Source organism: Nonomuraea diastatica (genome assembly GCF_004349015.1).
Classification (GTDB): Bacteria; Actinomycetota; Actinomycetes; order Streptosporangiales; family Streptosporangiaceae; genus Nonomuraea; species Nonomuraea diastatica.
On record NZ_SMKP01000020.1, the window covers coordinates 1 to 83,491 of the forward strand.

General features: G+C 71.4%; 76 protein-coding genes and 2 pseudogenes. 31 read left to right on the top strand and 47 right to left on the bottom strand.

What is annotated here, in order from left to right; all coding sequences use genetic code 11:
- From E1294_RS09570 to E1294_RS09615, 10 genes are all read right to left on the bottom strand, one after another.
- Window positions 1–1,198 (bottom strand): GGDEF domain-containing protein (locus E1294_RS09570; RefSeq protein WP_246082906.1); only part of this gene is annotated, 1,198 nt, incomplete at its 3' end.
- Between the two features lie 592 nt (window positions 1,199–1,790).
- Window positions 1,791–2,510, bottom strand: coding sequence for a single-stranded DNA-binding protein (locus tag E1294_RS09575; RefSeq protein WP_132506932.1), 720 nt, complete (start codon window positions 2,508–2,510; stop codon window positions 1,791–1,793).
- Between the two features lie 137 nt (window positions 2,511–2,647).
- Entirely contained in the window at window positions 2,648–4,270 is a 1,623-nt protein-coding gene (locus E1294_RS09580) for a GTP-binding protein (RefSeq protein ID WP_132506934.1), read from the bottom strand.
- Window positions 4,267–6,699, bottom strand: a complete 2,433-nt coding sequence (locus tag E1294_RS54400; RefSeq protein ID WP_246082907.1) for a GTPase — start codon at window positions 6,697–6,699, stop codon at window positions 4,267–4,269. The genes E1294_RS09580 and E1294_RS54400 overlap by 4 nt, the downstream gene beginning before the upstream one ends.
- Window positions 6,700–7,535: 836 nt before the next feature.
- Window positions 7,536–8,768 (bottom strand): uroporphyrinogen-III C-methyltransferase, encoded by a 1,233-nt coding sequence (gene cobA, locus E1294_RS09590; protein WP_132506936.1) that lies wholly within the window; start codon window positions 8,766–8,768, stop codon window positions 7,536–7,538.
- Window positions 8,769–8,849: 81 nt separating this feature from the next.
- Window positions 8,850–9,863, bottom strand: a complete 1,014-nt coding sequence (gene speB / locus E1294_RS09595) for an agmatinase (RefSeq protein WP_132506938.1) — start codon at window positions 9,861–9,863, stop codon at window positions 8,850–8,852.
- Between the two features lie 17 nt (window positions 9,864–9,880).
- The gene (gene cobT, locus E1294_RS09600) at window positions 9,881–10,966 is read right to left on the bottom strand and encodes a nicotinate-nucleotide--dimethylbenzimidazole phosphoribosyltransferase (protein ID WP_132506940.1); all 1,086 of its coding nucleotides are present in this window, start codon (window positions 10,964–10,966) and stop codon (window positions 9,881–9,883) included.
- A 173-nt stretch (window positions 10,967–11,139) separates the two neighbouring features.
- The gene (locus E1294_RS09605) at window positions 11,140–11,985 is read right to left on the bottom strand and encodes a sirohydrochlorin chelatase (RefSeq protein ID WP_132506942.1); all 846 of its coding nucleotides are present in this window, start codon (window positions 11,983–11,985) and stop codon (window positions 11,140–11,142) included.
- A gap of 70 nt (window positions 11,986–12,055) precedes the next feature.
- Window positions 12,056–13,231 (bottom strand): bifunctional cobalt-precorrin-7 (C(5))-methyltransferase/cobalt-precorrin-6B (C(15))-methyltransferase, encoded by a 1,176-nt coding sequence (locus tag E1294_RS09610; protein WP_132507064.1) that lies wholly within the window; start codon window positions 13,229–13,231, stop codon window positions 12,056–12,058.
- An 81-nt stretch (window positions 13,232–13,312) separates the two neighbouring features.
- On the bottom strand, window positions 13,313–14,392 hold the full coding sequence (locus tag E1294_RS09615; protein ID WP_165977195.1) for a GNAT family N-acetyltransferase: 1,080 nt from the start codon (window positions 14,390–14,392) through the stop codon (window positions 13,313–13,315).
- Window positions 14,393–14,469: 77 nt separating this feature from the next.
- Between E1294_RS09615 and E1294_RS09620 the strand changes: the two genes are divergently transcribed.
- Window positions 14,470–14,874 carry a DUF2795 domain-containing protein gene (locus E1294_RS09620; RefSeq protein WP_132506946.1) on the top strand — a complete coding sequence of 135 codons (405 nt, stop codon included), beginning with the start codon at window positions 14,470–14,472 and terminating at the stop codon, window positions 14,872–14,874.
- 1 nt (window position 14,875) lies between these two features.
- Window positions 14,876–15,895 carry a baeRF2 domain-containing protein gene (locus E1294_RS09625; RefSeq protein WP_132506948.1) on the top strand — a complete coding sequence of 340 codons (1,020 nt, stop codon included), beginning with the start codon at window positions 14,876–14,878 and terminating at the stop codon, window positions 15,893–15,895.
- Here E1294_RS09625 and E1294_RS09630 read toward each other — a convergent pair.
- Genes E1294_RS09630 through E1294_RS09640 form a run of 3 tightly spaced genes read right to left on the bottom strand, consistent with a single transcriptional unit; the run spans window position 15,885 to window position 18,557 of the window.
- Window positions 15,885–16,442, bottom strand: a complete 558-nt coding sequence (locus E1294_RS09630) for a LutC/YkgG family protein (protein ID WP_132506950.1) — start codon at window positions 16,440–16,442, stop codon at window positions 15,885–15,887. The genes E1294_RS09625 and E1294_RS09630 overlap by 11 nt on opposite strands.
- Window positions 16,429–17,829, bottom strand: coding sequence for a lactate utilization protein B (locus tag E1294_RS09635; protein WP_132506952.1), 1,401 nt, complete (start codon window positions 17,827–17,829; stop codon window positions 16,429–16,431). The genes E1294_RS09630 and E1294_RS09635 overlap by 14 nt, the downstream gene beginning before the upstream one ends.
- A complete protein-coding gene (locus E1294_RS09640; protein WP_132506954.1) occupies window positions 17,826–18,557 on the bottom strand; it encodes a (Fe-S)-binding protein in 732 nt (243 codons plus the stop codon). The genes E1294_RS09635 and E1294_RS09640 overlap by 4 nt, the downstream gene beginning before the upstream one ends.
- Before the next feature lie 110 nt (window positions 18,558–18,667).
- On the opposite strand from E1294_RS09640, the gene E1294_RS09645 reads away from it, so the two are divergent.
- Window positions 18,668–19,345 carry a FadR/GntR family transcriptional regulator gene (locus E1294_RS09645; RefSeq protein WP_246082908.1) on the top strand — a complete coding sequence of 226 codons (678 nt, stop codon included), beginning with the start codon at window positions 18,668–18,670 and terminating at the stop codon, window positions 19,343–19,345.
- Here the strand turns inward: E1294_RS09645 and E1294_RS09650 are convergent.
- Entirely contained in the window at window positions 19,339–20,766 is a 1,428-nt protein-coding gene (locus E1294_RS09650) for a sulfatase family protein (protein ID WP_132506958.1), read from the bottom strand. The two genes, E1294_RS09645 and E1294_RS09650, sit on opposite strands and share 7 nt — an antisense overlap.
- 80 nt (window positions 20,767–20,846) lie before the next feature.
- Between E1294_RS09650 and E1294_RS09655 the strand changes: the two genes are divergently transcribed.
- Window positions 20,847–21,848 carry an LLM class F420-dependent oxidoreductase gene (locus E1294_RS09655; RefSeq protein WP_132506960.1) on the top strand — a complete coding sequence of 334 codons (1,002 nt, stop codon included), beginning with the start codon at window positions 20,847–20,849 and terminating at the stop codon, window positions 21,846–21,848.
- 72 nt (window positions 21,849–21,920) lie between these two features.
- On the opposite strand, the gene E1294_RS09660 is transcribed toward E1294_RS09655, so the two are convergent.
- On the bottom strand, window positions 21,921–23,849 hold the full coding sequence (locus tag E1294_RS09660; RefSeq protein ID WP_132506962.1) for an FtsX-like permease family protein: 1,929 nt from the start codon (window positions 23,847–23,849) through the stop codon (window positions 21,921–21,923).
- Window positions 23,846–24,523 (bottom strand): ABC transporter ATP-binding protein, encoded by a 678-nt coding sequence (locus tag E1294_RS09665; RefSeq protein WP_132506964.1) that lies wholly within the window; start codon window positions 24,521–24,523, stop codon window positions 23,846–23,848. Before E1294_RS09665 ends, E1294_RS09660 begins: the two co-directional genes overlap by 4 nt.
- A gap of 90 nt (window positions 24,524–24,613) precedes the next feature.
- On the opposite strand from E1294_RS09665, the gene E1294_RS09670 reads away from it, so the two are divergent.
- Together E1294_RS09670 and E1294_RS09675 are read left to right on the top strand one after the other, a co-directional pair.
- Window positions 24,614–25,261 carry a response regulator gene (locus tag E1294_RS09670; RefSeq protein WP_132506966.1) on the top strand — a complete coding sequence of 216 codons (648 nt, stop codon included), beginning with the start codon at window positions 24,614–24,616 and terminating at the stop codon, window positions 25,259–25,261.
- 46 nt (window positions 25,262–25,307) lie between these two features.
- Window positions 25,308–26,030, top strand: a complete 723-nt coding sequence (locus E1294_RS09675) for a DUF4328 domain-containing protein (RefSeq protein ID WP_132506968.1) — start codon at window positions 25,308–25,310, stop codon at window positions 26,028–26,030.
- A 16-nt stretch (window positions 26,031–26,046) separates the two neighbouring features.
- Here the strand turns inward: E1294_RS09675 and E1294_RS09680 are convergent, their stop codons facing one another.
- Together E1294_RS09680 and E1294_RS09685 are read right to left on the bottom strand one after the other, a co-directional pair.
- A complete protein-coding gene (locus E1294_RS09680) occupies window positions 26,047–29,688 on the bottom strand; it encodes a DNA polymerase III subunit alpha (protein ID WP_181958478.1) in 3,642 nt (1,213 codons plus the stop codon).
- On the bottom strand, window positions 29,688–29,954 hold the full coding sequence (locus E1294_RS09685) for a DUF6504 family protein (protein WP_132506970.1): 267 nt from the start codon (window positions 29,952–29,954) through the stop codon (window positions 29,688–29,690). Before E1294_RS09685 ends, E1294_RS09680 begins: the two co-directional genes overlap by 1 nt.
- A gap of 206 nt (window positions 29,955–30,160) precedes the next feature.
- Here E1294_RS09685 and E1294_RS09690 point away from each other — a divergent pair, with 206 nt between their 5' ends.
- A complete protein-coding gene (locus tag E1294_RS09690; protein WP_132506972.1) occupies window positions 30,161–30,688 on the top strand; it encodes a hypothetical protein in 528 nt (175 codons plus the stop codon).
- Between the two features lie 11 nt (window positions 30,689–30,699).
- Window positions 30,700–32,331 (top strand): serine/threonine-protein kinase, encoded by a 1,632-nt coding sequence (locus E1294_RS09695; RefSeq protein WP_246082909.1) that lies wholly within the window; start codon window positions 30,700–30,702, stop codon window positions 32,329–32,331.
- Between the two features lie 4 nt (window positions 32,332–32,335).
- On the opposite strand, the gene E1294_RS09700 is transcribed toward E1294_RS09695, so the two are convergent.
- Entirely contained in the window at window positions 32,336–32,884 is a 549-nt protein-coding gene (locus E1294_RS09700) for a TetR/AcrR family transcriptional regulator (protein ID WP_132506974.1), read from the bottom strand.
- Window positions 32,885–33,042: 158 nt separating this feature from the next.
- Between E1294_RS09700 and E1294_RS09705 the strand changes: the two genes are divergently transcribed.
- Window positions 33,043–33,603 carry an ATP-binding cassette domain-containing protein gene (locus E1294_RS09705; protein ID WP_246082910.1) on the top strand — a complete coding sequence of 187 codons (561 nt, stop codon included), beginning with the start codon at window positions 33,043–33,045 and terminating at the stop codon, window positions 33,601–33,603.
- On the opposite strand, the pseudogene E1294_RS09710 reads toward E1294_RS09705, so the two are convergent.
- Together E1294_RS09710 and E1294_RS52570 are read right to left on the bottom strand one after the other, a co-directional pair.
- Window positions 33,586–33,822, bottom strand: a pseudogene (locus tag E1294_RS09710) (zinc ribbon domain-containing protein); the annotation flags it as partial. The gene E1294_RS09705 and the pseudogene E1294_RS09710 sit on opposite strands and share 18 nt — an antisense overlap.
- The gene (locus E1294_RS52570) at window positions 33,758–33,904 is read right to left on the bottom strand and encodes a hypothetical protein (RefSeq protein ID WP_165977194.1); all 147 of its coding nucleotides are present in this window, start codon (window positions 33,902–33,904) and stop codon (window positions 33,758–33,760) included. The pseudogene E1294_RS09710 and the gene E1294_RS52570, both read right to left, overlap by 65 nt.
- A gap of 122 nt (window positions 33,905–34,026) precedes the next feature.
- Between E1294_RS52570 and E1294_RS09715 the strand changes: the two genes are divergently transcribed.
- The 5 genes from E1294_RS09715 to E1294_RS09735 all read left to right on the top strand — a co-directional run bounded on the left by E1294_RS09715 (window position 34,027) and on the right by E1294_RS09735 (window position 38,008).
- Window positions 34,027–34,404, top strand: a complete 378-nt coding sequence (locus tag E1294_RS09715) for a Vgb family protein (protein WP_220447644.1) — start codon at window positions 34,027–34,029, stop codon at window positions 34,402–34,404.
- A 249-nt stretch (window positions 34,405–34,653) separates the two neighbouring features.
- Window positions 34,654–35,601 (top strand): quinone oxidoreductase family protein, encoded by a 948-nt coding sequence (locus E1294_RS09720; protein ID WP_132506976.1) that lies wholly within the window; start codon window positions 34,654–34,656, stop codon window positions 35,599–35,601.
- Between the two features lie 4 nt (window positions 35,602–35,605).
- Window positions 35,606–36,223 (top strand): LysE family translocator, encoded by a 618-nt coding sequence (locus E1294_RS09725; RefSeq protein WP_132506978.1) that lies wholly within the window; start codon window positions 35,606–35,608, stop codon window positions 36,221–36,223.
- Window positions 36,224–36,510: 287 nt separating this feature from the next.
- Window positions 36,511–36,939, top strand: coding sequence for a peptidase inhibitor family I36 protein (locus tag E1294_RS09730; protein WP_132506980.1), 429 nt, complete (start codon window positions 36,511–36,513; stop codon window positions 36,937–36,939).
- A gap of 184 nt (window positions 36,940–37,123) precedes the next feature.
- On the top strand, window positions 37,124–38,008 hold the full coding sequence (locus E1294_RS09735; RefSeq protein WP_132506982.1) for an SDR family NAD(P)-dependent oxidoreductase: 885 nt from the start codon (window positions 37,124–37,126) through the stop codon (window positions 38,006–38,008).
- Between the two features lie 67 nt (window positions 38,009–38,075).
- Here E1294_RS09735 and E1294_RS09740 read toward each other — a convergent pair whose 3' ends face one another.
- Window positions 38,076–39,557 (bottom strand): cobyric acid synthase, encoded by a 1,482-nt coding sequence (locus tag E1294_RS09740; RefSeq protein WP_132506984.1) that lies wholly within the window; start codon window positions 39,555–39,557, stop codon window positions 38,076–38,078.
- A gap of 136 nt (window positions 39,558–39,693) precedes the next feature.
- On the opposite strand from E1294_RS09740, the gene E1294_RS09745 reads away from it, so the two are divergent.
- Entirely contained in the window at window positions 39,694–41,016 is a 1,323-nt protein-coding gene (locus E1294_RS09745) for an MFS transporter (RefSeq protein ID WP_132506986.1), read from the top strand.
- A 9-nt stretch (window positions 41,017–41,025) separates the two neighbouring features.
- Window positions 41,026–41,829 carry an MBL fold metallo-hydrolase gene (locus E1294_RS09750; RefSeq protein ID WP_132506988.1) on the top strand — a complete coding sequence of 268 codons (804 nt, stop codon included), beginning with the start codon at window positions 41,026–41,028 and terminating at the stop codon, window positions 41,827–41,829.
- Window positions 41,830–41,834: 5 nt separating this feature from the next.
- On the opposite strand, the gene E1294_RS09755 is transcribed toward E1294_RS09750, so the two are convergent.
- From E1294_RS09755 to E1294_RS09770, 4 genes are all read right to left on the bottom strand, one after another.
- Window positions 41,835–42,119 (bottom strand): antitoxin, encoded by a 285-nt coding sequence (locus E1294_RS09755; protein ID WP_132506990.1) that lies wholly within the window; start codon window positions 42,117–42,119, stop codon window positions 41,835–41,837.
- Between the two features lie 89 nt (window positions 42,120–42,208).
- The gene (locus E1294_RS09760) at window positions 42,209–42,745 is read right to left on the bottom strand and encodes a YdeI/OmpD-associated family protein (protein ID WP_132506992.1); all 537 of its coding nucleotides are present in this window, start codon (window positions 42,743–42,745) and stop codon (window positions 42,209–42,211) included.
- A gap of 74 nt (window positions 42,746–42,819) precedes the next feature.
- Window positions 42,820–43,590, bottom strand: coding sequence for an aminoglycoside phosphotransferase family protein (locus E1294_RS09765; RefSeq protein ID WP_132506994.1), 771 nt, complete (start codon window positions 43,588–43,590; stop codon window positions 42,820–42,822).
- A gap of 112 nt (window positions 43,591–43,702) precedes the next feature.
- Window positions 43,703–44,203 (bottom strand): DUF5666 domain-containing protein, encoded by a 501-nt coding sequence (locus tag E1294_RS09770; RefSeq protein ID WP_132506996.1) that lies wholly within the window; start codon window positions 44,201–44,203, stop codon window positions 43,703–43,705.
- A 136-nt stretch (window positions 44,204–44,339) separates the two neighbouring features.
- Here E1294_RS09770 and E1294_RS09775 point away from each other — a divergent pair, with 136 nt between their 5' ends.
- The 5 genes from E1294_RS09775 to E1294_RS09795 are packed head-to-tail and all read left to right on the top strand — an operon-like array spanning window position 44,340 to window position 48,566.
- On the top strand, window positions 44,340–45,002 hold the full coding sequence (locus E1294_RS09775) for a response regulator transcription factor (RefSeq protein WP_132506998.1): 663 nt from the start codon (window positions 44,340–44,342) through the stop codon (window positions 45,000–45,002).
- Window positions 45,003–45,007: 5 nt separating this feature from the next.
- Window positions 45,008–46,234, top strand: coding sequence for a sensor histidine kinase (locus E1294_RS09780; RefSeq protein ID WP_165977197.1), 1,227 nt, complete (start codon window positions 45,008–45,010; stop codon window positions 46,232–46,234).
- The gene (locus tag E1294_RS09785; RefSeq protein WP_181958479.1) at window positions 46,231–47,154 is read left to right on the top strand and encodes a DNA-3-methyladenine glycosylase family protein; all 924 of its coding nucleotides are present in this window, start codon (window positions 46,231–46,233) and stop codon (window positions 47,152–47,154) included. The genes E1294_RS09780 and E1294_RS09785 overlap by 4 nt, the downstream gene beginning before the upstream one ends.
- The gene (locus E1294_RS09790) at window positions 47,151–47,546 is read left to right on the top strand and encodes a hypothetical protein (protein WP_132507002.1); all 396 of its coding nucleotides are present in this window, start codon (window positions 47,151–47,153) and stop codon (window positions 47,544–47,546) included. The genes E1294_RS09785 and E1294_RS09790 overlap by 4 nt, the downstream gene beginning before the upstream one ends.
- Window positions 47,547–47,582: 36 nt before the next feature.
- On the top strand, window positions 47,583–48,566 hold the full coding sequence (locus tag E1294_RS09795) for a phosphotransferase enzyme family protein (RefSeq protein WP_132507004.1): 984 nt from the start codon (window positions 47,583–47,585) through the stop codon (window positions 48,564–48,566).
- Window positions 48,567–48,817: 251 nt separating this feature from the next.
- Here E1294_RS09795 and E1294_RS09800 read toward each other — a convergent pair whose 3' ends face one another.
- On the bottom strand, window positions 48,818–49,012 hold the full coding sequence (locus tag E1294_RS09800) for a hypothetical protein (RefSeq protein ID WP_132507006.1): 195 nt from the start codon (window positions 49,010–49,012) through the stop codon (window positions 48,818–48,820).
- Between the two features lie 5 nt (window positions 49,013–49,017).
- A complete protein-coding gene (locus E1294_RS09805; RefSeq protein WP_246082911.1) occupies window positions 49,018–50,187 on the bottom strand; it encodes a formylglycine-generating enzyme family protein in 1,170 nt (389 codons plus the stop codon).
- A gap of 196 nt (window positions 50,188–50,383) precedes the next feature.
- Between E1294_RS09805 and E1294_RS09810 the strand changes: the two genes are divergently transcribed.
- The 8 genes and pseudogenes from E1294_RS09810 (at window position 50,384) to E1294_RS09850 (ending at window position 58,473) form a co-directional block, all read left to right on the top strand.
- Entirely contained in the window at window positions 50,384–51,619 is a 1,236-nt protein-coding gene (locus E1294_RS09810; protein WP_132507008.1) for a sulfatase family protein, read from the top strand.
- A 279-nt stretch (window positions 51,620–51,898) separates the two neighbouring features.
- The gene (locus E1294_RS09815) at window positions 51,899–52,663 is read left to right on the top strand and encodes an ABC transporter substrate-binding protein (protein WP_132507010.1); all 765 of its coding nucleotides are present in this window, start codon (window positions 51,899–51,901) and stop codon (window positions 52,661–52,663) included.
- A 685-nt stretch (window positions 52,664–53,348) separates the two neighbouring features.
- Window positions 53,349–53,765: a sulfatase-like hydrolase/transferase gene (locus E1294_RS09820; RefSeq protein WP_132507012.1), complete on the top strand. Its 417-nt coding sequence runs from the start codon at window positions 53,349–53,351 to the stop codon at window positions 53,763–53,765.
- A 39-nt stretch (window positions 53,766–53,804) separates the two neighbouring features.
- A pseudogene (locus tag E1294_RS55620) lies at window positions 53,805–54,119 on the top strand (sulfatase-like hydrolase/transferase); the annotation flags it as partial.
- A 292-nt stretch (window positions 54,120–54,411) separates the two neighbouring features.
- Window positions 54,412–55,293: a sulfatase-like hydrolase/transferase gene (locus tag E1294_RS09830; RefSeq protein ID WP_342775036.1), complete on the top strand. Its 882-nt coding sequence runs from the start codon at window positions 54,412–54,414 to the stop codon at window positions 55,291–55,293.
- Window positions 55,294–55,327: 34 nt separating this feature from the next.
- Window positions 55,328–57,187, top strand: a complete 1,860-nt coding sequence (locus E1294_RS54405) for an ABC transporter permease (RefSeq protein WP_220447645.1) — start codon at window positions 55,328–55,330, stop codon at window positions 57,185–57,187.
- A gap of 48 nt (window positions 57,188–57,235) precedes the next feature.
- Entirely contained in the window at window positions 57,236–58,126 is an 891-nt protein-coding gene (locus E1294_RS09845) for an aminoglycoside phosphotransferase family protein (protein WP_165977198.1), read from the top strand.
- Window positions 58,127–58,236: 110 nt separating this feature from the next.
- Entirely contained in the window at window positions 58,237–58,473 is a 237-nt protein-coding gene (locus tag E1294_RS09850) for a hypothetical protein (RefSeq protein WP_132507022.1), read from the top strand.
- Window positions 58,474–58,524: 51 nt separating this feature from the next.
- Here E1294_RS09850 and E1294_RS09855 read toward each other — a convergent pair whose 3' ends face one another.
- From E1294_RS09855 to E1294_RS09925, 15 genes are all read right to left on the bottom strand, one after another.
- On the bottom strand, window positions 58,525–59,559 hold the full coding sequence (locus tag E1294_RS09855) for an MFS transporter (RefSeq protein WP_281284400.1): 1,035 nt from the start codon (window positions 59,557–59,559) through the stop codon (window positions 58,525–58,527).
- 144 nt (window positions 59,560–59,703) lie between these two features.
- Window positions 59,704–60,429, bottom strand: coding sequence for a hypothetical protein (locus E1294_RS09860; RefSeq protein WP_132507026.1), 726 nt, complete (start codon window positions 60,427–60,429; stop codon window positions 59,704–59,706).
- The gene (locus E1294_RS09865) at window positions 60,419–61,990 is read right to left on the bottom strand and encodes a B12-binding domain-containing radical SAM protein (RefSeq protein ID WP_281284401.1); all 1,572 of its coding nucleotides are present in this window, start codon (window positions 61,988–61,990) and stop codon (window positions 60,419–60,421) included. The genes E1294_RS09860 and E1294_RS09865 overlap by 11 nt, the downstream gene beginning before the upstream one ends.
- Window positions 61,987–63,012 carry a radical SAM protein gene (locus tag E1294_RS09870; RefSeq protein ID WP_132507030.1) on the bottom strand — a complete coding sequence of 342 codons (1,026 nt, stop codon included), beginning with the start codon at window positions 63,010–63,012 and terminating at the stop codon, window positions 61,987–61,989. Before E1294_RS09870 ends, E1294_RS09865 begins: the two co-directional genes overlap by 4 nt.
- Window positions 63,013–63,029: 17 nt before the next feature.
- Entirely contained in the window at window positions 63,030–63,287 is a 258-nt protein-coding gene (locus E1294_RS09875) for a cupin domain-containing protein (protein WP_220447646.1), read from the bottom strand.
- A gap of 168 nt (window positions 63,288–63,455) precedes the next feature.
- Window positions 63,456–64,022: an AAA family ATPase gene (locus tag E1294_RS09880; protein WP_132507034.1), complete on the bottom strand. Its 567-nt coding sequence runs from the start codon at window positions 64,020–64,022 to the stop codon at window positions 63,456–63,458.
- Window positions 64,022–64,951: a hypothetical protein gene (locus tag E1294_RS09885; protein ID WP_132507036.1), complete on the bottom strand. Its 930-nt coding sequence runs from the start codon at window positions 64,949–64,951 to the stop codon at window positions 64,022–64,024. The genes E1294_RS09880 and E1294_RS09885 overlap by 1 nt, the downstream gene beginning before the upstream one ends.
- A 152-nt stretch (window positions 64,952–65,103) precedes the next feature.
- On the bottom strand, window positions 65,104–65,868 hold the full coding sequence (locus E1294_RS09890; RefSeq protein WP_132507038.1) for a class I SAM-dependent methyltransferase: 765 nt from the start codon (window positions 65,866–65,868) through the stop codon (window positions 65,104–65,106).
- Complete coding sequence (locus E1294_RS09895) at window positions 65,855–68,929, bottom strand: CHAT domain-containing protein (RefSeq protein WP_132507040.1); 3,075 nt, start codon at window positions 68,927–68,929, stop codon at window positions 65,855–65,857. Before E1294_RS09895 ends, E1294_RS09890 begins: the two co-directional genes overlap by 14 nt.
- Window positions 68,930–69,308: 379 nt before the next feature.
- Window positions 69,309–69,746 carry an anthrone oxygenase family protein gene (locus tag E1294_RS09900; RefSeq protein WP_132507042.1) on the bottom strand — a complete coding sequence of 146 codons (438 nt, stop codon included), beginning with the start codon at window positions 69,744–69,746 and terminating at the stop codon, window positions 69,309–69,311.
- A 269-nt stretch (window positions 69,747–70,015) separates the two neighbouring features.
- Window positions 70,016–70,864, bottom strand: coding sequence for a phosphotransferase (locus tag E1294_RS09905; RefSeq protein ID WP_132507044.1), 849 nt, complete (start codon window positions 70,862–70,864; stop codon window positions 70,016–70,018).
- A 486-nt stretch (window positions 70,865–71,350) separates the two neighbouring features.
- Window positions 71,351–72,610, bottom strand: coding sequence for an NAD(P)/FAD-dependent oxidoreductase (locus E1294_RS09910; RefSeq protein WP_132507046.1), 1,260 nt, complete (start codon window positions 72,608–72,610; stop codon window positions 71,351–71,353).
- A gap of 109 nt (window positions 72,611–72,719) precedes the next feature.
- Window positions 72,720–74,261, bottom strand: coding sequence for a PucR family transcriptional regulator (locus E1294_RS09915; protein ID WP_132507048.1), 1,542 nt, complete (start codon window positions 74,259–74,261; stop codon window positions 72,720–72,722).
- 21 nt (window positions 74,262–74,282) lie between these two features.
- The gene (locus E1294_RS09920; RefSeq protein ID WP_132507050.1) at window positions 74,283–75,089 is read right to left on the bottom strand and encodes a rod shape-determining protein; all 807 of its coding nucleotides are present in this window, start codon (window positions 75,087–75,089) and stop codon (window positions 74,283–74,285) included.
- Between the two features lie 144 nt (window positions 75,090–75,233).
- Window positions 75,234–75,575 (bottom strand): hypothetical protein, encoded by a 342-nt coding sequence (locus E1294_RS09925; RefSeq protein WP_132507052.1) that lies wholly within the window; start codon window positions 75,573–75,575, stop codon window positions 75,234–75,236.
- 35 nt (window positions 75,576–75,610) lie between these two features.
- On the opposite strand from E1294_RS09925, the gene E1294_RS09930 reads away from it, so the two are divergent.
- Entirely contained in the window at window positions 75,611–75,943 is a 333-nt protein-coding gene (locus tag E1294_RS09930; RefSeq protein ID WP_132507054.1) for a cupin domain-containing protein, read from the top strand.
- 332 nt (window positions 75,944–76,275) lie between these two features.
- The gene (locus tag E1294_RS09935) at window positions 76,276–81,093 is read left to right on the top strand and encodes a GH92 family glycosyl hydrolase (RefSeq protein ID WP_220447647.1); all 4,818 of its coding nucleotides are present in this window, start codon (window positions 76,276–76,278) and stop codon (window positions 81,091–81,093) included.
- A 224-nt stretch (window positions 81,094–81,317) separates the two neighbouring features.
- Here the strand turns inward: E1294_RS09935 and E1294_RS09940 are convergent, their stop codons facing one another.
- The 4 genes from E1294_RS09940 to E1294_RS09955 form a co-directional block, all read right to left on the bottom strand.
- The gene (locus E1294_RS09940) at window positions 81,318–81,674 is read right to left on the bottom strand and encodes a hypothetical protein (RefSeq protein WP_132507056.1); all 357 of its coding nucleotides are present in this window, start codon (window positions 81,672–81,674) and stop codon (window positions 81,318–81,320) included.
- Window positions 81,675–81,759: 85 nt separating this feature from the next.
- Complete coding sequence (locus E1294_RS09945) at window positions 81,760–82,041, bottom strand: hypothetical protein (protein WP_132507058.1); 282 nt, start codon at window positions 82,039–82,041, stop codon at window positions 81,760–81,762.
- A gap of 24 nt (window positions 82,042–82,065) precedes the next feature.
- Window positions 82,066–83,151 carry a Gfo/Idh/MocA family protein gene (locus E1294_RS09950; RefSeq protein WP_132507060.1) on the bottom strand — a complete coding sequence of 362 codons (1,086 nt, stop codon included), beginning with the start codon at window positions 83,149–83,151 and terminating at the stop codon, window positions 82,066–82,068.
- Window positions 83,148–83,491, bottom strand: a 344-nt coding sequence (locus tag E1294_RS09955) for a ThuA domain-containing protein (protein ID WP_342775037.1), incomplete at its 5' end; no start/stop codon positions are given. The genes E1294_RS09950 and E1294_RS09955, both read right to left, overlap by 4 nt.

The following is an 83,491-nucleotide window of genomic DNA, read 5'->3' on the forward strand; positions in this document are numbered from 1 at the left end:
GTCGTGGGGGTGGCTGGACGACGGGGACGCAGACGCGGTCACGGCCGAGCTCCTTGGCTCGGTAGAGGGCCAGGTCGGCGGCGGCCAGCAGCTCGATCAGGTCGTCGCCGTGCACGCTCATCAACGCGACGCCGACCGAGATGGTGACCCTGATCAGGGCGTCGTCGGCGGGGATGGCCATGCGGCCGATGCGGGTGCGCAGGCGCTCGGCGACCCGGCGCGCCTCGTGGATGTCGGCCCCGGGCAGGAGCACGACGAACTCCTCACCGCCGAACCTGCCCACCACGTCGTAGTCGCGCAGCTGGCTGCGGAGCGTGGCCGCCACCCCCACCAGCACCTGATCGCCCATCAGGTGGCCGTGGGCGTCGTTGACGCGTTTGAAATGGTCGATGTCGATGATCAGAAGCGCCAGGGTGTCGCCGGTGCGGCGCGCCCGGACGATCTCGGTGTCGGCCTCGCGCTGCCAGGCGGCCGCGTTGAGCAGACCGGTCTTGGCGTCGGTGCGGGCGGCTGCCTGGAGCTGGGCGTGCAGGAGGCTGCGCTGCAGCAGCACCACCGGCGGCAGCGCGAGGAGCAGCAGCACCAGGTTGACGCCGCAGCCGATCGACACCGTGACGCCCAGGCAGAGCTCGACGATGTCGAGCAGCAGGCTCTCCTTGTTCCACAACACCTCGCGCCAGGGTGTCTCGGGGTCGGCGGTGTGCGCGGCGATCGCGATCAGGGAGATGTTGAGCAGCGAGAAGAGCGCGGCCGCCGCCACCGCGTAGAAGATCGAGCCGCCGTCGCCCTGCGACAGCGCCCACGGATCGTCGACGACATGGTGGAACGCCAGGGAGGCCGCACACCCTGCCAGGCCGATGGCGGCCGAGCTGAAGACCCGCCGATAGAGCACCGTCGCCTTCACCCGCACCTGCAGCAGGATCTGCAGCACGATCGGCGAGAAGAGCGCGTAGACCGGCGGCAGGAGCAGCGCCACGGGCAGCCACCAGGCGGACAGCAGGTCTCGCGCGACCCCGGCGGGCATGCCGAGGCGTCTGGTCGCCTCGATGCACACCGCGCCGCACCCCATGAGGGCGCAGAACATCAGCAGATCCCGCCACCGCAACGTGGTGGACGCCCCGAGCACCACCATCGCGATGAGATCGAGACCGACGATCGCGCACAGATAGACCACGAGCGGGCGGCGTTGCCCAAGCAATGGCCATCGACCAGCGAGTGTTGACACACCGTCATGAGACTTGATCGAGGCGTGACCGGTCGCCGCCATCGCGTCTCCTCCCTAACTAACGATGTGTAACACAATAATTGCGGAGTGTGCGTTGCGCGATGGGAACCGATACGTTGATATGGACCACTCCCGCTCAATCCATGAGCGGGCGGTGTTGTGGAGCCGTGCTGGAAAGGAGCAGCCATGGTGCGGGGCGTGACCTGGACCTATCAGGTGCTCTAGCCACCTGATCAGAGCTACACTCCATCGGCCGCCCTCGGGGTGCCAGTTCGGGCCATGCCGGTGCCCCCTCCCCCTCCGCTCAAGCCACGCCTGCCTGCCTGCTCTCCCAGCGTGTGATCCATCCGCCCTTGTCGTCGCCGTGGTAGGCGGAAACCACCCGATCGGCCTGCCGGCGACACCCCACGCCCTCGCCCCTTCCTGGCCGGCCCATCAACGGTGCGCGGCCTTCGAAGGCACCATCCAAGCCAGCTCACCGGCAACCCCCTGAACCCTGGGCGCGGCGGTGCCGGGTGTGCTGGGCCGGGGGCATCGGGCAGTGCCGACGCCCCCGTGCGCGGGTCTACGCCGCCGCGCGTTCCTCCAGCTTCAGCTGCCGCTCCTCGTCGTCAGAGCTCCCGCCTCCGGTGGCAGACCGGTCGGCTTCGGCTCCCAGGATGCGAACGGTGCCGCCCTTCGGCCGGGCGAGAACTCCGGCGGTGTCGCCCTTCGACGGCGTGACGGCTTCGGCAGTGTCGTCTTTCGGCGGGGCGGAAGCCTCAGTGGTGCCGCCCTTCGACGGTGTGACGGCGCCGGTGGTGTCGGTTTCCGGGGTGGGCTCAGGGCGGGACAGGCGGAAGGGGCGTGAGCCCATGGCCCAGTCGCGGGTCTCCTCGTCCAGGCGCTCGCGCATCTCCTTGCTCATCGAGCCGAGCCCGCCGCCGCGCTCCGGCTTGGCGAAGACGCCGGTGCCCCAGCGCAAATCGTGCCCGACCGCGCTGGCCTCGATCTCGGGCACGAAGCGCCGGTCGCCCTCCGCGCCGAACTCGCGGATGCGCAGCTTGCCCGACACCACCACGGGCTGGCCGGCGCGGATGGAGGCCGCGACGTTGTCTCCCAGGGCACGCCAGCAGCGAACCGTGAAGCACACCTTCTCACCGTCTGTCCACTGGCCCGTCTTCCTGTCGAAGTAGCGGTGTGAGGTGAGCACCCGCAACGAAGTGACCTTGGTGCCTTCGTCGAAGCTGTATTGCCTCGGCTCTGCCGCGACGTTTCCGGTCAGCGTGACGTAGATGTCATTCATCCTTGTGCCTCCCCATGTGGCGGGCCGGGTGCCCGCGATCTGGGGCCCAGCGTGCCGCGGGGAGGCGTGGGGGCGGCGTACGGAACGCGGTTCTGTGGACAGAGGGAAGGGCGGCGGGAGGGCCTGTGGACGGAGGGTCAGGCCGACAGGTCCCGCAACGCGGTGAAGAAGGAGTGATGGCGGCCCAGCTCCCGCTCCACCGGCTCCACCACCATCGCCGCGGACACAGCGGCCACCCTGCGCCTCATCTCCCGCTCCAGCCGCTCACGCTCCCGGGACGCGCCCAGCTCGACGAAGTTGCGTGCGGCGATGCCCGACAGCGCCCCAAGCCCCAGCACCGAGGCCATCATCAGTCCCACCCAGGGGAGCGCCGCGCCTTCGCCGAGCAACTCCAGTTGCGGAGGCAGCTGTCCCGGCACGAGCAGCCCGGCCACCAGCCAGGCCACCCCGGCCACGAACGCCGCCACCAGGGTGTACTGCCACACCCTGAGCGCGCGCCACCAGCCGGGTATCCGGTCGAGCTGCGGCGCCACCTCCGTGAGGTCCTCGGTCAGCGCCTGCGGGAGCTGGCCGGAGCGCGACCTGGCGGCCTGGTGCACCGCGGAGCGCCACACCGGATGCATCCCGACGGAAAGCCCGTCGGCGAGCGCCTGCACGGCGTTGGCGACCTCGGCGGACTGGGCGCTCACGGAACCGGCCGTGATGCCGCGGATCTCCGCGCTCACGTCCTCGAGGCGCAGGGCCTTCAGCGGATCGGGGCGCAGCTTCGCGAACCACCGAGGGTACGGCCACCCGACCCACTGGCCGGACCGCTCCGCGTAGACGTTCTCCATGGCCTCGCCCACCGCGGGCACGCCCACGGCGTCGCAGAGCGCGTCGGTCAGCCCCATCCGCCGGGCCTCGTCGACCGACGACGGCGCGGAGAGCGCCTCACCGAGCGGCATGGCCTCGCCGAGGCGCTGCTCCAGGCGGTGCAGGTCGGCCTCGAGCTTCTGGATGGCGGCGCGCCGCCGGGAGACGGCGGTCGCTATGACGCTCTTGAGGCTTTCGACGCCCCGCCCGGTGACCGCCGAGGTGGGGACGACGCTGGGGTGGTCGACGCCTTCGCGGCGCAGCAGGTCGTTGAGGTCGATGACCAGCTCGGCCAGCTCTTCGGTGGTGAGCCGGTCGGCCTGGTTGAGCGCGAACACGGTGACCGCGTCGTGCCCCGCCAGATCCGTGACGTAGCGCCGGTGTGTGGAGGCGTCGGCGTATTTCTGCGGGTCGAGCACCCACACCACGAGGTCGGCCAGCCCGATGAGCCGGTCGGCCTCGGTGTCGGTGAGCGCCCTGATGGAGTCGTGATCGGGCAGGTCGAGCAGGATGAGCCCGTGCAGCTGGCTGTCGCCCTTGTCGAGGGCGCTGGCGCGGGAGAAGCGGTGCCGCCACTGGATCTGCAGCCAGTCGAGCAGCGGTCCGGCGCCCTCCAGCCCCCACACGCAGGCGTGGGTGCGGGCGGTGGTCGGCCGGCGTACGCCGGTGGGCGACAGCTCAAGCCCGGAGATCGCGTTGAACAACGACGACTTGCCGCTGCCGGTGCCTCCCGCGAGGGCGACGACCGTGTGGTCGGACGACAGCTTGAGCCGCTCCCCAGCCCGAAGGAGCAGCCCGCCCGCCTCGTCGAGCAGCTTCTTGTCCAGCCGCCCCGGGCCCAGCTCCACCACCTTGGTGAGCGCGGTCAACCGCGGAGCGAGCCCCGGCCTGGTGGTCGTGGTGGTCATCGAGCGACCTCGAGGTTGTACGTTGCCTGGTAGAGGCGGGTTGCGACGGACTCATCGGGAATGCCCGCGGAGTCGAGCGCTTTCACGTAACGCATGGCTTCCTCGTCGAACAGCATGCTGATCCGGGTGCGCAGGTCGCTGAGCGCCTTGGCGCCGATGCCACGCAGCGACTCGGCGCCGAGCAGGGCGTTGACCAGCCGATGTGGCACGCCCTCGCCGTTGCTCCCGCTGAACATCGCGACCATGAAGATCAGGGCGAGTGAGTCGGGGTCGAACGAGACCAGCTTCGACACCGACCGCTTGGCCACGCCCTCCGTGCGTACGAGCTCGCCCAGGTGATCCTGCCAGGAGGCGATGGCACGGCCCGTGTGGCGGATGAGGTTGTCAGACGGGCTGTCGAGGCTTTCCGAGATCTTGGCACCCAGCTCGGAACGGTGCCGCCACCGCGCCACCACCTCCTCGGAGGCGCGGTGGGCGGCGGCGACGATCACCGACTCGAGGCCTGTGCGGATCGCCGCCTTGAACGCCAGCACGCGCTCGGGCGCCTGCTTGGCCGCTTTCCCGCGCCTGCGCAGCTGCAGGGAGCGCATGAGGTCACCGGAACCGGCGAAGTCCTGCCATCGGGCCAGCACCTCGCCGTGCAGCAGCGAGCCGTTCTTGTACGCCTTGTCGATCTCCGCCAACGCTCCGCGGAAGGCCGCCTCCACGTCGCTGCGCAGCTCGGTCCTGAACGCGACCTGCCCCTCCAGGTGCTTGGCCAGCGCGGGTACGCGGGTGCGGAAGCTGTCCAGCACGCCGTTGAGCGTCTCGCGTACGGCCTGCGCCCGGCGCTCCTCGTCGACCGAGAGCTCGGCCAGCCAGAGCCGCAACTCGGTGACCTCGCTGTCGGGCAGCCTGCCGTCCGTCACCTTCGCCTCGTTGATGACGAACCTGTCGATGTCGCCCATGCCGTATTCGGTGAGCATGCGCACGAAGTGCTTGAGCACCACGTCGGCGGACCGGGGCTGCACGCGCGACAGCACGATGGCGAGCCGGGCGCCCCGCTCCTTGGCCAGGCGCAGCAGGTTCCAGGCCGGGGCGTCGGCGTAGCGAGCCGCCGTGGTCACGAAGATCCACAGGTCGGCGGCGTCGAGCATGCGGTGCGCGACGTCGTGGTGCTCCTCCACGACCGAGTCGATGTCGGGGGTGTCGAGCAGCGCGACGCCCTGAGGGAGCTTCCCGGTCGAGACGAGGACCAGGCTGCCCGGCCCGGCGTCGGGTGTGGGCGCGTCGAGACGCTGGAGGCCGCCGAGCAACTCGCCATCCGCGAACCACTCGCGGTCGTCGGGGTGGCAGGCCAGGACGGGGGTGCCGGTGGTCGGGCGGCGTACGCCGGTGCGCGAGACGGTCTTCTCGGCGAGCGTGTTGACCAGGGTGGACTTGCCGGCGCCGGTCGAGCCGGCGACCACGATGAGCGCGGGAGCGGCGCTGGTCTTGACCCTGGGCAGCACGTAGCCCTCGAGCTGGGCCAGCAGATCGGCCTGTGCCTGCCTGGCCTCCTCCACGCCGGGCAGGTCGAGCCCGAAGTGCAGGTCGGCGACGCTCTCGCGGAGGGTGTCGAGTGCGGTCGTGAGCGTCTCGGCCGCCTCCGCCGGCAACTCCTCACCGGCCGGCCGCCCGCCCGCTTCCTGGCCACCGGCCTGCTCGGCCACACCGACCGCCTCGCCGACGACGGCGTCGGACTCGCCACCGGCCGCCGCGTCGACGAGCTTTTCGGCATCACCGCCGACCGCGGCACCGCCGACGGTCTCGACACCACCGCCGGTCGCGGCACGGCCGACGGTCTCGGCATCACCGCGCGACCCCGCGTCACCGATCGCCGCCGCCTCAGCGGCCGGCTCCGGCTCGCCGGCCGCTCGGGGCTCGCCACCGGCTCCTGGTACGCCGGACTCCGCGGGCGCGTCGACCGCTCCTGGTCGGCCACTCGCCGCTGAGGCACCGGCCTTCGCGGGGGCGTCGGTCGTTGCCGAGCGCTTCCCCTTCCGGGGTGCGTCGCCGGTCTGAGGCTCCGGCTCGTCGGCCGGCGACTCACCGGAGTGTGGCTCATTCGACGGTCGCCCGCCGGTGGTCCGCTTGCCGGGCCGCCGTCCGCCTGGGGAACGCTTGCCGGGGGTCCGCTTGCCGGACGGCCGACCGGCAGTTGAACCCTCGCCGGACGGCGGCGCACCGGTGGCCGGCTCGCCAGCGGGCTCCTCCTCGGCAGGCTGCACCCCGACGGGCTCCTCGTGCACAGGCTCCTTGCCGGTTGACTCGTCGTCGGTGGACTTCCCGCCGACACGCTCCTCGTCGGCGGGCCTCCCACCGACGGACTCCTCGTCAGCGGGCCTCCCACCGGCAGACTCCTCGGCGGCGGGCCCCCCACCGACGGACTCCTCGTTGGCGCGTTGCACCCCGGCGGGCTCGTCGGCGGGCTGCGCGCCGGGAGAATCCCCATCGCGGGCTTGTGCTGCCGCTTCGTCTCGGGCTGCCGCTTCGGTGAGTGCCTCTCTGGTGGCGCCTGCCGCGGTGACCGCGCGCTCCGACGGGGCCGGGACGTCGCCGCCTGGCCCCTCCGCCTCCGTGTCACCGGCGGCAGCGCGTGCGGGAGGCGTACCCCGAGCTCCCGGCCTGCCCCGGACGGCAGGTCTGCGCGCGAAGAGGCTGGGGCGCGCGGGTGGCTCGTCGTGCGCCGCGGGCTCGGATCCGGCTCCAGGCGTGGAACCGGCCTCACGCCCGGAACGGCCAGAAGACCCGGAACCGGCGCCAGACCCGGGACGGGCGGCGGGTTTACGAGCGAACAAGCCACCGCCGGCAGGAGACCCCTCGTCCGCGGGCGGCTCTTCGCGTGCGGCAGGTCCACGGCCGGGAGGGCCGTCATGAGGCGCGGGGGTCTTGCGCGGGCCCGGGCCGCCGAGTGAGGCGGGCTTGACGAAGAGCGAGGGGCGTTCGGCGGCGCCGGAGTCGTCAGGGGCCGTAGGCGCGCGCAGGGCGGCCGGCTTCTCGAACAGGGACTGCCGCCCCGACGGCTCCTCGGCGGCCTCGAGCGCAATGGAAGGATTCTCGGCCGCCGCGGGCTTCTGCGAGGCCGACGGCTCACGTGCGCGCTTGTCCACCACCTCCGGCTCCTCTCGCGCCCTCTCCGGGGCGCTGTCGTCCCGGACCTCGTCGAGGTCATCGTCAGTCACCGGGCGGAAGCTCATCGTCTGCTCCCCGGGTGACTCCTGCCGCCCGTCATCCATGGCCGTGTTCACGGCAAGCGCTCCGCTCGAACCATCTCGACCTCCTGGCCGACCCTCACGACGTCACCGACGACGACGATCGCCGGCGGGCGGATCCCAGCCGCGGACACGCGGTCGGCCACGGTGGAAAGCGAAGCGGTGACCGCCCGCTGGGTCGGAAGGGTACCGTCCTGCACCACCATTACGGGAGTCTCCGGGGCACGTCCGTCTCGAACGAGTGCCTCGGCCACCTTCGCGAGCCGCTCGACGGCCATCAGCAGCACCAGAGTGCCCTGGGAACGGGCCATCGCGGGCCAGTCGACGGTGGACTTGGGGTCGTCGGGCGCCACGTGCACGGAGATCACGTGGAACTCCTGGCTGACACCTCGATGCGTGACCGGCACCCCGGCCGCGGCGGGAACCGCGACGGCGCTCGTGATGCCCGGCACCACCAGCACCGGGATGCCTGCGTGGGCGCAGGCGATCATCTCCTCGCCGCCGCGCCCGAACACGAACGGGTCGCCGCCCTTGAGCCGGACCACGAACTTGCCCTGCCTGGCGCGATCGACCAGCAGCTCGCTGATCGTCTCCTGGGACAACGCCCTGCCGTAGGGGACCTTGGCCGCGTCGATCAGCTCGACGTCGGGGGCGAGCTCGTCGAGCAGGGCGCGGGGCGCGAGCCGGTCGGCCACCACCACGTCGGCCTGCGCGAGCAGCTGGCGGCCGCGCACGGTGATCAGGCCGGGGTCGCCGGGCCCGCCGCCGACCAGGGCGACGCCGACGGGTTTGGTGCGGTTGCGCCGGGCGTCGACCGTGCCGTCGCGCAGCGCGCCGACGACGGCGTCTCTGATGCCGGCGGCCCTGCGCGGATCGCCGCCCGCCGTGACCGCCACGCTGATCTCGTCGACGCGGCCCGTCGCCGGGGTCCAGGCGGCGGAGGCGTCCTTGTCGTCGGCCCGCACACACCACACACGCTTGGCCTCGGCCTCGGCGGCGACCGCCGTGTTGACCGCTCTGTCGTCGGTGCAGGCCTGCACGAGCCAGGCGCCGTCGCAGTCGCCGACTTCGTAGGGCCGGGCGTGCCAGGTGACCCTGCCCGCGGCGATGAGGTCGTCAAGGGCCGGGGTCACGCCCGGCGACACGACCGTGACCTCCGCGCCGGCCTCGAGCAGCGCGGGGACCCGCCGCTGCGCGACGCGCCCGCCGCCCACCACGAGGACCCGGCGGCCGGAAAGCCGCAGGCCGAGGAGGTAGGGACCCATGGGGGGAATCTCCCGTTCGCGAAGGTTGTGTTAGGAGGTAAAACCTACCGGCTGTCACTGCGTCGAAGTGCTGCGCGCGGGCTAACGACCGTCAAGGAGCGGCTGACGGGGATCCCAGCGCGGCCCGCCCTGATCGTCCTTGCGGCGTCTGGCCATCGCTGACAAGGCCTCAAGGATAACCCGGTTGCCGAGGTAGGCGGTGATGTCCGCGTGATCGTACGGCGGCGCCACCTCCACCACCTCCATCCCCGCCACGGGCAGCTCGTAGCAGATCCTGCGGACCGCGTCGAGGAGCTGCCTGGCCGTCAGCCCGCCGGGCTCGGGCGTGCCGGTGCCGGGCGCGTGACCCGGGTCGCACACGTCGATGTCGACGGACAGGAAGACCTGGTCGCAGCCGTCGAGCGCGATCTGGAACGACTCCGTGAGGCATTCTTCGAGCCCTCGGGCGACGATCTCGGTCATCTCGTAGGAGCGCATGTTCTGGGCGGCCATCCAGCCCAGCGTCTCCGGCTCCGGCCAGTAGCCGCGCAGCCCGAGCTGCAGGAACCTGTCACCCCGGATGGCACCGGACTCGATGAGGCGCCGCATCGGCTGGCCGTGGCCGTACAGGTGGCCGAACGAGATGTTCCCCGTGTCGGCGTGCGCGTCGAAGTGGATCATCGACGTACGGCCGGGCGCGTACGCCCTGGCGGTGCCCCTGGCGTCGGGCAGCGCGACCGTGTGGTCACCGCCGAGCACCAGCGGGACGGCGCCCGAGGCGGCGACGCGGTGCACCGCCTCCTCGATCGCGGCCAGCGAACCCTCCACGTCGCCCGAGTAACACTCGACGTCGCCCGCGTCGAGGACCCGCAGGTCGCGCAGGGCGTCGACGCGCAGCGCCAGGCTGGGCCTGGAGCCGTCGTGCGGCAGGTAGCAGGCCTGGCGCAACGCCATCGGCCCGAACCTGGCGCCGGGGCGGTTGGAGGTGCCCCCGTCGAACGGAGCGCCGACGATCACCACGTCGGCGCCTTCGTAGCTCGCCGGATCGGCCACGTCGCAGCGGTCGACGCCGAGAAACGTGATGTCGGGGCCGTACATAGGGCCGTAGCGGGACAAGCTCTCACCTCCAGGTGTCACACGGGCTTCTCGGTCACCCCTGCCGCGTCGAACGTGGCCACGTCGTGCATCATCCGCACGGCCGCGCAGACCATCGGATGCGCGAGCAGCGCGCCGGTGCCCTCGCCGAGCCGCATTTCCAGGTCTATCAGGGGGCGCAGGCGGAGGTGGTCGAGCGTGGCGGCGTGGCCGGGCTCGGCGGAGCGGTGCCCGGCCACGCAGTGGTCGGTGGTGGCGGGGTCGAGCGCGGCCGCCGCGAGGGCGCCCGCGCCCGCGATCACGCCGTCGAGGATCACCGGCACGCGGGCCGCCGCGCCACACAGGATGAAGCCCGCGATGGCGGCGTGCTCGAACCCGCCGACGGCGGCCAGGGCACGCAGCGCCTCGCTGGGCGACGAACCGGCGGGCTGAGGCTCGTCGTGCGACAGGCCGTTGACGTGCAGCGCCTCGCGGACGACGGCAACCTTGCGCTTGTGGGTGTCGTCGTCGATCCCGGTGCCCCTGCCGGTCACCTCGGCAGGGTCCTTGCCGGTGAAGACGGAGACGAGGGCGGCCGAGGCCGTGGTGTTGGCGATGCCCATGTCGCCGGCGATCAGGCAGCGCGCGCCCTCCGCCACCAGCCCCCTGGCCACGACGATGCCGGCCTCCAGCGCCCTGACGGCCTGGTCGACGGTCATCGCGGGCCCTCGGGACAGGTCCGCGGTGCCATACGCGATCTTGCGCTTGACGAGGCCGGGCGCGTCGGGCAGGTCGGCCGCGACCCCGACGTCCACCACCGTCACCGGCACCCCGGCCTGGGCGGCGAAGGCGTTGGCGACCGCGCCTCCGGAAAGAAAGTTGGCGACCATCTGCACCGTGACCTCCTGCGGCCACGGGGAGACGCCGCGGGCGTGCACGCCGTGGTCGGCGGCGAATATGGCCAGCGCCGCGGGTGAGGGCATGGGCGGCGGGCAGGCGCCCGCCGCGCCGGCGAGCCGGATCGCGACGTCCTCCAGCGCGCCGAGCGAGCCGCGGGGCTTGGTGAGGCGGTCCTGGTGGGCGCGGGCCTCGGCGAGTGCCCGCTGGTCGGCGGGGCGGATCGCGGCGAGCGTCTCTGCGAGCACGGCAACCTCCGGTCAAAGGACGAGCTGGAGTGGACCTCCGGGAGCGGGACGAGCTGGTGTGACCTGAGGCCACGAGACGAACGTTTGCGACCTTAGGCCACCGGACGAGCCGGTGCGTCCGCGTCGCGAGACTGGCTGGTGTGAACCGAGGTCGAAGGGCCGTGAACCTACGGTCACGGGACGAGCTGGAGCGCTTCCTCGTATCGGTCGATCACGACGTCCGCCAGGGTCTCACAGTCGCCGATCACCTCGGCGCAGCGGATGTCGAGATCGGGGTGCCCCGCGCCGTACGCCAGCGCCTGCGCCCACACGCGCTCCAGCAGGCCGCCGGCGAACAGCAGGTAGGGCACCACGATCACCCGCTTGGCCCCCAGGCGGCGGCAGCGCTCGAGCCCGCCGGGCACCCCGGGTGGGGTGACGGACACGAACGCGGTCTCGACGGTCATGAAGTCGTAGGCGTGCGTCTCCCAGAACAGCCGCGAGACCCGGTGGATCTCGGCGTTGGCGGCCGCGTCGGTCGAGCCCTCGCCGACCAGGACGACAGCGGTGTCACCCGGCTCGACGTGCGCGTGGTAATCCTCGGCGGGCAGCGAGTCGACGGCCCGCAGCCGCGGCCTGGCGCCCGCCAGTTCGAGAGCGCGCGGCCTGGAGATCTCGGTGGCGGCGTCGTTGAGTCGCTCGGCCAGCAGCGCGAGCACGCGGGGGTCCGGGCCGAGCGGACGGCCGTAGTCGTACATCAGCGTGGGGTGGCGCTGCTGCTCACGGGCCATCGCGGCGGGGAAGTCGTCGCTCACCCTGCTGAGGCTCAGCGGCAGCGCCACGAGCCGATGGTGCCCTCTGGCGACCAGGGAGGCGACGGAGTCGCTCAGCCTGGGCGTGGCGCGCTCGAGATAGCCGCCCGAGACGTCGGCGCCCGTCTGGTCGAGTCGGCAGCGGAGCCGATGTACGAACCTGCCGAACTCCGCGGCGTAGGCGTCATCCTGTGAGCCCTGCCCGATCAGCAGGAGCGGCGGCTTCATTGTGAGGGATTCTCCGGTGCGCTAGACAAAGTCACGCGAGGATAACCGATGCACAGCGGTAGGGAACAGGTCACGTTGTGTGCGCGGGTGTCGCGTGCACGACGAAAACCGGCTCGGCGGCGGTCAGGTGGTGCGATCCGTCGGGATCGTGCGTCAGCGTCGAGGCCAGGATCTGGGTGCCCTCGCCACGGTAGCCCTGCTCGCGCAGGCGGTCGAGCACGGCGGGAACCTGCTCGAACTTCCTGACCACGCACACGAGCGAGCGGGGGCCCCTGGCGGCGCAGGCGACGATGACGTCGGGGCCGCCGCCGCCCACGTAGACGGCGTCGGGATCGGGCAGCGGCTCCAGCGCCGGCGGCGCCTGTCCCCTGGTCAGAGCCACTTTGACGCCGTGTTCGAGCACGTTGGCGCGCAGCCTGGCGCACGACGCCTCGTCGCGTTCGACGGCCACGACGGCCGCGCCCAGCCTGGCGCACTCGACGGCGATCTCGCCGGCTCCCGCGCCCACGTCCCAGACCAGGTCGCCGAGGCGGGGGCCGAGCTTGGCCAGGATGTACGCCCTGGCCTCCGCGGGCAGCGCGCCCTCGAACGGCAGCGCCCACTCGGCCGGCCCCGGCCGCGCCCCCGCGACCCAGCTCGGCTCCTTGGGCTGGTGGAGCGGGTCGATGACGAGGACCACGTCGGGATCCTTCCACGGCCGGGTCGTGGCCTCGCCCATGCGGCTGTGGGTGACGCGCTCGTCGGGCCCGCCGAGGTCCTCGCACACGAGGAGCGCGCGCGGCGTGGTGGGAGCCAGTTCCCTGGCGACCTCACCGGGACCGACGCCGGGGGTCACGAGCAGCGCCACCTTGGGGTGGGCGCGGCAGGCGTTGACGACGCGGCCGAGCTCGCCGGGGCCGGACGGGGCGACGACGAGCGCGTCCTCCCAGTTGAGCCCGGCGCAGGCGAAGGCGCGGGTGACCAGCGACATCGCCGGCAGCACGGCCGGCTTGGCGCCGTGGGCCCGCAGGGTGCGTACGACGCCGAAGAAGCCCGGATCCCCCTCCGCCAGCACGACCACGGGCCCTTCGCCGTGTTCGAGATGGTCGTCGAGGGTCTCCAGCAGCGAGCCGTCGGACACGGCCGGCGCGGAGAGCTTGAGCTGCCCCAGGATGGCGTCGGGACCTATGACGAGCCGGGCCTCGCGCAGTTTCTCCGCCGCTCCGGGGGAGAGCTCCGATCCGTCCCAGCCGACCACCGTGATCATCACGCCTCACCGTCCCTCAACTCAAGGGTGACGGCTCCCGGGTGGTTTCACAAAGGGTGCGAGGGAAAGTCCGGTGTGCCTTCAGGCCAGGTCGGACGGGATGAGGCTGTAGATCACCAGGTCGTCGCCGCCGAGCGAGGCGCGGGCGACGCCCTCGCGGACGAAGCCGGCCTTCTCCGCCACGCGCTGGGAGGCGGTGTTCGACACGGCCGAGCGCAGCTGGAGCCGGTTGAAGCCGTGCCGCTCGAACAGCCAGCGCGCGATCGCGAGCACGGCCTCGCCCGCGTACCCCATGCCCCGTGCCCAGGGAGCGGTCATGTAGCCGATCTCCGCGGTCCGGTGGGACCAGTCGACGTCTCTGAGGTCCACGGTCGCGGCGTAGCGGCCGGTCTCCTGCTCCTCCACGGTCCAGGCGATGCCCGCGCCCCTGATCCGGGTGCGCTCGCAGAAGTCGACGAACTCCCGCGCGTGCTCTTCGGTGTAGCCGCGCGGCACGCCCGTCCTGGCCTGGGTGACCGGGTCGGCGGCCGTGGCGGCCAGGTCGGGCACGTCGCCGGGGGCGGGCGGCCTGAGCAGCAGCCGCTCCGTGCGCAGTTCGGTCCTGGGCAGGGTGTCGGAGGGGGTGCGGCGGTCCTCGCGCAGCAGGCCGAACATGACGAGGTCGTGCGGCCCGTCGTCGTCCAGCACCGCGGCCCGCAGCACGCCTTCCCAGGTGAAGCCCGCTTTCTGGGCCACGCGGAGCGAGGCGATGTTGCCGATGTCGGCGGTCAGGTCGATCCTGCGCAGTCCGGTGGCCTCGAAGGTCCAGGCCGTCAGCGCGCGTACGGCCTCCGTGGCGAAGCCGCGGCCGCGGTAGAGCGGGTGGACACCATAGCCGACCTCGGTCGTGCCGGCGTTCCACGAGGTCTTGAACAGGCTGATGGCGCCCACGACGAGGCCCTCGGCGGCGATCATCGCCAGGTGGACGCCCTGCCCCGAGCGGCGCAGCTCGTGCACGCCCCTGGCCAGCCAGGCGGGGACCCCCGAGGCCCTGTCGGGCGCGCCCGGCGGCAGGAACCGGGCGTCCGACTTGACGATGGCACGGATCCGTGCGGCGTCCTGGAGGCCGAAGGGCCGCAGCGTCAGCCGTTCCGTGGCGATGCTCACGTCGGGATCGAACACCCTCGGCAGGGTACACACTCGCGATGTTTGCCCACGAAAGCAGGGGTAGGGGCGCAATTGAGAGGAGTGAGAGAACCATGGAACGTGGGAGCGACAAGCACGGTCCCCGGCTGGACGAAGAGCAGAAGCACGAGACCGAGGGCATGGTCCGCGGCGGCGGCACGACGCACGCCGAGGAGTGGAAGGAGCCCGAGGCCATGCCTGCACCCGGCGAGGAGTCGCAGTCGTACCCGCCAGGACACGAGCCCGGCACCCCTGAGGGCATCACCCAACGGGGCGTCGACGTCCGCAGCGATCTGGCCAAGTGGCTGAGCGACGCGCACTGGCCCGCGTCGAAGCACGACTTGGCCGGGCACATCGCGCGTGTGGACGCGCCGGACGAGGTGGCCGACATGGTGGACTCCCTCCCTGAGCGCCGCTTCGCGAATGTGGCGGAGGTGGCGGAGGCGCTCGGGCTCGGCGTGGAAAAGCGGAGGTGGTGACGTGCGGCTCGACCTCATCCGCCCGCTGTACGAGCGGAAGGGCCCGTACGCTTCGGTGTACCTGGGCGCGCTCACCATCCCCGAGCGCAAGGCCCAGTGGCGCAGCCTGCGCGACCGCCTGGAGGCGAACGGCGAGAGCCGCAAGGCCACCCTGGACGCCCTGGAGGAGGAGGCCCGCCTGGCCACGCCAGGGCGGTCGCTGTTCGCCGCCCACGGAGACGTGGTGCTGGCCGAGCCCCTCGCGGAGCCGCCTCACCCGCTGGCCCTGTGGTCGCCTCTGCCGTGCGTCACGCCCATGCTCGTACGGCGCGGCGAGAACGTGCCGCACATCAGGGTGATCGTGGACCACGCGGGAGCGGAGGTGACGGTGTTCGGCGCCGGGTCGCCCCGCCGGACCGTGGTGGAGGCGGCCTCGTGGCCGCTGCAGAAGACCTCTCAGGGCGGCTGGTCGCAGAAACGGTACGAGCGGGCGGTGGACGAGACCTGGGAGAAGAACGCCGTGGCCGTCGCGCAGGAGGTCGACGAGCAGGCGCGCCGCATCGGCCCCGAGCTGATCCTGGTGGCGGGCGAGGCCAAGTCGCGCTCGTACCTGCTGCAGCACCTCGGCACCAAGACCGCCGACAGAGTGCTGATGGTCGAGCACGGCAGCCGCTCCAACCACGGCCAGTTCGAGGAGGACGTGGAACGTGCGCTGGACGGCTGGCTCGACCGCAAGCGGGCCGAGCTGCTGGAACGTCACCAGGAGATGAACGGGCCGACCGGGATGGCGAGGGTCGCGCACGCCCTGCGCGAGGGCCGGGTGCAGGCCGTGCTCACGCCCGGTGAGCTGCCGAAGCCCGTCTGGATCGGCGAGGGCGGCACCCAGCTCGCCACCGACCCGGACGAGCTGCGGCGCTGGGGTGTGCCCGAGCCCGTACGGGAGCGCAGCGACTCCGCGCTGGTCCGGGCCACCGCGATGACGGACGCGGAGCTGTGGTTCACCGGAGCGGTCGCCGACGTGGCGGCCGTGCTCAGGTACTGATGATCACTTCGAGCGTTCTGGGGCCGTGCACGCCTTCGACCCGGTTGAGCTCGATGTCGCTGGTGGCCGAGGGGCCGCTGATCCAGGTGAGCGGGCGCGACGGGTCGAGCCTGGCGACGGCCTCCGGCACGCCGGCCACGATCTGGGCGGCCCGCACCACGCACAGGTGGTAGTCGGGGACGAGCGTCTGCGCTCTCGTTCCCTGCCCGGGGCCGTGGTCGAGGACGATCGTGCCCGTCTCGGCGACGGCCACGGCGCAACCGGTGATCACGCCGTCGGACGTGCCGAGGTCGGACCAGCCGCCCGCGCGGTCGAAGCCGTCGGGGACGATCATGCGCCGGTCACCGGTGAGCTCGTCGATCCTGCCGGGCACGTCGGCTTCGGGGATGACGTGCACGATCGCGCGGTAGTCGTCGACGCGCTCGGCGAACAGGCCCACGAGGTCGTCCACCCGCTGGGTCGTGCGGTAGCCGCGGGGGATATCGACGTCCTGCGCGCCTGCCACGGCCCGGCCGATCCTGGCGAGGATCTCGTCACGCGCGCTCATCCGGCCCTCCTCGCTCCCACCAGTCCCTGAAGGACTCGGCCGGGATCTCGGGGAGATCCCGCGTGTCCGTCCACGCCGACGCCGGCCCCGGCAGCCGCTTCGGCAGCAGCCCGCGCAGGCGGGCCGCCGCGCGCTGGGCCTTGGCGAGCCGTACGTGGTCGTTGAGTATCCAGCCGGCGACCTTCATGCCCGCCCGCTCGGCGGCCGGGTGAGGGGCCTTGGACCGCAGGTCCACCAGGACCTCCGGGATGTCGATGGCGACCGGGCAGACGTCGTAGCAGGCCCCGCAGAGGCTGGAGGCGAACGGCAGCGAGGCGTCGAGCTCGGACGACATGCCCCTGAGCTGCGGGGTGAGGATCGCGCCGATCGGGCCGGGATAGACCGAGCCGTACGCGTGGCCGCCCGCGCGCTCGTAGACCGGGCACACGTTCAGGCAGGCCGAGCAGCGGATGCAGCGCAGCGCCTGGCGGCCCACCTCGTCGGCGAGCACGTCGGTGCGGCCGTTGTCGAGCAGGACCAGGTGGAAGTCCTGGCCCTCGACGGCGCCCGTCCACATGCTCGTGTAGGGATTCATCCGCTCACCCGTGGAGCTTCTCGGCAGGAGCTGGAGGAACACCTCGAGATCCCGCCATGAGGGGAGGAGCTTCTCGATCCCCACCACGCTGATGAGCGTCTCCGGGAGGGTCAGGCACATGCGGCCGTTGCCCTCGGACTCCAGCACGACGAGGGTGCCGGTCTCGGCCACCATGAAGTTCGCGCCGGAGATGGCGACCCTGCTTCTGAGGAAGCGTTCGCGCAGGTGAAGCCGGGCCGCCTCGGTCAGCGCGGGTGGGTCGTCGGTGAGGTTCTCCGGGACCTCGGGCATCTTGTCGAGGAAGATCTCCCGGATCTCCGACCGGTTGCGGTGGATCGCGGGGACCAGGATGTGGCTGGGGAAGTCGTCGCCGAGCTGGACGATCAGCTCGGCGAGGTCGGTCTCGTACGCCGCGATGCCCTGCTCGGCCAGCGCCTCGTTGAGCCCGATCTCCTGGGTGGCCATCGACTTGACCTTGACGACCTCGCGCTCGCCCGTGGCCTGGACCAGGCCGGTGACGATGCGGTTGGCCTCGGCGGCGTCCCTGGCCCAGTGGACGGTGCCGCCCGCCCTGGTCACCGCCTCCTCCATCATGACGAGGTAGCGGTCGAGGTTGCGGAGCGTGTGATCCTTGATGGCCTTGCCGGCCGCGCGGAGTTCCTGCCAGTCGGGCAGTTCGGCGACGACGCCGGCGCGCTTGCCGCGGATGGTGTGGGTGGCTTTGCGGAGGTTGTAGCGGAGCTGGGAGTTCTGTACGGCCTGCGAGGCGTTTTTCGGGAAATTTCCGGGCATGCCGAGGAACGTTGCACTCATTGGGCCTCCTCCGTCGATGCGAGGATCTCGGCCAGGTGCATCGTCCTGACCCCGGTCCTCTGGCGGCTCAGGGTGCCGCCGATGTGCATCAGGCACGAGTTGTCCGCCGCGCAGATCACCTCGGCCCCCGTGTCCAGGATGTTGCGGGTCTTGTCGGCGCCCATCGCTGCGGAGACGGCCGGGTTCTTGACCGCGAACGTGCCGCCGAAGCCGCAACACTCCTCCGCGCCCGGCAGCGGCACGAGCTCGAGCCCGCGGACGTTCCGCAGCAGCCTGGCCGGCCGGTCGCCCAGGCGGAGGCCGCGGAGCGAGTGGCACGTCGGGTGATATGTCACCCGGTGCGGGAAATATGCGCCTACATCGTCTTTCTTCAGGACGTCGACCAAGAACTCCGACAGCTCGTACACCTTCGGCGCGACCTCGGCGATCGCCGCCGCTCCCCTGCTGCCCGGCCGGGCCAGCTTCGGGTACTGCTCGCGGACCATGGCCGCGCACGACCCTGACGGCGCCACGACCGCGTCATATCCGGCGAAGACCTCGGTGAAGTGCCGCGCCAGCCGCACGCCCTCCTCCCGGTAGCCGGTGTTGACGTGCATCTGCCCGCAACACGTCTGGGCGGCGGGGAAGTCCACGTCGCAGCCGAGCCTGCGCAGGAGCGACACGACGGCCTTGCCCGTGCCGGGGAAGAGCGTGTCGTTCACGCACGTGATGAACAGGGCGACTCGCACGACTCTCCTTCTGAGGTATGGTCCGACCACAGTATGGTCAGACCATACCGAACCACGCTCTTTCCGGCCACCATGGGGAGGTTCCGTTGGACGGCGGCGGCTGGCGTCCCGTGAAGCGGACGCGGACGTTCGAGGACGTGCTCGCCCAGATCGAGCGGCGCATCGCGGAGGACGGCCTCACCGCCGGCGACCGGCTGCCCGCCGAACGCCAGCTGGCCGAGCAGCTCGGCGTCAGCCGGTCGTCCGTACGCGAGGCCATGCGCGTCCTGGAGTCGCTCGGCGTGGTCTCCTCGCAGGTCGGCAGGGGCCCCGACGCGGGCGCGGTGCTGACCTCGCGCCCGGAGACGGCACTGACCGACCTGCTCCGGCTGCACCTCGGCATGGCGGGCCTGAAGCTGCGCGAGGTCATCGACACCCGGCACATGATCGAGCAGTGGGCCGCCTCCCACGCGGCCTCGGCGAGGGCCGGCACGTCCGCGCTGACCGCCGCGCTTTCCGGGATGGACGGGGCGAGAACGGCGGAGGAGTTCGTGGAGCACGACACCGCCTTCCACTGCGCGATCGCGGACGCGTCCGGCAACCGGCTCATCGCGGCCATCATGCGCTCGCTACGCGACTCGATGCGGAGGTACGCGGTCGAAGCGGTCGAACGCCTCGGGGACACCGCGATCCTGCGCGCGGGCCACGTACGCATCCTGCGGGCCATCGAGGCCGGCGACGCGGACGCGGCCGCCAGGGCGGTCTCGGAGCACCTGGCGCACGCGTATCCGTCGCTGTTCGATCACTGAGCCATGTCCGCCTGCCGGCAGGTGACGCCCGAGCAGGCCATCATCGCCTGCAGCCGCCGCTCCAGATCGGCCACCAGCGCGGGATCGGCGCTCCCTGCGAGGTTGTCCAGCTGGTACGGATCCGCGTGCAGGTCGTAGAGCTGCCGCTCCCCCGTGTCGTACCGGACATAGGTGTACTGCTCCGTGCGCAACGCCCGATAGCCCGGCACCGGAGTCTGCCGGGCCGACGCCCTGTTCGCCGGCCTGGCGAACTCGAACAGCACGTTCCTGCGCCACTCCGCCGGCGGCCGGCCCGCCAGCAGCGGCACCAGCGAGCGCCCCTCGGCGAACGGCGGCGGCGTGGCCCCGCCCAGGGCGGCGAACGTCGCCGGCAGGTCCACCACGGAGGTCAGCGAGGAGACCCTGGAGCCCGCGGCCACGCCGGGGCCGCGGACGACGAGCGGCACCCTGACCGCCTCTTCGAACGGGGTGGTCTTGCCCCGCCTGAGCCGGTGGGTGCCCAGGTGGAAGCCGTTGTCGGAGGCGAAGAAGATGTAGGTGTCGTCGAGCTTGCCCGACTCCCGAAGGCTCCGGACCAGCGAGCCGACGAGGTCGTCCACGCCGAGCATGGCCCGCAGCCTGGCGCGGAACCGCTCGTCGATCCGCTCCTCGCCGGCCGGCCCGATCCTCGGCAGTTCGCGCACCCACAGCGGCTCGCGGCTGACGTCCGCCTGGTCGAACGACGGGGTCCGCGGCGCCTTGGCGGCGGGAAAGGCGCCGGCGTGCCGGGGCGCGGGATTGGCCGGGTTGTGCGGCGGGATGGGCGCCAGGTAAAGGAAGAACGGCTCCTTCGACGCCGTGACGAAGCCGCGGGCCTTGCGGGACAGCACGTCGGTCAGGTAGTCGTTCTCCGACCAGCCGTAGTCGGCCACGCGGCCGTTCTCGTTGAGCCGGTAGCCGTACTCCTGGTAGAGCTTGCGCACCGGCACGGCCCACTCGTCCCAGCCGGGCGGCACATACGTCTCCTGGGCCGTGGCGCCGGGATAGTGGTTGAGATATTTGCCCATGAGGGCGGTGCGGTAGCCGGCCTGCTTCATCCAGGTCCCGACGGTGGAACGTTCCAGTCCTTGCGTATGAAAGCGGTCGAACCCGCCTTCCGGTGCGGTGTTGGTCCATACGCGATGGCTGTGGACGTACTGCGAGCGCAACGTCGACGCCCTCGACGGGCAGCACCAGGGGTTGGTCACGAAATACCGCTCGAACGAGGCACCCTGGTGGACGAGATGCCGGGTGATGTTCGGGAAATAGCCGAGCGTCCCGGTTTCGAGGTCGTCGGCCAGCACGAACACGATGTTCGGCCGGGAGCCGCCCTCGGCCGTCGCGACTCCGCCCGCCGGCAGGAGAAGCAGCAGGCAGACGAGTCGCGACAGAGCCTTCAGCACAGGCTTCCACTTCCCCCGAGATGTCCATTGACACGGGAGAGCTCCCCGGGGTGAATGGAATCTACCTCCGGAGGTGGATCATGAAGCTCGGCCTGAATCTCGGCTACTGGCAGCGCGGCGCCGACGACGCGACGGAGTCGGTGCTCGCCGCCGAGCGGCTCGGCTACGACTCGGTGTGGACCGCGGAGGCGTACGGCAGCGACGTCTTCACCCCGCTGGCCTGGTACGGCGCGCGTACCAGCCGCATCAAGCTGGGCACCTCGATCGCCCAGATCTCGGCCAGGCCGCCCGTCACGACGGCGATGACGGCGATGACCCTCGACCACCTCACCGGTGGCCGGCTGCTGCTCGGCGTGGGCGCGTCGGGCCCGCAGGTCGTGGAGGGCTGGTACGGCCAGCCGTTCGCGAAGCCGCTGGCCAGGACCCGCGAATACGTCGAGATCATGCGCAAGGTGTGGCGCCGCGAGGAGCCGGTCACCAGCGACGGCTCGCACTACCCGCTCCCGCTCGCGGGCGGGCTGGGCAAGCCGCTCAAGCTCATCACCCACCCGCTCCGCACCGACATCCCCGTCTACCTCGGGGCGGAGGGCCCGAAGAACGTGGCCCTGGCCGCCGAGGTCGCCCAGGGCTGGCTGCCGCTGTTCGTGTTCCCCTCCAAGATCGAGGAGATGTACGGCGCGTCGCTGGCGGGCGCCCCCGAGGGCTTCGACGTGGCGGCCATGGTGATGGTGGTGATCTCCGACGACGTCCGCTCCGCGCTCGACGGCGTGAAGATGATGCTGACCCTTTACATCGGCGGCATGGGGGCGAAGCAGCGCAACTTCCACGCCGACATCATCGGCAGGATGGGCTACGCCGAGGCCGCGGAGCACATCCAGGCGCTCTACCTGGCCGGGCGCAGGGACGAGGCGTTCCGGGCGATCCCGGACGAGCTGGCCGACGGCATCTCGCTCGTCGGCCCGCCCGGCCGGATCAAGGAACGCCTGGAGTTCTGGCGGGCCAGCCCCGTCACGAGCCTGCTGGTCATGGGCCCGCGCGACGAGCCCTCGCTGAAGCTGGTGCGCGACCTCGTCCTGGGCTGAGCCTCCCAGGACGGGCCCTCGCTGAAGCCGGAGCGCGGCCTCGTGCCGGGCTGAGCCGCCCAGGCCCGGCGGTCAGTCGGGGCGCGGCGCCGGGTCGGCGGTGACTGACCGCAGCAGCGGCCGGCTCAGCGCCCCCGCCCCGATCACGCCGGCGAAGCCGGCCGCGACGCAGGCGAGCAGCGTGACCGCACCCACCGTGCTGACCCCGCCCAGCATGAACGGCGTCGCGCAGAACACCCCCACCAGGATCGCGCCGCCGCCCATCACCGCCAGCGGGATGAGCGTCTCGGCGCGGCGGGCCCTGTCGAGCACCTCCAGCGGCGTGCCCGCCAGGCGCAGCAGCCCGTACGTCTGCCGCCGGTCCAGGATCGCCGACGCGGCCGTGATGCCCGCGCTGGCGATGGCCACGAGGAACGACACCGACAACACGACGATCGTGCCCACGCGGACGTCGGCCAGGATCTGCACGCCGAACCGCTGGTCGTCGGTCTTCGTCGTGGGGGTGCGGCCGGGGACGAGCCCGGCGAGCGCGGTGCGCGCCCGATCGACGGCGGCCGCGTCGGCGGTGCTGCCCAGAGCCGCGACGACGACCCGGTCCTCCGCCTTCACGGTGGCCGGCACGTGGGCCTTCGCCAGCCGCTCGCGGGCCTGCTCGGTCACCTTCGCCGCCTGCCCGGCGGGCGCGGTGACCCGGAGCTGGGGCGGCCCCGCCTCGCTCTCGAACGCTCCCGGGCTGAGCAGGCCGAGGAAGCCCGCCACGAACCCGGTCAGCGCCACGCCGCTCACCGTGCGCCAGGCCGAGCGCGGGTCGTCCACCAGCCGCCGGCCCGCGAGCAGCCGGGCGGGCCTGCGCGCGCTCGCGGCCGTGATCCTGCCGATCACGCCGACCACCCAGGGGCCGGCCAGGTTGACGCAGAGGAAGGCCAGGCCGATCGCCACAGCGACGATCGCGACGCTGGAACCCCGGCTCAGCATGGGGAACACGGCCAGCACCGCCAGCAGGGCGAGCACCCGGACGAACCGCATGGCGGGCGGGGTCTCCCGCCTGGCCACGCCGAGCGGGCTCACCACGACGCGCCGCAGCCCGATCACCGCGGAGAGCCCCACCAGCAGCGGCACCGCGACCAGCACCGCGACCAGGATCAGCGGGCCGGGGAACAGGTCCGCGGCGAACCACGGGCCGCCCTGCATCTCGATGCCCCCCAGCAACGGCACGGCCAGGGCGAACGCGACCGTCCCCACGAGGGCGCCGGCCAGCGCGACGATCATCGCCTCCGCCACGGTCATGGCGACGACCTGCCCCGGCGTCGCGCCGACCAGGCGCAGCGCGGCCAGCCGCTGGTCACGTCTGGCCACGGTGAGCCTGGCCGCGGCGCCGCCGAAGACCAGCAGCGGCACCACCATGAGCACGCTCGCGATGAGCGCGAGCATCCGGTACGCCTCCGAGTCCTCGCTCGGCGTGCCCGCCAGATCGGCCACCTTCGTGGGTGGCTTGGCGATGATCCAGTCGTCGCTGCGCGCCGCGGTCAGCGCGAGGTCGCCCGGCTCGTGGCCGACGACGGCGACGAACTCGTCCGGGTGGATCAGCGCCTCGTCGCCGAGCACGCCGGCGGGATCGGGGTAACGGCCGGCGAGCTCGCCCGCGGGCAGCCGCGCGGCCAGCTCGGCCAGCGCGGGTGAGAGCCACACCTCCCCTGGGGCGGGGAAGCGCGGCATGCCGGGGGGCGCGGGCGCCCGGCCGAGCGCGCCCAGGTCGACGACGGTGATCGCCTGGTCGCGTACGTAGTCGTAGCGGGACGCCTCGACGGCCACCGCGCCGGACGTCGCGGGGACCGGGTTGCGCCAGGCGCCGCGCTCGCCTCTGGCCTCGAAGGCGAAGTTCGCGGCCACGGCGAACAGCAGCAGCGCCGTGGACACGGCGACGGCGCCCAGGGTGAGCCAGGTGCCGAGCAACCCCTTGCCGCCACCCTTCAGCAGCCGCCAGGTCAGGCCGAGGTTCACGCGCGCACCCCGCTCGGCAGGATCAGGCCGTCGCGTACCTCCACCGTGCGGTCGCACCACGCGGCCACGTCCGGATCGTGGGTGACGACGATCAGGGAGGCGTCGTTGTGCTTGGTCGCCTCCGCGAGCAGCCGCATCGTGTCGTGGCCGGTCCGCTGGTCGAGCGCGCCCGTGGGCTCGTCGGCGAACACCACGGCCGGCCTGCTCACCAGCGCCCTGGCGATGGCCACGCGCTGCGCCTGGCCGCCGGACAGCTCGCCGGGCCGCCTGGTCTCCATGGACTGCAGGCCGAGCGGCCCGAACCACTCGCGTGCACGGTGCACGGCCTGCGCTCGCGGCACTCCGTCCAGCATGAGCGGGAGCGCCACGTTCTCCTCGGCGGGCAGTTCGGGCAGGAGCTGGCCGAACTGGAAGACGAAGCCGAAGCGGGTGCGGCGCAGCGCGCTGCGCCGGCGTTCGGACATGGCGTCGATGCGCCGGCCGAGCAGGTGCACCTCCCCCGAGTCCGGTTTCATGATCCCGGCCAGGCAGTGCAGCAGCGTCGACTTGCCGGACCCGCTCGGGCCCATGATCGCCACGGCCTCGCCGGCTCGTACCGTGATGTCCACGCCGCCCAGGGCGACCGTCTGCCCGAACCGCTTGGCCAGGGCTCGTCCAACAAGTACGTCGTTCATGCGTCCAGCTTCGGGGCGGCCGGGGATGCGGCGGATCGGCCGGGCGGCCAGGACCGCATCGGCCGAACGGCCGATCTCTAGAGTTGGTACGTGACTATTCGGGTTCTCATCGCCGACGATCAGCAACTGGTACGCACCGGCTTTCAGATGATTCTGGACGCACAACCGGACATGGAGGTCGTGGCCGCGGTGGCCGACGGCGCCGAGGCCGTGGCGGAGGCCCGCCGGCTCAGGCCCGACGTGTGCCTCCTCGACATCAGGATGCCCAAGCTCGACGGCTTGGAGGTGACCCGCGCCCTGGCCGGCCCAGGCGTGGAGAACCCGCTGCGGGTCGTCATCGTCACCACCTTCGACCTGGACGAGTACGTCTACGGAGCGCTGCGCTCCGGCGCGACGGGGTTCCTGCTCAAGGACAGCGGGCCCACGCTGCTGATCGAAGCCGTCAGGGCCGCAGCGGCGGGTGACGCGCTGGTGTCGCCGTCGGTGACCGTACGGCTGCTCCAGCACGTGGCCCAGCCCCGGCGGGCCCCGGCCCCCGTGAACGACCCGCTGACCGAACGCGAGCTGGACGTCGTGCGCCTGATCGCCAGGGGACGCACCAACCAGGAGGTGGCCGCGGAGCTGTTCGTGTCGCTGTCCACGGTCAAGACGCATCTGGGCAGCATCTTCGCCAAACTCGGCGTGCGGAACCGGGTGGAAATCGCGGCGTGGGCATGGGAATCCGGCGTGGTGAGCTGATTAAGCGACGGGCTGGCGGGATAGAAGTGAATCAGAACCTCAGCGCATGGCCCGGGGGGAGAACAACGTGCGCCACACCCAGGCATCGCCCGCGAGAGCCGCCTTGGCCGTACAGGTGACCTTGGCCGCCCAGGTCCTCTCCCTCGGCGCTCTCGTGGTCTTCGAGCAGGCGCGGGGCCGCGACCTCGCCGTCCAGCTCGCCGCGTTCGGCGGCCGGCCGACCGGGGCCGACGCGGAGGCCGTGGTCGGGGCGGTGACGGTGTTCGCGGTGCTGATGATGCTGGTGGCGGGCACCTCCATCGCGGTCGCCGCGGCCTACGTCACCTGGCTCGTGCGGGCCAGGCAGGCCAACGACCGCTCGGCCGCCACCGGCCCCGTGGCGGCCGCCTGGCTGATCCCCGGCATCAACCTGATCGCCCCCGCAGTGCTGGTCGACGAGGCGTGGCGCGGCGCCCGGCCACCCGCCGGCCGCCGCGGCCGGTGGCTGGCGCTGCTGACGGGCTGGTGGCTGAGCTGGCTGGCCATGCTGGCGCTGGTCACCGTGCGGCTGCCGCTCGGCTCGTCGGAGCTCGACCTGACGGGGGTGGGGATGCTGGAGTTGTCCTGCTCGGCGCTGGCCGCCCTGCTGTGCGCGGCCACCGTACGCGAGCTCACCCGGCTCCAGCGGGACTCCCGCGTTCCCCTGTCGGCGGAGCCCGGCACCGTACGCGCCTTCTCTCCCCAGCCTCACCCGGCCTCCGGCTCCACCCCGATCGGACGCACGGGCTAGGACCGGTTGGCAAGCGCTAGGCGGCCGTCGGGCCTGAGCTGCCGGGGCTGGCGTGCCAGAGCCGCCTGGGCGGTTCGGTGACGGCCGGGCCGAGGTCGGAGTAGGGCGAGAGCCTGAAGCCGTTGGCATATTCGATGGCGCGGCCCCCGACCCCCGCGAGGTCGTCCGGGGTCTGGGTGATGACGGCGCGGACCGCCTCGATGCCCTGGGAGCGCCAGAGCGCGTCGAGATCCACCAGGTTCCAGCAGTCGACCGCGCGCATCGACACCGCCCGCGCGCCCGTGCGCCTGACCACTCCCCTGGCCAGCATGAGCCACGAGCCGAACACGATCGACGCGCACCGCCCCTGCACCGACTCGAAGAACGTCAGGTCCACCGGGCCCGTCGAGTCGTCGAGCGTGGCGAAGATGACCCGCTGGCCCGAGCGCACGGCAGGCGTCTGGGTCGCCACCTTGACCCCCGCGACCAGCACCTCCGCGCCGTTGCGCTGGGCGAGGAGGTCTCTGGAACGTACCACTTCGAGCGCGTCGAGCAGCTCGTCGTGGAAGCTGATGACGTGCCGGCTGACGTCGATGCCCAGGATCTCCAGCTCGGCCTCGACCATCTCCGTCTCCGTCATCTCGGGCAGCTCGCCCGGCGAGAGGTGCTCGCCGAAACCGAGCGGGAGCTGCACGGACGGGTGTTCCTCGCGGGAAGGCGGGGCGGCGTAGCGCTTGGACCTGCGCGGGCCCGCCCGCACGCCGATCGCCGAGACTCGGTCGAGCGCGCCGACCTGGGCGATCAGATCGCGGCGGGTCAGCTCGCCCGGACGCCAGCGGGGCCCGCCGGGGTGCAGGTCGTGGAGCGCGTCCAGGCCGCCGACCTGGACGATCCGCTCGATCGTGGGCCGGGAGGGCCGGGCGCGGTCCCAGAAGTCGGCCAGCGAGGTGTACGGCTGTCCCGCGACCATACGCTCGACCTCCGCCTCGCTCACCCCCTTGACCGCCGAGAACGGCACCCGCAACGCGTACCCCTTGCCGATCTCCTCCTGGCGGAAGCCCCGCCGCCTGGCCGGGCCGTCGCCCAGCTCCGAGGGGCGCACGCGGACCCGCACGCGCGGCCCGAGCCGCTCGACCAGCCAGTCCTTGCCCGACCTGTTGACGTCGAGCGGCAGGATCCTGATGCCGCACTGCCTGGCCTCGTCGATGATGACGCGCGGTGGGTACATGCCAGGCTCGTGCGTGAGCACGCCGGCGAAGAACGCCGCCGCGTGGTGCCGCTTCAGCCAGGCCGACTGGTAGGTGGGCAGCGCGAACGCCGCCGCGTGCGCCTTGCAGAACCCGAACGCCCCGAACGCGTCGAGCACCTCCCAGGCCCGCTCGACGGCCGCGTCGCCGAACCCGTTGGCGCTGGCCATGGGCACGAACGTCCTGCGTACCCGTTCGCGCCCCTCCGGGGTGTCCAGGGTGCGCCGCAACAGCTCGGCGAACGACAGGTCGCGCCCGGTCATCACCGAGATGATCTTGAGCACCTGCTCGTGGAACACCACGACGCCGTGCGTCTCCTTCAGCGCCTCCCGCAGCCTCTCGTGCGGGTAGTACGGCCTGCGCCACCCGTGCCTGGCCTCCAGGTAGGGGGTGACCATGTCGGAGTTGACCGGGCCGGGACGGAACAGCGAGATGTCCACGATCAAATCGTGCATCCTGCGCGGCTCCAGCTTGGCGACCAGCTCGCGCTGCCCGGGCGACTCGATCTGGAAGCAGCCGAGGGTGCGGCCGGCGCTGATCATGTCGTAGGTGTCCTGGTCGTCGTGCGGGACGTATTGAACATCCGACGCGTCCCCTTGCTGGGTGTCCAGCTCGACCACGACGTCGTCCACCCGCTTGATCTCGCCCAGCGCGTACGCCAGCGCCGACTGCATCCGCACGCCCAGCACGTCGAGCTTGAGCAGCCCGGCCTCCTCGACGTCTTCCTTGTCGAACTGCGACATCGGGAACTCCAGCAGGCTGCGCTCCACCGGCGTCCTGTCGCGCAGCCCCGCGTTGCCGACCAGCACGCCGCACGGGTGCAGCGCGATGTGCCTGGGCAGGCCGTCGAGCTTCTCCGCCAGCCGGAACACCCGCTCCAGCCCCGCGTCGCCGAGCCGGCTCTCGCGCAGCTCGGGCAGGTCGTTCAGCGACGCGGTGATCTGCTTGGCCCTGATGTGCGGGAACGCCTTGGCGATGGCGTCGATCTCGTGCGGCGGCAGGCCCATCGCGCCGGCGACGTCGCGGATGGCGCTGCGCGCCCGGTAGGTCTCCATCATGGACACGCATGCCACGCGCGCCTCGCCGTAGCGCTCGAAGATGGCTTTGTAGCAGTCGAGGCGGCGGGCCGACTCGACGTCGACGTCGATGTCGGGCAGCCCGATGCGGCCCTCCGACAGGAAACGCTCCATGAGCAGGCCGTGGTCGAGCGGGTTGACCTCGCCGATGCCGATGAGGTAGTTGACCAGGCTGCCCGCTCCCGAGCCGCGGATGGCGCAGCGGATGCCCATGCCGCGGATCATGTCGGTGATGCCGGCCACGGCGATGAAATATCCGGACAGGCGCTTCTTCTCGATGATGGCCAGCTCGTCCTCGAGGCGCCGCCTGGCGTCGGCCGAGCGGTCGAGGCCGCGCGTGAGCAGGCCGTCCTCGACGCGGTGGCGCAGCAGCGGCACCGGGTCGCGGCCGATCTCGGGCAGGTGCAGGTTGGGCGGGTCGTTCCGGAGCGCGAGCAGCCCGGCCGGGTCGATCGCGCACGCCTCGGCCAGCCGCCTGGTGGTGAACAGCAACTTCGCGACCCGCTCCTGGTCGGCGCCGCAGACCTTGGCCGCGACCTGCATCATCTCCTTGCCGCTCTTGAGGTAGGCGTGGGAGGTGGTGCGGTCGAGGTGGCGAGGGTGCAGCGGGACGAGCTGGCGGGCCGCGTCGAGCACGTCGCCGACCTGGTGGTCGGCCGGGTCGAGGTAGCGGGTGGCGTTGGTCAGCACGGCCGGCACGCCCATCGACTCGGCCAGCCCGAGCATGCGCACGGCCGTGATGGCGTCGCGGAAACCGTACTGGTCGACCAGCTCGATCACCACGCCGGGCACCGCGGCGCGCCACAGGCCGAGCAGCGTCCTCGCCTGCTCGTCGCGGCGTTCCGCCACCGCGCGGCCCACGTCGGACCTGGGGCCGAGCAGCACCACGAGCCCGTCATCGGCGCCGAACCCGTGGTCGCCGCCCGGCCCGCCCGCCCACTCGCCGGCCAGCTCGCGGGTCAGCCTGGGCGCGCCCCGCTCGCCGGCGTGGTGGGCGGCCGTGACCAGGCGGCACAGGCGGGACCAGCCGCCCGCGCGGGCCAGCACCGTGACGCGGTCTTCCGCGCCGGGGCCGGTCTTGGGACGCCCAGCCGGCTGCCGGGGCGGCGGCAGCCCCGGCAGCAGGCTGGGCGCCGGGACGTCGAGCGCGAGGTTCACGCCGAGCACCGGCGCGATGCCGGCCTCGGCGCACGCCTGGACGTGTTTGATCGCGCCGTAGAGCCCGTCGCGGTCGGTCAGCGCCAGGATGTCCATGCCGTGCTCCGCCGCCCGGCTCACCAGCGCGCGCGGGAAGGCGGTGCCGTAGCGCATGGAGTAGGCCGAGCACACGTTGAGGTGCGGGAACGGGGGCGCCATCAGTCCCACGCCCTCAGCAGCAGCCAGCCGTTGCCGGCGGTGTCGTAGCGCAGCTCGTAGGAGCCCACCTCGCGGCCGGGGCCCGCCTCGACCCGCCAGAACCGGCGCTCGCCCGGATCGCCCTCGCCGGTCTTCCACCACTCGCGCGCGACCACCCAGTGGTCGAGGATCCGGCGCACGAGATAGAGGCGGTCACGCCAGACGAACTGGGTCGGCTCCCCGTCTCTGGTCCACACCTCTATCGGATCGCCATAGAGTCTGCTCAAGACGCTTCTCCCCGCGGCTCTGGTCTGTATGTGGAGCCGCCCGGGGGAAGGCGGGCGCTTTATACATCTCGAACATATGTTCTCAGCGCCCGAAACGCAAGTCGTTTTACCCCGCCCCCGAGGCGGCCCTTCTTCCCCCGTACGGGGGAAGAGAACGCCTCCTCATGGGGAGGCGCGGCCGGCGGGGCCATCGCAGGATGGCGGCCATGAGGAAGCTTTCAGCGGCGGGGCTCGCCCTCGTGTCCGTGGCCCTCTACGGCGGGCTCCGGGTCTACTGGCAACCCGGGTCCATGCCGGAGCGCCTGTCACCGGTCGGTCCCGACCTGGTCGCCTTCACCGGGTGGGGAGCCGTGGCCCTGTGCGGCGCGGCGGCGGGGACGCTCGTGGCCATGATGACCGTCCGTCCGGCCGGTCCGGCCAGGACGGCGCTCGCCGCCGTGGCGTGGGCGGTGGGCGGCGCGTTCGTGGTGTCGGGGGCCCTGCTGCTGCTCGACGCCGTCGGCACGATCATCCCTGGGTCGGGGATCCCGGTCCATCCGCTGGGCGCCGCCAGCAAGGCGGCCTGCGTCGGCTGCGCGTCCCGTTCGGCGCGGGCGACCTGCCGGAGGCGTTCTCCTGGGCCACCGTGCCCGCCTACGTCGCGTGGGGAACCGGGCTGGCCGTGGCGGCGTCGGCCTACGCGCGGCGCACACGGGTTCCGTACGGATCTGCGCCGAGCAGGCCGGTATCGGTAAGCTAGCGCGCCGTGAGCGGTGAAACATCCCAGATCGGGCACTACCGGCTGCTGAACGTGCTGGGCCGAGGCGGGATGGGCACGGTCCACCTTGCCGAGGATCCCACCGGGCAACGCGTCGCCGTCAAAGTGATCAACCCGGAGCTCACCCAGCACGAGCAGTTCCGCATGCGGTTCCGCCGGGAGGCCGACGCGGCCCAGCGGGTGCGCAGGTTCTGCACGGCCGCGGTGATCGAGGCCGCTCTCGACGGCGACCAGCTCTACGTCGTCACCGAATACGTGCCGGGCCCCAACCTCGAGGAGGCTGTACGCCGGTCAGGGCCCCTGCGCGGGTCCAGCCTCGACGCGCTGGCCGTCGGCGTCGCCACCGCGCTCACCGCCATCCACGGCGCCGGCGTCGTGCACAGAGATCTCAAGCCGTCCAACGTGCTGCTGTCCCCCGTCGGCCCGCGGGTGATCGACTTCGGCATCGCTCGGGCGCTCGACACGCTCGGCGGCGTCACGGGCACCGGCGAGCTGGTCGGCACGCCCCGCTACATGGCTCCCGAGGTGTTGCGGGGCGATCCGGTGTCCCCGGCCTGCGACGTGTTCTCGTGGGGGTGCCTGGTGGCGTACGCGGCCAGCGGGCGGGCGCCCTTCGGCGGCGACACGCTGCCGGCGATCGTCTACCAGGTGCTCAACACCGAGCCGGCCCTCGACGCCGTCGAACCCGGCCTGCGCGAGCTGGTCGGGGCCGCGCTGCGGAAGGACCCGGCCGCCCGGCCGACCGCGCAGCAGCTGCTCGACCATCTCGTCGGGCGGTCGGCCGGGCCGGAGCAGGCGGCGCAGACCGTACAGGTGAGCTGGCAGCAGGCCGCCACCGCCCCCTACACCAGCGTGCGGCCGGGTGCGGCGAAGGGGCACGGCAAGCTGGTCGCCGGGATCGCGGCGGCCACGGCGCTGGTCGTGGCCGCCGGGGTGACCGCGTGGGCCCTGCTCGGCCCCCATGGGCCGCCCGACGACCTGCGCGTCCTCTACCGCGAGGACTTCACGCAGACCACCGGCGGCTGGAACGGCACCTACGACCCGGAGCAGAGCTCCAGCTACGGATACCGCACGGACGGCACCTACGGGCTGGACGTCGAGGAGGGCTACGAGGAGCGCTGGGCGAAGGCGCCCATCCCCTTCCTCATCGCCAAGCCCTCGACCACGCCCGACCCCTCGGCCACGCCCACGCCGATGTTGCCGTCGTCCGTCGTGGTCGCCGTGACCTCGGAGGTCAAGAGGTCGACGGGCACCGGCGAATACGGCGTCTACTGCCACAACTCCGACGAGGACGACACCTACTACGAGTTCGGGCTCGACACCAAGGGGCAGGCCAGGATCCGGCGCATCGTCGACGGCGCCGGCGGCACACTGGCCCAGCCGGTCCAGGTCGACGGGCTGCCCGGCAAGCCCGCCCGCATCGTGGCGTCGTGCGAGCAGCAGGGGACGACGGTGCGGCTGACCATGTGGGTGAACGACCAGCAGGTGCACCAGGTGGACGACCCCAACGGGATCGGCAACGGCTACGTGGGGTTGTTCGCGCGTACGGCGAAGGACGGCAGGTCACTGCTGAAGACGACGTTCGACGACTTCGAGCTGCGCGCCCAGAAGGAGACCTGAGCGCTCAGAGCACGCCGGCGCGGGCGGCGGCGAGCGCGGCGTCGGCGGCGCGGTCGGCGTCCTGCTCGGTCACCGGCTCGTGCGCGACGAACAGCCGGTAGTAGACGGGGGCGACCGCGACCCTGATCACCTCGCGGACGTCGACGAGGCCGGGCAGCTCCCCCCGCGTGACCGCCCGCCGGACCACGTCGGCCGACTGCTCGTGCCGCGCCACGAAGAACTCGTGCAGCGCCCGCGCCGCGTCGGGGCTCTGCATGGCGGCCGCCACGAACGCCGACGAGACCGGCCCCAGCTCCGGATCGTCGAAGCCGGTGCGCACCAGCTGGACGATGCCTCGCAGATCGCCTTCGATCGAACCGGTGTCGGGAACCGGCCACGGCTCGTCCGTGGCCAGCTCGAGAGCGTCGGAGATCAGGCCCTCGACGTTGCCCCACCTCCGGTAGACCGTCGTCTTGTGCACCCCTGACCGCTCGGCGACGTTTTCCACCGTCAAGCCCGCGTAGCCGCGCTCGCCCAGCTCGGCGAGCGTCGCCTGGCGCACGGCGTCGCGCACGCGCGCGCTCCGCCCTCCTGGACGCTTGTCCGACTGCAAAATCTACTCCAGTTGCATTAACCTTCCCCCGCATGCCACACTAAAGCTACATCAGTTGCGATTGGAGTTCTATCCTGATCAGCCTCCGGAAGGTTTCCCAGACCTACGGCGATCGCGCCGTGCTCGTCGACGCGTCCATGTCCGTGGGCCCCGGCGAGCGGGCGGGCATCGTCGGCGACAACGGCTCGGGCAAGTCCACGCTGCTCCAGACCATCGCCGAGCACGCCCGGGGCGGAGAGGGGGGCAGCGTCGAGGGCAGGGCCGGGGTCAGGGTCGGGTTCCTGCCGCAGGAGGTCACGTTCGACCCCGGCCAGACCGTGCTGGACGCCTACGGCCTCGGCTACGCCGACGAACGCCGTGCGGCCCTGCTCGGCACCGGCCTCTTCCGGCCGCACACCCTCGACCAGAAGGTGGGCGCCCTGTCGGTCGGGCAGCAGCGCAGGCTCGCGCTGGCCAGGCTGCTGGGGCGGGAGCACGACCTGCTGCTGCTCGACGAGCCGACCAATCACCTGTCGCCGGTGCTGGCCGAGGAGCTGGAGCAGGCGCTCGACGCGTACGACGGCACGCTCGTCGTGGTGTCACACGACCGCGCCCTCACCCGGCGCTTCCGAGGCGACCAGATCGAGCTCCTGACTCTCTCCCCCTCGTTACGAGGGGGAGACCTACGGCTCGCGCCGTAGGGGTTCCTGCTTCGTCGCCGGCCGCCCCGTCCGGGAGGACTCCCGTTGAGGTCTTACACCAGCTCCACAGGCAGACACGGCCAGCCCGGCCGCCAGGATGTTGCGGGCCGCGTTCACATCGCGGTCATGCACGGTGCCGCAGTCGCACGTCCATTCACGGACGTTCGGCGGCAGCTTCGCCGCGATGGCGCCGCACGCCCCGCACAGCTTGCCGGAGGGGACCCAGCTGCACGTAGGAGACGCGGCGCTGCTCGCCGCACCACGCGCGCGTGCGTTCCTGCAGCGCCTTGTCGTCCACCATGCGATCCGCCCTGGCGGCGTATCGGCTGCCCCTGCCCTGCTCCGCAAGGGCGTCGTTTCCTCCCCCGGCCGAAGCCGGGGGTATCCGCGAAGGAATGCCACGATGAGGGGCACAGCGCACCGGTGGGCATCACGCTGGGGCCCGACGGGGCGCTGTGGTTCGTGGAGATCGGCGCGGGCCAGGTCGGCCGGATCGACACCGCGGGCGCCATCAGCGAATTCGCCCTTCCCGACCGGGAGGCCCGCCCGCACGCCATCGTCACCGGCCCCGACGGCGCTCTCTGGTTCACCGAATGGGCCGCCGGCCGCCTCGGCCGCATCACGATCGACGGCGTCATCGACCACCATCCGCTCCCCCGCCTTCCTGACGATCTCGCCCACGGGCCTGACGGCGTGCGCGAGGGCGAGCCGCACGGGCTGACGGTCGGCCCCGACGGGGCGATCTGGGTGGCGCTGGAGGCGGGCGCCCTGGCCAGCGTGTCCCCAGGACCGGCAGCCTGACCACCCAGGCGCCGGGGGCCACCACGTCCTGCCGCCCCGACAAGGTGGCCCGGCCACCACGGCGCTCGCCACACCGGCGCCCACCGTCCGGCCACACCGGGTTCAGGATCCGGTCCTGGGTTGGGCCGTTACGGGGTTGGGCCCTTCTCTGGCGGGACCGTTCCCAGGTGGGGCGGTCCTTGGGCAGGATCGCGCCGACACGGTCAGGGCCGGTTGGATCAGGCGGCGGTGAAGGAGTTGACTAGGGGGATGCAGAGCATCGTCGTTTCCGCCCAGGGCGGCCCAGAGGTTCTCGAGTACGCCGAGCGCCCCGACCCGGTGCCGGGTGAGGGCGAGGTCGTGGTCGACGTCTCCGCCGCCGGGGTCAACTTCATCGACATCTACCATCGCTCCGGCGCCTACCCGCTCAGCCTTCCCACGTCCATCGGCATGGAGGGCGCCGGCACGGTCTCGGCCGTGGGGCCAGGGGTGCGTGACCTCGCCGTGGGCGACGCCGTGGCCTGGGCCGACGTCATGGGAAGTTACAGCGGCAAGGTGGTGGTGCCGGCGGCCCGTGCGGTGCCGGTGCCCGATGGCGTGCCGGCCGACGTGGCGGCTGCGGCGATGCTCCAGGGGATGACGGCCCACTACCTCACCCACTCCACCCACGAGGTGCGCGAGGGCGATCAGGTGCTAATTCACGCCGGGGCGGGCGGCATGGGCCAGTTGCTGATCCGGCTGGCCAAGCTCAAGGGCGCCAAGGTCCACACCACGGTCTCCACCGACGAGAAGGCCGAGCTGGCCCGGCAGGCGGGCGCCGACGAGGTGCTGCGCTACGACGACTTCACCGACGCCCTGCGCGGCAAGATCGACGTCGTGTACGACGGGGTCGGCAAAACGACCTTCGACGGCGGCCTGGAGGTGCTGCGGCCGCGCGGCCTCATGGCCCTGTACGGCGCCGCCAGCGGCCCGGTCCCGCCGCTCGATCCCCAGACGCTCAACCGGAAGGGCTCGCTCTTCCTTACCAGGCCCACGCTCGTGCACCACATCGCGCAACGCGAGGAGTTGCTGCAACGCGCGTCCGACCTGTTCGGCTGGATCTCGGCGGGGCAGCTCACGATCCCCATCTCGCGCCGCTACGCGCTGGCCGAGGCGCGCCAGGCCCACGAAGACCTCGCGGCCCGCCGTACGACAGGAAAACTCCTCCTCCTACCCTGACAGCATGGACATCGCAGGATCGGTGTTATCGTTCGCCGCCGTGGTCGCCCTGCTCACGCTGACCCCGGGCCTCGACACGGCCCTCATCCTCCGGACCTCGTTGCTGGCGGGCCGGGGGCCGGCCTGGGGCGTGACGCTGGGCATCCAGCTCGGCACCCTGATCTGGGGTGTGCTCACGGCGGCGGGGCTGTCGGCACTGCTGACCGCCTCGGAGACGGCCTACCAGGTGCTGCGCTGGGCGGGTGCGGCCTACCTCGTGTGGATGGGCCTGCGCATGATCCTGACCAGGGCGGACGCGCACGCGCTGCCGGAGCAGCAGGCGGTCGGGTTCGGGAAGGGGTTCGGCCGCGGGCTGATGACCAACCTGCTCAATCCCAAGGTCGGCGTCTTCTACGTGGCCATGCTGCCGCAGTTCATCCCGGAGGAGGCGCCGCACGCGGTCATGGGGTTGCTGCTGGCCGGGGTTCACGTGGTCGAGGGGCTGCTGTGGAGCGTCGCGCTGATCTGGTTCGCGTCGCTGATGAGCGGGTTCCTGCGCTCGCCCGGCGTGCGGCAGTTCCTCGACCGGCTGACCGGCGTCGTCATCGTCGGCTTCGGCGTACGCCTGGCGTTCACCGACTGATCGGGGGCGTCTCATGCCGCCCGCCGACGGTTCCTGCCCGCTCCCGTACGGACGGCGGGCCGGCTCCCTGAGGCCCGGAACGGGCTCTCGGGAAAGCGTGCGCCGACCGTCCGCGGACAGCTGATCGGCGCGGCCTTCGTCGAGGGGAGGAACACACGTAACCGGCACGCCAGATCACGATGGCAACCACAGCAGCGGATCTGTCACTCTGCGCATCTGGTCATGAACGTAGCGTTGCGGAAGGGTGGGGTGGTCAGTCCACCGCTCCTCCCGGAGGTGCTCCAACGATGCCCCGTCCCGCCATCCTCGCCCGCCTGCTGACCGGGGCGGCCCTCGCCACCGCCACCGTCGGCACTCTCGGCCTTCCTGCCGCGGCCGCCCCCGCGCGGGTCCTGCCCCCTGGCGTCATCCACCTCGGGCCCGTCGAGCCGTGCCCGCCCGCCACGCTCTGCCTGTACCGCGACTACGGCCGCAACGGCCCGGCCTACGGCATAGGCGCCGGCTACGACGTCGACCTGCGCGCCCTGCCCATGCCCGGCGGCGTCGGCGGCCCTTCCGCCGCCGACAACGCCTCCTCATGGGTCAACGCCACCGGCAGCGTCGCCCTGCTGATCGACCGCGACGGCGGCCTGCCCCGCCCGCTGTTCCCGGGCCGGTCCTTGGAAGAGCCGCCCGCCTCGAACGACTCCGTCGATGTGGTGGCCTGGCCACGTTGACGACCCTCCGGTCGTGAAGGCCGGATCGCGCGAGCGGCGCGAAGCCGCCGCCGCCGAACTCGCCCCGGACCGCGAAAGACGCTCGGCTGCGAGCCACCGGCCGAGCGTCTTTCGCTCCCACGCATCCACAACTTATAAGGTCTCTAAAAGTAGAGACTCTTTACCTAGGTGTTAGGGTGCGGGCATGGACTTCCCGAACACCACGTCGTTCATCACCGGAGCAGCGCAAGGCATCGGCCTCGGCATCGCCCGCGCCCTCGCCCGCCGGGGCGGCAAACTCGCCATAGCCGACATCGACGACGCCGCACTCGGCGAGGCCGCCGCCGAGCTGGCCGAGCTGACCGAGGTGGCCGCCTTCCACCTCGACGTACGCGACCGCGAAGCCTACGCTCGCGTGGCGGACGAGGCCGAGTCACGGCTCGGCCCGGTCACGGTGTTGTGCAACAACGCCGGGCTGGCGTTTCCCGAGCGGCCCGCGGACATGACCTACGAGTTGTGGGACCTCGCCCTGGACATCAACCTCGGCGGTGTCGTCAACGGTGTCCAGACCTTCCTGCCCCGCATGCTCGGCCGCGGCGGGCCCGCGCACATCGTGAACACCGCCTCCGCCGCCGGGTTGATCGGCGCGGGAGTGGGCCCGATGTACACCTCGTCGAAGTTCGCCGTCGTGGGCCTGTCAGAGTCGCTGCGTCACCAGCTCGAGACGGCGGGGCATCCCGTCGGCGTCACGGTCCTGTGTCCCGGCGGTGTCGCCTCGAACATCGCCCGGTCCTCTCGCTCCCTGGTCGCCGCCCAGCACGGCGGCCCCGGGCTCAGACGAGCCCAGGACAGGATCGACGAGCTCATGCCCAAGGTCGATGCCGCCGTGGCACGTTTCGGCGTCCCCACCGACGCCGTCGGCGACCTCGTGATCAGTGCCATCCGGGCGAATGACCTGTACGTGCTCACCGACCGCGCGGGGATCGACCTCATCACCGCCCGGACGCAGGCCATCCTGTCGGCCATGCCCGAAACCGGCCCGATAGAGGGAGACCTGGACAACGTCCGCAGCGCGGTCCGCGAACCGTGAGCGCCCCACCCCGGTAAGGCAGGACCGGGGCGCTCACGTGACGACGAAAGCCGTCGCCGGCCGGGGATCAGAGGCCGCCCGGGGGCAGGACGGGCACCTCGGGAGGGCCGTGCTCGATCAGCCGGAGCAGGGCGGCGGTGTCGAGGTGCCGCTCGACGAGGTCGCCGAGCGCGTCGAGCCGTTCCTCCCTCAGCCGGGCGAAGTCGGTGCCGGGAGCCGGTACGAAGGCCCGCCCCGCGCGTTCGGCCACGTCGGCCAGGAAGGCGCGGCGGAAGCCGTCGTTCTCCAGGGCGCCGTGCCAGGTGGTGCCCCAGACGTGACCGGCCCGGCACCCGTCGAGGAACGGCTCGCCTCCCTCCACGGTCACCCGGCCGTGATGGATCTCGTAAGCGCGTACGGGCTGCCCGTACGCGACGCCCTCCGGCCGGCCGAGCCGCTTCTCCGGCGCGAACTCGACCCGCACCGGCAGCCGCCCCATCCCTTCGACCCGGCCCGCGCCGGACTCGACCGTGTCGACGATCTCCCTCCCCAGCATCTGGAACCCGCCACAAATACCCAGCACGGGCCCCTCCCCGTCGCCGATCGCCGCCGCCAGGCCGGTCGCGCGCAACCATGCCAGGTCGTCGACCGTGGCCCGGGATCCGGGCAACACCACCAGGTCGGCGTCGTCCAGCTCGACCGGATCGGTCACGAAGCGCACCACCACCCCCGGCTCGGCGGCCAGGGCGTCCAGGTCGGTGAAGTTCGAGATCCTGGGCAGCCGTACGACCGCCACTCGCAGGGTCTGCCGGCCGTGCGGTGAGCCGGCGGCCACCCTGCGGCCGTCGAGGGCCAGCGAGTCCTCCACGTCGAGCCAGAGCCCGTCGAGCCAGGGCAGCACGCCGTAGACCGGGCGTCCCGTCAGGCGTCTGAGCATGTCGAGCCCGGGCTCCAGCAGTTCGGCCGCGCCGCGGAACTTGTTCACGACGAACCCGGCAACGTGGGATTGGTCGGCCGCGTCCAGGAGCCCCACGGTGCCGTAGAACGCGGCGAACACCCCTCCCCTGTCGATGTCGCCGACCACGATCACGGGCAGGTTCGCGGCCCTGGCCAGGCCCATGTTGGCGATGTCGGCACGGCGCAGGTTGATCTCGGCAGGGCTGCCCGCGCCCTCGCACACCACCACGTCGTACTGCTTCCTGAGCCTGCCCAGCGCCTCCAGCGCCGTAGTGCGGAGCAGGTCCTTGAGCGCGCCGTACTCCATCGCGTCGACGTCCGCGACCGGGCTGCCCATGAGCACGACCTGGCTGCGGCGGTCGCTGCCCGGCTTGAGCAGGACGGGGTTCATGTCCGCGACGGGTTCGACGCCGGCGGCCTGCGCCTGCATGGCCTGTGCCCGGCCGATCTCGGCGCCATCGGCGGTGACGTACGAGTTGAGCGACATGTTCTGGGCCTTGAAGGGCGCGACGCGGACACCCCGGCGGGCGAGCCAGCGGCAGATGCCGGCGGTGACCACGCTCTTGCCCGCGTCGGACGTGGTGCCCGCGACCAGCAACGCTCCCTTGACCATGCGAGCACCGTACCGGAGCCGACCGCTCACGAAATTTCCTGGAAATCACCCATTTACGAAAGCTGTGACTTCTGCCACTCTGGCTAGAACGTAGCCCTAGAACGCGATTCTAGAGTTCCCTAGGGAAAGGCTGGGCATGGTCGGTACGTTGGGCTCGCCACGCGCCGGCGCCATCGACGCGCAGGCCCGTGCGCCATTCGGCTGGGCGCCGCTGATCGTCCTCTTCATCGTCGGACTCGTCGACCGCATCGAGCACAACCTCCTGTCAGGCGTGCTCCCTCTCATCCAGCGCGAATGGGGTTTCAGCGACACCGCCGCCGGCTCCATCCCGACGGCCGCAGCCCTGGCCGCCGCGATCGTGTCGCTGCCCGCCGGCTACCTGGCCGACCGGTTCAGCCGTACGCGGATCATCGCGGTGGTCGTCTTCGTCTGGGCGATCGCCACGCTCGGCTCCGGCCTGGCCACCGGCTTCGTCATCTTCTACCTGATGCGGGTACTGCTGGCCGCGGCCGAGAACATCGACAACCCGGCGGCGGGCAGCCTGCTCGCCGACTACTACCCGCCGGTCAGCCGCGCCAAGGCGTACGGGCTGACACGAGTCACCACCTACCTCGGCGGCGTCGGCACGCTGCTCGGCGGCGTGCTGGCCGAGATGTTCTCGTGGCGCACGGCGTTCCTCGTCATGGTCGTCCCCGGCGTGCTCACGGCGCTGCTGGTCTGGTTCCTGCGCGAGCCGCGCCGCGGCGAGCTGGACCGGCTGGTGGCCAAGGGCGAGGCCGCCCCCGCCACGCCCGCGGCGGAGCCGAAGCCGCCGTTCTGGCAGCAGCTCAGGCAGGTGATGGCCATCCCCACGCTGATCTTCGTCTGCGTCGGGCTGTCCTTCCTCACCCTCGGCCTGGCCGGCATCTTCTACTGGCTGCCCACGCTCATGGTGCGTGGCTTCGACGTCGGCGTGGGCACCGCCGGCTCGCTGAGCGGCCTGATCACCGTCGTGGGCACGCTGACGGGCACCCTGGTCGGCTCGTGGCTGGGCCGCAAGTGGCACGGCAGCCGCAAGGGCGGCCGGCTGCTCGCGGGCGGCGGCGGCATCACCGCCGGCTCACTGGTGCTGGCGCTCGCGTTGTCGATGGACTCGATCGGCTCGCTGACGGCACTCGTGCTGCTGGCCTGCTCCCTGATGTCGATCGCGATCCCCAACATGATGGCGTGCGTGGCCGACGTGGTGCCGGCCGCATCGCGGGGCATCGGCTTCGCGGTGCTGCAGCTGCTCATCACGGGGGGCGGCGCCTTCGGCTCGCTCATCGTCGGCATCGCCTCGGACCGGCTCGGCTCGCTGCAGTCGGGCATGTACCTGCTGGTGATCCCGATGGTGGTGGGTGGCCTGCTCACGCTCGGGGCACGGGCGTCGTTCGAGCGCGACGCGCGCAGGGTCCTGGAGGACGCGGCCCGCCGGCCCTAGGCTGGAGGGATGCCGTCCGACCTGCCCATATGCCGCACCTGCGGCGTCCAGTACGGCGAGCCGCGCACCGACTGCCCGATCTGCGAGGACGAGCGCCAATACGTGGGGTGGAACGGCCAGCAGTGGACGACCCTGGACGGGCTGGCGGACGAGGGCCATCGCGGACGCGTGGCGGACGAGGGCCCCGGCGTGGTGGGCATCGGCACCGCCCCGCCGACGGCCATCGGTCAGCGCGCCCTCCTCATCCGCACACCGGCGGGCAACGTGATGTGGGACATGGTCTCCTACCTGGACGATCAGCTGATCGCCGCGGTCAGAGAGCTGGGCGAAATGACGGCCATCGCCATCAGCCACCCCCACTTCTACGGCTCCATGATCGAATGGTCGCGGGCTTTCGGCGACGTCCCGATCTACATCCACGCCGCCGACCGTCAGTGGGTGGCCCGCCCCGACGACGCGGTGGTCCTCTGGGAGGGCGACACCCACCAGATCGCGGACGACCTGACGCTGATCAACGCGGGGGTGCACTTCGCGGGCGGCCAGGTGCTGCACTGGTCGGGCGGCGACGGCGCCCTGTTCTCGGGTGACATCGTCCAGGTCGTCCAGGACCGGCGCTGGGTGAGCTTCATGTACAGCTATCCCAACTACATCCCCGAACGCCCGCACACCGTGCGCCGCGCCCTGTCGCTGCTGGAGCCGTACACGTTCAACCGGGTCTACGGCGGCTGGTGGAACCGCGTCGTCCACACGGACGGCGCTGCGGCCGTGCGCCGCTCGGCCGAACGTTATCTCGGCTTCGTCGAGGAAAGCTGAGCGTCTCAGCCCTGCGGCGGCCTGCGCCGCTGCTCCTGCGGGCCCGGCTGCCCCTGCTCCTGCTCCTGCTCCTGCTGGGCGCTCCGCTGCTCCTCTTCCGAGCCCTCGGCGCCTCCGCCGCCGTAGCGCTGCTGCACCGCGTCGGCGCCCTTGCTGATCTGCTCGTCGTACTTGTGCCCAGTGCGCTCCTTGGCGTATTCCTCGGCGCGGTCGAGCACCTGGTCGGCGTGTTTGGAGTGCCCCCTGGCCAGGTTTTCCGCCTTCTTCAGCCATTCTCCGATGCGGCTCATGCGTTTCCCCGTTTCTTCAGGCTACGGTCGCCCCCTACCCGGACCTAAACCCATAATGTTCTCCCAGGTCATCGGGCTTTCTGCCGGGCTCATGCCAGCTCGGCGAGCACCCTGGCAAGGCGGGCTTCCCGTCCGGCCGGGGTCCTGGCCTTCAGCAGCGGCAGGATTAGCCGGTAGCGGCCGGTCCTGCCGAGCGCATCGAAGCGGGCGGCGGCCTGCGGCCGGGCCGCCAGCGCCTCGGCCAGGTCGGGCGGGACGGTGATGTCACGCTGGGCGGCGTAGGCGGCGGCCCAGCGGCCGTCCGCCTGCGCGGCGGCCACCTCGGCCAGGCCGGACGGCCGCATGCGCCCGGCGGCGGTCAGCACCTCCACGCGCTCGACGTTCACCTGCGACCAGGCGCTGCCCTTGCGGCGGCGGGAGTAGCGCTGCAGGAAGCGGTGCTCGTCATGCGCCTTGCGGTGGCTGTCGATCCAGCCGTAACAGAGTGCCACGTCCAGCGCCTCCCCCGCCGTGACCGAGACGACGGGCGCACCCTTCTTGGCGATCAGCAGCCAGGCTCCGCCGTCGTCCTCGTGGTGCCCGCCCAGCCACGACTCCCACTGGGCGGCGTCGGCGAAGTGCATCATCGGTGGCTCCCATCAGTCGGCGATGATGCCCATTCTCCCGCCCAAAGTGCTCATCAACTGAGCACTTTCCCGGGTCAGTCGAACAGCGGCCGGTTGGCCACGCTCCAGGCGATCCTGCGGCCCACCTCGTCGAGGTATCCCTCCTCGACCCACTGGGCCTGCGGCTGGTGCCCCGCTTCCGCCATCGTGCGGACCAGGGCGGCCACGCCCCGCTGGACCTCGATCACCCTGTCGGCCAGGCCGGCGGCGCCGGCGAGACCGTAGGCGGCGGCGAACGACGCCATCCGGTGGCGGCGGTCGGGCGGCTCAGGGTAGCGCAGCCAGCGCAGGCACTCGGCGTCGTCGCGGAAGGGCGCGACGTGTTCCAGAGCGTAGGCGACGTCGTGCAGGCGCTCCGCCGGCCGGGCGTAGTCCCAGTCGAGGATCCCGACGGGGACCTCGCCCTGCCAGACGATGTTCCACGGCCCGAAGTCGCCGTGACAGACCAACGCGCCACCGTCCAGCCCGCGCTGCCCCGTGTGCCAGACGAGCTCCTCCGGCGGATCGAAGCCGGCGACCGCGTCGTGGTAGGCGCGCAACAGCCGGGCGCACGCCTCCAGCCCGGCGTCGCCGACCACCTTGGCCCAGCTCTGCGGCCCGGATTCGCCCTCCAGGTAGGTGAGGACCTCGCGTCCCTGCTCGTCGATCCCGAGCACCCGCGGCGCGTAGGGGAACCCGACACCCTCCAGATGCCGGAGCAGCGCGTGGACCGCCGGCGTCCAGGGCTGGACCGGCCTGCGCACGGTGTCGCCCACGCGCACCACCCGGCGATGCGGCGTGTCCTGCAGCACGATCTCCTCGGCCATGGGGAACGTGGGCTCCTTCCCTCGGCGGTCCTGGTCTCACGATGCCATGCCGTTCGCGGGACGTCGCCCCGCGGCGCGGCGACGGCCGAACCGCCGCGCCGCGGGGGCGCCGTCACGACCGGAACGCGGGGAGGTCCAGGCCACGCGGGTGCGGCAGACCTCCCTTCCGCAGGTCCTTCAGGCGTTCCCGCAGCTCTCCGAGGTCCGGCGGCGGGCTCGTCACGAAGGACGCGGTCCGCGTGCCGCCCTCGCGCGTGCCGGCGACCATGACGTCGTCGCCCGCCTTGAGGTCCGACACGGACGCGTCGTCCTTCCCATCCGCGCGCACCTCGGTGTCGCCGTTGAGCACCCAGGTCCAGCTCGTGCCGTCGGCGCTCCCGACCGTCATCGACGTGCCGGAGAGCTCGGTGATCCGGCCCCGCTGGCGGTTGCGCACCGTCGTCCGGCCGTCGTCGTCGCGCGTCACGATCTCGCCGTACAGCGCCTCGCCCCATCTCGGCGGGCCCGCGGGGAAGGCCGGGGACGGGGTGTCGCTCGGCGCCGCGGCGTACGCCGCGCTGCCGAGCCCTCCCACGAGTACGGCCGCCGTCGCGATGGCCACCAGGTATTTCATGTGATTCCTCCTTGTCGGTCGCCAGGCAGTCTCCGGCGGCGGCGCTAACACGGGCGTAACACCGCGGGCGTTACGCCCGTGTTATCGGGTCGCCGCCACGCTGGAGGGGCAGAGGCGACGCGCGGCGGAGGTTGCGATGCGGGTGCTGGTCGTGGAGGACCAGGCGGATCTGGTGGAGATCCTGCTCGAAGGGCTCCGGGCCGAGGGCATGGCGGTGGACGCGGCGTTCGGCGGGGCGAGCGCGTTGGAGCAACTCGCGGTCAACCGGTACGACGTCGTCGTGCTGGATCGCGACCTGCCGGACGTGCACGGCGACCAGGTTTGCACGGAGTTGGTGGCGGGCGGCGCCCACCCGCGGGTGCTCATGCTCACCGCGGCGGGCACGCTCGGCGACCGGGTGGAGGGGCTCGGCCTGGGCGCCGACGACTACCTGGCGAAGCCGTTCGCCTTCGCCGAGCTGGTGGCGCGGATCCGCGCGCTGGCCCGGCGGTCCAACCCGGCGCTCCCGCCCGTGCTCGCGCACGGCGACCTCACCGTGGACACCGCACGCCGCGTGGCCACCCGCGCCCTGCGGCGCCTGGACCTGACGCTCAAGGAGTTCGGCGTGCTGGAGGTGCTGCTGGGCGCGCGCGGAGCCGTCGTCACCAGCGAGGAGCTGCTGGAACGGGTCTGGGACGCCCACACCGACCCGTTCACCAACACCGTCAGGGTCACGATGATGCGCCTGCGCCGCAAGCTCGGCGAGCCGGGCGTCATCGACACCGTGCCCGGCGCGGGCTACCGGATCGGCCGGCCATGACGGCGGTGGGGTCGATCGCTCGGCTACGTCCCGCCGCCACCATCCGGCTGCGCCTGACCGTGCTCTACGGCGGGTTGTTCGTGGCGGTCGGCGTGCTGCTTCTCACGATCACGTACGGGCTGTTCGCGCGGCAGCTCCAGGCACCCGGCCGCGGGACAGGACGGGGCGTCCCCCGGCCGGATCCGCCCGTCCTGTCCCCCCACGCGAACGATCCCGGATCCATCCGTGAACGGATCGTCGAAGCGCTCGCCCAGCAGCGGGCCGAGGCGCTCAGCGAGCTGCTCACGCAGTCCGTGCTCGCTCTCGCGCTCGTGTCGATCGTCGCGACGGCGCTCGGGTGGGTGATGGCGGGACGGGTGCTCGGCCCGCTGCGCGACATCACCGCGGCCGCGCGGCGGTTGTCGACGCACAACCTCGACGAGCGCATCAACCTGCGCGGCCCGCGCGACGAGCTGAAAGAGCTCGCCGACACGATCGACGCCATGCTCGGCAGGCTGGCCGCGGCGTTCGAGGCGCAGCGCCGCTTCGTCGCCAACGCCTCGCACGAACTGCGGACCCCGCTCACCGTGCAGCGCGCCGCCGTCGACGTCGCGCTCGCGCGCCCTTCACTGGAGTCGCTGCTGACCATGGCCCGGCGGATCCGCGCCGCGACCCGGCGCCACGAGCATCTCATCGCCAGCCTGCTCACCCTCGCCCGCAGCGAGCGCGGGATCGAGCGCTACGATCCCGTCGACCTCGCGGCGGCCGTGCGGGACGCCCTCGCCGAGGCGGCGGGCGACATCGAGCTCAAGGGCCTGCGGCTCGCGCACGCGCTCGCCCCCACTCCCCTGTCGGGCGATCCCGTGCTGCTGGAACGGCTGGCCGGCAACCTCGTCGAGAACGCGGTCCTGCACAACGCCGAAGGCGGCTGGATCGACGTGCGCACGGAGGCCGGGCCCGGCTCGGTGACACTGCACATCGCCAACAGCGGCGCGCGCGTCGCCCCCGAGGCGGTGGCCGCGCTCTTCGAGCCGTTCCGCAGGCACGCCCCCGACCGGGCCGGTGGGACAGGACAGGGGCACGGGCTCGGCCTGTCCATCGTCGCCGCGATCACCCACGCCCACCTGGGCCGCTACGCCGCCAAGGCCCGGGAGGGAGGCGGCCTCGAGGTGTCGGTCACCCTGCCGCGGGGCGTCCGCGCCCCCGTTCCGGCTGTGAAGGACGCGCGTGCCGCCCCTACCATTCGCGCATGACCACGTACGACTTCACGCTCACCGCCGAGGCCCCGTTCGACTTCGGCGCCTCGCTGCGCTTCGTCGAGGAGTGGCCGGCGACCAGCGCGCTGCCGTCCGACGGCCGCTCGTTGCGCTTCGCCTACAACCCGGAGGCCGACTGGCTGCCGATCGGGGTGACCGCGACGGCCGCGCCCGGCGGGGTCGCCGTCACCACCACCCGCCCCGCTGGGCGGGACATCCGGGGCGAGGTGGCGCGCATCCTCTCCCTCGACGTCGACGGCGCCGGCTTCGCCAAGGTCGGCGAGGCCGACCCGGTGCTCGGCGACCTGCAGCGGCGCAGTCCGGGCCTGCGGCCGGTGTGCTTCTGGAGCACGTGGGAGGCGGCCTGCTGGGCGGTGATCGTGCAGCGGTCGTCGATGGTCATCGCCTCCCGGCTCAAGCAGCGCATCGCCGAGCGTTACGGCGCCGGGGTCACCGTGGACGGGCGGACGTACGCGGCCTTTCCGCCGCCCGTGTCCCTGCTGGACGCCGGCGGTCTCGGCCTGCCGGGCCAGAAGGAGGAGTGGCTGCGCGGCCTGGCCCGCGCGGCGCTCGACGGCGTGCTCACCGCCGAGCACCTGCGCTCGCTCTCCCCTGAGGACGCCCTGGCCGAGCTCCGTGCTCTGCCCGGGGTCGGGCCGTTCTCCGCGGGCCTCATCCTGATCCGCGGCGCCGGCGCGCCCGACGCGTTCCCCGGTGACGAGCCACGCCTGTTCGCCATCCTGCGCGAGGCGTACGGCCTGCCGGAGGACGCGCCGCCCGCCGCGTACCGGAGGCTGGCCGAGGCGTGGCGGCCGTACCGCTCCTGGGCCTCCTTCCTGTTCCGGGCGTCCACGTACGGGGTGGCGGACGACCGGGCCCCAGGCCAATACACCCGCGGGTTCTGCTCATGCTGGTGAGCATCGGATACGGTCTCCCGCAGCTCCTCATGGGCTCCCCGTGGGTGGGCATCGGCTGGGACGAAGCCGTCTACGCCAGCCAGTACGCCGCACACGCTCCCCCGGCGCCCTTCAGCGCACCGCGTGCCCGCGGCGTCCCGCTGCTGGTCGCGCCGGTGGTGGCGGTGACCGACTCGGTGCCGGTGCTGCGGCTTTACCTGATCGCGCTGTCCTCGCTGGGCCTGTGCGCCGCCTTCGCGGTGTGGCGCGGATGCCCGCCCGCGTCCGTCGGGCGCTGGAGCGCGGTGACCGGCTGGTGGTGGTGCACGCCGACGTGCGGCCGCCCGGCTGCGCCACCGCCTGGCGCGAGATCGACCTGCCCGGCCGCTGGAAGGCACGCGCTCCCCGGCTGAGGTGAATACTGGGTGGTGTGAACAGGCGTTGCGGTCATGGTTGAGGAGTTGGTCGCGCACGCGAGGGAGGCGTTCGGCTGGGGCGGCGACGTCACGGTGTCCGCGGGCCCTCGGGGCGCGCTGGGGCAGATCTGGCGGGTGGACGTCGGCCCGGAACGCTACGCGCTCAAGGAGATCTTCACCGAGCCGCCGTCGGAGGCGCTGATCGAGGCGGAACTGGCGTTCGCGCGGTGTGCGGCCGAGGCCGGGGTGCGGTTGCCGGCCAGCCATCCCGACCGCGAGGGGCGCCACCTGTTGACGGCGCCCGGCGGAGTGTGGCTGCGCCTCTACGAATGGGTCGACCTGCGGCCGGTCGAGCCGACGGCGCGGGCCACGCCGGGAGAGATCGGGCGGCTGCTCGCGCGCCTGCACCGGTGCGCCCCGGCCGCGACGGCCGAGCCGGGCGGCGGGCCGCCCGACCGCTGGTACGATCAGGTGCCCTCCGCCGGTGACTGGGCGCAGGTGTCCGTGCCGGGCCCGGCGTGGGCCGAGCGCCTGGCCGAGCTGCTGGCCACGGTGCCCGAGCTGGGCGCGGCGGTCGGACCGGCCGATCCCGCCGGCCTCGTCGTCTGCCATCGCGACCTGCATCCGGAGAACGTCGCGGCCGGCCCCGCCGGCGAGCTGGTGGTCGTCGACTGGGACAACCTCGGACCGGCCGCGCCGGGCAGGGAGCTGGCGCGGGCGCTGTTCGACTGGTTCTGCGACGGGCCGGCCGCCGACCTCGACGCCATGCGGAGCATGTACGACGCGTACGTGCTCGCAGGCGGCCCCGGTCGCATCACCGACCCGGCGGACTTCTCGATGCTGGTCGCCTCCCGGCTGAACTTCGTGCTGGTCCAGGCCCGCCTCGCGCTCGACCCCGGCGCCGAGCCGCGGCGCCGTGCGTGGGCGGAACGCGAGATCGACGAGATGCTGCGCCTCACGCCGACCCCCCGGCAGCTCGGCCACGTGCTGGAGCTGGCGCGGGCCTGCCACGGGTGAGTCCTCGTGCCGCTCGAAAAACGCGGCAGGACCCGAGCCCGCACCGCCGGGGCGTCGTCCCACCGGTCGGCCGCCTGCCCCGGGTCCTCCGACCGGTTGAACAGCATGCTGGCGCGCTCGCGCGGCCGGATGCCGACGGGCGCCCGCCACCGCGGCAGCTCGACGCCGGGCACGAAGTAGCCCGCGCCCTGCGGCGGCACCGCCCCGTCGAGGTGCAGTGACCGGTACAGCGACGCCGAGTAGTAGGAGAGCTAGGTGTCGGCCTCGGGCGACTTGAACAGCGTCCAGTCGCCGTCGGAGTGACACACGCCCTGGCCGAAGCTGCCGTACAACACCGCGTCGCGCACGTTCGCGCCAGGGTCGCGCAGCAGGGGAGCACGCTGCGGCTGTGGGTGCCCTCCGGCACGGGCACGCCTGCCGCCCAGGATCGTGGCGAACGCCGCCACAGGAGTCACATTCGACTATTCCCGATATCGGGTAATCGATTTCTAGCGGAGGCTATGAGGGGCCCGCACAACCTGTCAAGGCATCGGTGCGCTACTCGCCGACGGTCTGGCGGTCGGCGGAGGAGAAGCTGATCACGAAGATCGCGGTCGCAGTAGGACACGTGGCACAGGTACGAGCCGCCGCGCATGACCTTGGCGTTCCTGGCGGGCGGCCCTGCGGGGCCCGAGAGGTGCGGGGTGTCGCTCCACCAGTCGGCGCACCACTCCCACACGTTGCCCACCACGTTGTGCAGGCCGTGCCCGTTGGGCGGGAAGGCGTGCACCGGCGCGGTGCCGCGGTAGCCGTCCTCGGCCAGGTTGCGCACGGGGAAATGCCCCTGCCAGATGTTGCACATGTGCTCGCCGCCCGGCGTCAGCTCATCGCCCCACGGGTAGGTCTTGCCGGCGAGGACGCCGCGGGCCGCGTACTCCCACTCGGCCTCGGTGGCGAGGCGCGCGCCCGCCCATGCGCAGTACGCCGCCGCATCGTTCCACGACAGGTGCACGACGGGATGCTCCCACAGGCCGTCCAGGCCGGTTCCGGGGCCGCCGGGATGCCGCCAGTCGGCGCCCGTGACGGCGCACCACCACGGCGTCACCTCAGGCCGGGGCGAGACACGGCGGACCCCGGCCGGCAGGAAGCTGGCGAACACGTACGACCAGCCGATGCGCTCGGTCTCGGTCACGTAGCCGGTCTCCTCGGCGAAGCGGGCGAAACGCGCGTTCGACACGGCGTACGCGTCGATCAGGAACGGCCGCACGCTCACCTCCCGCGCCGGCCCCTCGCCGTCGGCCGGCCGCGACGGCGTGTCGGTGCCCATGAGGAACGTCCCACCGGGCAGTTCGACCATCGCGTCATACCGCCTGAGAGCATCGGGATGCTCCCGGGCCTCGTGGCGACCCCTCTCCCCGATCTGGGGGCGCGCCTCTTCTCGGACCTCGTCGGCGATCTGTCCTGTGCCCATGCCGGGGGCGGTCACCGCGTCCCCGTGGTCGGGCGGGGACTGCCGGCCGGCCGCGTCGTGCGCGGGCCGGCCGTCCTCGACGGCCGCGGCGTGCGCCGGCGGCGTCGTGGCGAGCGCTAAGGCGGCGAGTCGTGCGAGGGTGGATCGTGGGATCCGCGCGGCGTGGCTCATTCAGGCTCCTGGGGGGTCGTGGTCTCGGCCGGGTTCAGCGGGTTCTGGGCGCGATGCGGCCGGGGGGTGGTCCGGCGGCCGCTGCTTCCCGTACCCCGACATCCGGCCTCCAGAAATCATGGTCGTGGTGTAGCGCGAGTAATCGATTTCTAGGAAACTAGGCACAACCGCAATCGAACGTCAAGGGAGATCCACTGTGAATGACCGGCCGAACGTGGTGCTCGTGTTCATGGACGACATGGGCTACGGCGACATGGGAGCGATGGGCGGCAGCGTGGTGAAGACGCCGCGGATGGACAGCGTGGCGGAGAACGGCATCGCCTTCCGGCACATGTACTCCGCCGCCCCAGTGTGCACGCCGTCCCGCGCCGCGCTGATGACCGGCAGGTACGCCCAGCGGGTCGGCCTTCCGCGGGTGTTGTTCCCCCACGAGGGCGAGGGCCTGTCCAGCTGGGAGCGCACGGTTCCCGAGGTGCTCAAGGCGAGCGGCTACCGCACCGCCGGATACGGCAAGTGGCACCTCGGCTGCCGCCCCGAGCACAACCCCACACGGCACGGGTTCGACGATTTCTTCGGCCTGCTGTACAGCAACGACATGGACCCGGTGCACCTGTACGACGGCGAGAAGCCGGTGCGGACGGAGGTGGAGCAGGCGCTGCTCACCAAGCAGTACACCGACCGGGCGATCGAGTTCATCGAGCGCGGCGGCGACGAGCCGTTCTTCGTCTATCTGGCACACACGATGCCGCACATCCCGCTGCACGTGGAGGAGGGTTTCCGCGGCACGTCCAGGGGCGGCACGTACGGCGACACGATCGAGTGCATCGACTTCCACCTGGGCCGACTGCTCGACAAGCTGGACGAGCTCGGGCTCACTGACGACACGCTGGTGATCGTGACCAGCGACAACGGGCCCTGGTTCGAGGGCAGCACGGGCGGGCTGCGCGGGCGCAAGATCGACACCTGGGAGGGCGGGATCCGCATGCCGTTCGTCGCCCAGTGGCCGGCCAGGATCCCGGCGGGGTCGGTGTGCGACGAGCCCGCCTGCTTCGTCGACCTCCTCCCGACCCTGGCGGGGCTGGCCGGCGGAGAGGTGCCGGACGACCGGCCCGTCGACGGGATCGACATCGCATCCGCGCTGACCGGCGGGCCGATGCCGGAGCGCGAGGCGCTGTACTTCTTCCACAACTGGACCATGAACGCGCTGCGCCAGGGCAGGTGGAAGCTGCACATCGACCGCAACCCGCAGCCCGATCGCAGGGAGCTGCCCCAGCTGTTCGACCTGGAGGCGGACCCCGGGGAGGCGTACAACGTGGCCAACCTGGAGCCCGACGTCATGGCCCGGCTCACCGGCCTGGCGACGTCCTTCGCGGCCGAGATCGCCGCCCAGCGGACCGAGGCCGAAGGGCGCGCCGCCGGCCGCTGCGCCTGACCCTGGCCCGACCCGGCCGACCGCATTCCCGCGGGCCGGCGTGACCGCGGCGCGTCGACGCCAGAGAGCATTTCCCCTCGAAAATGCCTGTTTTGGCAGGGATCACCTGGCCCTTGACACTGCTGTGCGACGCCGTTTACGTTGCTGGAAATCGATTACTCGGCGACCTCGCAGGACCGCTTCAGCACGGTCAAGGGTCGCGCCGCGTTCAAATCAAGTCATTCGCGATCCCGCCCCCGGCTGCTTGGGGTGCGTCATGCCGTGAGAAAGGTGGAGGCGATGGACACCCTGAGCCGCCGGCGGTTCATACAGGCGACCGGCCTGATGGGGGTGATGGCCGCCGCCGCGTGCGGCGGGGGCGGCACCGGCTCCGGAGGGTCGGCCGGCAAGCTGACGTGGTGGGACGCCCAGGAGAGCGGCAAGGAGGCGAAGGAGGCGCTGCTCAAGAAGTTCGCCGAGTCGCCCGGCGGCATCCCCGTCGAATACACGCACGTCAGCGCGGCCAAGTTCCCCCAGGCCATCCAGCTGGCCAAGCAGAGCAAGCAGCTTCCCGACATCCACGTCAACGTGGGCATCACGGCCGAGGTCGAGCAGCTCATCAAGGACGGCTGGGTGGCACCGCTCGAACTCGGCGACGCCGCCGTGGAGCGGCTGAAGGGCGACCTGTACGAAGGCATGCACACCTTCGACGGCAAGGTCTACTCCTGGCCGATCTACCACATCCGCCAGTACATGACGGTCAACTGGTTCGACACCACGATGGTCGCCAAGGCCGGGCTCGACCCCAACACCCCGCCCGCCACCTACGACGAGTTCCGCGCGGCGTGCGCCGCCACGCAGAAGGCGTCGGCGGCGAGGCCCACGGCTTCGCCTGGTGCATCGGCATGCCGATCCGGCTCGGGTTCGAGATCGACAAGATGGCGCAGGCGGGCGGGTTCGAGGGCGCCGACGGCTGCCTGTTCAAGACCGGCGAGTACGCCTTCCACGACGACGCCTACGTCAACGCCATCGAGTTCATGTTGTCCCTGCAGAAAGACGGCCTGATCGCGCCCGGTTCGCGGTCCTGGAGCGACGACGTGGCGCGCGGGCGCTGGGTGGCCGGCGCGGCGACGTACTTCTTCAGCGGCCCGTGGACCGCGGGCTCGACGCTGGAGACCGTGCCGCAGTGGAAGGACAAGCTCGGCGTCGGCCCGGTGCTCGTGCCCGAGGCCGGCATGCAGGTCGCCACCTACTCGGGGCCGAAGGAGGGCACGTACTGGCTCTCGCCCACCTGCAAGCACCCCAAGGAGGCCGGCCGGCTGCTCGGCGAGTACTTCGCCACCGAGGCGTACTCCGTCGATCTGGCCAACGCGATGCTCCAGCCGCCGCGCGATCTCGACGCGGTCGCGAAGTCCAACGCCCACCCAGCGTACAAGAGGCTCATCGGCTGGTACGGCGAGCAGGCGTTCCTCAGCCCTGCCCCGGTGCTGCGCAACCCCGACGGCATCTCCAAGTACCGGGCCGAGACCAAGGAGATCAAGCCGGGGCTCGGCGACATCGTGCAAGGCGCGTTCACCGGCGACATTCCCGACTTCCGCAAGACGCTCAAGGAGCTCAGCGACAAGACCACCGCAGAGCGCGATCGCGCCATCGCCGCGGCGAAGGCCAAGGGCGCCGAGGTCAGCGTGGACGACTGGGTCTTCCCCAAGTGGAAGCCGCGAGGGGACTACACGCTGGAGATGTACAGCTGATGCCGCCCACACCCCCCAACCGGTTCACCACGATGTACTCCGCCTCGCCGCTGTGCACGCCGTCCAGGGCGGCGCTGCTCACCGGCTGCTACGCGCCCCGCGTGAACCTGCCGTACGTGCTCCACCCCCGCGACACGAACGGGCTCGCGCAGAGCGAGGTCACCCTCGCCGAGGAGACCTGCAACGCCGTGCGCCGCGGCCGGTGGAAGCTGCACGTCAGGCGGCTCCCCGGCCCCTTCTACACCGGCAGGGGCTTCTCCGCGACCGAGGAGTTGCCGCAGCTGTTCGACATCGACCGCGACCCCGAGGAGGCGTACGACCTCAGCGCGCGCCACCCGGACCTGGTCGCCACCCTCGCCGCCCGGATCAGGGAGTTCGACGAGGACCTCAAAGCAGACAGCGGCCACCGCTCGTAGCGACCCGACCTGGACGGAGGTCAAGCAGTGCCCCAGCCCATGAACGTGCTGATCCTGATGAGCGACGAGCAGAGCTGGTCGACGCTCGGCTGCAACGGCAACCCGGCTGCGCGCACGCCGCACCTCGACCGGCTCGCCGGCGACTCGACGGCGCTCGACGCCTGCTACACGCCCTTCCCGCTGTGCTGCCCCTCGCGGGCCAGCCTGTGGACCGGGCTGATGCCCCGGCACCATCACGTGCTGGGCAACTGGCGGGCCATCGACCCGGCGCTGCGCGACTCCAGCGTGGCCTCCGCCTTCGCCGACGCCGGCTACCACACGATGTACACCGGCAAATGGCACGTGCCGGGCACCACGCCCGAGCGGATGGGGTTCGCCGACACCTCCGCGATCCCGTCCACGATCAAGGGCAGGCAGCGCGGCCGGCACATCCCGGAGTACTGCGACTACCTGGAGGGTCACGGCTACCACCTCTATCCCGGCGACGTGCAGAACCTGACCGCCGCCGACCGCGAGGCGCTGCGCGACCCGGCCGCGCCGCTGCGGGCGACCTCGCAGAGCCCGCTCGAGCACTCTGGAGACCTGGCAGACCGGGCGGTTCCTGCGTACGTTCGACGAACGGCCCGCGGAGGCCCCGTGGCTCGCCGTGTGCTCCTTCAACGCGCCGCACTTCCCGATGGCGGTGCCCGCGCCGTACGACCGGCTCATCGACCGCGACCTCGTCGAGCTGCCCGCCGCGCTCGCCCCCGGCACGGCAGGGCTGCCCCGCGAGGTGCGCGAGTCCAGGTTCGCCGCGGAGTTCGCCGGGCTCGGCGAGGACGACTGGCGCGAGATCATCGCCCACTACCTCGGGCTGTGCGCGCTCATGGACACCCAGGTCGGGCGGATCCTCGACCACCTGCGCGCCGCCGGTGAGCTGGAGCGCACCATCGTCGTCTACACGACCGACCACGGCGACATGATGGGCGCGCACGGCCTGATGGAGAAGGGGCACGAGCTCCACTACGAGGAGACGCTGCGGGTGCCGCTGCTCGTCCGCCACCCGGGCCGTCCCCCCGCCCGGGTGCGCAACCTGGTCTCCATGGTCGACATCGCCCCGACGCTGGCCGAGCTGGCCGGGGTGCCCTGGCCGGCTCGGCCGCGCGACGGCCGCTCCTTCGCCACCATGATCGGCGACCCGTCGGCGGCGCCCACCCGCGACCACGTCACCGCCGAGACCTGCCTGTACGACGGCGCGCCCGAGGCGTGGGGGGAGCACACACCGCCGTCGAGCTGGGACCCCGCCCGCGACGCGCTCAACGCCTCCATCCGCACCCGTGACATGCGCTACATCTACCGCTCTGGCGACGAGGACGAGCTGTACGACCATCGCGGCGACCCCGCGGAGCTGCGCAACCTGGCCGCCGATCCGGCGTACGCGCAGGTCAGGGCCGAGCTGAGGAGCCTGCTCGGCGCCGAGATCGGCGATGTCTACCCACAGGTGGCGCGGGAGCTCACCGCCCCGGCCGGACGACCAGGCCCGCGGTGACCGCAACCCACAACGACGACCCGCAGAGGATGTCATGGTCAGTTTGCCCAGGCTGAAGGCCAGGCGGGAAGCAGGAGAAGGACCTGCGCCTGCACTGACCCGCCGGCGGCCGCCCGCACCGCGGCGCCGCTGCACCAGCACACACGTCTGGATCTGGTTCTTCCTCACCCCGACCGTGGTGTTGTACGGCCTCTACACCGTCTACCCGATCTTTGCGAGCTACTGGTTCTCCTTCGTGGAGTGGAACGGCTTCGAGGCGGAGAAGACCTGGGTCGGCCTGCAGAACTACCGCGACGTGCTGGCCGACCCGCAGTTCTGGAACTCGTTCACGGTCACCGCGCTGTTCACGGTCGTCGCCGTCCCGGTGAAGGTGATCCTCTCCCTGCTGGTCGCCCTGCTGCTGAACTCGCCGAAGATGCCGCTGCGCAACCTGTTCCGGACGGCGTTCTTCCTGCCGGTGGTCACCACGACGGCGATCGTCGGCGTCGTGATGCAGTTCGTGTTCGATCCCACCGACGGCCCCATCAACCAGCTACTGCGCACGCTCGGCCTGGTGGACGAGGGCATCAACTTCCTCGGCGACTCCTCCCACTCGTTGTGGACCGTGGTCGGCGTCTTCGTGTGGAAGTGGTTCGGCGTGACGCTGATCTACTGGCTGGCCGCGCTCCAGACGATCCCCGACGACGTCTACCAGGCCGCCGCGCTCGACGGCGCCGGCCCCTGGTCGATGGTGCGGCACATCACGATGCCGCTGCTCAAGCCGTTCCGTGATCATCTCGCTGCTGACCCTGGAGAGCACGCTCAAGGTCTTCGACCTGGTGCTGACCATGACCAACGGCGGCCCCTTCTACAGCACCGAGGTCGTGGAGATCTACATCTACCGCTGGTCCTTCGCCGCCACCACGCCCCAGCTCGGCTTCGCCTCGGCGGCGGCCGTCATCTTCGGCCTGTTCGTGTGCGCGCTCGGGCTGCTGCAACTCGCCGGCATCCGTGCCGCACGCAAGGCAGGAGGCTTGATATGAGCACGGCACAGACGGCCACTGGCCGCCGCTGGTCGGTGGGCCACATCCGCCGCCGCCTCGTATGGTGGATCATGGCCGTGATCGTCGGCATCGGGGCGCTGCTCTGGGTGTACCCGTTCGTCTGGATGGTGTCGGCCTCGCTCAAGGACCAGCTCGAGGTCTTCAGCTCCGGGCTGAGCCTGCTGCCGGAGACCCCCATCTGGGAGAACTACTCCCGCGCCTGGACCGAAGCGAGCTTCGGCCAGTACCTGCTCAACACCGTCATCGTCACGGTCTGCACGGTCGTGCTCGTCGTCGTGCGCTGCGCGATGGCGGGCTACGTGATCGCGCGGTACAAGTTCGCCGGTAAGAAGGTCATCATGGTCGTCCTGGTCGCGACCCTGTTCGTGCCGATCGGCTACACCATCATCCCGGTCGTCGAGATCTCCCAGCGCCTCGGCCTGCTCAACTCCCTGTCCGGCATGGTCATCGCGCTGAGCGGTGCCGCCCACGTGGCCTCGATCCTGCTCTACATGGGTTATTTCCGCGGCGTCCCCAAGGAGCTCGAGGAGGCGGCCGTGATCGACGGCGCGGGATTCCTGTCCGTCTTCTTCCGCGTGATGCTTCCCCTCGCGATGCCCGTCACCGCCACGGTCACCCTGCTGACGTTCCTCGCCACCTGGAACGCCTTCTTCCTGCCGCTCGTCTTCACCTTCAGCCGGCCCGACCTGCGCACTCTCAGCGTCGGCATGCTGGCCTTCGTGGGCGAGAACTCCGTCGACTGGAGCGGCATGGCCGCCGCGGCCGTGATTTCGCTGCTCCCCGTCGTGATCCTCTTCGTGCTACTGCAACGCTACTTCGTCGAGGGAATGGCGGGCGCCGTGAAGTCGTGAGCGTCCCCGGCGATCGGGGAAGACCGCGTTTCTCGTATGATCACGGCGATGACGGACGAGCAGACACCTCCGGGTGCTCGCCGCGATCGGCCGCCTGGCCGGGACGGGCGGCCGACGGGCGGCCGGTTCGCCACCCACGACCTCGATCTCCGCGACGACGTCGTGGTCAAGCGCTACCGGTCGTGGGAGCGGCAGGAGCCCCTGCGGGAGTGGGAGGCGCTGACCGTGCTGGCCGTGCACGCGCCCGGTCTCGCTCCGGCGCCGGTCCTGGCCGCCCTGGACGCGGAGCCCCCCAGCGTGACGATGACCCGGCTGCCGGGCATCCCGCTGCGCGGCGATCGTACGACGGACGACCAGGTCGGAGCGCTGGCCGACGCCCTCGGCCGGTTGCGCGAAGCGCTGCCCGCCGCGGTCGTGTCGTCCATGCGGCCGGCCGTGTGGACTCCGGCCACGGCCGTGGCGAAGGCTCGGACGTGGGCCGCCGGGCAGCAGCCCGGTTCCGCGGCCGGCCCTGTCGTGCGGAAGGCGCACGCGCAAGGGACGGCCTGGCTGGCAGGCCCGGATCCTGACGAGTTGCTCATCGACCCGTTCCCTCCGGTCCTAGGGCAGGGTGACGGCAATCGCGCCAACTACCTGTGGGACGCGCACGACCGCCGGATCCGGCTCCTGGACTGGGAGGACTCCGGCCGCAGTGACCGCGCGTTCGAGCTGGGCGATCTCCTTGAGCACGTCTCACGGCTCGACGGCGACCTCGACGCGGCGCAGCTGCTGGACCGCATCGGGCTCACGCGGGCGGAGCGCGCCCGTGTGCTGGGCTTCCGGCGGCTGATCGCGTTCACCTGGTTTCTCCTGCTCGGGCCCGAAGGACCGTTCGCCGCGCGCAACCCGGCCGGGTCGTGGGAGCGGCAGGCCGGGCGGGTGCTGGAGTTGCTCGGCTGACCGCGGGGTGGCCGGCGCATGAGTGTTTTCTCATGTCGCAGCCGTGTACACCATGTGTTTGCCTTATTACCGTTTGTAGCTGACAGTGATCCTTCACAAGGAGGTTCCCCGTGCGTCCATCCCCTCGTAAGATCGCCGCCGTCGCGATGATCGCCGTCGCCGCCGGCATGACCCTGTCAGCTCCCGCCCACGCCGTCGTCGATCCCGCGAAGATCAACGTCCTGGAGTCGCTCACGAGGATCGACCCCATCGTGATGGCCAACTGCACCACCGGCGGCATCGCCGACCCCGTCGGCGCGGTGACCGTACCACCCGAAGTTCCACTCGTGGGCTGCCTCACACTCTGATCACCGGCGTCTCATCACGAGATGCCCCCGTCCGGCGATGGCCCGGCTCCGTCAGCGCACCGCCTGATCCGGCTCACGGACACCACGGCCGGGGAGCAAGGGGGTCGCCAGCGCCGCGGCGCAGAAGAAGGCGGCGTTGCACCAGAGGGTGGTCGCCGTCGCCGCGCCGAAGCCGCCGCCGGCCGACGAGAAGAAGATCATGCCGACGACTGCGATCCCCAGGGCGGTACCGAGCTGGATGGCGGTGTTGACCACCCCCGAGCCGGCGCCGGCGTCGCCCGTGGGCACTTCGCCGAGCGCAACGGCCGCCAGGATCGGCACGCACAGACCCATCCCCAGCCCGATCACCAGCTCGGCGGCCACGACGTGCGGCCAGGACAGCTCCGCGCCCAGCACCGTCACCGAGATGATCATCAGGAGCACGCCCGCTGCCATGACCGCCGCCCCGGCGCCGACGAGCCCGCGCCCCGTGCGGCGCAGTGCGAACCGCGTGGTTGCGATGATCCCGACCGGCCAGGCGAGCGTCACCAGCGCCACGTGCAGCGGCGGCCAGCCCAGCCCCGACTGCAGGTGGTAGGTCAGCATCAGGAAGAACGAGGTCACGCCGGAGAACACCAGCAACGCGACGACAAGCCCGGCCACGAACGACCGGTGCGCGAACAGGGCCGGCGGCACCAGCGCGGATCCGTCCAGGCGATGGCGCCACCGCTGGTGGGCCGCGAACCCGGGCACGGCCAGCACCGCACCCGCCATGACCGCGAACATCCAGCCCGGCCACCCGTCTTCCCTGCCCTGCACCAGCGGATACATCACGCCTGACGCGATCAGGCCCACCAGCAGCGCCCCCACGAGGTCCAGCCGCGGCCGGTGCGGAGAGCGTGTCCCCGGCACGACGCGCCGGGCCAGCCAGAACGTGACCACCCCGACGGGCACGTTGATGAGGAAGATCGCCCGCCAGCCGAGGCCGGCCAGGTTGTACTCGGTGAGCAGCCCGCCCAGCAGCGGCCCGCTCACGCTGCCCGCGCTCAGCACCGCGCCCAGCGCCGCGAACGCCCTGGCCCGCTCGTGCGGCTCGAACATCGCCACGATGACCGATGCAGACTCTGCGCCTGCGCGCGGAATGACCCGCGCGCTCTCCGGTCACCGCCCGCTCGCGCGTCGGCGAAGACCCCGGCTCCGCCCTGGCCGGGCCGGCGCCGTCCGGACGTCCCGGCCGCCCGGGCGCTGCCGTCACAGGGTGGGGCCGCCCGGTGACCGCATCCATGGGCCGGGCGCCTGGGCGAGCAGGTACGCCTCCAACGCCCACCGCGCGTCGGCCAGCGCGGAGTGCCGCTCGATGCCCTGCGGCGGTTCGGCGCCCACCGCGGCCAGCAGCCGGTCGGCATCCCAGGGAGCGCGCGTCACCTCCAGCGGCGGTCCGGCGAGCTCCGCCACCAGCTCCGCCGCCGGTTTCCCGAGCCGTTCAGCGGCGGCCGCCAGCGCCGCATGCCAGCCGTGAATGAATCCGCGGACATGAACCTCTGCGCAAATGACATGGTAGTGATAGGAGGGTCGCAGATTGTATTCACATAAAAGCGCCCTGAGGAACATGTCGTCAAACCCGGGGACGATGCCCACGATATGCCTGCCCTGCAGCAACGCGGCGATCTCGGTCGCCGCCTCCCGCCGGGAAGTCCGCCGCCATGATCCGTCGGCCCCCAAGGTGGCGACGCCCCACCTCCGCAGGAGGGGATGGCGCCGGCGCGAGAAGTTGCTCATAGCCAGGAACTCCGGGTCGGCGACCGCCTCCGGCCAGAACTCCCAGACCCGCTCCAGCCTTGCCCCTTCGTGGGGAATGACGATGGCGTACTCCCACAAGGTGTCGGGGGTTTTCGCCAAGAAGGGGTCACGGCCGGTGGTCTCACCATCGACACCCGCAATTCCCTCGAACCCATCGAAGGTGGGATCAACAGCCATCGGTTCCGTCCTTCATGGCGACTTTATGAATTTCCTCGACCAGCCGGCCCGTCGTCACCCTGTCCGAGCCCTCGCCGAACGCGGCGTTCACCGCCGACAGCGCTCGTTCCCGCCGCTCGATCAACGAGGTGACCGTGTCGGCCTCCAGCCCGCTGCCGCCCTGCCGGATGCTCTCGATCGCGAGCCGGAGCACCTGGAAGCTCGACGCGCGCAACATCAGCAGCGCGGAGGTGGCCACGCGCAGGAGATCCGGCCGGTCACGACCCGTCCTGACCACATTGCGGATCAGCTGGTACACCTGGTCCAGCCCGTTCCACCAATCCAGCCCCACCTGCCACGCCCGAGCCACGCGCGGATCGGCGTAGTCCCAGGAATAGGCCATCATGTTGGGATCCATCGTGGTCAGCATCGGTGCGAGGCGGCGGCTGCGCGCCATCGGCGAGTCGACCTGGATCCGCAGTTTCCCGAACGGCGCGCCCGCGTGCCGCCACAACCCGCTGGAGAGCATCAGGTCAACGCTTTCCGCCAGTTCCTCCAGCGTGACGAGAGGGTCGAAGAGGATCAGCCCGATCTCCACGTCGAAACCGCGGCGGACCAGGCGCCGCACCGCGCTGATCGAATGGTCGGCAGTGGCCCGCTTGCCGAAACGCCGGATCTGTGACCCGGACAACGTCTCCACACCGAGGTACACCTGGCGAAGACCCGAGTCGTACAAGTCGGCCAGCTCCGCTTCCGAGGTCGTCATCCCCTGTCGATCCCCCTTGCGTCCCATCAGGGTGTCCACCCGCATCGAGACCGTGTAGGTGAACGGTCCGTGGTCCCGTACGAGTGCGGCAATCCCGGTGCCGGGCTGGAAGTCCTCGTCGGTGAAGGTGAAGCGGCGCACCCCCATCGCGGCCAGCGCCGACAGGTCGGCGGCGATCCGTTCCCGCGCGGTGGCGCTCCACTGGTCGGCCCGTCCCGGCGGCCGCGTGCAGAAGGTGCACCGGCCGAACTGGCAGCCGCGGCTGGCCTCGACCCGGCGGAAATAGTCGCCTCCCACCCGCAGCGGAGGCGGGTACACCGGCTGGCCGTCCGGCCGTGCGGGGGTACGCACGAGTTCTCCGCGCTCCATGAACACGACGTCGGCGAGCCGATGCCGCGGCTGCCCGGACAGGTAGGCACGGAGCGCGTTCTCACCCCAGCCGCGGATGATCAGCACGTCCGGGTCGACGCCGAGGAAACGTTCCGGCAGATGGGTCGGCAGGGCATGCCCCAGCAGGACCTCGGGGTGGCCCCGTGCCGACCGTAGCGCGCGCAGCACTTCGATGATCTCCAGTGCGGTGTCGTACGTGCCCTGGGGTACGGACAAACCGACCAGTTCGTGCCGTTCGCGGCGGACAAAGGCCACGAAGTCGCTCACCGCCCGTGGGTCGGTCACCGGATTGACCGTACGGACCTCGACCTCCGTCAGGTCCTGGACCGCGGAGGCCAGCGTGGCCACGGAGAGGGGCTCGGCATCGGCAGGCTGTAGTGAGCTGTACAGCTGAACGAGCAGGAGCCTCCGGGACGAGGCGGTCACGAGCGTGCCTTGTTCAGCGAGATGTGCGGCTTGTTCATATGACAGCTGAACAGGCAGCCAGGACAACGATCCTGTTTGATCTCCTCACGAACCGCCCGCATCTCGGGGGCTCGCCAGATCTGCACCAGATCGAACCCCGGTTGCGCGAGTGAGGCCACGGCCGGCATGGACCAGCACGGACGCAGGTTGAGGTCTTGGTCGATCACGACATCGGTGTAGGCCACCGTGCATCGTTCCGGATGGAAGGTTCGGTCGCGGAAGAAGCGGGGAATTTGCTGGAGGAAGTCCGGCCGGCTGTTGATGGGGAGCGTGCCGTCCCGCGCCCCGCGGACGAGTTCGGCGATGATTCCGTCCAGCCGGGCCAGATCGGGCTCGGCCGGCCACAAATGGGTCAGGATATGGTCGTCGAGGCCGGTGCCGGCGAAGTGGACTGGCTGGTACTGAACAGTGATCCCCAGCCGGCGGGCGTAGTCGGCGAGGGGGATCAGGTCGTCGAGGTTGGCTCTGGTGATGGTGACGTAGAGCGACACCCGTGGCCTGGTCCGCTCGTCACCCGCCAGGATCTCGATGGTCCGACGCACGCGAGTGGCCTTCAGCCCTCGGATGGCCATGAGCCGGTCAGGAACCAGGCTGTCGATGGAGATGCCTATCTTCGTGATGCCCAGGCCGACGAGGGCTCTCACGTGGTCCCGGGTGATCAGCGAGCCGTTGGAGATCACCCGGATCTCGAACCCGCACCCGAGCGCCGCTTCCAGCACGGCGGGGAGGTCACGGCGTAAGAACGGCTCTCCGCCGCTGACCACCAGATCGCCGACGCCCAGGCGGCGTAACTCCCCGAACAGGTAGGTCAGCTGCTCCAGCGGCGGGTCGAGACGCGGGTCACGGGGCGCGGTCCAGTCGGCGCAATATCCGCAACCGGCGTTGCACCGTTTGACGACGTTGACGTAGGCGGTGCGTGGTGGCAGCAGAGGTTCGCCACGGCTGAAGGACTCCAGCAAGAGGTCCGCATCCGGTGGAGTCATGACCACCTCCCGGGGTGTCAGCCGGGGTTCACGTCGACCATCGTGGACTGCTCGGGGTAGAAGGCCGGCGTGGTCGCCGTCACGTATTTCAGGTTGCCCTCGACGTACCAGCGCTTGCCGGCCAGCACCGTGGCCACGTCCTGGGCGCCGAGCTTGAACTCCTCGCCCTCGATCCAGATCGTGCCGGCGCCGTCGATGATGTAGATCGCGAACGTGCAGTCCTCTTCCAGGAAAGCCTTGCCCGGCTCGCCGGGCCGGCGGCCGTTGACCTCCATATAGGAAATGCGAAGCGCATGGGACTGGTTTGGATACTCGTAGATGACGCCCTTTTCATCGGGACGCACCACGAACGCGTCGCTTCTTGAGTATTTCGGCGATTCCACGGGAATACCCTCCATTATTCGAAGAGCGCGTAGCCGTCGATGCCCGGCGATCGAACCGTATCACCCACCGGGGCCGCTAAGAAGAGACAACGACCGCAGAACCCGCTCAACACACTTGGTCGCCGGGCTCGTCGACCGGACCACGGTGACGGTGTTCGCCGACGTGTCGAAGCGGAGGTGCTCGATTGCACCATCCTGTCTCAATGGATCGGTTTCGGCGGATCGAAGGCGATAGTACAGCATACGATCACCCTGGTTTTCCGGGCCCGGCACGCCGAGCCGACGACGTGTCCGAAACGCGATGTCAGAGACTTGCGCCTGACACTCCACAACAACGGCGACGAGCCGGGAATGTTCTGCGACACGATATGCGGCCGCCCGATATGCCGATCGGAGAAAAGAAGCGTCCAGCACCGCACCAGACTCCGTCACCCCGCGTAAGAGCCTCTCGTAGACCTCGTCCCGCATTTCCTGCCGGTAGAGCTCGCCGGAGGCGAACCCCATCGCGGCCCGCAGGTCGTGGCTGGCGTGCAGCGGCAGATCGAGCTGCCTGGCAAGGGCTCGCGCCGTCGTGGTCTTGCCCGTCGCCTGCTGACCGAACATGAGGACCAGGAGCTCGCCCGGCATCAGTGCTCCGAAAGATCGAGCAGCTCGAGCATCTGCTCGACACCCTCCTTCGCGCCGCCGTCCGGTCTGGCGCCGAGCTTGGCGAGATCGAGGGCACGTTTGCGATGCCGCTGCAACTCGGCGCCGAACCCGTCGAGCAGTTCGCCGGCCTGCCCGCGGGTCAGGTCAGGGCTGGTCGCCATCGCCGAATAGAGCGCCACCATGTGGGACTTCGCGATCGACCACTGCGGATGGCCCGGTTCGAGGGCGTGCCGGAGCGCCTGTTCCCAGATCGAATAGAACGGGAGCAGCGAGACGTCGTCACGGGAGCGGCTGCCGTTGACGCTGAAGTGCACAAAGTCATGGTCGACGATTCTGGAGAGGCTGCCGGGCGATGAGCCGCTGCGCAGTTCCCCGTTCGTGACCCACAGCTCATCCGGGGTCAGCTCACCAGACGGCCGATCCATCAAAGCGATATGAAGGGATTTTAGCGACTCGTTCCCACCGCCGAAGTCCTTGGCGAACGCCAGCACGGGCACCACCGCGTCCTGCAGACCGACCACGGCCTCCAGAGCCGACAACACCGAGTTGCTCACCACGCTCAGGGACTCGCCGACCACGCGCGGCGCGAACGGCTGCAACACGCCCGACAGGGTCTCCGCGATGTTGATCATGGATGAGATCAAATTCTCCCGCACCACTTTGTAGAGCACGATGCGGATCCGGATCGGGCTTCCCAGGTACGGCAGGGGACCCGCCGTGCGGATGTCGCGGATGATCGCGTTGGCCCCCACCTGCATGCCCGCCGACTCGAACAGGGCCGGCCCGACGACGTACGGGATGCTGATGTGCTTACTCCCGTAGACGCAGTCCACAGCGATCAGCACCATCGGGTCGTATCTGGTGAACCATTCGCGGCCCGACGCGAGTTGTAACTGGTTCACGCGCACTTCGAAGTAGCCCTCCCCGGGCTTGAACCACGCCGCCTCCCCGCCACCGTCCAGGTTGTGATCGTCCGGGACGGCGGAGTAGGAACGGGTGTCGACGCGTCCGGTCCGGGCCCTGCCCAGCAGATCACCGATGCGCTGCGGCAAGGGGCGCTTCATCCCTCGGCTCCGCCCGGTTTGGTGGCCCCGATGACCAGGTTGTTGGCCGTGAAGTGGAAACGCGTCAGCTCGGGTCGGCGCCGGTCCCGGGACATGCTGGTCTCGGCGAAGCCGGACAGCACGAGGGAGGCCGCCAGCACGGCCTGCACGTAGGACTGGATGGGCCGGTGATGATGGGTGAGCCGGGCGGGCGGATCGAGCCCGACCAGGGTTTTGACGTAGCTGAACTCCTCGACGTAGCGGCGTCGTGGCCGGTAGACCGGCTGCCCGTCCTCGCTGCGCCACTCACCTGTGGCGTCGAAGAACGTGGGGTGAACGACAGAGAAGACGAGCCGGCCGCCCGGTTTGAGAACCCGTGCCGCCTCCGCTATGGCGTGGCCTATGTCGTCGACGTCCATCAGCACCATGTTGCAGACGATCAGCTCGAAGGTGCTGGAATCGTAGGGCAGCTTCCCGCAGATGTCGCCTTGGCGGAAGCTGACGGGCAGGTCTCCGGAGAGGGCGCGCGCGATCCGCAACATCTCCCCCGCGCCGTCGATGGCCTCCACAACGGCACCCGCCCGCGCGAGGTGACGGGAGAGATATCCCTCACCGCAGCCCAGGTCGAGAACCCGCTTGCCGGCGGGATCGCCGGCCATGTCGAGGACCGCGTCGGTGACGATGTCGGTGAAGGCCCGACCCGAAATGTTCTCCTCGTCGTTCAGCCAGGCGGCATAGCGCTCGGCGATCGAACCCCATTCAAGAATCTCACGTCGAGCCATTCGGTGGTTCCTTCCGCTGCAGTTCTGCCAATCGTGTGACGATTTCGTGCAGAGCGGGCACCACCGCCTCGTAGTGCGCCGCGAGCTCTTTCCTTCCCAGATCACGGAAGACTCCGTGCGCCGCCTCCGCGTACGCCAGCCCGCTCTGCAGGTGGGCGAGCCCTTCCGCGAGGTGGATGATGGCCGCGCTGTCGGCGAGTTGCCCCTTGGACGTGAGCTGCCCGTACCGCTGCACGAAGCCCTCCAGTTCCGCTATCGACCCGAAAGCGTCGTTCTTCCTGCCCAAGAAGTACAGGGCGGCGGGCCGCCAGCCGTAGACCAGCGCCATGGTGCGCCGATCTCCCGCCGACTCCGATATTTCCATTGCCTGGTCGAAGTAACGTTGCGCGTCCTCCCAGCGCCCCTGCCGGGCATTGAAGGCGCCCATCCACCACAGCGTGCCCGCTTTGCGCCAGCGCTCTCCGATGCTCTCGATGAATTCGAGGTCCTCCTCGAAGTACTGCTGCGCGGCGGCGTCGCGCCGGATGGCGGCCGCGGCCGCCCGGCAGAACAAGAACGTCTCATACAGCTGAGGCGGGATCCGGTCCAGGTGCTCGAACATCTCGAGCACGAGCGTCAGTTGCTCGCGCATGGCGTCGGCGTCGAACCGGTCCATGTAGGCCAGAGCCGCGTCCAGCGCCACCTTCGCGACCGCCTCCCAGTCGCCGGTCTTCCTTCCCGACACTCCGATGCTCTGGGCGATCTCGAACAGTTCGGCCCAGAGCCCGTGCACCCATACGAATGAGCTGTACTCGACGCACAGCTTGACGTAATCCTTGTCAGCCCCTTCGGCGTCCTCGTCGGCCCCCTCAGTCTGCAGGGCTCGGATCAGTGCCCGGATGTTGTGGACCTCTTGCCAGAACGGCTCCGTCTCGGGAGTGGAGTCCTGTTTGGGGTTGTATTTCTTGAGAAACCGGAGGTAGTAGGCCACCTGCCGCGTTCGCGGCTCAGCCAGACCGGCCACGTCGCCGACGAGTTTCAGGATGAGCCGCTTGATCACGGGCAGCATGCGCAGCCGCTCGCCCGTCTGCTCCAGCAGGTTCATGCCGAGCAGCGTCGCGATGCACTCATCGCGCACGTGCGGCGAGTCGAGCGCGGCGACCTCGCCGAAGGCCTCCCTCGACATGGATCCGGCGAACACCGACGCGCTTATGAGGCTCTGGTATGCGTCGGGGTTACGCATCCGCAGCGACTCCACCGAGGTGCCGAAACAGTAAGCGGCCAGGTCGTCGGTGCCGCTGGCCAGCTTGGCCAGCACGGAGTCAGGAGCATGCCCGGCGGCCAGGTGGCCCACCACCCACTTGATGATGAGCGGGAGCGCGTTGCTCGCCGCCGCCAACCGCTCGTTCTGATCGCGGCTCTGCTGGATCCCTCTCCTGCTCAGCTCCAGCTCCAGCAACCTGATCGCCTCGGACTCCCCCATCGGTCCGAGCCGGATGTGATCGGAGCACTCGACGAACTCGCGCGACGTCAGCAGCACCCGTGTCGGGGCGGGCAACTCGCTGACGAACTCGAGCACCCGATGATCGTCCACCGTCTCGAAATTGTCGATGACGATGAGCACGGGCTGGTCGACCATCGCCAGCCGGAGCCTTTCGACCTGTTCGGGCACCGGGAGCCGCAGCAGCTCCGAACGTCCCATCGTCAGGGCCGTGCTCTGGAGCACGTCCTCCAGCGCGTTGACGTGCGAGTGCGGCTGAACGCCTGCCCTGGTGAGCACCTGCGTCTGCGCGCTCACCCAGATCACGGTGTCGAACGCGGGCTTGGGCGCCTCGATCACGCGGTGCACGATTTCCAGCGCGAGCGTGCTCTTGCCCGAACCCGCCGGTCCGAACACCCCGATGACCGGGCAACTGGAGTCCGGCGGAAGCAGGTTGCTCAGCTGGCGTAGCTCCCGGTCACGGCCCACGAAGGTGGTGTAGTCGCGCTGCCGCAGGTTGTGCCGGACGCGCGGAGCCTGGGAAACGACCAGGTCGTCCGGCCCGGTCTCAGGCGCCGGAGGGTGCTCGGCCGCCCCCGACAGCAGGAGGTTCGCCACGCCGAACCACGGGCGGGTGAAGCCGAACTCGCGCCCCAGCCCTCTCCTGGCCAGCTGGACGGCGTACTCGATGGTGGCGCCCGTCCTCGTCAGCTCACGGTAGAACTCGTTGGAGAAGGCCACGGCGACCTCGTTGGAGATCGGGGCGCTCATCCCGACGACGCGGAGTGGCCCCTTGGCCGCCATGGCGTCCGTGACGCTCACGTGCTGTTCGCCATCGGATGCTTCGCCGCGAGGGCGGGCCGCGCTGTCACACGTGTGCAGCAGGACCAGCTCGGGCTGCCAGCGGTCGAAGACCGTCGCCAGCTGGTCCGCGGTGTGCCAGTGGGTGCTGTCGCCCCGGTGCGACAGGGCGATCTCGCCCTGGCCATCGCGGACGCGCCCGTGAGCGATGAGATGCAGGATGTGCGGCCGGTCTCTGACCAGCGCCTGGTCGAGGTCCCGCAGCTCGCAGTCCTCCAGCGGTTCCAGCACTTCGTAGTGCCTGGTGTTGAGCAGCTGATGGATCTCGCCGACCTGGATCGGCCCCTCCTGCTGGGATCCGGACGCGACCAGGATCTTGGGCCGGTCGGGCAACTGGTCCGCGGGCCTTCCGCCCACGGCCCGCGCGACGTGCCGGGCGAGGACGAAATCAGCGTGCGTGGCGAGCCAGCGGTCGCGGAAACGCAGGAATTCCCAGGGGAACGGCGCCAGCTTCACGTCCAGCCGCAGCCGAACCCGCAACACTGAATGATTCCGCCTGGCGAGCTGCCACGCGGTGGCGAAATGCTCCGCCACCCGCCCGGGGAACGCCAGCCGCTCCATCGCGTCGCCCAAACGTTTGGGCGAGCCGCCGGCAGTGAACACGTTCGCGGCCAAGGGCTCGATCGCGAGCAGGTCGGCATCCACCCACTGACCGCTCGCCTCGTGCCCGTCGGCGGATCGAGAGTGCACGCCGTGGACCGCGTCGAGCCGGAGTTCGAACTCGCTGAACCGCTGGGCCATCTCACCTCCCGAGAATGACCCCGTTCAATCCCGCCAGAATGACATCGGCACGAACCGTTCAAGCGTAACCTCGTCCGCTGCTTCACGTGCGATGACCTGGGAGGATCATCAGGCAGGGCAGCGAAGCCAGGAGCTCATGGGGCTGCGGCCGGGCGAGGAGGACATCATCAAGCACCCCGTGCCGCATCTCCCGGAAAGCATCTATTAACCATAATGTTATTATATTCCGGATGCAATACGCGATCGATTCCCTCGATGCCCTCTTAACGTTGTCATTTTCTCCTGGCCCCGTCAGGCATTTCTTCCCGCAAGGTCAGGCCAGGCGCGGATGAGCCCGGGTGGGCGGCGCTCACGCGGGCGGTCCCGCCCGCTCGGTCCCTCAGAGGGCGGTCAGGCCGGCACCCATCAGGACGAGGCTCACCACGCCAGCTGCCGCGCGGAGCGTGTTCCACGCGGTCCACCTGCTCGCGTAATCCTTCCACGGCATGGTTCCCGCTTCGAAGGCGTTGTTCATCGGTACGTTGATCGCCACCGTGACGAGGAACGAACCGACGAAGTTCACTGCGGCGGCGGCGAAGAACCAGAAGGCGGCGGGAGCGTCCGCGAGCAATCCGGCCACCAGCGCCGCCAGCGGCGATCCCAGGAACACGAGGTAGAGCCAGGGGTTGAGGATCTTACGGTTGATGCTGCGCATGGCCGCCTCCGCCTGGGCGGGGTCGATGGCGTTCAGGCCCGGCATGACGGACATGGAGAAGGTGTAGAACAGGCCCGCGAGGGCGCCGTGCAGCGCGAGTGCGACAAGGGACAGTGCCAACATGAGCTCATAGTGACGCCCGCGGCATGAGACGGTCCATGCATCGGGCGCTCGATCGCATACGCGAGCGTCCACGGCGTCACGGTCGCGGCCACCGGCACCGCCGCCCGAGCAGGAGGACCGAGTCCATCCGGCCGGGCCGGACGACCGAGTCCATCCGCCGCCGGGCGTGCGCGGCCATCTTGAACCGGCCAGCCCCGAGGTCTCGAATCTGCCGACGATGTGACCCCGGCTTCACGGCCCGTCCGGTCAGGTGGGTGCGTCCGGTGTGGTCATGGGGCGTTCAGGGCCGCGTCGATGACCGCGCCGTTGCGGTTCAGCCACGCCTCGCGCCGCTTGATCCGGTCGCCGACGCCCTCCTCCCACATGCGCGCCCAGCCGCCGCCGTGCTCCACCGCCATCTGCCGCATCGTGAACCACGACCGGCGCGACCGCAGCACGGCCACCTCGACGAGCCGTGCGCGATCGGCCTCCGACATGCCGTAGGCGTCGGCGAGGATGCGGCAGCGGCGCAGCGCGTCCACGTCCCGCAGCGGCGGGTCGGCGTCGACAGGGTCCATCAGCGGCGCCCAGTACAACATCGTGTTGCACATCTCGTCGACCCTGGTGACCGGCTTGGCGAGGTCGAAGTCGATCAGTGCCACCGCACGGCCGTCGCGGAAGACCACGTTGTCCGGGGTGTAGTCCATGTGGCCGACCACCTCGGGCGGGTGGGGCGGCAGGGCCGGCATGTCGGGTTGTTCGGTGAACCCGGGAACGGGCCCCACCCCTTCGGGCACGACGAAACCCGCGGCGGCGTCGTCATAGGCGCGCACGAGACGCCCGACGGAGGCCAGCCGCTCCTCGTCGGCGATCCACTCCGGGCGCGGCCGCCCGGCGACCTCGCCGGGGACGAAGGTCAGCACCTCGCGACCGGCCGCGTCGATGCCGAGGAAACGCGGCGCACCCGCGAATCCGACCTCCTCCAGATGGCGCAGCAGCGCGTGGACGAGCGGGGCGTTGGACCCCACCGGGCGGCGCACGGTGTCACCGACGCGTACGACCCCTTCGGTGACGTCACCGCCGGCGAGCGGGATCTCGGCGTGCGGTTCGGATGGGTCGACATACGTTGAGGCGTTCATCACGGTACTCACTCTCTCAGAGCCCGGGCTTCGGACCTGGGGGAGGAAGGCGGACCCGCCGCGTAGCGGCACAAGGTCCGACGGATCGCTGCCAAGACGGTACGTTGCCCCGAAAACGATGTCGCACAGGTGTACGAACTGGTGGCGTCATGTTCGCCCGGCGGCGAGAATCGAGCCGCCGGGTCTACCGCCGGGCTGGCGGGAGGCGAAGCCTGTGGAGGCCACGTAAGACCGTTGGGCAACCCCCTGCCCCTCGCCTTGACCGGGACGGGTGTCGCCAGTCAAGCAGGAAGATCCAACCCGCGAGGGGTGGCATCCCCGGGCTTCAGCCGTGGGGGGAGGTCAGCACCCCTCAGGATAGAGGCGACAGCGCCTGAACCACCGCGCGGTGAGCGCCGCAGCGAGCCCCGCCCGGTCAGCAGCGGACCGGTCAGCGCAGCGGGGCGGACGGCGCCACGGGCCGGACGGCGCTGCCTGGCGGACCGGTCAGCGCAGCGGGTCGAACTCGTGCAGGACGGCGGGCTGCTTGCCGGTGGTGATCTGCTCGGCCAGCAGCCGGCCCGTGATCGGGCCATGGGTCAGGCCCCACATGCCGTGCCCGCCGGCCACGTAGATCCCCCGCTTGGCGGTCGCGCCGACCAGCGGGCGTCCGTCGGGGGTGACCGGCCGCGGGCCCACCCAGACGTCGGTGCGCTCGTCCCAGCGCACGCCGTCCAGCAGCGGGCGGGCGGAGGCGATGATCGCCTCCGTCCGGGCGGGGGCGCCCGGCGCGTCGGGGTCGCGGAACTCCATGGTTCCCGCCACACGCAACCCCCCCTGGTACGGCGTGCACGCCACCCGCACGTCCGGCAGGTAGATCGGGCCGGGCACGGGACGGTCGACCGGCACGGTGAAGGAGTAGCCCCGGCCGGCCTGCACGGGGACGCGCACCCCCCAACGGGAGGCCAGGCGCGGCAGCCACGCGCCGGTGGCCACCACCACCGCGTCGGCCGACACGGACGTGCCGTGGCGCGAGCTGACGGTGAGCTTGCTGTTCTCGTCGCGCACGTCGGCGACCTCGAAGGCGTACAAGGTAGCTCCGCGGGCCATGACCGCCCTGCTCAGGGCGTGGACGAAGCCGCCGGGGTCGACGTATCGCTGCCCGTCGATCCGCACGCCCGCCCGCAGGGCAGCGGAGGCGAGCGGCACGTGCTCGGCGAGCCGGGCGCCGTCCAGGACGGCGTGGTCGACGGGCTGTCCCGCGTCGGCCATCCGGCGCAGCTCGCGCAGCAGGCTCTCGGCCTGGTGCGGGGTGCGGAAGGCCGCGGTGATGGGCGCGTCGACGACGGGGGCGTCCACGCCGTTGGCGGTGAGCACCTCGTACGCCTCGATGCACTCCTCGTTCAGCGGCAGGTTCGCGTGCACCGCCCGCGTCCACGACGACCACCGGGAGTTGGCGGCGAACCGGGCCAGGAACGCCCAGAGCTTCGGATCGACGGTGGCCGGGACGTGCAGCGGCGCGGCCGGGTTCACCAGCGATCTGAGGCCGTAACGCAGGACGGAGGGCTCGTTCAGCGGGATGGCCAGGCCGGGCGCGACCCATCCCGCGTTGCCCCAGGACGCTCCGGCCGCCACGCCGCCGCGATCGACCACGTGGACCTCGACGCCGCGTTCCTGCAGGAACCACGCGGTCGACAGGCCGACGATGCCGGCGCCCACCACGATCGCCGATCGCGGCGGGTTGGTGATGCGCTCGTTGCCGGTCATGGCATGCCTCCGTACTGGACAAATGATGCTCTTTCTCCCAGGATCGCGCGCGCGGGACCGTCCAGCGTTGTGCGGAGCCGACAATCGCACCGGCCGGATTGTCCGGTCCTCACAACGGCCGGTCGTCCTCCAGGGCCGCCAGCGTGATGATCATGGCCAGGCGCTGGCGGGCGTCGTCCAGGTCGAGCGGGGTGATCTGAGCGATCTTGCGCAGCCGGTTGCGCACGGTGTTGGGGTGGACGCCGAGCCGTTCCGCGGCGACGGCGGGATCGCCCTGGGCCTCCAGCCACGCCCGCAGCGTGGCCATGTAGTGGGTGCCGTGGCGGGCGTCGTGCCGGCGCAGCGCGCCGACCGGCCCGCGGGCGGGGGTGCGGCCGGTGCGCGCGGCGGCCCGCAGCCGCCGCAGCAGGATGTCGTCCCAGGACTCGTCGTACGCCGGCGGCGCGGCCTGACGGGGGCCCGTCTCGTGCAGCGCCAGGCACTCGTCCGCCTCCTGCCGGCTGGCCGGCAGCTCGGCCGCCCTGGCCGGCGCCCCGATCCCGGCGAGGAGCCTCACCTGCGCGGGCAGGGCGGACCCCAGCGCGGACACCCAGGCCCGCGCCGCGTCGGCCTCCTCGCCGGGCAGGATCGTGTAGAGCGTGTTGCCCAGCAGCGTGCTGCGTCCGGGCCGCGACCAGCCGAAGCCGGTGGTGGCCCGTTCGAACGCCAGCAGCAGCGCGGCGTGCCGCTCGTTCTCGGTGTGCGCGCGGACGGCGATGACGCGCAGCGTCTCGCCGGCCAGCCCCAGCTGGCTGAGCACCGTCGCGGCGTCGGCGCTGCCCTCCAGCAGCCGGATGGCCAGGTCGGACTCCACCTGCCGCTCCAGGTCGGCACTCGCCCGCTGGCGCAGCAGGTGCAGCGCCACCGTGCGCGCCCCGTCGGTCAGTGCGCCGAGCCGCGCCCCGGTCAGCGGGCTGCCGCAGGTCACCCAGACCGAGCCGAGCACCTCGCGGCCCGCCCGCACGGCCACCGCCATCCGGCCGGTCAGCCCGTGATCCGGATCCTGCTCGACGAACACCGGCTCGTCGGACGCGGTCAGCCGGTCGAACACCCCCCGGGACTGGAACAACGCGCGCAGCCGGTCGGGAACCTGCCGCACCAGGATCGTCTCCAGCCGGGCCGGGTCGCCCGCCTGCTGGGAGCGTGAGTACGCCAGCACCCGCGACAGCCGGTCCTCGATGGTGACCGCGCCGCCGACCACGTCGGCCAGGCTGTCGGCCAGCGCGAACAGGTCCGTCGGCCCGCGACCCGCCTCCGTCTCCCGCCCTTCCAGGACGAGCCCGTACACCACGCCGGCGAGCTGGCTCCACGACACGGCGGGGTCGACCAGCATCACCGCCACGCCCTCGCTCTCGCCGGCCGAGGACGCCGCGCGGGCGGCCTCGGCGCCGGCGCGCACCAGCACCACCGTGGCCCGCGCCGACACCGCCCACCGGACCGCCTCGGCCGCCGACGGGGCGCCGACCGCCAGCAGCACGTCACCCTGGACGCGCTCGTCGGTGGGGTCCGGCATCGCCACGCTGCGCAGCTGGACCGAGCGTGTCTCGGGCCGCCCGCACAGCCGCACCCCGTATCCGCCCAGCACGTTGACCAGGCGATCGAGTCGGATCACGGGCTTACCCTGCCCCGGCGATCAGCGGCCACGCGCGGCGATGCCGGAGGCCAGCGCGGGCCGCAGGCACAGCCGCATCAGGCCGCGTACGGTGGCGTCCTGCGGCTCGGACGGCGTGCTGACCGGCATGCGCAGGGCGGTGTCCAGGCGGTTCAGCAACCGCGCCTGCAGGGCGCCGCCCCCGGTCACCGTCAGGCCGTTGCCGCGCGCGGCGGCGCGAAGCTGGGCGGGCAGGCGGCGCAGCAGCGCGGCCGTCATGTCGACGACGCCGTCCAGCACGTACGGCAGCAGCCCCGCTCCGGTCGTGGCGCCCAGCTGGATGGCCATGGCGTCGCTGATGGCGCCGTCGCGGATGGCGACGGCCTCGACGATGCCCGCGCCCACGTCGAGCAGCAGGAACGGCCGCGAGCCTGTGACGTCCAGGCCGACGCCGACGGCCGCGGCCAGGGGCTCCTCCACCAGCGTCACCCCGCACCCGGCGGCCTCGGAGACCGCGGTGCGCACCGCCCGCCGGTCGCTGGGCGACGCGGCCACGGGCACGCCGACCACCACCTGCTCCATCGAGCGGTCACCCGCCGTCTGGACGTCCCGCAACACGAGGCGTACGAGGCGCAGGCACGCGCCCGGGTCGGCGACCATCCCGTGCCGGATCGGGCGCACCGGATCGGCGGCGCCGGCGATGGGCGGGGCGGCGACGACGGCCGAGGGGCGGTCGGCGATGGCGGCCCCGCTCGACGTCAGCGCTCTGGTGCGCGCGGTGCCCAGATCGAGCGCCACCCGGCCGTGGCGGGTGCGCTGGAGGGTACGGGCTGGTTCGAGCTCGGCCATGGCGGTGTTCGGCTCCTTGCTTGACGCGAGAAGGAAGGAAGGAAAGGGGCGTGTCCCGCGTGGGGACGGCCGCGCCGGCGGGCAGCCGGGCACGCACGGCCGGGCCACGCGGCGCGGCAGTGCGTGGCAGCGGGGAAGGACCGGCTAGATCGGCGGCGGGCTGCGTGACCCCGCGGGGCGGTGCCCGAACTGCTGGGGGTCTCCAACGGCGGCCGAGCCGTGCGGCGGGGGCAGCAGCGCGAGATGGGCGGCGTCGCCCTGCCGCGCGCCGGCCTGCGCCGGCACAAGGTGTTCGCGGCCGATGAAGAGCTGGGGCGGCAGGCCCGTCAGCCGGTGGTCCGTGGTGCCGGGGCTCCACGTCGTCGCCTCCTGGGTGACGGGGTCACCGGCGGTGTGCCGGACGCTGGACGCGCCGGCCACCAGCGAGCACACCAGGACCAGGCTCAGCACGATGAGCCTGCGTGGGGTGTTCCACGGTCCCGTCACACGGCCGACCATAGCCCAACTGAGACAATGGCGGCATGCAGAAAGTCTCGCTCGCGGCCCTGGCCCGTCAGCAAACCGATCTGGCGGCCGGCGCCGGTGGCGGTCACACCGCCGACACCGTGTACGGCGGGCACGAGAAGGTGTTGCGCCAGACGGTCATCGGCATGAAGCAGGGCGCGTGCCTCGCCGAGCACGAGAACCCGGGGGAGGCCACGGTGCAGGTGCTGCACGGCCGGGTGCGCATGGTGGCCGGTGCGGAGTCGTGGGAGGCGCGCACCGGAGACCTGCTCATCGTGCCCGACGCCCGCCACAGTCTCGAGGCGCTGGAGGACTCCGCGGTCCTGCTGACCGTCGCCAAGTTGCGCTGACCTCGGCGCGCCCGATCCGCTGTCACAGGTGGGAGCCCGCCGGCCTCCCACCTGCCTCCCACCGACGCACCTTCCTGTGCCCGCCCCGGTTCCGGAGGCGGCCTCTTGACAGGGGGCCCGCGAACTGAAAACTTCCTTGACAGATTCAGGTTGACAACGTTGTCATCCCTCTGCTGGTCGATCGTTGTGAGCACCCCCCTGGCCATCCCCGTCCCGTCCCGACAAGGCACGACCCACGCAGCCGCCTTCGTGACGCTGCCCGACCGAGTCCCCGTACCGGCTGACGCACGGAAGGTTCCCCCTCGATGAAGCACCCTCGCCGACGATCCCTCATGACGGCGGTCTTATGCGCGGGCGTCGCCCTCGCGCTCTCCGCCCCGGCCGCCGCCGCGCTGACCACCCAGTACGGCCCGGCGGGCGCCACCGCACAGAAAGGTCCAGACCCGATTCCCAATCCCGGCCCTTCGGGCACCCCTGCCCCCGGCCCGTCCTCCAGCCCGCCGCCCGACCCGAAGGCGAGCGAGCCGGCTCCGTCCGCGGAGCGGGCGCGGCGAGCGGCGCAGGACGGGCAGAAGCTGGCCCAGGCGGAAGGAGCGGCCTTCGCCTCGTCCTTCGAGCCCGGCGACCCCCAGCCGACCTGGATCAACACCACCGAGACCGACACCAAGGGCGGTAAGAAGGCCGAGAACGTCGCCGGCACCCTGCCCGGCGGCATCGAGGGTGGCATCTCCGACAAGATCGCCCGGATCAGCGTCAGCGGCGAGTTCTTCAACGCCGGCGAGGTGAAGGAGAACCTCGCCGACACCGACGCGAGCACCAAGTGGCTGGTGGACAGCGGCACGGGCTGGGCGCAGTACGAACTGTCCGAGCCGGTCGCGGTCGTGCACTACGCGCTGACCTCCGCTGACGACGTACCCGAGCGCGACCCCCGCGACTGGCAACTCCAGGGCTCACAGGACGGGAAGACCTGGACGACCCTGGACACCCGGACCGGCGAGAGGTTCTCGGCGCGTCTCCAGCGCAAGGAGTACAGGTTCACCAACTCGACCGCCCACGCCCACTACCGGCTGAACGTCACCCGCGTCGGCGGCGCCCCCATGCTGCAGCTGGCCGAGTGGGAGTTGTCCGACGGCCGCACCGGCACCAGGCCGCCCAGCGACATGCGCAGCCACGTCGGCGACGGCCCTACCCGCGGCTACGTGTCCAGGCCGCGCGCCGGCTTCACCGGCCTGCGCGCGTTCCGGTACGCAGGCGGCACCACGTCGGGCAAGGGCGGCTACTCCACCAACAAGGTGTTCGAGGTGGACATCCCGGTCACGTCCGGGACGGAGCTGTCCTACGTGGTCTTCCCCGAGTTCACCTCGGCCCACCTGCGTTATCCCAGCACGTACGTCTCCGTGGACCTGGCCTTCAGCGACGGCACCTACCTCAGCGATCTGAAGGCCGTCGACCAGCACGGGGTCCGGCTGGCGCCCCGGGAGCAGGGTGAGTCCAAGACCCTCTACGCCGACCAGTGGAACTTCAAGCGCGCCGAGATCGGCAAGGTGGCCAAGGGCAAGCGGATCAGCCGCATCCTGGTGGCCTACGACAGCCCTGTGGGCGAGGCCGGGTTCCGCGGCTGGGTGGACGACATCAAGATCGTCACGGAGCGGAAGCGGCAGCCGTACGAGGGCCGTGGCGGGCGTGACGAGCGGCGGCCCTCGGAGTACGTGGTGACCACTCGCGGCACCCACTCCACGGGCGGGTTCTCGCGGGGCAACAACGTCCCGGCCACCGCCGTGCCGCACGGGTTCAACTTCTGGACGCCGATGACCAACGCCGGCTCGACCAGCTGGCTCTACGACTACCACCGGGCCAACAACGCGGCGAACCTGCCCGAGATCCAGGCGTTCACCGCCAGCCACGAGCCCAGCCCGTGGATGGGCGACCGGCAGACGTTCCAGTTCATGCCGTCGGCGGCCGAAGGGGTGCCCGACCCGTCGAGGACCGCCCGCGCGCTGCCCTTCCGCCACGAGCGGGAGGTCGCGCAGCCGCACCTGTACGCGGTCACCTTCGACAACGGCCTCAAGACGGAGATCGCGCCGGCCGACCACGCGGCGCTGGCCCGGTTCACGTTCCCCGGCTCGTCCGCCAAGCTGGTCTTCGACAACGTGAACAACAGCGGCGGCCTGACCCTGGACGTGTCCGGCGGCGTGGTCACCGGCTATTCCGACGTGCGCAGCGACCTGTCCACCGGGGCGACGCGCATGTTCTACTACGCCACCTTCGACCGCCCGGTCACCGGCGGCGGCAAGCTGACCGGCCAGGGACGCGACAACGTGCTCGGCTACCTGGCCTTCGACGCAGGACCGGAGAAGGCGGGCGCCGCGCGCACGGTGACCATGCGGATCGCGTCGTCGCTGATCAGCGTCGAGCAGGCCAGGCGGAACCTGGAGCTGGAGATCGGCGCCTCCGACACGCTGGAGCAGGTCAGCGAGCGGGCGCGGAAGGCGTGGGACGCCAAGCTCGGCGTCATCGAGGTCGAGGGCGCGAGCCAGGACCAGCTCGTCACGCTGTACTCCAACCTGTACCGGCTGTTCCTGTATCCCAACTCCGGTTTCGAGAACACCGGCACCGCGGACGCCCCGGTGTACAAACACGCGGTGCAGTCGGCCGTCGAGACCCCGCCCAGCACGCCCACCGAGACCGGGGCGAAGGTGGCGGACGGGAAGGTGTACGTCAACAACGGCTTCTGGGACACCTACCGCACCACCTGGCCCGCGTACGCGCTGCTCACGCCAGAAGCGGCCGGGGAGATGGTGGACGGGTTCGTGCGGCAGTACGAGGACGGCGGCTGGATCGCGCGGTGGTCCTCGCCGGGCTACGCCGACCTGATGGTCGGCACGAGCTCCGACGTCGCCTTCGCCGACGCCCATCTGAAGGGGGTCACCGGGTTCGACGCCGAGACCGCCTACGAGGCGGCGGTCAAGAACGCCACGGTCGCCCCGCCCACCCGCCACGTGGGCCGCAAGGGCCTGTCCACCTCCGTCTTCCTCGGCTACACGAGCACGGAGTCGACGGGTGAGGCCATGTCGTGGGCCTTGGACGGCTACATCAACGACTTCGGCATCGCAAACATGGCCAAGGCGCTGGCCGAACAGTCGAAGGGCGCGAAGCGCGCCCGCTACCTGGAGGAACACGAGTACTTCAGGAACCGGGCGCTCAACTACGTGCACATGTTCGACCCGGCGGTCCGCTTCTTCCAGGGCAGGAGCGCCGACGGGTCGTTCCGGCTCAAGCCGGGCGCGTACGACCCGCGCGACTGGGGCCACGACTACACCGAGACGAACGGCTGGAACATGGCCTTCCACGTGCCGCAGGACGGCCGCGGCCTGGCCAACCTGTACGGCGGCGCGGACAGGCTGGCCGGCAAGCTCGACGCGTTCTTCGACGCTCAGGAGACCGCGTTGTTCCCCGGCTCGTACAACGGGATCATCCACGAGATGCGCGAGGCCCGCGACGTGCGGATGGGCCAGTACGGGCACAGCAACCAGCCCTCGCACCACATCCCCTACATGTACGACTACGCGGGACAACCGTGGAAGACCCAGGCCAAGGTGCGCGAGGCGCTCTCGCGGCTGTACCTGGGCAGCGAGATCGGCCAGGGCTACCCGGGAGACGAGGACAACGGCGAGATGTCGGCCTGGCAGATCTTCAGCGCCCTCGGCTTCTACCCGCTGCAGATGGGCAGCCCCTACTACGCGATCGGCTCACCCCTGTTCGAGAAGGCGACCGTGCGCCTGGAGAACGGCAGGAAGCTGGTGATCAAGGCGCCGGGCAACAGCGCGCGCAACGTCTACGTGCAGGGGGTGAAGGTCAACGGCAAGCCGTACGGGAAGACGTACCTGCCGCACGATCTGATCGCCAAGGGCGGCGAGCTGGTATTCGAGATGGGGCCGAAGCCTTCGCGCTGGGGCACGGGGAAGAACGCCGCCCCGCCCTCGATCACCGGCGACGACCGGGTCCCCACGCCGTTGCACGACCTCACCGGGCCGCCCGGGACAACGGGACGCGGCACGGCGTCGGCGCCCGGCGACGCCGACGTGAGCGCGCTGTTCGACAACGACTCGGCCACCGGGGCGACGGTGCCCGAGTGGGTGCAGTACACCTTCGACGGCGAGCGCACGGCGCGCTACTACACGCTCACGTCCGGCTCGGGCGAGCCTGCCCAGGATCCGTCCAGCTGGGTCCTGGAGGGCTCCAAGGACGGCAACGCGTGGAAGTCGATCGACAAGCGGACCGGCGAGAGCTTCTCGTGGCGGTCGCAGACGCGCCCGTTCAAGATCACCAGCCCGAGCGCCTACACCCACTACCGGATCAGGTTCACCGGCGGCTCGACGGTCTCGCTGGCCGAGGTGGAGCTCCTCGCTCCCGAGCCGCCCGCCACGTCGACGCTGGTCATCGAGAGCTCCGGGGTCTTCGCCGCCCCAGGTGAGACCGTGAGGCTCTCGGCGACCGTGGCCAACCACGCCACGAAGCCCGCCGGTGGCCGGCTCACCGCCACGGGACCGGAGGGCTGGACCGTCCGGCCCGCGTCCGCCCGCTTCGGGCCCGTCGCGCCGGGCGCGTCCCAGACCCTGACGTTCGAGGTGGCGGCGCCGGCGACGGCCGGTCCCGGCAGCCACGTGATCCGGCTCGCCGCCACCTCCGACCAGGGGTCCGCCGGCGAGCAGGTGGCGGTCACGCTGATCGGCGACACGGTGGAGTTCACGCCCGGCACCCCGGCCGAGGAGCCCTGGCTCCTGGACGCGGGCGGGTCCAAGCTCGACGGCGAGGTGCACGACGGGCGTGCCCGGTTCACCGACGGCGACAGCCACGCCACCTACCGGTTCGAGCTGCCCGCCCAGGTCACCGGCGGTTCGCTGACGCTGGACATCGCCAACCACTTCCTCGTGGAGGTGTCGGAGGATCAGCAGTCCTGGCGGGCCGTGCTGCGGGAGGAGGCGGACGTGCGCGACCGGTCCAACCGCGCGGAGCGCACGCTCGACCTCGACGACCTGCGGGGCGGGTCTCCGACGTTCTACCTGCGGATCGGCGACAGCCGGCCGGATGACGGCTGGGGGTCCTGGCTGGCCAGGGTACGCCTGGAGCTGACCCGTACGGAGACCTGACGCTCGAAGGGTTCACCGGCGACCGCAACGGATTCGCCACAACAGCGGCTGGCACGACCTGCACCAGGTGGTCGAGCTCGAGCCGGACACCACCTACACCCTCACCGGCCGGCTGCGGACGTCCGCGAACAACGACAACGGCTTCTTCGGCGTACGAACGCCGGGAGGCGCGCCGATCGCCGAGGTCAACTTCCGCGCGGTGGACGCGTGGACCCCGTTCACCGTCACCTCGACAGCGGGACGCGCACCTCGGTCGAGGTGTTCGCCGGCATCTGGACCGACAACGGCGACATGTGGTTGCAAGCCGACGAGTTCGCACTGGTGGCCGTACGGCCCGTCGCGTCGGCGGTCGAGGCACCCGTGCCCTCGTCCAGCGTCCAGTGCCCGGTGGGCCCTGTGCCGTCCCTGACGTGGAACACGTAACTGCGGATCGGCCCCTGCTTGCCCGCGGCGTCCACGCTGCGCACGGACAACACGTTCGGCCCGTCCTCGTCCGGCGTGAGCCGGACGGTCGCCTTCCCGCCGGCGGCGTCGGCCCGCACGTCCGGGCCGGTGTTGAGCCCGTAGAGGAACGCCGTCACATCGGTGGCGCCGTTCGCGTCGAAGGTGAACGTCCCGGCGCGGCCGAGCCCCTCCCCCAGCCGTTCTCGGGGTACTGCTCGGAGGTCACCAGCGGCTCGCTGCCGGGAGCGGTGGTGTCGACCCGGATCTCGCACCACGGGCCCCACGCGCCGGCGGCTCTCCCGTCCTCGGCGCGCACCGCCACCGGATCACCGAGCCGTCCTCGTACGCGCCCGCCGGGACGCCGGCGTAGAACGCGTTGCCCGACGAGGCGGTGGGGGTGACGAACTCGCCTGCCCTGGACTCGCCGTCCCACCACTCGAAGCGGCCTCTGACGGAGTCGTCGTCGCGCAGCTTGGCCCAGAGTGTCGGCGTCGCCGTCCCCACGGCGGGCGTAGGTCGGCTCCGCCGTCAGCCGGGCCGCGGTCCTGAGGCTTCCAGCCGGGCGCGGATCTCCTTGCGGACGGGAAGGGCCAGCGCGTCCCGGTGGGCCTGTTCCAGCAGCGCGCCGATGTGGACCCGTGCGCCCGACTCCGCCGAGCGCACCGCCGCCTCCACCATGGCCAGGGAGCGGATGTTGCGGGCGATCGATCCGGACGGTTCCGCGCCCGTGCGCAGCGCCGCGACGAACTCCGCCAGCGCCCCGGCGATCTCCTCGTGAGTGCCCGCCGGCACCTCCGGCGCGCCGCCGGTGCTGGAGGTGACGCGGTCCTCGCCGTCCCAGGTCACGGTGCCTCCGGGGCCGGTGGCCCGCCACTCGCCGTTCCAGGGTGTCTCCAGCCCTTCCGCGCACCAGGAGCCGGTGAAGACGTAACGGGTGCCGCCGTCGAACAGGAACGTCGCGGTCGCCGCCGCGTCGCCGTGGTACCAGCTCCAGGCCGGGTTCCAGCTCTCGCACACGACCGAGATCGGCTCCGCGCCGAGCAGGTATCGGGCCGCGTCGAAGGCGTGGACGGCCATGTCCACCAGCAGCGGCTGCTCCATCACGTCGCGGAAGCCCCCGAAGCGCTCGCCGCGGAAGAATCCGGTGGTGAGCAGGCCGGGCATGCCGAGCTCGGCGATGCGGCGACGGTATTCCTCCAGGGCGGCGTAGTAGCGGCGGGACTGGCTGATCATCAGCAGCCGGCCGGTCGCCTCGGCGGCGGCGACCTGGACGACCGCCTCGGCCAGGGTCGGCGCGGCGGGCTTCTCGCACAGGACCGGGAGCCCGGCGAAGAGCGCCTCGATGTTCACCTCGTTGTGGGCGGCCGGGACGGTGACGTTCACGACGGCGTCCGGCACGGTGTCCGCGAGCAGGTCGCCGAGCGAGGCTCCGACCTTGGCGTCGGCGCCGGTGGCGCGTACGGCGGCCCGCGCCCGATCGACGTCGAGGTCGGCCACCCCGACGAGGTCGACGGCGTCGGACGCGGTCAGGGTGCGCATCCAGACCAGGCCCATCGCGCCCGCTCCGACCTGGACCACGCGGAGCGGCCGTGCCGGGCCGGCGGCGGTGCTCATTCGGCGCCTTCCTTGTCGTGCGTCGCGCCCCGGTGGCCGCGCCCGGTGTCGAGGTCGCCCGCCTCGGAGCGGAGCAGGGCCGGCAACTCGCGCCGTGACGGGTCGGCGGCCGCCCATTCGGCTCCGTTGGCGATGACGTGCAGCACGTCCGGGTGGTGGTAGACCGGGTAGTCCTGGTCGCCGGGGCTGAAGTAGAAGATCTTGCCGTTGCCGCGGCGGAAGGTGCAGCCGCTGCGGAACACCTCGCCGCCGGTGAACGAGCTGATGAAGATCAGCTCGTCGGGGGCCGGGATGTCGAACTGCTCGCCGTACATCTCCTGGGCGGGGATCTCGATGGGGT

Bases quoted from the DNA above. Each gene is read 5' to 3' on its own strand.
- E1294_RS09635 (WP_132506952.1), bottom strand. From the start codon at position 17,829: ATGAGTGCAACGTTCCTCGGCATGCCCGGAAATTTCCCGAAAAACGCC.
- E1294_RS09815 (WP_132507010.1), top strand. From the start codon at position 51,899: ATGGACACCCTGAGCCGCCGGCGGTTCATACAGGCGACCGGCCTGATG.
- E1294_RS09890 (WP_132507038.1), bottom strand. From the start codon at position 65,868: ATGGCTCGACGTGAGATTCTTGAATGGGGTTCGATCGCCGAGCGCTAT.
- E1294_RS09950 (WP_132507060.1), bottom strand. From the start codon at position 83,151: ATGAGCACCGCCGCCGGCCCGGCACGGCCGCTCCGCGTGGTCCAGGTC.
- E1294_RS09580 (WP_132506934.1), bottom strand. From the start codon at position 4,270: ATGACCACCACGACCACCAGGCCGGGGCTCGCTCCGCGGTTGACCGCG.
- E1294_RS09655 (WP_132506960.1), top strand. From the start codon at position 20,847: ATGAAGCTCGGCCTGAATCTCGGCTACTGGCAGCGCGGCGCCGACGAC.
- E1294_RS09905 (WP_132507044.1), bottom strand. From the start codon at position 70,864: ATGAACGCCTCAACGTATGTCGACCCATCCGAACCGCACGCCGAGATC.
- E1294_RS09860 (WP_132507026.1), bottom strand. From the start codon at position 60,429: ATGGCTGTTGATCCCACCTTCGATGGGTTCGAGGGAATTGCGGGTGTC.
- E1294_RS09900 (WP_132507042.1), bottom strand. From the start codon at position 69,746: ATGTTGGCACTGTCCCTTGTCGCACTCGCGCTGCACGGCGCCCTCGCG.
- E1294_RS09725 (WP_132506978.1), top strand. From the start codon at position 35,606: ATGGACATCGCAGGATCGGTGTTATCGTTCGCCGCCGTGGTCGCCCTG.
- E1294_RS09845 (WP_165977198.1), top strand. From the start codon at position 57,236: ATGACGGACGAGCAGACACCTCCGGGTGCTCGCCGCGATCGGCCGCCT.
- E1294_RS09690 (WP_132506972.1), top strand. From the start codon at position 30,161: ATGAGGAAGCTTTCAGCGGCGGGGCTCGCCCTCGTGTCCGTGGCCCTC.
- E1294_RS09875 (WP_220447646.1), bottom strand. From the start codon at position 63,287: ATGGAGGTCAACGGCCGCCGGCCCGGCGAGCCGGGCAAGGCTTTCCTG.
- E1294_RS09935 (WP_220447647.1), top strand. From the start codon at position 76,276: ATGACGGCGGTCTTATGCGCGGGCGTCGCCCTCGCGCTCTCCGCCCCG.
- E1294_RS09610 (WP_132507064.1), bottom strand. From the start codon at position 13,231: ATGATCACGGTGGTCGGCTGGGACGGATCGGAGCTCTCCCCCGGAGCG.
- E1294_RS09720 (WP_132506976.1), top strand. From the start codon at position 34,654: ATGCAGAGCATCGTCGTTTCCGCCCAGGGCGGCCCAGAGGTTCTCGAG.
- E1294_RS09735 (WP_132506982.1), top strand. From the start codon at position 37,124: ATGGACTTCCCGAACACCACGTCGTTCATCACCGGAGCAGCGCAAGGC.
- E1294_RS09605 (WP_132506942.1), bottom strand. From the start codon at position 11,985: ATGAAGCCGCCGCTCCTGCTGATCGGGCAGGGCTCACAGGATGACGCC.
- E1294_RS09795 (WP_132507004.1), top strand. From the start codon at position 47,583: ATGGTTGAGGAGTTGGTCGCGCACGCGAGGGAGGCGTTCGGCTGGGGC.
- E1294_RS09740 (WP_132506984.1), bottom strand. From the start codon at position 39,557: ATGGTCAAGGGAGCGTTGCTGGTCGCGGGCACCACGTCCGACGCGGGC.
- E1294_RS09630 (WP_132506950.1), bottom strand. From the start codon at position 16,442: ATGAGCGCGCGTGACGAGATCCTCGCCAGGATCGGCCGGGCCGTGGCA.
- E1294_RS09745 (WP_132506986.1), top strand. From the start codon at position 39,694: ATGGTCGGTACGTTGGGCTCGCCACGCGCCGGCGCCATCGACGCGCAG.
- E1294_RS09730 (WP_132506980.1), top strand. From the start codon at position 36,511: ATGCCCCGTCCCGCCATCCTCGCCCGCCTGCTGACCGGGGCGGCCCTC.
- E1294_RS09910 (WP_132507046.1), bottom strand. From the start codon at position 72,610: ATGACCGGCAACGAGCGCATCACCAACCCGCCGCGATCGGCGATCGTG.
- E1294_RS09920 (WP_132507050.1), bottom strand. From the start codon at position 75,089: ATGGCCGAGCTCGAACCAGCCCGTACCCTCCAGCGCACCCGCCACGGC.
- E1294_RS09680 (WP_181958478.1), bottom strand. From the start codon at position 29,688: ATGGCGCCCCCGTTCCCGCACCTCAACGTGTGCTCGGCCTACTCCATG.
- E1294_RS09665 (WP_132506964.1), bottom strand. From the start codon at position 24,523: ATGAACGACGTACTTGTTGGACGAGCCCTGGCCAAGCGGTTCGGGCAG.
- E1294_RS09675 (WP_132506968.1), top strand. From the start codon at position 25,308: ATGGCCCGGGGGGAGAACAACGTGCGCCACACCCAGGCATCGCCCGCG.
- E1294_RS09820 (WP_132507012.1), top strand. From the start codon at position 53,349: ATGCCGCCCACACCCCCCAACCGGTTCACCACGATGTACTCCGCCTCG.
- E1294_RS52570 (WP_165977194.1), bottom strand. From the start codon at position 33,904: ATGGTGGACGACAAGGCGCTGCAGGAACGCACGCGCGCGTGGTGCGGC.
- E1294_RS09770 (WP_132506996.1), bottom strand. From the start codon at position 44,203: ATGAAATACCTGGTGGCCATCGCGACGGCGGCCGTACTCGTGGGAGGG.
- E1294_RS09895 (WP_132507040.1), bottom strand. From the start codon at position 68,929: ATGGCCCAGCGGTTCAGCGAGTTCGAACTCCGGCTCGACGCGGTCCAC.
- E1294_RS09805 (WP_246082911.1), bottom strand. From the start codon at position 50,187: ATGAGCCACGCCGCGCGGATCCCACGATCCACCCTCGCACGACTCGCC.
- E1294_RS09765 (WP_132506994.1), bottom strand. From the start codon at position 43,590: ATGGCCGAGGAGATCGTGCTGCAGGACACGCCGCATCGCCGGGTGGTG.
- E1294_RS09575 (WP_132506932.1), bottom strand. From the start codon at position 2,510: ATGAATGACATCTACGTCACGCTGACCGGAAACGTCGCGGCAGAGCCG.
- E1294_RS09760 (WP_132506992.1), bottom strand. From the start codon at position 42,745: ATGATGCACTTCGCCGACGCCGCCCAGTGGGAGTCGTGGCTGGGCGGG.
- E1294_RS09755 (WP_132506990.1), bottom strand. From the start codon at position 42,119: ATGAGCCGCATCGGAGAATGGCTGAAGAAGGCGGAAAACCTGGCCAGG.
- E1294_RS09750 (WP_132506988.1), top strand. From the start codon at position 41,026: ATGCCGTCCGACCTGCCCATATGCCGCACCTGCGGCGTCCAGTACGGC.
- cobA (WP_132506936.1), bottom strand. From the start codon at position 8,768: ATGGGTCCCTACCTCCTCGGCCTGCGGCTTTCCGGCCGCCGGGTCCTC.
- E1294_RS09930 (WP_132507054.1), top strand. From the start codon at position 75,611: ATGCAGAAAGTCTCGCTCGCGGCCCTGGCCCGTCAGCAAACCGATCTG.
- E1294_RS09785 (WP_181958479.1), top strand. From the start codon at position 46,231: ATGACCACGTACGACTTCACGCTCACCGCCGAGGCCCCGTTCGACTTC.
- E1294_RS09870 (WP_132507030.1), bottom strand. From the start codon at position 63,012: ATGACTCCACCGGATGCGGACCTCTTGCTGGAGTCCTTCAGCCGTGGC.
- E1294_RS09775 (WP_132506998.1), top strand. From the start codon at position 44,340: ATGCGGGTGCTGGTCGTGGAGGACCAGGCGGATCTGGTGGAGATCCTG.
- E1294_RS09620 (WP_132506946.1), top strand. From the start codon at position 14,470: ATGGAACGTGGGAGCGACAAGCACGGTCCCCGGCTGGACGAAGAGCAG.
- E1294_RS54405 (WP_220447645.1), top strand. From the start codon at position 55,328: ATGGTCAGTTTGCCCAGGCTGAAGGCCAGGCGGGAAGCAGGAGAAGGA.
- E1294_RS09880 (WP_132507034.1), bottom strand. From the start codon at position 64,022: ATGCCGGGCGAGCTCCTGGTCCTCATGTTCGGTCAGCAGGCGACGGGC.